Below are 113,548 nucleotides of genomic sequence, written 5' to 3'. Positions count from 1 at the left end.
TGCGTCGGGTCCGTGCCGATCGCGGTTTCGAAGAACGGCACGGCTGCCTCGTATTGACCGCGCTGCGCCATCAGCATGCCGAGGTTGAAGTTGGCGTCGGCGTGTTGCGGCCGCGCGTCCAGAACGAGGAGATAGAGCTTCTCGGCCTCGTGCAGGTTGAGCGTCTGATGCTGCAGGATCGCGGCTTGCAGCACATCGGCGAGATCGGCCTCGAACTGCTGGTCGGCGTTCGTCGCGACGTGTGCGGGCGTTTGGTCCAGTGCTTCGAAGGTGTTCATGGTCTCGGCATTTCGGTAGCGTTGCACGGATTATCGAGCCGTCCACCTTGAGCCGAAGGGCGGAACTGGCGGGGAAAAACCGCTCAGTTCGGCGCTTTTGCGCGAGGCACCGAAAAGCGCTCCGAGCGCACGGGCGCGTTCCCGCGTATCCTTTTCGATCCGTACCCATCAAGCATCCGGAGCACATATGCAGACACGCACCATCGGCAAATCGGATCTCAAAGTCGCGCCGCTTTCTTTCGGCGGCAACGTGTTCGGCTGGACCGCGGACGAGCGCACGTCGTTCTCCATCCTCGACGCGTTCGTTGATCACGGCCTCAATTTCGTCGATACCGCCGACGTTTACTCCGCGTGGATCGACGGGCACCAGGGCGGCGAGTCGGAGACGATCATCGGCAAGTGGTTCAAGGAAAGCGGCAAGCGCGACAAGATCGTGCTGGCGACCAAGGTCGGCATGCTGAGCACGCGCTCGGGGCTTTCGGCGGCGAATATCGCGGCGGCGGTGGACGACTCGCTGCGGCGCCTGAAGACCGATTACATCGACGTGTACTACTCGCATCGCGACGACGAAAACACGCCGCTCGAAGAAACGCTCGGCGCTTATCAGAAGCTCATCGCCGCAGGCAAGGTGCGCGTGATCGGCGCGTCGAACTATTCGGGCGCGCGGGTGGAAGAGGCGCTGAAGATCTCGAAGGAATCGGGACTGCCCGCATACGAAATCCTTCAGCCGGAATACAACCTCTACGATCGCGAAGCCTACGAGACGGATCTCGAACCGGTCGTCGATGCCAACAAGCTCGCCGTGGCGACGTACTTCAGTCTTGCAAGCGGCTTTCTGTCGGGTAAGTATCGCTCGAAGGAAGACACGCAGGAAAAGGCGCGCGGCTCGCGTGTGGAGAAGTACCTGAACGACCGCGGTTTGAAAATTGTCGATGCGCTCGTCGAAGTCGCCAAACGCAATGACACGACACCCGCGACGGTCGCGCTTGCGTGGATCATCGCGCGCCCGAGCGTGACCGCGCCTATCGCCAGCGCGACGTCCGTGCAGCAACTGGAAAGCCTTGCGGAAGCCACGCGCCTGCAACTCACGCCGGAAGATGTCAAAGCGCTCGACGAAGCCAGCGCCTGGCAAAAATAATTCCGCTGCATCAAAGGCTTGCAGTGAACCGGGGTGTTGGCACGGGCGCGAGGTTCTGGTAACATCGCGCCCGAATCGAGAAATGTGTCCGATTTTTGCCTTTGCCGTCGAGCGTGAAAATGCTCAATGTGCAGCAGACGGCTCCAAATGCGCGTTCACGTCTTTCCAGCGAGCGCGCAACTGAATCTCAACTCTCTCTCTTTTCCGGCCTCCGTGGCCGCTTTGCTCGTGTCCGCCGTGTTGGGTGGACGATCGGAGTGCCGGCGCGCGGCGGGTTTGTCCGTCGTGCAGTTAGAAATACGTTTAGCGAAACAGGATTTACATGACCACCATTACCCTTAAAGAAAACGAGCCGTTTGATGTCGCGATTCGGCGTTTCCGTCGCACGATCGAAAAGAATGGCCTGATCGCGGAACTCCGCGAGCGCCAGTCGTACGAAAAGCCGACCACCGCGCGCAAGCGCAAGAAGGCAGCAGCCGTTTCGCGTCTGCGCAAGCGCCTGCGCAGCCAGATGCTGCCGAAGAAGATGCACTAAGCGTCTTCGCCTCGGGCCGGGTGCGAATCTGGTTCGGCAAAGGCAAACGGCGGTGCGACCCCTAAGGGCGCACCGCCGTTTTGCTTTCTACCGCCGGTCTTTAGACGAACGCGTGACGCTTGCCGAGTACCGCGAGCCGATGTGGCCATTCCTCGACGCTCGAGTCGTCGTGAATCTGCTCCAGCTCCATCAATAGATCGATCACGTTCGGATCGTACGCATTCACATTCGACGCATACAGCGCGCGCAATAGCTTGCCGTCGTGCGCGTGCCGGTAGTACGAAATTCCCACGCCTTCGAGCGCCGGGTCGTAATGCTCGTCGCGCACCAGCGAACCGATTGCGCATTTGCGCCCGTTCGCGCTGCGCAGGCGGCAGGAACCGTTGTCATCTTCCGATACCGCGCCTTGCTCCAGCAAATGCCGGCTGACGCGTTGGTAGATGTCCTTTGGACTCAACATCGTGATTGGGCTCAACATCTCGACACCCGAAGCGCTTATGCAGCCGTTTTCAGGAGCTCGGCCGACAGACCGAACTGGCGCGCGATCGAAGCAAGACGCTCGCGCCATTCCCATTTGCCGAAAACGTCATGCACGTTCTGCAGGCAGGAGAGCAACTCGACGGTGTTGGGATCGAACACGTTGATACGCGCGCGCAAGAGCGCACGCTTGAGACCCGCGACGCCTACATCCATATACGCCGGCACCACTTCGGGCGCCTTCGCGATGTAGCGAATGGGAATGCCTTCCATCGCCGTGATGTAGTCGCGCGGCTGAATGAAGCTGCCGATCGGGCAGCCGCCGCAGTATCCGCGATACGCGCCGCCGCCGTGTGGCAGCAATGCGGCTTGTCCTTGCACGAGAAGATGCTGGACTGCGCGGTTGAAAATGTCCTGATGGGTCAGGAAGTTAAGGCTTTTCATATTCAATCTCCCCTGCGCCCCTGCGCAGCGGCCAAGCGTTGAGTAGTTCGAGCAACCTGCACTTGCGGCACCGGAACAGCGGCGTTGTTGCGACTGCTGTCCGGGTACTGCTTCGAGCATGATGGTTTTCCCGGCCTGGACGCCTGGGTCTCATAGCGTCCTTATGCTCGCGTCGGATTCTTGATTCCTTGAACGATCCGCTTACCGACAGTTATAACGGTTCGGCTCGGTAAAAAGGTGCGGTGGCGCACGCGAGGACGCCATTTTTACATGAACCGCACGTTCGTGCAGTGCGGAAGAAGCATCGGAAACCCTTAGCCAGTAAGGTTTCAGCGCTGCTTCACTGCAAAAAAACGTCAGCTATAAGGATCTTCCCTTATACGTGGTTTTTGCACTCAGGCATGTTGCCAAAAAGCAAAGATTTTCCATATCAGACTGGGCTCATTGCTTGGTCTTGGCGGGCGCTTTCCGTTTCGTCTTGATTTTTTGTCGCGCCTGACACGTCGCCGCGTGGTCGTTGACCATGCCGGCCGCCTGCATGAACGCATAGCAAATGGTCGTGCCGATGAACTTGCAGCCGTACTTCTTGAGCGCGCGGCTGAGTTCGTCCGACTCGGGCGTCGATGCTGGTGTTGGCTTGTCCGCGCTCCGGGGCGTGTCGATCGGGGCGTCGCCGACGAACGACCACACGAAGCTGGCGAACGACCCGTGCTCGGCCTGAATTTGCTGGACCGCGCGCGCATTGAGCACCGCCGATTCGATCTTCATGCGGTTACGCACCACGCGCGCGTCGCCGACGATCCGCTCGATGTCCTTCGCAGTGAAGCGCGCGACTTTCTCGATATCGAAGTCCGCGAACAGCGCGCGGTAGCCCTCCCGTTTGTTGAGAATGGTCGACCACGAAAGCCCGGCTTGCGCGCCTTCGAGCACCAGCATTTCGAAGAGGTGACGATCGTCGCGGGAGGGCACGCCCCATTCGGTGTCGTGATAGTGGACCATTGCGTCCGTCGTGGCGGTCGCCCAGGAGCAGCGGGTTGCGTCGGTATCGGCCATTGCGTTTCTCGGTTTTCGGATCGCGTCAGGATAGCCGAAGGGCCGCTTTCCGCCACCTCGGCCATTCGGCCAATTGGCGCGCGCCGCCAGCACCGGTAAGCTTGCGGCCATGACTACCTCGACTCTTATTTCTTCTGACGGCTTTCTGCTGGGCATCGACGGCGGCGGCAGCGGCACGCGCGTGATTCTTGCCGATGCTGGCGGCGCCGAACTCGCGCGCGCGAGCGGCGGTCCCTCGGCGCTCGCGCTCGGCGTGGAGCGCGCGTGGCAGGCTATCGGCGATGCCTGCCGGCGCGCCTTCGAAAGCGCCGGTCTGCCGTTCGACTGGAACGCGTGCTCGCTCGGCTGCGGTCTGGCTGGCGTCAATAACGCAGACTGGCTCGCGGGCTTTCTTGCTCACGCGCCACGCGTGCGCGCGTTGAGCGTCGAGAGCGACGCCTACACCACGGTTCTGGGCGCGCACGGAGGCGACGCGGGCGTGATCGTCGCGCTCGGTACGGGCAGCATCGCGGCATCGCTCGATGAAGCCGGTGTATGCCGGATCGCCGGCGGTTATGGCTTTCCGAGCGGCGACGAAGCCAGCGGCGCGTGGCTCGGCCTGCGCGCGGTCGTGCATCTTCAGCGCGTTCTCGACGGTCGCGCGGATGCCGACGGCTGGTCGCGCGCACTGCTCGAACGCACCGGCGCAAGCGATCGCGACAGCCTTGTCGTGTGGCTCTGCGCCGCCAATCAGACGGTTTACGCCACGCTCGCGCCGCTCGTCTTCGAGTTCCGCGATCATCCGGCGGCGGCGCGTTTGCTCGCGCAGGCCGCACGGGAGATCGAGACGCTCGTCGGCGCGCTCGATCCCGCGGGCAAGCTGCCTGTTGCGTTGTGCGGCGGACTAGCCGCGCTTTACGAGCCGTTCGTGCCTGCCGCCTTGCGCGAACGCGTGCGATCCCCGCGCGCCGATTCGGCCGCTGGCGCGTTGGAACTGGCGAGACGTGCGCATCGTCCGGCGCGATAAAATAGCCCGCTTCGCGGCAGCTTCGATCCGCTCACACAGGGCAGTTCATGTACTCGGCCATTGCAACCGATCTCGACGGCACGCTTCTCAATAGCAACCACCAGCTCGACCCCTTCACCGCGACCACCGTTCGCACGCTCGCGTCGCGCGGCGTGCCTATCGTGATCGCGACGGGGCGGCATTATCGCGACGTCGCGGGTATTCGCGATGTGCTCGGGGTCGACGCCTATCTGATCACGTCGAACGGCGCACGCGTGCACGCGCCTGGCGACGAACGCATCTACTCGCGCGATCTCGATCCCGCCGCCGTTCGCCGTCTGGTGCAACCGGATCTTGCGGGCGGCAATGGGCGCGTGATCGTCAACCTCTTCGCCGACGACGCGTGGCTGATCGACCGCCACGCGCCGCAATTGCTCGTTTTCCATCAGGATTCGGGCTTCAAGTACGAGGTGATGGATCTGCGCGAGCACGACGGCGAGAACATCGCGAAGGTGCTGTATATCGGCGAGCCGGCCGATCTGAAAGAGACAGCGGCAAATCTAGAGCGCGAATTCGGCGACTCGCTGTACGTCACTTATTCGCTGCCGGACTGTCTTGAGGTGATGACCTCGGATGTGTCGAAGGGACGCGCGCTGCGCTACGTTTTGCAGCGACTGGATATCGATCCCGCGCAATGCGTCGCGTTTGGCGACAACATGAACGACATCGATCTGCTCGAAACGGCAGGGCATCCGTTCATGATGAACAACGCGAATCCCGATCTCATCATGCGGCTGCCGGACGTACCGCGTATTGGCAACAACTTCGAGGCGGGTGTCGCGCATCAGTTGCGTAAGCTTTTCGGGATTCGCGACGAAATTGCGGGTGCCTGACCTGTTGATGGAGCGTGCGGGGCGGCGGTGGCTCGTGCTGTGACTCCAACTGCCATCCCAACTGCGGAGGCAACGGCGACCGCGAGTGCCATCGCAACTGCGGAGGCAACCGCCACCGTAAGTGCGACTGCGACTCCAACTGCCAACGCAACTGTGACGGCAACGGCGACCGCGAGTGCCATCGCAACTGCGAAGGCGACTGCCACGGTAGGTGCGACTGCGACTCCAACTGCCAACGCAACTGTGACGGCAACGGCGACCGCGAGTGCCATCGCAACTGCGACAACGACCGCGAGTGCCATCGAAACTTCGACGGCGAACGCCACCGTAAGTGCGACTGCGACTGCGACTGCGACGGCGACGGCGACTTCAACTGCGACCGCCGCCGCAGCTCCGGCCACCGCAGCTCCGGCAGCCGCAGCCGCAACCGCAGCCGCAACCGACTGCGCCATTCTTATCCGCGACGTCCCCAGCCATTGTGATTGCCGTTGTCATGCCAGCCGGCACGATTCCATCGGCCATTGTCGTGGCCGTAGTTGCCATGCCAGCGCGGTTCCTCATGACGATAATAAGGTCCGCCATACACCGGCGCCGGGCGCACATAAACCGGAGCCGGCGCCACATACGCGGGTGCGCCGAGCGAAACGCCGATGTGAAGATCACTGTGGGCCTGAGCCGCTCCAACCGCACCGATCGCGAGGCCGGCAGCTACGAGCATGTGGGTGACGATGCGCTTCATGGTGTTCTCCTTTAGAGCGACGCGTGTCGCATGAGTCCAATGTAAGCGCCGCGCGTCTTACAAGCCTCGACGAGTTGTTACGGTATGAAAGCGCGTCGTAAAGACGATAAAACAAGCCGGAGCCTTGTCCAGCAAGGCTTTCGAGCGAGGGAACGGCGCGCAAAACGAAGATAGTAAGCATGCTTCGTAATTGTCCATTACATTTGTCTCGCCGCTTTAATCTAAGGGCACAGAATTCGCGCTGGAAAAGCAAAACGGGCGCACGAGGCGCCCGTTTTCGAAGCATGATCAAACGTACTTAGGCAGTGATCAGTGCCTTTCTGCGTTCGCTCGTCAGGATCGGGTACACCACGCCCGCGACGATTGCACCGGCCAACGGCGCGATCCAGAACAGCCACAACTGGTCGAGTGCCCAGCCGCCGACGAACAATGCCGGGCCAGTCGAACGCGCCGGATTCACCGACGTGTTGGTAACGGGAATCGAGATCAAATGGATGAGCGTGAGGCACAGGCCGATGGCGATCGGCGCGAAACCCTTCGGTGCGCGGTCATCGGTGGCGCCGAGAATGACGAACAGGAAGAAGAAAGTCATTACGCCTTCGCAAACCAGTGCCGCGAGCATCGAATAGTTGCCCGGCGAGTGCTCGCCGAAACCGTTCGCCGCGAAGCCGCTGGCAACCAGATTGAAGTCGGGATTGCCCGTGGCGATCAGCGACAAAACCCATGCGCCGAGCGTCGCGCCGATCACCTGAGCGATGATGTACGGACCGAGATCACGTACCGGAAAGCGGCCCGCAACCGCGAGACCGATGCTGACCGCAGGGTTCAGGTGGCAACCCGACACATGGCCGATGGCGTAAGCCATGGTGAGCACGGTGAGACCGAACGCCAGCGAAACGCCAGCCAGGCCAATGCCGACATGAGGAAAGGCCGCGGCAAGCACGGCGCTTCCGCAACCGCCCAGCACAAGCCAGAAAGTACCGAAAATTTCAGCGCCGAGACGCTTCGACAATTGCATGATCCTGCCTTCGTGAAAAATATGAACAACCGTTGACAAAATGCAAGAAAGCTCAACTCCTCTTGCGCAGCGGAGTTTAAGCGCGATTCTTTGGCAAAACTGTCAAAAATGGTTGATTTGCAGTCAATTCACGCGATAACGGCAGAATCTTCGGAATATCCTTAGCGGGTTGAAGTTAGGTTTACACAATGAAAAACCGCCCGTTGTCGGGCGGTTTTTTTAAACGATACCTAAGGTCTAGCGCGTTGCATATCAGCCCACTGCGACCTGACGAAGCACCGGACGCTTGGCCGCCTGAAGCATGGCCGTGTAGCTATCGACGTAATTTTGCGCCATGGTCTTCGCGCTGAAACGACGCTCGAACTGCGCGCGGATTTCCGTGCGCGATAGCTCATCTATCCGATGCAGCGCGCCCACTGCGCCTTGCACGTCTTCGCAGATAAAGCCGGTCACGCCATGATCGATCACTTCCGGCACCGAGCCGCGATTGAACGCGATCACCGGCGTGCCGCATGCCATCGCTTCGATCATCACGAGGCCAAACGGCTCGTTCCAGTCGATCGGGAACAGCAGCGCTTTCGCGCCCGACAAGAATTCCGGCTTTTGCGCTTCATTGATCTCGCCGATGAACTCGACATGCGCCTGCGACAAGAGCGGCTCGATGGTCGACTTGAAATATTCCTGGTCGACCTTGTCCACTTTCGCGGCGATCTTCAGCGGCAAACCGCTTTGCGCCGCGATCTTGATGGCCAGATCGGCGCGCTTTTCCGGGCAGATACGGCCGAGGAACGCCAGGTATTCCGGCTTCTTGTGCGGCTGCGGCGTGAGCAAATCTTCCGGCAGACCGTGATAGACCGTGTTCAGCCAGTTCGCTTGCGGCAGCGGCGTGCGTTGATTGTCCGAGATCGAGATCACGTTCGCCTTCGTGAACGTGTTGAAGATCGGCTGGAGTTCAGGCAGGTCGAGACGGCCGTGCAGCGTCGTCACGAAAGGCGTGTCCATCTGCGTGAACAGCGGGAACGGCATGTAGTCGAGGTGGAAGTGCAGCACGTCGAATTCATGCGCGCGGCGGCGGACGGTTTCGAGCAGGAGCATGTGCGGCGCGAGCGCGTCGCGCACGGTCGGGTCGAGGCGCAGCGCGCGCGGCCAGGCCGCATCGAGAGTCGCCTTGGTTTGCGAATCGCCGCTGGCGAACAGAGTTACATCGTGGCCGAGGTCGACGAGTGCGTCGGTCAGATACGACACGACGCGCTCGGTGCCGCCGTAAAACTTCGGGGGAACTGCTTCGTGCAACGGTGCAATTTGTGCGATTCGCATAACGTGACTCTCCTGTTATTTAAGGCATTGCAGTCACGCTCCGGTCGAGCGCTCGACGCATGCCGTTCGGGCGGGCCGCGTTCGTGTAGAAGACGCCGCCCGAGACTGGCCCGGACAAGAAACTGTTCAACCGGGTTATCCCTTACTGCTCATTATCGGGATCGAGCGCGGCATTACACTTCATTTTTCAAACGCTTAACCTTGTTACAGCGCGAAACAACGGCTGTTACGAAGTCAAAAAGTGCATCGATATCAATGACGTAGACGAATTCGACGCACGCAGGGCATTGCCGCGAGGCATTGAAGTAGCACGGATCGGGCCTAAGGCATATGGGCCGGTTCTACGCATGGCACGGGGCGATTCGTGCTCACAGCGTTTCAAGTCAGATGAAAAGCAGCCGATAGTTGAGTTTGGTGCTCCCGATTCGCTCAAACAGCCGTTCAACTATTTCGCGTAGGAATTTTTCTTACACGACGTCGCGGGCTTTTCCGTCGGTAAATCGGTCGATTTATCCGATTGGCGCGCGCTCGAAGCCTCATCGACAATCGAATCCACACCATGAGCGGGGCCGAATCGCCGCAATCCAGAGCGATCCGAGCAAACGTTTCCCGCACGGCCTGACGAGCCGGGTATCGATTCGGGGAAAAGATGACGGCCAGCACAACCACCACGCTCGCGGAGATTCGCGAGCTTAATCTCGCGTACTTGCTTCTGGCGCAGCAGCTATTGCTTGCGGACCGCGCTTCGGCCATGGCTCGGCTGGCGCTTTCGGACGACGTGGCGCAGTTACTGGCTTCGCTTTCGCCCGCGCAGGCGGTGAGGGTGGCGTCGTCGAGCCATTTGCTGTGCCGCTTTCGCTTCGACGATCACGCCATCCTTTCGTCACTCGACGAAAAGGACAAAAGCGCAGCGCCGGACGCGACCCTCCTCGCGGATGCATTGGCGATAGAAGCCGGCTCATCTGCGCGTTGATTCGAGCTGATCACGGCGGCGTTTGCGTAGCACGCTCACAGCGCTGACCGAACGCAACGGCGCGCAGCCGGCATGAACCGATCAGACGAGCGGCCGCCGTGCCAACACCTCGTAAGTTGGTCGGCATACGTCTGCGGCCCATGACAGGCGACCCATGCATTGAGCCGCCTCGCTGCCAGATCGACGCACGTCTCGCGGTCAACTCGTCTTCAACCACGAACAACTGGCTTATCGCGAAGAGCTAAACGCAGCCATCGCCCGCACGAAAAGGCATTCGCACCGTAGCGTCCCCGTGCGCCATGCGCCATTGCGCCGCATGTCGTCAGAGCCCCATCCCACGCGGGTTTTAGCGTTTGCCTCACCTCCCGGTCATGCACCAAAGTTTTCCCTTGCCGTGCCGTAAACCCACATAACGGCGGTCATCCCGCAACTACCTTGAGGACTCGACTGTGCTGATTTTCGTTGGAACGCTCGTGACATTGCTGTCCGTATTCGGCGGTTACGCGCTCGAAGGCGGCCACCTTGGCGCGCTCGTGCAACCGGTCGAAATCTTGATGATCGCGGGCGCGGGTGTCGGCGCATTCATCCTCGGTAACGGCATCAAGACGATCAAGTCGACGCTGCGCGTCATTCCCACGCTGTTCAAGGGCTCCAAGTACAACAAGGATGTGTACATGGAATTGATGGGCCTGCTCTACGTCCTGCTTGCCAAGGCGCGCAAGGAAGGCACGCTCACCCTCGAAAGCGATATCGACGATCCCCATAAAAGCCCGATCTTCGGTCAGTACCCGAAGATTCTCGCGGACGAGCACATCGTCGAATTCCTGACGGATTATCTGCGGCTGATGGTCGGCGGCAACATGAACGCGTTCGAGATCGAAAGCCTCATGGACGAGGAAATCGAGACGCATCACGCCGAAGGCGAAGCGCCCGCACAAGCGCTGCACAAAGTGGGCGACGCCATGCCCGCGTTCGGTATCGTCGCGGCCGTCATGGGCGTCGTGCACACGATGGCTTCCGCCGATCAGCCGCCCGCGATTCTCGGCGAGATGATCGCGCAGGCGCTCGTCGGCACCTTCCTCGGCATTCTGCTTTCGTATGGCTTCATCGGCCCGCTCGCGGGCGTGGCGGAGCAGCGCGTGGCCGAGCAGACCAAGATGTTTCAGTGCATCAAGGTGACGATCCTTGCGAGTCTGAACGGCTATGCGCCCGCCATCTCGGTGGAGTTCGGCCGCAAGGTGCTGTTCTCGACCGAGCGCCCGTCGTTCTCCGAACTGGAAGAACACGTGCGCCGGGTCCGCGCGAAGTGAAGCGAGGAACGACGCCATGAGCTCACCCGACAAAGACCGGCCAATTTTCATCAAGCGTATCGTCGCGGGCCGCAAGGGACATCACGGCGGCGCGTGGAAGCTTGCCTACGCGGACTTCATGACCGCGATGATGGCGTTCTTCCTGCTCATGTGGCTTCTGAGTTCGACTTCGCCGGTGCAACGACGCGGTATCGCCGAATACTTCAACACGCCGCTCAAGGCCGCGATGGTCGGCGGCAAGACCGTCGGCATGGACTCCAGCATCATCATGGGCGGCGGGCGCGATCTGTCGAGTCCCGAGCCCGGCACGGTGCGCACCACCGAAGGCAATACGCCGTTCGCGGTGCGTTCGTCGGCAAGACCCGATGAAGCCGCGTTGAGACAAGCCGAAGGCGAGATCGAACGCCGCGAGCAAGAGCGCCTGCACGACCTCCAGGTGAAGCTCATGTCGGCCGTCGAGGCCAACCCGACCTTGCGCCAGTTCAGGCAGCAGATACGCATCGATTCGACCCAGCAGGGCTTGCGCATCGAGATTGTCGATACCCAGAAGCGGCCCATGTTCGCGCTCTCCAGCGACTCCGTGCAGCCGTACATGCGCGACATTTTGCGCGAGATAGGCAAGACGCTGAACGACGTGCCCAATCGAATAGTCGTGCAAGGACATACGGATGCCGTGAAGTACGCCGGCGGCGACAAGGGCTACAGCAACTGGGAACTATCGGCGGACCGCGCGAACGCGTCGCGGCGCGAGCTGATCTACGGCGGCATGGACGAAGCGAAGGTGCTGCGCGTGCTCGGGCTTGCATCGACGCAGAACCTGAATCGCAAGGACGCGATGGACCCGGAAAACCGGCGCATCAGCATCATCGTGCTCAACCGGCGCGCGGAGAGCGCCATGTTGCGCGACGACGGCGCGCCGCCCGCGACATTCGACAACGCGGCGGGCGCGGCTCCCGTGCTGGACAAACTCGCGCCCGTATTCCAAGCGCGACCGCAATAAAAGCGAAATCCGCGCGAAAGACTCTCAAGACTCCACACGTTTTAGCCGTCAACCCGGCAAGACCGCAAGAGACACACATGATCAAGAACATTCTGGCAATCGACGATTCCGCCGCCATGCGGCAGATTCTCTCCGCCACGCTGACGACGGCGGGCTACGAAGTGACCGTCGCGTCGGACGGCAACGAAGGGCTCGAATGGGCCCTCGCCGAGCGTTTCGATCTCGTCCTGACGGACCAGCACATGCCCGGCAAGAGCGGGCTCGATTTGATCGCGGAGTTGCGGGTGAATCACGCCTACCAGGCAACGCCGGTGCTCGTGCTGACGACCGAGGACAGCGAAGCGTTCAAGGACGCGGCGCGCGCGGCGGGAGCGACCGGCTGGATTCAGAAGCCGCTCGATCCCGAGCTCTTGACCGAGTTGGTGGCGGCACTGTCGGAACCCGAAGAGCAGCACTGAGCAAGACGAAGCAAACCTCGACCGAATAACGCGACTGAACAGCATTTCTGCGGTGACTCAAGCATGACACTCGACATTACCCAGTTCTATCAGACCTTCTTCGACGAAGCAGACGAACTGCTCGCGCAGATGGAGCAGCTGCTGCTCGTTCTGGACATTGCGAATCCCGATCCGGAAGACCTCGCGGCGATCTTTCGCGCGGCGCATTCGATCAAGGGCGGCGCGGCGACCTTCGGCTTTACGGCGCTCACGGAAACGACGCACATCCTCGAATCGCTTCTGGACCGCGCGCGCAACAACGAACTCGTCCTGCGCCGCGACATGATCGATACCTTCCTCGCGACGAAGGACGTGCTCTCGGACCAGCTCGCCGCGTATCGCGCGAGCGCCGAGCCGGATGCGGCTGCGGCCGCGGCGATCTGCGCGAAGCTCGAGCGTCTGAAGCACGAAGACCCGGAAGCGCCGGCGGCACCGGTGATAGAAGAAGCCGCCGCCGTCATCGAGAAGGCGCAACAACACGAACCCGCCTACGACGGCCCGAACGCTCCGCCCGCGCATGTCATCGCGCAGGCTGCGGAAGCGATCGAGGACGACGGCACGTGGGACGGCGCGTTCGAAGTCACGGACGGCGCACCGATTGCAGGAACCGCTGCGGCAGCATCGGCAGCGGAAGCAGGACCCCACCTGAAAATTACGCTACGGGGGGTGGGCGAGAAGGACCTGGCGACTTTGACCGAGGAGCTGGGTAACCTGGGAAGTATCGTCGGAGAAAAGAAGACTGACGCCGAACTCGTGCTTTGGCTCGAGTCGGACGTGAGCGCCGACGACATCGTGGCCGTGTGCTGCTTCGTGATCGATGAATCGCAGATCGGAATCGGCCGTGGCAATGCGGCGGATCAGTCGGCGCAGTCGCCGGCCGCATCCGTCGAAGTACCGCCGGCAACGGCGGCGCATCACGCGCTACAGCAACAGCCGGACGCATCGCAGGCGCTCGACGCGTCTGCATCCACGGCGCAACAAAAACAACAAGCGGCGACGGCGGCGGTCCCGGAGACTGCCGCCCAACCGTCACAGAAACCGGCCAACGCCAATACGAACGATGCCGATAAAAAGGCGCGTCCGGCAGCGGCCGCATCGGCGGAAGGCAGCTCGATTCGCGTCGGCGTGGAGAAGGTCGATCAGCTCATCAACCTGGTGGGCGAACTGGTCATCACGCAGGCGATGCTCGCGGAAACGACGAGCACGTTCGATCCCGCATTGCACGACCGTCTTTTCAACGGCATGGCGCAGCTCGAACGCAACGCGCGCGATCTGCAAGAAGCCGTCATGTCCATCCGCATGATGCCGATGGATTACGTATTCAGCCGCTTCCCCCGGCTCGTGCGCGATATCGCGGGCAAGCTCGGCAAGGACGTGGAACTCGTCACGTTCGGTCAGGCGACCGAACTGGACAAGAGCCTGATCGAACGCATCATCGATCCGCTCACGCACCTCGTGCGCAACTCGCTCGACCACGGCATCGAAACCGTGGAAGCGCGTCGCGCGGCGGGCAAGTCGACGACCGGCCAGCTCGTGTTGTCGGCGGCGCATCACGGCGGCAACATCGTGATCGAAGTCAGCGACGACGGCGCGGGCCTGCGCCGCGACAAGATTCTCGCGAAGGCGCAGAAGCAGGGCATGCAGGTTTCCGAGTCGATGAGCGACGAGGAAGTGTGGCAGCTCATCTTTATGCCGGGCTTCTCGACCGCCGAACAGGTGACGGACATTTCCGGCCGCGGCGTGGGCATGGACGTGGTCAAGCGCAACATCCAGTCGATGGGCGGCCACGTCGAAATCAAGTCGCGTGAAGGCGCGGGCACGACCACCAAGATCGTGCTGCCGCTCACGCTCGCGATTCTCGACGGCATGTCGGTGAAGGTCGGCAGCGAGATCTTCATTCTGCCGCTCAACTTCGTGATGGAGTCGCTTCAGCCGGTGGCCGAAGACATCTACACGGTCGCCAACGGCGAGCGCGTGGTGCGCGTGCGCGGTGAGTATCTGCCGCTCGTGGCGCTGCATGCCGTGTTCGACGTGGAGAACGCGCGCACCGAGCCCACGCAAGGCATCGTCACCATCATGCAGACCGAAGGCCGGCGCTTCGCCATGCTGATCGACGAACTCGTCGGCCAGCAGCAAGTGGTCGTGAAGAATCTCGAAACCAATTATCGCAAGGTGCACGGCATTTCAGCCGCGACCATTCTGGGCGATGGCAGCGTCGCGCTGATCGTCGACGTGGCCGCGCTCAACCGCGAATCGCGTGTGCAGCACAGCGCGCACGCTCATTAACACCCGCATCGAAGGAGTTACCGTGGCAGACATTCAAAACATCCATTCCGCGACGTCTTCGCGTCGCGACGCGCAACACGCGGAAGCCGCCGGACAAGAGTTTCTGGTGTTCACGCTCGGCGCCGAAGAGTACGGCATCGACATCCTGAAGGTGCAGGAGATTCGCGGTTACGACAACGTGACGCGCATTGCCAATGCGCCTTCGTTCATCAAGGGCGTGATCAATCTGCGCGGCATCATCGTGCCGATCGTGGACATGCGCATCAAGTTCAATCTGGGTCGCGTCGAGTACGACAACCAGACGGTCGTGATCATTCTGAACGTCGCGCATCGCGTGGTCGGCATGGTGGTCGACGGCGTCTCGGACGTCCTCACGCTCACCCAAGAGCAAGTGATGCCCGCGCCCGAATTCGGCGCGACGCTGACCTCCGAATATCTGACGGGCTTGGGCACCGTGGATGGCCGCATGCTGATTCTGATGGACATCGAGAAGCTCATGACGAGCCGCGAGATGGAATTGATCGACTCGGTTGCCGCTTAAAACAACCGCGTTCGTGTACCGAAGCGCGGGCTCAGGGAAGAAAGACATGTTCAAGAAGTTGTCGATCCGCACGATGCTCACGCTCGTCGGACTGCTATTCGTCAGTTGCGCGGCCGTGATCGGCGCGCTGTCGCTCGTCGGCCTGAACTCGGCGAGCCATTCGCTCACGTCGCTCGCGCAGGAAGACATGGTCGCGATGCGCGCGCTCGCGGAGACCTCGTCGTATCTGCTGCGCTCGCGCATCACGCTCGACCGCGTGCGTTCGCTCGCCGAAGCGGGCAACGACGCGGAAGCGAAGAAAGCGCTGGACCGCGGCCAGTATCTGCTCGACAAGAGCAACGAGAATTGGAAGCTCTATCTCGACACCCATAAGCCGATGCTGCCGAAGACCACGCTCGATGAGCTCGTGGCGCAGCACGACACGCTCGTGAAGACGGGCGTCGAGCCGGAATTCACCGCGATCCGCGCGAACGACATGGCCGCGTATCACGCCATCGCGGATACGAAGATCAGCCCGATGTTCGTGTCCTTCGATCAGGCGGTAGTCGCGGCGGTGGCGTTCCAGCAGAAGCACGCGGAAGAATCGCGCTCGAACACGGCGTCGCACATCTCGACGCTTAGCCTGACCATCGGCGCGCTGCTCGCGTTGTCGGTGCTCATTCTCATCGGGACGCGCATCGCGTTGCGCGGCCTTATCGTGCAGCCGATCAACGACGCCGTCGATCACTTCGACCGCATCTCGCGCGGCGATCTCACGAAGTCGGCGCATACCGACAGCACGAACGAGATCGGGCGTCTGTTCGCGGGCATCGAACGCATGCGAACGGACCTGACGCATATGGTCGGTGCGGTGCATCGCGGCGCGGAATCGATCGATGTCGGCGCGCATGAAATTTCGAGCGGCAACACGGACCTCTCGCAACGCACGGAAGAACAGGCAGCGTCGCTGCAGGAAACGGCGTCGAGCATGGAAGAGTTGACGAGCACGGTCAAGCAGAACGCGGACAACGCGCGTCAGGCGAGCCAGCTTGCGGTGAACGCGTCGGATATCGCGTCGCGCGGCGGTCAGGTCGTCGAGCAGGTCGTCGATACGATGAACGCGATTGCATCGAGTTCGAGCAAGGTCGTGGACATCATCGGCGTGATCGAAGGCATCGCGTTCCAGACCAACATTCTCGCGTTGAACGCGGCCGTGGAAGCGGCGCGTGCAGGCGAGGAAGGACGCGGCTTCGCGGTCGTGGCGGGCGAAGTGCGCTCGCTTGCACAACGCAGCGCGGCGGCGGCGAAGGAAATCAAGGCGCTGATCGGCGACTCGGCCGGCAAGGTGCAAAGCGGCTCCGAACTCGTCACGCGCGCCGGTGAAACCATGGGCGAGATCGTGCAGGCGGTGCGCCGCGTGACCGACATCATGGGCGAGATCAGCGCGGCATCGGAAGAGCAGTCCGATGGCATCGAGCAGGTGAATCGCGCCGTCACGCAGATGGACAGCGTCACGCAACAGAACGCGGCCCTCGTCGAGGAAGCGGCGGCTGCCGCGGCATCGCTCGAAGAGCAGACGCGGCAACTGAAGGACGTGGTCGGCCAATGGCGCATCGAAGCAGGCACCAAGACCGTTGCCGCGCCCGCTACACGCGTGGCGCCGAAGGCTGCCGTCTCGAAGGCGAAGACGTTCAAGCGCGCCGAACCCACAAAAGTTTCGCACGAGGCTAACGTCGCGCGCGAACCGGCCGTTATCAAGGTAACGGCAAGCGAAGCGCAACAGCCAGCGAAGAAGCCCGCGCCGCGTATGGCAGCGAAAGCCGCCGTGAGCGCACCGCGCGCCAAGGCGACGACCGCGGACGACGGCGACTGGGAAACCTTCTAAGCCGGGTTTGCAAACAGCAGCGACCATGCAGGCTTTAGACACGAGCTCCGTTCGCGGAGAACAGCAACGACAAAGCCACGCAAGGTCGCATTCAACGACACAACGGCGCGCGTCGCCGAAGAAGACGCCAGGGAAGCACGAAGCATCATGACGGCAACGCGCAACGCACGCATCGACCCGGCCGCCGGCACGCGCGGCTCCGAAGTCGAACGCGACTTCGAATTCACGGCAGCGGACTTCGCTCGCATTCGCGGACTGATCCATCGCCGCGCGGGCATTTCGCTCTCCGACCACAAGCGCGACATGGCGTACAGCCGTCTCGCCCGCCGTCTGCGCGCATGCGGCATCGACACGTTCAAGCTGTATCTGGACCGGCTGGAAGCCAACGAAGACAGCAACGAATGGGAAGCCTTCGTCAATGCGCTGACCACGAACCTCACCGCGTTTTTCCGGGAATCGCATCACTTTCCGATTCTCGCGGACTTCGCCAAGCGCCGGCAGCAACCGGTGTCGGTGTGGTGCTCGGCGGCATCGACGGGTGAAGAGCCTTACTCGATCGCGATGACGCTCGTCGAAGCGCTCGGCGATCACGCCGCGCGCCAGTGCACGGTGTTCGCAAGCGATATCGACAGCCAGGTGCTCGCCAAGGCCGACGCCGGCGTGTATTCGCTCGATCAGGTGAAGACGCTGCCGGCGGACCGCCTCAAGCGTTTCTTCCTGAAGGGCACGGGCGCGCATGCGGGCCTCGTGAAGGTTCGTCCCGAGCTGCGCGCGATGGTGAACTTCGGCCGCGTGAATCTGACGGATGCGCGCTACGACATCAAGGGTCCGTTCGACGCGATCTTCTGCCGCAACGTGATGATCTACTTCGACAAGCCGACGCAATCGCACGTGCTGTCGCGCTTCGATCCGCTGATGAAGCCGGGCGGCCTGCTGTTCGCGGGACACTCGGAAAACTTCACGTACGTGTCGCAGGCGTTCCGTCTGCGCGGCCAGACCGTGTACGAACTGACGCGCGACATGAAGAACGCGGGCGCGGCGAAACAGACGAAGGCGCTGGCGGGAGAAGTGGCATGAGCGGCCTGCCGATCGCGTCGAATCTGTATTTCGACAATCACTTTCAGAAGCCGGGCGTGAAGCTCCTGCCGAACGAGTTTTACATGACGAGCGAAGACATGGTGCTCGTGACCGTGCTCGGCTCGTGCGTGGCGGCGTGCATCAACGATCGCACGGCGGGCATTGGCGGGATGAATCATTTCATGTTGCCCGACGACGGTTCGGATGCGTCGGCGGCGGCGTCCGATTCGATGCGCTACGGCGCCTATGCAATGGAAGTGCTGATCAACGAACTCATCAAGCGCGGCGGACGGCGTGAGCGTTTCGAAGCGAAGGTGTTCGGCGGCGGCGCGGTGCTCGCGGGCATGACGACCATCAATATCGGCGATCGTAATTCGGAGTTCGTGCGGCGTTATCTCGCGCTGGAAAAGATTCGTATCGTCGCCGAGGATTTGCAGGGCATGCATCCGCGCAAGGTGGCGTTCATGCCGCGCTCGGGACAAGTGATGGTCAAGAAACTGAAGGCCGCGCACGAGCCGGTGGTGGTGGAACGCGAGCAGGCGCTCGTGCAACGCACGCCGGAAGAACGCGCGGAGCGGCTCGCAAAGGCACGCTCGCGGGTCGAGTTATTCAACACGAAGCCGGGTGCGGTGGGCGCCACGGGCAAGCCGCGCGTGGAACTGTTCGGCGCATCGAGTGCGGCGGGAGCAAAGCCCCGGGCCGAGCTTTTCAGCAGCGGCCTGGCGCGTGCGCCGCGCAGCACCAGAGCGGCGGAGGAAGCATGAGTATCGTCAACGCGAACAACAAGCCGGCGACGCCGAAGATCAACGTACTGTGCGTCGACGATTCGGCGCTGGTGCGCAGCCTGATGACCGAGATCATCAACTCGCAGCCCGACATGCACGTGTGCGCGACCGCGCCCGATCCGCTCGTCGCACGTGAGCTCATCAAGCTGCATAACCCGGACGTACTGACGCTGGATGTCGAAATGCCGCGCATGGACGGCCTCGACTTCCTGGAAAAGTTGATGCGCCTGCGGCCGATGCCGGTCGTGATGGTGTCGTCGCTGACCGAGCGCGGCAACGAAATCACGTTGCGCGCGCTGGAACTCGGCGCGGTGGATTTCGTGACGAAGCCGAAAGTCGGCATCCGCGACGGCATGCTCGATTACGCGGAGAAGCTCGCCGACAAGATTCGCGCGGCGTCGCGCGCTCGCGTGCGGCAGACGACGCATGCGGCGAGCGCGCCCGCCAGCGCGGGGTCGGCTGCGGCCGTGCGGCCCGCGCCGCATTTGAACAACCCGTTGGTATCGACGGAAAAGCTGGTGATCGTCGGGGCATCGACGGGCGGAACGGAAGCGATCCGCGAAGTGCTCGTGCCGCTGCCGCCCGATGCGCCCGCCGTGCTGATCGCGCAACACATGCCGCCCGGCTTCACGAAGTCGTTCGCGCAGCGTCTGAACGGACTATGCCGTATCACGGTGAAGGAAGCCGAACACGGCGAGCGTGTCTTGCCGGGCCACGCGTATATCGCGCCGGGCCACGCGCATCTGGTGCTCGCGCGCAGCGGAGCGAACTACGTGGCGCATCTGTCGGACGCGCCGCCGGTCAACCGGCATCGTCCCTCGGTGGATGTGCTGTTCCGCTCGGCCGCGCAGCACGCGGGCAAGAACGCGATCGGCGTGATCCTGACCGGCATGGGCCGCGACGGCGCGGCCGGCCTGCTCGACATGCAGCAGGCGGGCGCTTACACGCTTGCGCAGGATGAAGCGAGTTGCGTGGTGTTCGGCATGCCGCGCGAAGCAATTGCAATGGGCGGTGCGAGCGAAATCGCGCCGCTCAACGAAATGAGCCGGCGCGTCATGGCGCGGCTTGCCTCGATGGGCGAACGCGTGCAGCGCGTCTGATTTTTCACTTTGGATTCGCGGCGTCGCGCCGCATTGAAACAACCGGGAGTAGTGATGGACAAGAACATGAAGATCCTCGTCGTCGACGATTTTCCGACGATGCGCCGTATCGTGCGCAATCTGCTGAAAGAGCTCGGCTATTCGAACGTCGATGAAGCCGAAGATGGCGCCGCCGGTCTCGCGCGACTGCGCGGCGGCGGCTTCGACTTCGTCATCTCCGACTGGAACATGCCGAACCTCGACGGCCTCGCCATGCTGCAGCAGATTCGCGCGGACGCCAACCTCTCGCATTTGCCGGTACTCATGGTGACGGCGGAATCGAAGAAGGAAAACATCATCGCGGCGGCGCAAGCCGGTGCGAATGGTTACGTCGTTAAGCCGTTCACGGCCGCCACGCTCGACGAGAAGCTCAGCAAGATTCTCGAGAAGATGGCCAAAGCGGGGAGCTGATCGTGAACGATCTGACTACTGATTTTGCCGCCCCGCTCATGCAGGCGGAGATCGAGAACGATCAGTCCACTGACCGGATTCTCGCCCGCATCGGGCAACTGACGCGCACGCTGCGCGACTCGATGCGCGAACTCGGCCTCGACAAGCAGGTGGAAGCGGCAGCCGTTGCCGTTCCGGACGCACGCGATCGCCTGAAGTACGTCGCCACGATGACCGAGCAGGCTGCCGAGCGCGCGCTCAACGCGATCGAACTCGCGAAGCCGATGCAAGAAGCGATGCAGCACGAAGCGCAGGCGCTCGATGCACGCTGGGAGCAATGGTACGGCGCGCCGCTCGGACAGGGCGAAGCGGGCGAATTGCTCGCGGATACGCGCACGTTTCTGCAAAGCGTTCCGGCGAAGACGCAGGCGACCAATGCGCAACTGCTCGAAATCATGCTCGCGCAGGATTTCCAGGATTTGACCGGACAGGTCATCAACAAGATCACGGATGTCGTGTATCTCATCGAACAGCAATTGCTTGGCGTGCTGCTCGAAAACATCGCACCGGAGCGGCGCGAGCAGTTCGCGGCATCGGCGGCGGCGCTCGTCTCTTCGAGCGGCAGCCCGGAAGCCTTGCTCAACGGTCCGCAGATCAATCCGCAAGGCCGCAGCGATGTCGTGCAGGATCAGTCGCAAGTAGACGACCTGCTGGCGAGCCTGGGTTTTTAAGCTCCTGCATCGGCGGCTTTCCCGGCCGCGAATGACGCGGCGCGCACGAAGAGTGCGCGTCGCGTTTTTTCGCGCGCGTCGTAAATTCGTGTGAATGAATCGCACTGTTTCCGGTCCAATTCGCCAAAACGCAAACGGCGCGTGCTGGCGAACGTTCGGACAATTCCGAGGACTTTGGCATACTGACGGTTGTGCGGCACCCTGGCGGTGCGCAAATCGGCGGTCCTTGCGTCACCGGAACGTCATGAGCCGGCCGCTTGCGAGTGCGCCGGCGGCGTCAAACATCATGGACAGCGAATATCAGGAGGCCCAGTGAAGGCACTGAAGCAACCCCGTCTTGGGCATCTGCAAAGACACTTCGTTCTGCTAGCGGGAGCGTTCGGCATCTGCGCCGCGGCACCGGCATTGGCCGCGCTTGGCGGCGATCCGCTCACCGCGCCACCGGGCGCCACGGCGACGAATGCGGTCGTGCGCGCAGCCGTGGCCGCCTCGGGCGCGTCGTCTGCCAGCGCTTCGAGTTATACGGTCCGGTCGACCACGCTTGCGAGCGGCACCATCGTCAACGAGTATTTGTCCACGGAAGGCACGGTGTTCGGCATCGCCTGGCGCGGACCGCGTGTGCCCGACCTGGCCACGCTGCTCGGCAGCTATTTCCCGCAGTATCAGCAAGGCCTGCTCGCGCAACGCGCCGAGCGCGGCGCACGCGGTCAGGTGAGCGTGCAGGATTCGGGTCTCGTCGTGCGCTCGGGCGGACACATGGGTGCATTTGCCGGCAGCGCCTATCTGCCGCAATCCTTGCCCGCCGGCGTATCCGCCAGCGACATTCAGTAAGCGACGGGAGAACCCAGTATGCGTAGAACTACACTCGGCCTCGGCGCTTCCTCTTCTTCGAGCGCACGCAACTGCGTGCGCTGGCTCGGCGCGCTGTTCCTCGCGTTCGCGCTGGCCGCATGCGGCGGTGGCGGCGACGACAACAAATCCAGCTCGAACGGCGGTTCGAACGGCGGCTCATCCGGCGGCTCGGTTGGCGGCGGCGGTTCCACCAGCACGGCGAACGCGCAGCCCGTTGCGGCTAACGGCACCAACGCCGTGCCGATCAGCGTCAACGCGGGTGTGGCGGGCTTCGTCAATATTCCGAACGTGTCGGTGACGGTATGCGCGCCGGGCACGAACGTATGTCAGACCATCGACAACATTCAGCTCGATACCGCTTCCTACGGCCTGCGTATCCTGAACACGGCGGCGCAGTCGGTACTGGGCAGCCTGCCTGTCACGAGCGCGGGGAACGGCGGTCAGCTCGCCGAATGCGCCGGTTTCGCGGATGGCTATACGTGGGGCACGGTGCGTCAGGCGGATGTGCGTATCGGTACCGAAGTCGCGAGCAACGTGCCGTTGCAGATTATCGGCGATCTGGCTTCGACCTCGGCGCCGTCCGGCATGAACGGCTGCCCATCGGGCAATGACGAAGCGACGACCGCTGATATCGGCGCGAACGGCATTCTCGGCGTCGGTCCCGCGACCTACGACTGCGGCACGTCCTGCGTGAGTTCCGCGCTCAACGCGACTTACTTCTCCTGCCAGAACGGCACGAACTGCACGGGCACGGCAGTGCCGCTCGCGCAGCAGGTCGTCAACCCGGTCATGCGCTTTCCGACCGACAACAACGGCGTGATCGTGCAGTTGCCGCCCATTCCAGACAACGGCGCGGCGAGTGCCGCCGGCACGCTGGTATTCGGCATTGGCACGCAGAGCAATAACTCGCTTTCGGGCGTCACGAAGTACGGCACGGACCAATTCGGCGATCTGACGGGCTCCTACAAGGGCACGACGTATCAGACCTTCTTCGATACCGGCTCGAACGGCAACTTCTTCCAGGACAGCTTCACGCTCTGTTCGAGCACGAGTTCGTTCTATTGCCCGAGTTCCGAGCAACAGTTGTCGGCCACGATCACCGGCAGCGAGGGCAATACCGCCACCGTGCCGTTCAGTCTCGTAAGCGCGCGCACGCTGACCTCGGGCGGCGGGAAGTACGCATTCGACAGTCTCGGCGGTCAGTTGGGCATGACGGGCTTCTTCGACTTCGGCATGCCGTTCTTCTACGGACGGCACGTGTATGTCGGCTACGATCCGCAGGGAAGCTCGCCTTACGTGGCGTTCTGATCGGCCAGTAAGTTCGAAGCAAAAAAATCCGGCAGCGTTGAGCGCGTTGCCGGATTTTTTATTGGCCGTCGCGCGGCTTGCGTGGCGCGCGTTCGAAGATGAAGTCGTAGAGCCAGCGCGGCATGACATGCAGCAGCATGCCTGCAATGCGCATTTGCCATGGAAAGGTCGCGTAGCGCACCTTGCGCGCGATGGCGTCGGCGGTCTTGGCGGCGAAGCGGTCCGCGTCCATGAGAAAGGGCATGGAATAGGGATTGTGCGCCGTCATTTCCGAGCGCACGTAGCCCGGCGCGATGGTCACGACCGCGACGCCTTGTGGCCGCATTTCCACACGCAACGCTTCCAGATACTTCGCCGCCGCCGATTTCGACGCACTGTAGGCGCCCGATCCCGGCAGCCCGCGCACGCCTGCGACGCTCGCGATACCGACGAGCGTGCCGCTTCGCGCCGCCGTCATCGATGCGATGAACGGCTCGAACGTGGCCACCATGCCGAAGTAGTTGGTGTCCATGACGGCGCGGAAGGCTTCGAGATCGCCGTGGCCGGTGAGGGCGCCACGGCTTACGCCTGCATTGGCGATCACGATATCGGCGGGACCGTGTTCTTCGATGAAACGGCGCGCGGCATCGGCAAGCGCGTTCGCGTTGCGCACGTCGGCGGGGTAGATCGAGATGGAGGCTTGCGGATGGCGGGCGGCGAATGCCGCGAGGGAATCGACGCGACGGGCGACGAGGCCGAGTACGGCCCCGCGCTTGACATACTCTTCGGCTAAAGCGAGGCCGATGCCACTCGACGCGCCGGTCAGGAAAACCTTGAGACGAACTGCGTTCATGCCGGCCCGTGTCGATTACATCTTCTTGTCGCGAACTTGCTGAACGAGGAAGTCCATCACGTCGGTCGTGCCTTGCAGACTGTTGGTCGCGGCCGGACCCGTGACGTACTTGCCCTGCACGATGACGGTAGGCACGCCGTCGATCTTGTAGTCCTGCAGCAACTTGGCGTCGCGCTTGATGTCGCTCTGCGTCGAGAACGAGTTATACGCGTCCATGTACTTCTTCTTGTCGATGCCCTGAGTCGCAAGGAAGGTCGCCTGCGCCTCGGGCGTCAGCAGATAGTTCTTCTTCACGTGGATCTCATTGAATACGGCCGGCGTGACCTTCTCCGCGACGCCCAGCGCGACGAGCGCGTGATACATCTTCGAGTGCGGGATGAAGTCGTCGCGGAAGGCAACCGGCACGCGCTTGAACACGACGTCCGGTCCTTGCTTCTTTTCCCACGTCTCGATGTACGGCTCGAATTCGTTGCAATGCGGGCAGCCGTACCAGAAGAATTCGATGACTTCGACCTTGCCCGCGGGCGCGCCGACCGGCTGAGGCGCCGACAGCACCGTATAGTCCTTGCCCGAAACGGGCGCCGCCGATGCGACATTGGCCGCACTCAGCGAAAGAGCCGCGATGCCGAAAGAAAGAGCGAGGGCGCTAAGCAGTTTTTTCATGATTTGAGAGGAAGCACAGAGGGTCCATAAGTGGGACATACGACGCTTAAGCCGAGCTTAAAGCCGGCCCGCATCGCGTTGATTACGACGCGGGCCACGCCCGTCATTGCTTCGAGAACCGGATGACGGCGGTATCGACGCCTGCATCGGACAGACGCTGGCGTGCCGTGTTCATGTCCTCGAACTTCGCGAACGGGCCGACGCGCACGCGATAGTACGTCACGCCGCCCGCGTCGCGCTGCGTCACCTTCGATTCGAAACCCTGGAAGCCGAGCCGCGCGCGCTGCTGTTCCGCGTCGGCCTGAGTCTTGTACGCGCCGACCTGCAGGAAGTAACCCGTGTTGACGTCGCCAGGAGCGGGCGGTGTGGTCTTGGCCGTGCCCGTCGTCGAGCTCGGCTTGGGCGTGGCGGCGGCGGAACTCGTCGCGTTGTCGGGCGTCTTCGGATTCGCGGCGTTGCCGTTCCTCGGCGTGGACGCGGCCGAACCGGAAGGCGGCACTTCGACGATCTGCGGTTCGTCCAGCATGCCCGACGATTGCGTCTGATTGGTGCTCTGGCCCGGCGCGGTATTGGGTGGCGTGGGTTGCGCGGCTTGCGGCACGGCCTGCCCAGGCGTCTTGCCTTGCAGCGGACGGTTCGGATCGTAAGGCTGCGCGGCGGGCGCGGAACTGGTGTCGGAGGGCGGCGGCGCAACCTTCGCCACGAACGGCGTGGGCGCGCGGGTGATATATAGCGCGACGATCACGGCGATCGCGAGCCCGACGATCAGGCCCAGCACGATGCCGAGAAAAGTACCCCCGGTTTGCTTCGACTGCGACTGCTTCGACGTGCGACGTGGTTTTGCCATCGTATGAATCACCTGCAAAAAGTCTTCGAGTTGGCCGACGATTATAACGGTGGCTTAAAGCCAAGTCCGCGCCAGGCAGCCCTCCGCGCGCGTCGAAAGTCGTGTTTTCGGCGCGACGGACGTCTTCTGACCATTACATCTTTTCGGGAGCCGACACGCCGATGGTCGCGAGACCGTTGGCGAGCACCTGACGCGTCGCGGCAAGCAGCGCGATGCGCGCGTCGCGTTCCTTCTGTTCGTCCACGAGCACGCGCTCCGCATTGTAGAACGAGTGAAATTCGCCAGCGAGGTCGCGCAAATAGAAAGCGACGGCATGCGGCGCCAGTTCTTCGGCGGCGTGTGAGAGCATTTCCGGATACTCGGCGAGCTTGTTGAGCAATGCCATGGCGCGCGGGCTCGACAGCGGCTCGAGATCGGCGTGCGCGGCCTGGGCCAGATCGCCGCCGTAGCGCTCCTTCCAGTCGTTGAGAATCGTGCTGATGCGCGCGTGGGCGTACTGCACGTAATAAACCGGATTTTCGTCGTTCTGCTTGAGCGCCAGGTCGATATCGAAGACGAATTCGGTATCTGCCTTGCGCGAAATGAGGAAGAAGCGCACGGCGTCGCGGCCGCGGCGGATGGTGTCTTCGTCCAGTTGATCGGGCGCGGCTTCGTTGCCGGGCGTCATGCCGCCCGACCATTCGATCAGATCGCGCACGGTCACGTAGCTTCCGGCGCGCTTGCTGATCTTGACTTCCTGGCCGTCGCGCATGACGGTGACCATCTTGTGCAGCACGTAGTCGGGGTAGCCTTTCGGAATACCGATGCCGAGCCCTTGCAGCCCAGCGCGAACCCGCGCGATGGTGCCGTGGTGGTCCGAGCCCTGCACGTTGATGACCTTGGTGAAGCCGCGCTGCCACTTGGCGACGTGATACGCCACGTCCGGCACGAAGTAGGTGTAGGTGCCGTCGGTCTTGCGCATGACGCGGTCTTTGTCGTCGCCGTCGTCGGTAGTGCGCAGCCACAATGCGCCCTCTTGCTCATAGGTCTTGCCGGCAGCCACGAGCGCCTCGACGGTCTGCTCGACGCGTCCTTCCTTGTACAGCGACGACTCCAGATAGAACTGATCGAACTTCACGCCGAACGCGGTCAGATCCATGTCCTGCTCGTGACGCAGATAAGCGACCGCGAAGCTGCGGATGGCTTCGAGATTCTCGACATCGCCCACGCCCTTGACCGGCTCGCCGTCTTTCGCCGCGACGGTTGCGCCCGCCAGGTAATCACGCGCGATATCGGCAATGTACTCGCCGTTGTACGCCGCTTCCGGCCACTCGGCGTCGCCTGGCCTGAAGCCGCGCGCACGCGCTTGCGTCGAGATGGCGAGGTTGCCGATCTGCACGCCTGCGTCGTTGTAATAGAACTCGCGATGCACCGCGTAACCTTGCGTGCCGAGCAAGTTCGAGAGCGCGTCACCAAGCGCGGCCTGACGGCCATGACCGACGTGCAGCGGTCCGGTTGGGTTCGCGGAGACGAATTCGATCAACACTTGCTTGCCTGCATCGCGCCTAGAGTCGCCGTATGCGGCGCCTTCGGACAGCACTGCCGGGATCACGGCTTGCTTCGCCGTTGCCGCGAGTCGCAGATTGATGAAGCCCGGTCCCGCGACTTCCGCGCCTTCCACGAGCCCCTTGGCTGCTGCGTTGCCGAGTAGCGCATCGACGATTTGTTGCGCAAGCTGACGCGGATTGGCGCGCAGTGGCTTGGCGAGTTGCATCGCCACGTTCGAGGCGACATCGCCATGCGCCGCGACCTTCGGTCGTTCGAGCACGATGGTCGGCGCGACGAAGGCCGCTTCAGTCGCGCCCTGCGTGGCTTGCGCGACCTGCTTGACCGCGTCGGTGAGGAGCGTTTCTAAGGTTTCTTTGTGTGCGGGCAGCATGCTGAAAATGATCCAGTGGAGCGAGTCCGATGTGGTGTGGCGTAGGCGAGGGCGGTGCGCGCGGATGCGCGACGCGATGCTGGTCCGGCCGTAAGGGGCCTCGACAGGCCGCGGGAATCAAACTACGCGTAAAGCGGGATTTTAGCAGGTGCTAATATGTCGAATCAGGGTGCATACCGGGCAGTCGGCGCGACTCGCGGCAACATCGTGCAGCTTTCAAAGCTGCATATCAACATAAAGAAAAGGACCTAACCATGCTGATCACTTTCAAAACCAGCGCGGCTCCGGACGTCATGATGCTGCAAAACCTCGCCGAGTATCTGCTTGGCATCATTGGTAAACAGCTGAACGAACGGGGCGTCATCACTCACGACGAACTGCCTGCGGCTATCGAAAAACTCGAAGCCGCCGTGTCGACGGACAAGAAAGAGCGCGCCGAGCACGACGGCCACTTCCACGAAGGCGAGGACGGTCACGAACCGCACGAGATTCCCATCGGGCTTGCGCAACGCGCTTATCCGTTTCTCGACATGCTGCGTCTTGCGCAGAAAGAGCATACGGACATTCTCTGGGGCGTCTGAACGTTCGTTGCATCGGCGAATAAAAAAACCCGCATCGGCGACGATGCGGGTTTTTACTTTGCAGCGGACATAACGTCAGACGGCTGAGTCGCGATGCTGCCGCTTACTGCGACTGACCGCCTTCCGCCGGAGCAGGTTTGGCGGACGCTCTCGGCTTCTTGGGCTTCTTCGGCTTCTTCTTGTGCTCGGTAACGGGCGGCGAGTACGAAGACGCCGTGGTGGTGCTGGCCTGCGCGAACGCAGCCGAACTCGATGCTGCAAGTACGGCTGCCGCAAGCGCTACGGTTACGGCGGACGTCATCTTCTTCATGCGACTTTCTCCGTGACGAAAAGAAATGCGTGGCCGTCGTGGTGACGACCTATCGCGGCTACAAGTCTACGGAAATCAAAATTTTCCCGCCGATAGCGTGCATTTTTTTCGTTATCACAGATTGCATATGTTGTTTTGCAGCATTAGCGCTGCGGCGCGAGGGCGCGTTCCGCATCCGCGTTCGAGATCGCCATGCGTTCGGCGAAGCTCGCAAGTTGGTCGTCGCCGATCTTGCCCACCGAAAAATACGTGCTCTCCGGGTGCGCGAGATAGAAACCCGACACGCTCGCGGCCGGCAACATGGCAAGCGACTCCGTCACGCTCATGCCGATTTCGCCTGCCTGAAGTACTTCGAACATATCGCGCTTGACGAGGTGATCCGGGCACGCCGGATAACCCGGCGCCGGGCGAATGCCGGCGTACTTTTCCGCGATGAGCGATTCGTTGTCCAGCGTTTCGTTTGCCGCATAGCCCCACAGATCGCGACGCACGCGCGCGTGCAGTGCTTCGGCGAATGCTTCGGCGAAACGGTCGGCCAGCGCCTTCAGCATGATTGCGCTGTAGTCGTCGTGATCGGCTTCGAACTGCTTTTCCTTCTTGTCGACGCCAAGGCCCGCCGTCACCGCGAACATGCCGATGTAGTCGGCCACGCCGGAATCTTTCGGCGCGATGAAGTCGGCAAGCGAGCGGTTCGGCCTTTGCACGCCATCGACAATCGGACGCACGCTTTGTTGACGCAGATTGCGCCATGTCATTGCGACTTGCGAGCGTGAGTCGTCCGTATAGATTTCGATGTCCTCGTCGTTCACCGTGTTCGCGGGCAGCAGCATGACCACGCCGTTCGCCTGAAGCCAGCGGCCCTGGATGATGCGCGAGAGCATGGACTTGCCGTCCGAGAACACGCGCCGCGCCGATTCGCCGACGATTTCATCGTTGAGAATCGCGGGGTAGGGGCCCGCGAGATCCCATGTCTGGAAGAACGGCGCCCAGTCGATATAAGTCGCTAACTCGGCCAAATCGTAATTCTTGAACACGCGCCGCCCGATGAAGCCCGGCTTTTTCGGCCGATACGCGCTCCAGTCGATCTTCGTCTTGTTGGCCCGCGCCTGGTCGTAAGTGACCATGGGCAGCGCCTTCTTGTTTGCGTGTTGCGTGCGGATGCGGTCGTAGTCGGTCTTCAGGTCGTCGAGATACTTCGCCGCACCCTCGTCCGACAGCAGGCTCGACGCCACCGAGACCGAACGCGACGCATCCGGCACATACACCACCGGCCCTTCGTAATGCGGCGCGATCTTCACGGCGGTGTGCACGCGCGAAGTCGTCGCGCCGCCGATCAGAAGCGGCGTCTGCTTGCCACGGAAGTAGTCGTCGCGCTGCATTTCGGACGCGACGTACGCCATCTCCTCGAGACTCGGCGTAATGAGTCCCGAGAGCCCGATGATATCCGCGCCTTCTTCCTTCGCCTTTTGCAGGATGGTCGCGCAGGGCACCATCACGCCCATGTTGACCACTTCGAAGTTGTTGCACTGGAGCACGACCGAGACGATGTTCTTGCCGATGTCGTGCACGTCGCCCTTCACGGTCGCGATGACGATCTTGCCCTTCGGCCGCACGTCGGCGCCTGCATCGGCGAGACGCTTCTTCTCTTCTTCGATGAACGGAATTAGATGCGCAACCGCCTGCTTCATCACGCGAGCGGACTTGACCACTTGCGGCAGGAACATCTTGCCCGCGCCGAACAGGTCGCCGACGACATTCATGCCGTCCATGAGCGGCCCTTCGATCACGTTGATCGGCCGGCCGCCTGCCTTCTCGATCTTCGCGCGCACTTCTTCCGTATCTTCGACGATGAAGTTCGTGATGCCGTGCACGAGCGCATGCGACAGACGCGCTTCGACCGGCTGATTACGCCATTCGAGGTTCTCCTCCTTTTTTGCCGCGCCGGTCTTGAACTTGTCGGCGACTTCGAGCAGACGGTCGGTGCCGTCGTCGCGACGATTGAGCACGACGTCTTCCACGCGTTCGCGCAACTCGGCGTCGAGATCGGCATAAACGCCGAGCTGGCCCGCGTTGACGATGCCCATGTCCATGCCCGCCTGAATGGCGTGGTAGAGGAACACGGTATGGATGGCTTCGCGCACGGGGTCGTTGCCGCGAAACGAGAACGACACGTTCGACACGCCGCCGCTCACCTTGGCGTGCGGCAAATTCTGTTTGATCCAGCGCGTGGCGTTGATGAAATCGACCGCGTAGTTGTTGTGCTCTTCGATGCCCGTCGCGATAGCGAAGATGTTCGGATCGAAGATGATGTCCTCGGGCTCGAAACCCACTTCGTTCACGAGGATGTCGTAGGAGCGCTTGCAGATTTGCGTCTTGCGCTCGAAGGTATCGGCTTGCCCTTGCTCGTCGAAGGCCATGACCACGGATGCCGCGCCGTAGCGACGGATCAGGTTCGCGTGATGACGGAACGCGTCCTCGCCTTCCTTGAGCGAGATCGAGTTGACGATAGCCTTGCCTTGCACGCATTTGAGACCGGCTTCGATCACCTCGAACTTCGACGAGTCGATCATGATCGGCACGCGCGCGATATCCGGCTCCGAGGCGATCAGATTCAGAAAGCGCACCATGGCGGCTTTCGAATCGAGCATGGCCTCGTCCATGTTGATGTCGATAACCTGCGCGCCGTTCTCGACCTGCTGACGCGCGACGGCGAGCGCTTCATCGAACTGGCCGTTCAGGATCATGCGCGCGAACGCCTTCGAGCCGGTCACGTTCGTGCGCTCGCCGACGTTGATGAAGAGCGAGCTGTCGGTGACGTTGAATGGCTCGAGGCCGGAGAGGCGCATGGTGTGGTCGGTCATGGTGTCTTTTATCTTGTCGTCGGTCGATGTCGGTATCGTCGTCAAGCAGCGTCGCGATACTGCGAAGGAAACGCGCGCGGCTTCACCTCGGCAAGCGCCTTCGCGATCTCCGCAATGTGCTCCGGCGTCGTCCCGCAGCAACCGCCCGCAAGGTTCACGAGCCCCGCCTGCGCAAACTCCTTCAGCAAGCCCGAGGTCACATCCGGTGTCTCGTCGAAGCCCGTATCGCTCATCGGATTCGGCAGGCCCGCGTTCGGATAGCACGAAACGTTGGTATCGCAGAGCTTCGCCAATTCGGCGATATACGGACGCATCAGCGCCGCGCCCAGTGCGCAGTTGAGGCCGAAGGTCAGCGGCTTCGCATGCCGCAGCGAGTTCCAGAAGGCTTCGACCGTCTGTCCCGACAAGATGCGGCCCGACGCATCCGTTACCGTGCCCGAGATCATGATCGGCAGGAGTTCGTTCGTGTCCTCGAACAGCTCGTCGAGCGCGAAGAGCGCGGCTTTCGCGTTCAAGGTGTCGAAGATGGTCTCGACGAGGAACAGATCGCAGCCCGCGTCGAGCAACGCCTTCGCCTGATCGTAATAAGCCTCGCGCAATTCGTCGAAGGTCACGTTGCGCGCGCCGGGATCGTTCACGTCGGGCGAGATGCTTGCGGTCTTGGGCGTCGGTCCGATCGCGCCCGCCACGAAGCGCGGCTTGTCGGGCGTGGAGAAGGCATCGCAGGCGGCACGCGCGAGCTTCGCCGACTCGACGTTCATCTCGATAGCCAGGTCTTCCATGCCGTAGTCGGCCTGCGCCACGCGTGTCGCGCCAAACGTATTCGTCTCGATGATGTCCGCGCCCGCCGCCAGATACTTGTCGTGAATCTCGCGGATGATCTGCGGCTGCGTGATCGAAAGCAGTTCGTTGTTGCCCTTGATGTCGCGTGCGTAGTCCTTGAAGCGCTCGCCACGGTACGCGGCTTCGTCGAGCTTGTAGCGCTGGATCATCGTGCCCATCGCGCCATCCAGGATGAGGATGCGTTTCTGCAAGAGCGCGGAGAGCGCGGCGCCGCGCGTGTAGACGCGCGAAGGAGCTTTGGATGTGGCGTTCTGGTTCATGACGGACGGGCCCTGCACCAATGTGAAATAGTCTGCATTGTAGCCGCAGCGCGGCTCGATCGCCGTGTGCGGGAGCGCTCGCGGACATGGCGCCGATGCAAAAAAAGAACCCCGCCTGGTTGCCCGGACGGGGTCTTTCGTGTCGCATGCTGCCGTGATCACCGCTGCTGGAGCGGGCGCGACGCGGCACTCAACCGCGCGCGCAGTCGAGTTTCAGTGGAGCACCACCGGCTGATTCATCAAGATATCGAACTGACCGAGGAATTCATCGACGTCTTCGAGCGACGGTTCTTCTTCGATCAGTTTCTGCACGTGCTCGCGAAACTTGGCGGCAAGCGCACCATCGATGAAGATTTCCCGCTGCGTATTTTTGTCGACGATCTCATAGCCGCCCGACATCATCGCGAGATGATTGTCCTGCGGCGGGAACTCGACGACGCAATAGTTAGGGCTGTTGTAGATCATTTGCATGGCGACACTCCTTATTCCTTTTGCTCCTGGCAATCCTGCACCGTAATTGGAGCGCTCGGGTGGGAATTCAAGGGGTGGCCTCGACGTGATGCCGGTTTATCGAGGCTTTCTTGTGAAGCTTTTGACGCGAAAAGCTTATGACGCGGACGTGCGCAAGAAGTCATTCAACAATGCGCAAAACCGTTGCGACTCCTCGACCGGGCTTAGGTGCGCTGCGTTGAGTAGTTCGAATCGCGCGCCTGGTACGGTATCGGCAATCACCTGAGATGCAGCATGTGGCGTGCCACTGTCGTGCTCGCCGGCAATTACCAGCGTGGATTTGTCGATGGCTGCGAGCTTGTCCCGGACGTTGAAACGGCTGATTGCTTCAGCCGCGCGGGCGAAACCTTCGACGGCCGTTTGCGCAATTGTTTCGCCAATTTGCTCGACCACTTCCGGATGCGCCTTGCGAAATTGCGGCGTCAGCCAGCGTTCGAGCGTTGCATCCACCATACTCGCTACGCCGTTTTCGCGCACGGAAGCTGCCCGTTGACGAAAGGTAGGCTGCGCTTCTTCTGGAATAAACGCCGGCGCACCGACGACCGTCAGCGAATCCACTTTATCCGCATGGTTGATCGCAAACGTCTGCGCGACCATGCCGCCAATGGATAAGCCCACAAGGTGCGTGGTCTTTGCGCCGAGCTTGTCGAGCAATTCGGCCAGGTCATCGGCGAGGTCCCCGATACTGAACGCGTCCTGCGATACCGCAGTCCTTCCATGTCCGCGCAGGTCATAACGCAACACGTTGTAGCCATGACGGAAGTATCCCGCCATCTGGTCCCACACCGAGAGATCGCCTCCAAGTTGGTGGATGAAGGTGAGCGTCGGGCCGCCGCCTTCGTTGTCGAGAACATACCGTGTGTCGATGCCATTGATCGTCAACTGCATATCGGCTCCGTGGAGAATGCGGTTTGCGCTGCTGTCTCCGTTTTTCGTGCGCACAGCGGTGTCAGGTCGAGGTCCGGGCCACTGCATTGCCGTGACGCGGATTCTTCATACGCATCCGGCGTGCCTGAATCGTCGTCTTAGCGCGCATCGGGAGCTATTTCAACTTGTCCGCCCACAGCATTTCGATCTGCATGCCATTCGGTTCGGTTTGCAGAATACGCACAGGCAGCCAGCCGAGCGCGGGCGCGAGCCAGATGTCGAGCTTGCGTTTGTCCCCTTCGCGGCGCGGCAGGCGCGTGAAGTGGCGCGCTGTGGTGAATCCGCCGCGCGACTGCACGTTTTCGTCGCCGACGGTTTCGAGTGCCCAGACTTCGTTGCTGTCGTTATCGGCGACGCTGAACTGGCGCGTCACGCCAGGCTTGTATTGATCGGGCGATCCGCGCACCAGACTGGACAATTGCATGACCACGCTGAAGCGGTCCTGCGCACCATCGGCGAGCGGCTGGCTATTGGGCGTACGCGTATAGACGATCTGTCTGGTCTCGCGATTAAACACGGCGATATCGGCGGCGCGGCGGCCGCGTTGTTCGGAATATTGGTCCGGCGCGATGCCGAAGCTATCGATGTGACCTTTGCTCGAATAGACGTATGGACCGACGAAGGGCAGCGGAATGGAAACGACCATCTCGTAATGCTGTCCATCGTTCGTCCAGTGAATGGTGCCGGTCTGATTCATGACGCCGTTCACCAGCGTGTCGTAACGAAGCTCGCCGGATGGCGGCACGCTGAACTTGTCGCCGGATGCGACGGCTGGCTGCGATGCAGGCACGGCAGCTTGCGCAGATGCAGAAGCGGCAGAAGCGGCAGAAGCGGCTGCAATCGCGGCGGCTTGTGCTTGGGCGGTGTCGTCATCGGCAACGACTGGGGTGACAGGCGGCGCGGGTGTTGTTGAAGGTGTAAGCGTTGGCGCCGGTGCGGCTGGTTTCGGCTGGGGTGTGGGCTTCGGTGGTTCGACAGCCTTCGTCGGTGCAGGTTTGACGGGCGTCTGTGCAGGCGTGGGAGGCTGTGGCGCAGGCGGCGCAACCGGTTTCTGTGTCAACAGTTCGACCTGCACGGGTGGGTTTTCCGGCGGCGGATTAACCGGCCGTTGCGCACGGCCAACCCAGCGCATCGCGCCCAGGTGCAGACACACGACGATCAGAATGACCAGCGCCCAGCGGCCCCAGCGGCGCGGAGGATTTTCGGCATCGGATGGCTCGCCGGATGCGAAAGCAGTACTTCGACGGCGAAACGGGAAAAGTGGCATTGAACGAAGCGACGGAAAGGCGCGTGTTACGGAACACGAGGAACGTTTTCGACACATTTGAACGAAACGATGTTCCTTGAATGCGCCTCGCACGCGAAGCTTTTACAAAACGCGTCAAAGCGAGCGCCCGTCTTCCGCATAACCCAGCTCATACGACAAACCGCGCGCGCATTCACGCAGCGCGGAATCGATTTCACCGCCCCAGCGCGTGTCGAACGCGCCTTCGTGACCCAGTGCGATCAAACCCAGTGCGAGTTCGCCCGTCGAATCGAAAACCGGCGTGCAGAATGCATGAATCGATGGCAACAGCATGCCTTCCACGCGCGCCGCGCCCTGTTCGCGCACATCGGCGAGAAGCGGCTCGACATCCGCGAGCGTTTTCCGCGTGGTGGCGAGTTCACGCGCGAGCATCGCCTGCGTCTTGCTGCGCGGCAGGTAAGCCGCGAACAGCAGACCAGTTGCCGACGAAAGCAGCGGCATGACATCGCCGAGCTTGAGCGATGCCTTCGCCGGATAGCTCGATTCCATCCAGTGCACGACGGTCGGCCCCTGATTGCCCCACACGGCGATGCCGACCGTCTGATCCAGCCTGTCGCGCAATTGCGCAAGCGCCAGGCGCGCGAGCTTCACGCCATCGACGCGTGCAAGGCGTGCCAGTCCCATCTGCAAGGCGAAGCCGCCGAGCTCGTAGCGCCCCGACAAAGGATCTTGCGATGCCAGCCCAAGCCGCACGAAGCTCACCAGATAGCGATGCGCCTTCGCCGGGCTCATGCCGGCCCGCTGCGCAAGATCGCGCAACATCATGGCACGCGGTTCGTTGGTGAGCACGTCGAGCAGACGAAAGCCGACTTCGATCGATTGAATGCCCGAGCGGGTTTTTTCTGAGGCGGTGTCGACGAGGTCGTCGTCTTGGAATTCATCCATCTGGAGCGCGTAAAAGGGCTTATGCCGAATGGCCGACTCATCGACCGGCGATTCACCATCGTAAAATAGATTTTCCTTAACGTCATCACGGCTTACCCTTCGCTCTATGAAACTCGCCACGCTGAAAGACGGCACGCGCGACGGCCAACTCGTCGTCGTCTCGCGCGACTTGCGCACCGCGGCCATCGCCGATGGAATCGTCTCGACGCTGCAACGCGCGCTCGACGACTGGGCCTTCTATGCGCCGCAACTCATGGACGTCTACGAAGCGCTGAATCAATCGCGCGCACGCAATAGCTTCACGTTCGAACCCAAAGCCTGCATGGCGCCGCTGCCGCGCGCCTTCCAGTGGGCGGACGGCTCGGCCTACGTGAATCACGTCGAACTCGTGCGGCGCGCGCGCGGCGCGGAAATGCCGCCCGAGTTCTGGACCGATCCGTTGATGTATCAGGGCGGTAGCGACGATTTCATCGGGCCGACGGACGATATCGTGTGCGCGTCCGAATCGTTCGGCATCGACTTCGAAGCGGAAGTGGCGGTCATCACGTCGGATGTCCCTATGGCGCCCACGCCCGATGAAGCGTTGAAGAGCGTGCGCTTGCTGATGCTCGTCAACGATGTGTCGTTGCGCAATCTGATTCCGCCCGAACTGGCGAAAGGCTTCGGCTTCTTTCAGAGCAAGCCCGCGAGCGCGTTCGCGCCCGTGGCCGTCACGCCCGACGAACTCGGCGACGCCTGGAGCGAAGGCCGCGTGCATCGCCCGATGATCGTGCACTGGAACGGCAAGAAGGTCGGTCAGCCGGAGTGCGGCGTCGACATGGTCTTCCACTTCGGCCAGTTGATCGCGCACGCGGCAAAGACGCGCAACCTGCGCGCGGGGTCCATCGTCGGCTCGGGCACCATCTCCAACAAGGACGCGCAGCGCGGCTACTGCTGTATCGCGGAGAAGCGCTGCCTCGAAGTCATCGAGCACGGCGCGGCAGAGACGGAGTTCATGAAGTTCGGCGACAGCGTGAAGATCGAGATGTTCGACGAGCGCGGCAAGTCCATTTTCGGCGCGATCGATCAGGCCGTGACGCAACTGGAGCACTAAGGCACCGAGCGCGCGGCGGGGTTTAGCCCGATGCGTCGCGAGCCTTTGCCGTCTTACACTTGCCGGGCGCTGCGGCGTGAATGAAGTTCGAACTAAAGCGCGAATAAAACAACAAGGAGACGTTCCATGCGCAAAGGCAAGTGGAGGATGGCGGCGGCGCTGGCATTCGCCTCGGTGTTCATGACGACCGGGGCCATCGCGCAGACGCCGCACGTGAAGATCGGTCTCGTGCTCTCGCTGACGGGGCCGGCTGCATCGCTTGGCATTCCGGCTCGGGAAACCGTCGCGCTTCTGCCCAAGGAAATGGGCGGCCGAGCGGTCGACTACATCGTGCTCGACGACGCATCCGACACCACGCAAGCGGTGCAGACCACGAAGAAGCTGATCAGCGAAGATCAGGTCGACGCGATCATCGGTTCGTCGATCACGCCGAACTCGCTCGCCATGATCGATGTCGTGTCGCAAGGTCAGACGCCCATGATCTCGCTCGCTTCGTCGGCGAAGATCATCGAGCCCGTGGACGACAAGCGGCGCTGGGTCTTCAAGACGCCGCAGACCGACGCGATGATGGCATCGGCCATTGCGGAACACGCGAGCAATCACGGCGTGAAGACGATTGCGTTCATCGGCCAGGCAGACGCGCTCGGCGAAACCTTCTACGCGGAAGTCGCGAAGTTCGCGCAGATCCACAAGATCGAAGTCGTGGCCAACGAGCGGTTCAATCGCACCGACCCGAGCGTGACCGGCCAGATTCTCAAGATTCTTGCGGCGAAGCCTGATGCCGTGGTCGTCGGCGCGGCCGGCACGCCTGCCGCCTTGCCACCCAAGACGCTCGCGCAGCGCGGCTTCAAGGGCAAGGTCTATCACAACCACGGCGTGGGTAATCGCGATTTCCTGCGCGTGTGCGGCACGGACTGCAACGGCACCTTTCTGCCTGCGAGCCCGGTGCTCGTCGCCGCCCAGTTGCCCGACGATCATCCGGCGAAGCGCCTCGCGCTCGCCTACATCAAACTGTACGAAACGAAGCAGGGCGCGGGCTCGGTCTCGGCGTTCGGCTCGTATGCGTGGGATGCGGGCATGCTGCTCGATCGCGCCGTGCCCATCGCGTTGAAAGCGGGCGCGCCCGGCACGCCCGCGTTTCGCGCCGCGCTGCGCGACGCGCTCGAAAGCACGAAGCAGTTCGCCGATACCAACGGGCAGGTCAACATGACGCCCAACGATCACATCGGTCTCGATCAACGCGCGCGCGTAATGGTCGAGATTCGCGACGGCAAATGGATCTATCAGCCGCGCTGAACGCAACCTGACATCGACATGACCGACCTTGCCCTGTACTCGAATTACCGCTCGCTCGAACTGCGCCGCCATGCGGATGGCGTGCTCGAAGTCGTGATGCCCGGCGCGGGCGCGAACAAAAGCGGCCTCTCTACCGCCAATGCCAACATGCATCGCGAACTCGCGGAAATTTGGCGCGATATCGACCGCGATCCCGACACGCGCGTCGCGCTGATTCGCGGCGAAGGCAAGGGCTTTTCGGCGGGCGGCGATCTCGGGCTCGTCGAGGAAATGGCCAACGACTTCGACGTGCGCGCCCGCGTGTGGCGCGAGGCGCGCGATCTCGTGTACAACGTGATCAACTGCAGCAAGCCTATCGTTTCCGCCATGCATGGTCCGGCCGTCGGCGCGGGACTCGTCGCGGGTTTGCTCGCGGATATCTCGATCGCATCGAAGACGGCGCGCATCATCGACGGCCATACGCGCCTGGGCGTTGCAGCGGGCGATCACGCGGCCATCGTCTGGCCGCTGCTGTGCGGCATGGCCAAGGCCAAGTACTATCTGTTGCTATGCGAGCCGGTGAGCGGCGAGGAAGCGGAACGCATCGGGCTCGTGTCGCTCGCGGTCGAGGAAAGCGACTTGATGCCGAAGGCGCTCGAAGTCGCGAACCGTCTCGCGCATGGCTCGCAGACCGCGATCCGCTGGACCAAGTACGCGCTGAACAACTGGCTGCGCTCGGCGGGACCCACATTCGATACGTCCCTCGCGCTCGAATTCATGGGTTTTGCAGGACCAGACGTGCACGAAGGCATGCGCTCGTTGCGAGAGCGTCGCGCGCCGGACTTCCCCGGCGGCGCGCCGTTCTGAATCGGGGCACCCGAACACCTTGCTGAGGAGAGAACAATGACCGACAACGCCGGCGGCAACTCGCCATTCACGATGCCCGGTTTTCCCGGATTCGGCCAGGCCGACATGATGGGCAAGATGTGGGAGCTGATGCGCCTGAATCCGTTCGCCGCCGCGATGCAGGGCGGCGGTCAGGGCATGAGTCCGTCGCTCTCGGCGATGTCCGACATGATGGCGCCGCTCACCAACATCGAGGAACTCGACAAGCGCGTGACCGACATGCGCGCGGTCGAGCAGTGGCTGAAGCTCAACCTCAGCATGCTGCAATCGGCGATTCAGGCGCTAGAGGTGCAGCGGGCGACACTCGCCACGTTGCGTGCGTTCGGCGCGTACGCGCAGACGTCGATGGAAGGCAAGCAAACGCCTGCCGAGAAGCCGAAATCTGCAGCCGGCTGGCCGATGACCGGCGCGGCGAAGGAAACGCCTCCGCCACAAGCGGCGGCGCAACCGGCGGCGTCGAGCGAGGAGTCGGAAGAAGCCAATGCGGATGCCGCGCTGCCGCCCGGGTTCGATCCGAGCGGCTGGTGGAACGTGCTGCAATCGCAGTTCAACCAACTGGCGCATCTCGCCATGATGCAGCCCGGCATGACGGGCGCGCCGGGTGTACAGCCGGAATCCGGTGACGCCGCGGCGTCCTCGACATCCGACTCCGATAACGGCGACAAGGCGTCCGATACCGCCGCGAAGAAAGCGCCCGCAAGGAAAGCCGCGCCGCGCAAGAAAGCAGAGTAGTCGAGCTAGCTGCCGGGGGCACACACATTCCTCCGGCTTATTTTTGCTTTCGGGCAAGTTCCTCGTATGCTCTGCCCGATTCCACTTTTAACGCTCGGCGTGCGTCCAAACGCCGACTCTCTCCGTATATCCAATGGCGCAACAGTCCGCCCGGACGTATCGCGGGCGGTTCGTTGTATGGCAATCGTTCGTTCCCCGCAATCGCGACGCCGCTGATCGGACTAGTTTTTGTCTATGATTGGATGGTTGTTCGGAAGGTTTTGTCCATCCGCGCTGCCGGGAACGCCTTGTGCGAGTGTACGTGTGTTCGCTTTCAATCCGAATTGTCCATGACAAATCAATCTGAGCAAGAATTCGAACGGGTGCCCGACGGGACGGCGTCATCCGAAAGATCGTCCTACAGCCATTCGGCTGAATTCGCGGTATCCGGCGTTGGTATCGGTGCAATCGCGCAGGAAATAGGTCTGACAAAAGACACCTTGCGCGTTTGGGAGCGCCGCTACGGCTTTCCGCAACCCATGCGTTCAGCCGGCGGCGAACGCCTGTATCCGCAAGAGCAGGTGTCCAAGCTGCGGCTCGTCAAACGTCTGCTGGATGCGGGACATCGGCCGAGCAAGGTTCTCGTGCAGCCAGTCGAAGCACTGCAGGAACTGGCGCAGTCGTCGGGTGTGGGACAGGATGCGCCGGACGTCGAACTCGATCACATGGTTTCGCTGCTGCGCTCGGGCGCCTATGACGAGTTCCGGTTTCTGCTCTTGAAGCGCGCGACCCGCGACGGTTTGGAACGTTTCGTCGTGGACGTGGCGGCGCCGCTCGCGGCTCGCGTCGGCAACGCGTGGGCAGCGGGTACGCTGCAGGTGTACCACGAGCATCTCTTCAGCGAAGCGATTCAAGGCACTCTGCGCTCCCTGATTCGACCGCTCTCCGATGCGTTGCGCGGACGTGGCGGACGCCCGCGCGTGCTGCTCACCACTTTGTCGGGCGAAGGTCATGGGCTTGGCATTCTGTTGGCAGAGGCCATGTTTACTCTGTCTGAATGCGACTGCATGCAGCTCGGCCTGCAGACACCGCTCACCGATATCGTCGAAGCGGTGAAGATGCATTACATCGATATCGTGGCGCTGTCGTTTTCGGCCGTGCTTCCGGCGCAGTCCATCGCCAATGGCGTAACGGACCTGCGCAACATGCTTCCACCACACGTGCGCATTTGGGTCGGCGGTAGCAGTCCTGCATTGCGTCGCAAGTTTCAGGAAGGCGTCGACCACCTCCCTGGACTTGGACCTATCGACGAAACAGTGGCCGAGTGGCGTCAATCCGCCGTGCTATGATCGGCGAACGCCGCTGACGCAGGGCTCGGCGCAATTGCGGCGAGCCTCGACCATGTCACATGATAGTCGGCAGCGGCAGGCATCATCGGCGGAACAACGCCTCGGGCAGCACACGCGGCTGCCGATCGAACATACCTCAGGCACAGGACTCGCTCCTCACCCACGGTAGAAAAGACGCTGACAACGCAACATTGCACGTAAGTGCAGTGTTTACGCGGAGCGCAACGCGTACCGCGCGCCATTAACTGGCGCTTCATTGTCGGTTTTCGTCTTTGGCCGTCGCAATCCCGCGTAAAATTGAAAGCTTGGCTGCTTGCGTGCAGCAATTCGCGCCGCACGCTCGTGCCGAAGATCTTAGATATAACGTCGCATAAGTGGCATCAGGGGTGGACAATGAACACCATGCTTTATCCGGAACTGTACAAATCGCTGGAATCCGTCCGTTGGGACATGGAGAAGGACATTCCATGGGACAAGTTCGACGCGTCTCTGCTCACCGACGAGCAGGCCAAGACGATCAAGATGAACGCGATCACCGAATGGTCCGCTCTTCCTGCAACCGAGATGTTCCTGCGTGACAATCACAACGACAGTGACTTCTCGGCTTTCATCAGCGTGTGGTTTTTCGAAGAACAGAAACACTCGCTCGTCCTGATGGAATATCTGCGGCGCTTCAAACCCGAGTTCGTGCCGAGCGAAGAAGAACTGCACGAAGTGCGCTTCGAATTCGATCCCGCGCCGCCGCTCGAAACGCTCATGCTGCATTTCTGCGGCGAGATTCGCCTGAATCACTGGTATCGCCGTGCGGCCGAATGGCATACCGAGCCTGTCATCAAGCATATCTACGAAACCATTTCGCGCGACGAAGCGCGTCACGGTGGCGCGTATCTTCGCTACATGAAGAAGGCGCTCGTGCAAGCGGGCGACACCGCGCGCGCCGCCTTCGCCAAGATTGGCGTGTTGATGGCGTCGGCGCGTCGCACGGAAAAGCCGCTGCATCCCACGAATCTGCATGTGAATCAGGCGCTCTTTCCGCGTGATACGGTGCAGTCGCGTCTGCCGGACCCCGAATGGCTCGAGCGCTGGCTCGACGACCAGATCCGCTTCGACGACAGTTGGGAAAAGAAGGTCGTGGAGCGCATTCTGCACAACCTCTCGATTCTTTTCGAGCGCTCGTTCGTGACCGCGCAGGAGTTGAACCGCTATCGCAAGGAAGTGGTGCAGCGTCTGCAAGCGGCATCGGGCGGTGCGGCGGAACAGCCTGCCTGAGTTCTGGCTGGCTTCGGTCGCAATGGGTGAAACGGCTCGCCGGAGCAATCCGGCGGGCCGTTTTGCTTATGACCTCTGGAGGACGTTCGGAGGAACGTACTCGCGTGGCACAATCGCGCTTCGAGTTCTACTGCACTGAGCGCCGCCATGCCCGCCACTTTCGAACGCAAGATCACCACGCGCGATGCGCTCGCCGCGCTTCGCTTAAACCTCGCCGGACCGGTTGTTTTCACCAACGGCGTCTTCGACATTCTTCATCGCGGTCACGTCAGTTATCTCGCGGATGCGAAAGCGCTTGGCGCGACGCTCATCGTCGGCGTGAACAGCGATGCCTCCGTGCGCACGCTCGGCAAGGGCGACGATCGGCCGATCAATCGCGAAGACGATCGCATGGCGTTGCTGGCGGCGCTCGAGAGCGTGGACTGGGTGGTGAAGTTCGAAGAGACGACGCCGCTGCAACTCATCGATGCAGTGCATCCCGATGTGCTCGTGAAGGGCGGCGATTACGACATGGACAAGCTCGCGGAATCGGCGCTCGTGCGAGGTTGGGGCGGCACGGCGCTGGCCATTCCGTTCGAGCATGACCGGTCGACGACTGCGTTGCTCAGGAAGGTTCGCGCGCAGGGTTGAGTTGCTTGTTGGGGCATAGGCGCAAGGCACGGGAATCGCCCGTCAAGGCTGCGCGCATTCATTCGCCAAGGCACACATAAGGGTTTGCACGCCGAGCAGTACATGGACTCCACGCCGAATCGCAGACCGACAAACACGATGACACCGCCGGCGCAGACGCGAGCCCACGCATTGAATCACCGGCCGAATATCAGGCTGGGCCGCACGGTGAGACATTCACGAACAGCGACGAACTCACAAGTTATATGCACTCACCGGCCAAGTGAGCGCACCTGAATTCGCGGCAGGCGCGGGATCGAAAACGAAGCGCGCGCCGTACGCAGTCACTGGCCAAGCGGCCGCTCCTGCACATTTGCAGCAGGCGCGGGCGCGCCGACTTGCGGCTGATCCGCCGCCTCTTCGGGATGCAGCGCCCGCGTCACCAGCGTTTCCGGATGCACCTGTTCCAGCAGATGATGCGGCTCGCGCGCGCCGGCCGCGGGCAGCGGTCCGAAAGTGCTGCGCACGATCGCGAACATCAGCAGATTGGCCAAAATGAGTAGGGCGATCAGCCAGCGCAGCATGCTTGGGCTCCGTCAATCAATCAGAGAGTTTGCGAGATATCGGCGCAGTCGCGTCGCGCGCGATGAGCGCCAGGCCGGACAGCACGAGTGAATCATGGCGAGTATGCGGCACGGACAGCGCGCCCGCGATTTCATTCGCCGCGCCGCCGCCCAGCACGAGACGCACTTCGGCTTGCCATTGCGCGCGCAGATCGTGCCACGCGCGCTCGATGAGACTCGCTTGCGCGAGCAGGCAGCCGGCGGAAAGCGCGGCGGCGGTATCGGTGGCGAAGCGACTCGCGGTTCGGTCGAGCGCGGCGCGTGCCGATGCGGCATCGAGCGTCGGCAACTGCGCCGTGTTGCTGCCGAGCGATTGCATCATCAACGACCAGCCCGGCGCGATCAGGCCGCCGATGAACGTGCCATCCGCGCGCAAGGCTTCGAGCGTCGTCGCCGTGCCTAAGGTGGCAATCAGCAGATGTTCGCCGGGAAATGCTGCCCGCGCGCCGATCATGCCTGACCAGCGGTCGCTGCCGAGGCGTTCCGGTGCCGTGTAGCCATTGACTACGCCGCATTGCCGCGCTTTCGCCCGGACGACCGTTCGCCGCAGATCGGGCCAGCGTACATCCAGCATACGTTCGATGCGCGCTTGCACCGAGGCGCCCGCCACGTTGGAAATCCACACGCTCGATGGCGTGGGTAACGCGGACCAGGCGGCTTCGGTCGATGGCGTCGCTGGCGCTGTTGCTTCGGACGTTATGGACGCGTCATCGCCGTTGGGTGCTTTATTCGCGTGCGTGTGCGCCGACGAATCGCGTGCCTCGAATGCTTCATGAAGCGGCTTCGGCGCCGGGTCAGCTTGCACGGTCGCTTGTGAGAACGCGAAGCCGCGTGCATCGGCCGCGTCATGAGGTGACTTCGGCGCTAAGTCACTTTGCGCGGGCGTTTGCGAGAGCGCGGAGCCGCGTGCATCGAGCGCACCATGAAGCGGCTTCACGACGTCGCCAAGACCCGTCTCCTCACGCTCATGCTCGAACGCCCCGTTCGCCATCCACTCGCCGCGCGAATCCACGAGCGCCCATTTGATTCGGCTATTGCCCGCGTCGATCAGCAAACACGGCGCCTCGCTCACGGACGCTCCTTCGCCAGGCGCAAACTCAGTTCGCCCGTTGCGACGACGCGCGGTCCTTCGGGCGCGTCGATCAGCAGATGGCCTCCGTCATCCACACCCGCCGCAATGCCACGCGTCACTTCCAGACCCTGATCGATCAACACGACTTCGCGCCCGGCGTAGGCATGCGCGTCCATCCAGCGCTGCCGAAACGGGCGGAAGCCTTCGGCTTCGAAGCGCGGCAGCGCGGCGTCGAGCGCGTTCAATAGCGCAGCGAGCGTCTCGGTAAGGTTCGCATCGGGCCAGGCGCGCGCAAGCGCGGCCGGGGTCGCGCCCGGTGCGGCCGAGTTTGCCTGGCGATGCACGTCATCGATCTGAGCGGCGAGCCGTTCGACGCCATGCAAGTTGATGCCGATGCCGATCACCACCGCCGTCGCTTGCGGCGTGCTCCATGCCGTTTCGATGAGGATGCCGGCGAGCTTGCCGTCGTCGAGCAGGACGTCGTTGGGCCACTTGAGCGCCGGACGCGCGGACGGCGTGAGCGGCAGGCGCGCGAGCGCGTCGAGCACGGCGGTGCCGATGGCGAGACTCAGACCCGAAAGCCCCTCGATGGGCCGCTTCAGCACATAACCGACCGACATCAGAAGCGCGTTGCCCGGCTCCGCGAGCCACGCGCGGCCACGTCTTCCGCGTCCCGCTGTCTGCAGATAAGCGATGCGCGCAAGCGGCGCGCTTGCTTCCTCGTGCGATTTGTCGCGCGGCTGGGCGCGAAATTTCGCGAGCAGGTCGGCATTGGTGGAGCCCGTTTCATCGACGATTTCGATGGTCCACTCGCGGGCAGGCCGCTCGGCCAGCGTCGCGAGCCGGTTACGGTCGATGCGCCACGGCGCGTCCGGGGCGAAGGAAGAGGGTGGGTTCATGGCGGGTATTGTAGCGGCGCGCCCTTACGCCGGATGCCTTCACCTCACGCTAAACGAGCGAGATCTTCAGCCGCTTGCCGCAAGCCGCAGCGTACTTGCGCAAAGTCGATACCGATGGCGAATGTTTTTCGCTGGCAAGCGATGCTTCGAGCCGCGCGACGGCGGACGCGGTCGTTCCCATGCGTTCGGCGACTTGCGCTTGTGTCAGGCCCGCTGCCACGCGCGCGTCGAGAAAGGCTTCGAGCGGCGCATATTTGCTTTCGAGTGCATCGTAAGCGGCCTTGAATTCCGGGTCCGCCATCATGCGCTCAGTGTCTTCGCGCGTGTGGGGAACCGGAGCGTAGCGCTCTTCCAGTTCGCGTTGCAGCCGGGTTTTAGCCATTGCGTTTCGTCTCCATCATGCGCTTGCGGGCAATGCGTAATTCGTCGTCGGGCGTCTGCTGCGTCTTCTTGACGAAGGAGTGCAACATGACGATCCGCTGGCCGAGCAGCGTGCAATAAAACACTCGCCCGATACCTTCTTCGCCGTGCGGTCGAAGTTCGAACAGACCATCGCCGAGCGCCCGTGAATGCGGCAGCCGCAACGCGGGGTCGTGCTTCATCAGGATTCGCAGCAGTCTCAAGTAGTCTGAACGGATGCCTGTCGGCAGCGAAAAGATCTCGCGCTTCACGCGGGCGTTGTAGTACGCAATCGTCCAGTCGCCAGTTTCTGAGGTTAGCATATTTGATAACAAGAGGCCGGATTTCCAGTTGCCAGTTTTTCGTGACCGGCGCCTCGTGTAAATTCAGCCAGTCGGTCTAAAGCCATCCCACAACCCCCCGCGCCATAACAGCGCCGCCTCATTAACCTTCGTTACAATGTCCTCTCCCCTTCACGCCGCGTTCTGACGCGCATTGTTCCTTGAACTTCGACACGCCGCCCCGCCTCAGTGTGGAAGCTGGTCAGCAAGGCAAGGTGGTTCGGCTCTCGGGCCAGTGGACCGCGCTTGCGCTCGCGCGCGACCGGGCCAAGAGCGGTGTGACGCGGCGGCTGCGCGCGGTCGGGCGCGAAGCCATCAGCCAATGGGATCTGCTGTCGGTCGAGCGGCTCGATCACGTCGGCGGACAAGCGCTCTGGCGCGTGTGGGGCCGCCGCATGCCGGCGACCATCGCGCTGTCGGACACGCAACGCGAAATCTTCGAACGTGTCGCGCTGCTCGACGCCGAACGCGAAGAGCCCGAAGTCGTCACGCGCACCAACCCGGTCACGCGACTCGGGGAACTGATCTTCGGCTTCTTCGACCATCTGCAAGGCGGCCTGTCGATGTTCGGCGGCTTCGTCCTCGATCTCTTCGGGCTCGTGCGGCGGCCGAGGCGCATTCCCTGGGTCGAAATCTCCGCGAACATCTATAGCGCCGGCGCGCAGGCGCTCGCCATCACCGCGCTGGTGGCGTTTCTGATCGGCATCGTGCTCAGTTATCTGTCGGCGCAGCAGTTGCGCGTGTTCGGCGCGAATCAGTACATCGTGAATATTCTCGGGCTCTCGGTGATCCGCGAACTCGGGCCGGTGCTCTCCGCGATTCTCGTCGCCGGACGCTCGGGTTCGGCCATCACCGCGCAGATCGGCGTCATGCGCGTGACGGAAGAACTCGATGCCATGCAGGTCATGGGCATCCCGCACGGTCTGCGGCTCGTCTTGCCGCGCGTGATCGCGCTCGGTATCGCCATGCCGCTGCTCGTCATGTGGACCAACATCATCGCGCTGACGGGCGGCGCAGTCGCGGCGAAGCTCGTGTTGTCCATCGACATCTCGTTCTTCATCCGCTCGCTGCCTTCGGTCGTGCCTATCGCCAATTTGTGGATCGGACTCGGCAAAGGCGTGGTGTTCGGCATGCTGATCGCGCTTGCCGCGTGTCACTTCGGCTTTCGCATCAAGGCGAATTCGCAGAGTCTCGGCGAAGGCACGACGACTTCCGTGGTCAGTTCCATCACCATCGTGATTCTCGCGGATGCCGTCTTCGCCATCCTGTTTCAGAACGTGGGGCTATAGGCGCATATGTCGACGACCCTTGCCACTGCCGTTCGTCATCAGCCGCCGCCCGTCATCGCCGAGCCGGTGATCGAAGTGCGCGACGTCACCAAGCGCTATGGCCGAACGGTGATTCACGAGCATCTGAATCTGAATGTGCGGCGCGGCGAGATCGTCGCGTTGCTGGGCGGCTCGGGTTCGGGCAAGACCACGCTCGTGCGGCAGATTCTCGGCCTCGAATCGCCGACTTCGGGCAGTATCCGCGTGCTCGGCGAGGAATGGGCGCACATGGACGACGAAACCGCGAAAATGATGCGCACGCGTTCCGGCATGATGTTTCAGCAAGGCGCGCTGTTCTCGTCGCTTTCCGTGTACGACAACATCGCGCAGCCGTTTCGCGAACTCGGCAAGATTCCCGAAGACCTGATCCGCGAATTCGTCATGCTCAAGCTCGAAATGGTCGGGCTGTCGTGCAAGCACGCGAGCAAGATGCCGTCGGCGTTATCGGGCGGAATGGTGAAGCGCGTGGGCATCGCGCGGGCCATTGCGCTGGAACCGGAACTGCTGTTTCTCGACGAACCCACCGCCGGTCTCGATCCGAAGGCCTCCGATGAATTCGTCGATCTCATCGCGACCCTGCATCGCGCGCTCGGGCTGACTGTCGTGCTCGTCACACACGATCTCGATACCATGGTCGCGCTGTCCACCCGTGTCGCCGTGCTGGCGGACCGGCGCGTACTGGTCGCGGCGCCCGTGGAAGAAGCGTGCGCGGTGGATCATCCGTTCATCCGCGAATATTTTCTGGGGCGGCGGGGCCGGCGCGCATTGCAGGCGCTGCCGCCCGAACGCCGCGCAAAGCTGCCCGCCGCCGCGCTGGAGGACGCGACCATCAGCGTCAACAAATGAGCACCTCCCGCCAACGACGCGAAGGCCACCGCACGCGCGAGCCAGCAAGCAAAGGAACATGACGATGGAAAACAAATCACATGCGTTCTGGACCGGACTGTTCACCATCGTTCTCGTGCTCGCCATTGCGTTCGCGGTGTTCTTCTTCAACGTGGACCGCACGGTGCGCGTGCCTTACGACCTCATCGCCCGCACCAACGTGACCGGGCTTTTTACGGACGCCTCCGTGCGTTATCGCGGTCTCGGCGTCGGCAAGGTGCAGTCCATTCGCTTCGATAAAGCGCATCCGGGGCAGATCCGCATTCGCATTCTCGTCGACCAGAACGCGCCGATGACGCATTCCACCTTCGCCACGCTCGGCTTTCAGGGCGTGACGGGCATCGCGTTCGTGCAGCTCGACGACACGGGGAAAGACCCGAGCGCGTTGCCATCGTCGGCGCAGAACGTGGCCGAAGTGCCGATGCGTCCCGGTCTCTTCGAACAATTGCAGGAGCGCGGCGACGTCATCCTCAAGCGCTTCGAACGCCTCTCCGAAGATGCCGACAAGTTCCTCTCCGACGATGTGCGCGTCCAGTTGCTCGACACGACGAAGAGCCTGAAAAATGCCGCCGACGGCATTGCGACACTTACCAATCAGGTGTCGCCCGCGACCGAGCATTTGCCGCAGACGCTCAAGCAACTCGACCGCACGCTGGCATCGACCAATACGCTGATTCAAAACCTGAACCGGCCCGACGGCCCGTTCGTCACCAATCTGAACAAGGCGGGCAATGCGGCCGACCAGGCGGCTGCGGCGCTCACCGACATGAACGAGTCGCTGCGCAACGTGACGGCGCGCGTGGGCTTCGAAGCGTTGCCGCGCCTTTACTCGTTCACCGACGACGTCGGCAGCGCCGCGCGTTCCGTCGACCGCGCCGCCGATGCATTCAGCACCAATCCGCGCAGCGTGTTGTTCGGCGCGCCGCAGAAGTCGCCGGGGCCGGGCGAACCGGGCTTCGCGTGGCCCGCAAGCCCAACGCCGACGGCGCATTGACGTGATTCGAAGGAACGCTATGCACAACGACCACCGCAACATGACGATGACCGCCGCGCTCGCGCTCGCCTGCATGACGATGCTCGCGGCGTGCGCGTCCACGCCATCGGCGATGCCGAACGTGCGCTACGACCTGGGCGTCGCGCCCGCCATCGACCAGAGCGCGAACAGCACGCCGGCCACCACGCCGCCGGTCAAGGTGTTGGCCGTGAGCGCGCCGCGCAATCTCGAAACGGACGACTTCATCTACCGGCTCAGTTATGTCGATGCACAACGCACCGGCAACTATTCGAACAGTCACTGGACGATGCCGCCCGCGCAACTCCTGACGCAACGTCTGCGCGACAGCTTGTCGGCGCGCGGTCCGGTTCTTACGGGCGCCGATCCGGTGCGCGCGGCCTTGCTCGAAGTCGAACTCACGCGCTTCGAGCAAGTCTTCGATGCGCCCGAGCGCAGCCACGGTCTGGTCGCGGTGCGCGCGACGCTCACGCAGCAGGGACGCGTCGTCGCACAACGCAGCTTCAGCACCGAATCGAGCGCGCCCACCGGCGACGCGGCGGGCGGCGCACGCGCGCTCGCCGCCGCGTCCGACGAGATGATTTCGCAACTCAGCGCGTGGCTCGACAAGCAGCCGCTCACCGCCGCCGCACAATGAGGCATTCGCGCGGCTCATGACGATCAAGCAATGGCAGCGCCGCCCGTCGGCGTTTTCCCGGCAGGCGCTCGCCGCCTACGCGACGCTCGTGGTCTATGCGTCGCTGTATCCGTTTTCGGGCTGGCGCACGCTCGGCATCGGGCCGTTTGCTTTCATCGCCGATCCCTTGCCGCAGTATCTGACCGCGTTCGATGTCATCACCAACGTGCTCGGCTACATGCCGCTCGGCGCGTTGATCGTGCTGGCGCTTTATCCGCGCTTCAGGGGATCGGTGGCGGTGTGTCTCGCGCTCTTCGGCGGCGCGCTTCTGTCGGGCGCGATGGAAGCCATCCAGACTTACTTGCCGACGCGCGTCGCCTCCAATCTCGATCTCGCCGCCAATGCGTTCGGCGCGCTCGTCGGCGGCGTGCTGATCGCGCCCGCGACGAGTGCGCTGCTCGATCGCGGCTGGCTCAGGCGCATCCGCTTCACCTGGTTCGAGCGGCACGCGGCGTATGTGATCGGATTGACGGCGCTGTGGCCGTTCGCCGGCATGTTCCCCGCGCCTTATCTGTTCGGCGGTGGCGACCTGCCGCGCGCGCTTTGGGACGGGCTCGATCCCGCGATGCAGGACGCGATCCTCGCCTGGGCGCCCGCCTCGTGGGACCTCGAAACCTGGTCGGACCGGCTCGGCGCGCTCCTGCCCGACGACGCATGGGAAGCGATCATCACGTCGTGCAATTTGTATGCGGCGCTCGTACTTGCAACCTTGCTCACGCGCGAGCGCGCGCCCCGCATCCGGCTGATGCTCGGCCTGATCGTCGCGACGTTGTTCGCCAAGGCGGCCGCGACGTTTCTGCAATCGCGCGCGGGACTTTTTTACGACTGGGCAACGGACGGTGCGCTCGAAGGCATCGCGATCGGCGCGCTGGCGGCCGTGCTGTCGGTTGCATTGCCACGCTCGTTGCGCGCCGTGCTTGCCGGCGCGGCGCTCGTCGCGGGGCTTGCGCTCGTCAATCTGCTGCCGCTGAATCCGTACTTCGACATCGTGCTGGCCGACTGGCGGCAAGGGCGCTATCTGCACTTCAACGGCCTTCTGCACTGGCTCGCGTGGGTGTGGCCTTACGCGGCGCTCGGCTGGCTCGCGTCGGCGGCGGAGCGCGCGTGGCTCGCGCGGCGGCGGGCGCGGGCCGGGTAGGCATGAACATCGCTCGCTATAATCGATCCGAACACACTAAAGGCCCCACGCCATGGACTCTTTCTACAAGTACCACGTGTTCTTCTGCCTCAATCAGCGCGATGCCGACGCCGCGCGCCCGAGCTGCGCCAATTGCAACGCGCAGCAAATGCAGGAACACGCGAAGAAGCGCGTGAAGAAACTTGGCCTCGCGGGCGAGGGCAACGTGCGCATCAACAAGGCTGGCTGTCTCGACCGATGCGAACTTGGCCCCGTGCTCGTCGTGTATCCGGAAGGCACGTGGTACACGTATATCGACGAAACCGACATCGACGAGATCGTCGATTCGCATCTTGCGAACGGCAAGATCGTTGAGCGCCTTCTGATCGATCAACCCGCGTGACCGCTTGGTGACCCAGACTCAGTAACCCGATGAACGCGCAAACCGAAAAATTCCTGATCGACGGTCCAGTGGGCAAGATCGAAGTCGCGCTCGACCGGACCGATGCCGCCGATAAAGCGCCGCGCGGAATCGCGCTCGTCGCGCATCCGCATCCGCTCTTCGGCGGCACGATGGACAACAAGGTCGCGCAGACGCTCGCGCGTACCTTCGTGCAACTCGGCTACACGACGTATCGCTCGAACTTTCGAGGCGTCGGCCAGACGGCGGGCGAGCACGACAACGGTATCGGCGAACAGGACGACTTGCTCGCGCTCATCGACCACATGCGCGCGCAGCCGGGCCAGGAAGACGTGCCGCTCGTGCTCGCGGGCTTTTCGTTCGGCACCTTCGTGCTGTCGCATGTCGCGAAGCGGCTCGTCGAAAGCGGCAAGAGTATCGAGCGCATGGTCTTTGCGGGCACCGCTGCGAGCCGCTGGGACGTCGCGCCCGTGCCCGAAAGCACGCTCGTGATCCACGGCGAAGTGGACGAGACCGTGCCCATTTCCTCCGTCTACGACTGGGCGCGCCCGCAGGAATTGCCGGTTGTCGTGATCCCGGGCGGCGAGCATTTCTTCCATCGCAAGCTGCATGTTTTGAAACGCATCATCGTCGATGCCTGGCGCTGAAAGAGCGTTTCAATCTCGTCGTCATCGAGCGTTTCGCCGCGCGAATCGGCGCTCGAATGGCTATCGGCGTAATCCCTCGAATTGCGGCGCGGCAAACGTGAAAACACGCGTCTTGTCCGTAGATTCATCGGAAACCGCACCCTCGGCGCGCGTATAATGACGCAGAATTTTTTGCTGCGAGCGTGAGCAAACGTCCTGCCGAATGGCCTTTCATGTTGCGTGACGCAGCGAAGACCCGGCGCCCGAGCGCGCAAGCTTTCATGCGGGCTCACGCGATATTCGAAGACCTGCGTTTCGTACTCATGTTGCCCGGGCGTCGGAACGCTCACGGTTTTCTTCGCGTGCGCGGCGATAGACTTCGATGGCGCGTCCGTCTGTCGAGTAAGCGCGAGTTCGCGTGACCAGTCGAAGACCATTGGCTGGCAACACGAGCGACTAGCGCGACCGGTATCGACGGTCCACCTGTTCAACCCGCGTTTCGCCAACGCCGATCACACCCGGCGAAACGCCGATGCTTCTTCTTCCGACCGATCCTATGCGCTTTTTCCCTTCCGGCTTGTCTGTTTCTCCCCTTTCAGCAGTCGAGCGTCGCACGTTGCAAGCCGCTATCGTGATGCCCGCCGTGCTCGCCGCCGCGAGCGCCTTTGCGCAAGTCCCGCCGCCGGACGTCACCGCGCATTCATGGGTGCTCGTCGACGCCACCAGCAATCAGGTGCTCGCATCGGGCAATCCGGATGAGCGTGTGGAACCGGCATCGCTCACCAAGCTGATGACCGCATATCTCGTCTTCGACGCGTTGAAGTCGAAGAAGATCAACATGGACCAGACGGTGATGCCGACCGAGGCCGTGCGCCGCGTGAAGACGGACGAGTCGCGCATGTTCATCGAGGCGAACAAGCCGGTAACCGTGCATGACCTGGTCTACGGCATGATCATCCAGTCGGGCAACGACGCGGCCATCGCGCTTGCCGAACTCGTCGGCGGCAGCGAAGGCAACTTCGTCACGCTGATGAACGCCGGCGCCAAGCGCATTGGCATGAAGCACACCAATTTCGCCGATGTAAACGGCATGCCCGACCCGCAGCACTACACGACGGCGGGCGACCTGGCGGTGCTGTCCACGCGCCTCATCCGCGACTTCCCCGAGTACTACAGCATCTTCTCGGTACGCGACTTCACGTACAACAAGATCAAGCAGCCGAATCGCAATCGTCTTCTGTGGCTCGATCCTTCCGTCGACGGTCTCAAGACCGGTCACACCAAGGCGGCGGGATATTGCCTGATCGCGACGGCCAAGCGCCCGCTCGTCGGCACGCCCGACGCGAGCCGCCGTCTGGTCGCCGTGATGATGGGCGAGCCGAAGGAATCCGCGCGCGTGCAAGACAGCCTGAAGATGCTCAACTACGGTTACACGGCCTACGACGCGGTGCGTCTCTTCAAGGCGAATCAGGTGATCGAATCGCCGCGCGTGTATAAGGGCGCGTCCGACAACGTGCAGGCGGGCGTCGAGACGGATCAGTACATCACCGTGCCTAAGGGTCTCGGCGAAAAGGTCAAGCCCACGGTCACGCGTAACGATTTGCTGATCGCGCCGATCAAGAAGGGCCAGCAAATCGGCACCGTCAAGATGGTCGCGGACGGCAAGGACGTCGCGCAGTTCCCGCTGGTCGCGCTGCAGGACGTGCCGGAAGCCGGCATCTTCGGCCGCTTGTGGGATTCGGCTTTGTTGATGTGGCAAAAGCGTAAGTAAGGAGCAGGTTCGATGAGCATCGCCGAAGACTTCGACCCGACGGTCTATCTGAACGGAGAGTGGGGCCCGCTTTCCGAAGCGCGCATTCCGGTGCTGGACCGGGGCTTCATTTTCGGCGATGGCATCTACGAAGTCGTGCCGCTCTACGCGCAGGCAAACGGCGAGCGTCTGCCGTTTCGCCTGACTCAGCATCTCGCGCGACTCGAACGCAGTCTCGGCAAGATCAGCATCGCCAATCCTTTCGACGATGCCGGCTGGCGCGCGTTGATCGCCCGTGCGATCGAAGCGAACGCCGGCGCCGGCGATGCGCTCGTCTACATCCAGGTCACGCGCGGCGTGGCGAAGCGGCGCGGCCACGCCTTTCCGGCGGGCATCACGCCGACCGTGTTCGTCATGGTCGGACAACTCGTGTTTCCGAGCGTCGAGGCGCGGGCTCGCGGCGCGGCCGCCGTCACCGCCGAAGACAAGCGCTGGCTGCATTGCGATATCAAATCGACCTCGCTTCTCGGCAATGTGCTCATGGCGCAGCACGCCGCCGAACACGACGCGCTGGAAACCATCCAGTTGCGCGACGGCTTGCTAACCGAAGGTTCGTCCTCAAATGTCTGGGTAGTGAAAGGCGGCACGCTCCTCGGTGCGCCGCGTGGACCGCGCATTCTGGAAGGCATCCGTTACAGCCTCATCGAAGAGTTGGCGAAGGAAGCGGGCATCGTGTTCGAGGAACGCGACATCACCGAAGCCGAACTGCGCGCGGCCGATGAACTCATGATCAGTTCGGCGACCAAAGAGGTCATGCCGATTACGACGCTCGACGGTCAGCGCGTTGGCGACGGCCGGCCCGGCGCGGTCTATGCTGCGCTGTATGGCGCTTATCAGCGAGCCAAGACGCGCGAGTTCGGCCTGTGAGCGAACCGCGCCATGCGAAGGAGAAAGCCATGTCCGAATCCAAACCCAAAACCGCCGCAAACCCCGACATCGACGCGTTGTTCAACTTTCCGTGCGACTTTCCGATCAAGGTGATGGGCAAGACGCATCCGGAGTTTCAGGACGCGATCGTCAACGTACTGCGTGAATACGACAACGAGTTTCACGACGGGCGCGTCGAAGCGCGGCCTTCGTCGGGCGGCAATTACACCGGCCTGACTTGCACCGTGCGCGCGCAGAACCGCGCGCATCTGGACGACATCTATCGCGCGCTTACCGGCCATCCCATGGTCAAGGTAGTGCTTTGAGCGTGCTTTCGGGTGCGTCGCAGACTGCGGGCGTGCGTTCGTAGAGCTGCCGGAACTGCTCGGCTTCGTCGAAAATCCAATTGCGAAATGCCTGCACGCGCGCGGTTTGCATCGCCGCGGGCGGGCAGACGAAGAAATAGGTCCACGGGCTCGGACCATCCACGTTGAATAAACGCACAAGCCTTCCCGCGATGATTTCCTGCATCGCCAGCGACCTTCGCACCAGCGCGACTCCCTGACAGTCGATCGCCGCCTGCAGCAGATTCGACGAATCCTCATACAGAACGCCGCGCTTCGGTTCCGGCGTTTCCGTCAGGCCGGCTGCGTCGAACCACGGGCGCCACAACTCGTCGTTCGAACGCAGCAGCGGCAGGTTCGCCAGATCGGCCGGCGTGCGCGGCAGATTGCCGCCGTTGAAGCGCGGCGAACACGCGGGGAAGAACACTTCGTCGAGCAACTCTTCTGTATGCAGACCGGCGTATTTGCCGTAGCCGAAGCGAATTGCGAGGTCCACATCGTCGCGATTGAAGTCGATGAGCGCGTTCGTCGAGTGTAGTTCCAGATCCACTTCCGGATGCTTCTCGATGAATTTGCCCACGCGCGGCGTCAGCCAGCGCGCCGAGAACGACGAAAGCATCGACACGATCAAGCGACGGTCCCGGTCGCCGGAACGAATTCGTCGTGTGGATTCGGCCAGCGAAAGGAGCGAGGCCCGCACTTCGACGGCGTACTGGCGGCCGCGATCGGTCAGGCGTACGCGCTTGCCGTCGCGCGCGAAAAGCGGCACGCCCAGTTCGGCTTCGAGTGCGCGAATCTGATGGCTCACCGCACCGTGCGTCACGAAGAGCTCGTCGGCGGCGCGCGAAAAACTCTCATGACGCGCGGCGGCTTCGAACGCTCGAAGCGCATTCAGAGCGGGCAACTGGCGCAAATCTGTATGGATAGTCTGAGGGTCGGTTGTCAATCTGGCTCACATAGCAGTGAAAATTGATCGTTTGGTTCAACGCCTTGCCACGCCTAGGATTGTAGTCATCGAAACGTTCCTTTGGCGGAGTGGATCATGCGAGAAATATCAACAAGCGTCATCTTCGAAATCAAGCCGGGCGAAACGGTGCCGATGCGCATCGTGCGTGGCACGCGGCTTTCGGTGCAAGGCAGCACGGTCTGGGCGACGCGCAGCAACGACACCGAAGACTATTGGCTCGTGCCCGGCGACCAACTCAAGTTGCGCGAACGCGAACGCCTATGGCTTTCGGTGGACGGCGACCGCCCCGCGCAAGTCGTCTTCACCATTGTGCCGCGCTGCGACGAGCGCGCGATCCACTGGGTATCGACGAGCATCGAACGTCTCGCGCAGCGGTTGCGTTCGGGCTGGCGCACGGTCTGAAGCGCAGTCCGGCGCATTATCTTCGGGTTCAGCGTCGGCGGGCATCGAGCGATTTCGGTAAACTATCGGAATCATGCCCGCCATTTCCACCGCTTTCGCGCCGGAACGCTCCACTCCCGCCGAACCGTCCAGCGTCTTCCGCTTCGGCGACCATCCGGTCATTTTGCGCTGGCGCGGCTTAGAGCCGTATCAGGAAAGCTTCGACGCGATGCGCGCCTTCACCGACGCACGCACGCCCGAGACGCAAGACGAAATCTGGCTCGTCGAACATCCGCGCGTGTTCACGCTCGGACTTGCCGGCAACCCGGCGCATCTGCTCCTGGCCGACAGCGGCATTCCGCTCATCAAGGTGGATCGCGGCGGACAAATCACCTATCACGGGCCCGGTCAGATCGTGGCCTATCTGCTGCTCGATCTGCGGCGTCGCAAGCTGATGGTGCGTGAACTGGTGCGCCGGATCGAAGAGGCCGTGATCGAAACCCTTGCATCGTATAATCTTGTCACGGATCGTAAGGTCGGCGCGCCTGGCATTTATGTCGCGAAGCCTTCCGCGCGGCACACGGAACTGGGCGCCAACGCCGGTTCGCACGCGCTGCACGAAGGCGCGAAGATCGCCGCGCTGGGACTCAAGATTCGCAACGGCTGCAGTTATCACGGCGTGAGTCTCAATGTGAGGATGGACCTGCAGCCCTTCCTCGCGATCAACCCGTGTGGCTACGCGGGACTCGAAACGGTCGACATGGCGACGCTCGGCGTCGAAGCCGACTGGCGCGACGTAGCCGCGACGCTCGCCGAACGGCTGGCGCATCAGATCGACGGCGTTCCTGCTGCCGCCGCACAATTGCACGACGGCGCCGCCGTCCAAGCAGACTCAAACGGATCAAGCGAATGACTGACGCAACCGCAAATCTTGCTGGATCGACCGACGGCAACACCGCCGTTCCGCCCGCCGCCTACGACGCCACCGCGAAGCAGAAGGCGCAGGCGAAAACCGCGCGCATCCCGATCAAGATCATCCCGATCGAAAAGCTCAAGAAGCCGGAATGGATTCGCGTACGCACGGCCACCGGCAGTTCGCGTTTCAACGAGATCAAGCAGATTCTGCGCGAACACAATCTGCATACGGTTTGCGAAGAAGCGAGCTGCCCGAATATCGGCGAGTGCTTCGGCAAGGGCACGGCCACGTTCATGATCATGGGCGACAAATGCACGCGCCGTTGCCCGTTCTGCGACGTGGGCCACGGCCGTCCAGACCCGCTCGATGCGGAAGAGCCGTTGAATCTCGCGCGCACCATCGGCGCGCTGAAGCTGAAGTACGTGGTGATCACGAGCGTGGATCGCGACGATCTGCGTGACGGCGGCGCGGCGCACTTCGTCGAGTGCATTCGGCAGGTGCGCGAGCATTCGCCGGAAACGCGCATCGAAATCTTGACGCCGGACTTCCGTGGCCGGCTGGATCGCGCGATCGGCATTTTGACCGCCGCGCCTCCAGACGTGATGAACCACAATCTGGAAACCGTGCCGCGTCTCTACAAGGAAGCGCGTCCGGGCTCGGATTATCATCATTCGCTCAAGCTCTTGAAGGACTTCAAGGCGCTGCATCCGGAGGTCGCGACCAAGTCCGGGCTAATGGTCGGTCTTGGCGAAACCGAGGAAGAAATTCTTCAGGTAATGCGCGATTTGCGCGCGCACGACGTCGACATGCTGACCATCGGCCAGTACCTGCAACCGTCGGAGCATCACCTGCCCGTGCGGGCTTACGTGCATCCGGACACGTTCAAGATGTACGCAGAAGAAGCGTACAAGATGGGCTTCACGCACGCGGCAGTCGGCGCGATGGTCCGTTCGAGCTATCACGCGGATTTGCAGGCGCATGGCGCTGGCGTGGTTTAAAGCTGCTTACTGCCTTTCCTGCATTTCGCACGAAGAAGAAAACCCACGGAGACCGTGGGTTTTTTTTGGCCAACAGCGCGCAGATGGCGGGAACATCGCCCACACCAAGACGTCGTGACAGACGGCATCGAATAGTCCGAACTCCCGGACAAGCATTTTCCGGATTTCCGGAAAGCTGGATTGGCAATCGCCAAGGTCCTAAAAATATTCAGCCAAATCAGCAGGTTACGCAGCAAAAAGTCTGGCATTGCCCTTGCAATAGAAGAGTTACGGCCCGCGAAGCCGTCTATAAAAGTCAAGGAGACAAGCTGATGAATCCCTTCGCATCCATCCGTTCCTGAATCCGTCGACGTAGCGGCTCTCGCTCGAACGACGCGTTTCCGATGCTCGTCGCCAACACAATCGACACGCATCAAGCGTCAAAGCCCGCCGCTGGCTCTTTTTTCGCCAACTGCCTGACCTTTGCCTGGAACTATCGTGAAGAAACCTTTCTATAAAGTCCTGTACGTGCAGGTGCTCTTGGCCATCGCCATCGGTATCGCGCTCGGGCATTTCTATCCCGCTCTCGCCACCGACATGAAGCCGCTCGGCGATGGCTTCATCAAACTCATCAAGATGGTGATCGGGCCGATCATCTTCTGTACCGTCGTGACCGGTATTGCCGGCATGGAGGACATGAAGAAGGTCGGACGCGTCGGCGGCAAGGCGCTGCTGTATTTCGAAGTCGTCTCGACCTTCGCGCTCGTCCTCGGCCTCATCGCCACGCACGTGCTCAAGCCCGGCGTCGGCTTCAACGTCGATCCCGCGACGCTTGACCACAAGGCCGTCGAGTCGTTCGCGACCAAGGCGCACGGCCAGAGCACGGTCGATTTCTTCCTGCATATCATCCCCGACACGCTGATCTCCGCGTTCGCGCAAGGTGAAATCCTGCAGATTCTATTGATCGCGCTCCTGTTCGGCTCGGTGCTCGCGCATCTCGGCGAACGCGGCCGCGTGGTGACGAGCTTCATCGAAGGGCTGTCGAGCGTGCTGTTCGGCATGGTCGGCATCATCACGAAACTCGCGCCCATCGGTGCGTTCGGCGCGATGGCGTTCACCATCGGCAAGTACGGGATCGGCTCGCTGCTGCCCATGCTCAAGCTAATCGGCACGTTTTATCTGACGTCGATCGTCTTCGTGCTCGTGGTGCTCGGCACCATCGCGCGGATGGTGGGCTTCTCGATCCTGCGCTTCGTCGCTTACATCAAGGAAGAGATGCTGATCGTGCTCGGCACGAGTTCGTCCGAAGCCGCGTTGCCGCAACTGATGCTCAAGCTCGAAAAGCTCGGCTGCTCGCGCTCGGTCGTGGGTCTCGTCGTGCCGACGGGCTACTCGTTCAATCTCGACGGCACCAACATCTACATGACGATGGCGGTGCTGTTTATCGCGCAGGCAACCAACACGGACTTAAGCTGGGGCCAGCAATTGACGCTGCTCGCGGTGACCATGCTCACGTCCAAGGGCGCAAGCGGCGTGACCGGCGCGGGCTTCATCACGCTGGCGGCAACCCTTGCAGTCGTGCCGACCATTCCGCTGGCGGGCATGGTGCTGATTCTCGGCATCGACCGCTTCATGAGCGAATGCCGCGCGCTGACGAATATCGTCGGCAACGGCGTGGCGACGGTGGTGGTGTCGGCGTGGGAGAACGAGCTCGATCGCAACAAGCTGCGCGACGCGCTCAAGCACGGCGCGGCCGAGCACGAACCCAAAACCGTCGCTTAAAGCCGCGGAAAGCAGGCAGCCATGCACGCGGCGAAGCATCAGCCAACCGGCGCTTCGCCGCGGCCTTACATCGAAGGCGCGTATGCCACAATGGCAGATACTCATTTGCGGGAATCTGCTCACGTGTCGCGCCGCATCCTCGTGTTCTTCGCGCTCGCCGCTCTGCTTGCGGCGTGTTGCGCGCTCACCTGGCAGATCGCGTGGCGGCGGGGTATCGACGAGCTTCGGCTCAATGCCGCGGTGCGCGTGGATCGCACTACGAACACGCTCAAAAGCACGCTCGACCGCTACGAATATCTGCCGTATCTGCTGTCGCGCCATCCGCTCGTGCAGAACGTGCTCGACACGCCCGACCGCAACAACGTCGATCGCGCGAACCAGTATCTCGAAGATCTCAACCAGCGCGCGCACGCCACCGCGACTTATCTGATCCGCAAGGACGGCTTCTGCGTCGCCGCTAGCAACTGGCGCGGACCGGACAGTTTTGTCGGCGTCGAATATCTTTTCAGACCTTATTTCGTCGATGCCGCGAAGGGCGGCGTCGGACGCTTTTTCGGGCTCGGCACCGTTTCGCTGGAACCGGGCTATTACATCTCGCAGCCGGTGTTCAAGGAAGGCACGCGCGAACTGATCGGCGTGGCGGTCGTGAAGCTCAATCTCGAATGGCTGCAAGGCGCGGATGCCACGGAGCCGCTACTCGTCACCGACGACCACGGCGTGATCTTTCTTTCCTCGGTGCCTTCGTGGAAATATCACACCGTGAGGCCGTTGCCGCAAAGCGTCGAGGCGTCCGTCTATCAGACGCGCCAGTACGCGCAACAGCCCATCACGCCCTTGCCGATGACCATCGCAAAGACGCTCGAAGGCGGCGCGCAGATCGTGCGCGTCGGCGGCGGGCGAAATGCGCCGAGCTTTCTGGCGACGCGGCGTTCTATCGGCGAGCCCGACTGGCAGTTGATCACGATGGCGCCGCTCGATCCGGTCGAGAGCGCCGCGCAAAACGCGGTGGTCGTGACGGCCCTCGTATTCGTGTCGCTGTGTCTGCTGGCGTTTTACTGGCGCATGCGGCGCGCGCGCGTGCGCGAGATGATCCGCAGCCGCGAGATGCTGCAGACCGCGTATGCCGAACTGAATCAACGCGTCGCGGAACGCACAGCGGATCTGTCGGAGGCCAACGAGCAACTGACGAAAGAAGTCAACGAACGCACGCGCGCCGAACAGGACCTGCGCGCGGCGCACGACGAACTCATCCAGGCAAGCAAGCTCGCCGCGCTCGGGCAAATGGCGGCCGGCATCACGCATGAATTGAATCAGCCGCTTGCGGCTCTGCGCAGCTTTTCGGACAACACGCGCGTGTTGATCGAGCGCGGCGATCAGGCGGCGGCGCGCGAGAATCTCGAAGCGATTGCGTCGCTCACCGAGCGCATGGGCAAGATCACGAATCAGCTCAAGCTCTTCGTCGCGAAGGCGCGGCCGAAGAACGCGCGCACTGACGTCGCACGCGCGCTGCACAACACGCTCGCCATGCTGCGGCCGCGCATGAAGAACGTTGCGCTCGATATCGCGCCGGAGATCGAAGGCGAATGCGCGTCGGTCTTCGTGCGTTGCGAGGACTTGCGGCTGGAGCAAGTGCTCATCAACCTGATCGGCAACGCGCTCGATGCCGTCGCGTCCTGCGATGCCCCGCGCATCGTCATGGAACTCGACGCGCGCGAAACCGTGGTCGAGATCGTGGTGCGCGACAACGGCCCCGGCATTCCCGCCGACGTGCTCCCGCGCCTTTTCGAGCCGTTCTTCACGACGAAGGAAACGGGTCACGGGCTCGGTTTGGGACTCGCGATTTCGTCGGCGATCGCGCGAGATTATGGCGGTACGCTGATCGCGCGCAATCGCGTGGCGCCGATCGTCGCGGCCGGTCCCGAAGGCGGCACGCAAGCCGACGCCGACGGTTCCTACGGCGCCGAATTCGTACTGACGTTGCGCCGCGCCTGAAGGCCGGCGTGCATGAGGCAACACAAGGGGCAAGACCATGAGCACCGGTTCGCAGGTGATCTATATCGAAGACGACGAACTCGTGCGGCGCGCGAGCGTGCAGAGCCTGCAGCTCGCGGGCTTCGACGTGATCGGCCACGGCAGCGTCGAAGCGGCGGCGCGCGCCATCGACGCGAGTTATACGGGCGTGATCGTGAGCGATATCCGTTTGCCGGGCGCAAGCGGTCTCGACCTGCTCGCGCAATGCCGCGAGCGCGCGCCCGAAGTGCCGGTAATACTCGTCACCGGTCACGGCGACATTTCGATGGCGGTACAAGCCATGCGCGACGGCGCGTACGACTTCATCGAGAAGCCGTTTGCTTCCGAGCGGCGGATCGAAGCGGTACGCCGCGCGCTGGAGCGACGCACGCTGGTGCTCGAGAACCAGGCGCTGCGGCGCGAACTGGCGGGGCAGAGCCGCATCATCGGGCGCAGTCCGGCTATCGAACAAGTGCGGCGGCTGATCGCCAACGTGGCGCCGACGGATGCGTCCGTGCTCATCAACGGCGATACCGGCGCGGGCAAGGAACTGATCGCGCGCAGTCTGCACGATCTTTCGGCGCGCCGCGACAAGCCGTTCATCGCGGTGAATTGCGGCGCGTTGCCGGAGCAGATGTTCGAATCGGAGATGTTCGGCTACGAGGCCGGCGCCTTCACCGGCGCGCAGAAACGGCGCATCGGCAGGCTGGAGGCGGCATCGGGCGGCACGCTGTTCCTCGATGAAATCGAGAGCATGCCGCTCTCGCTTCAAGTGAAACTGCTGCGAGTGCTGCAGGATGGCGTGCTAGAGCGGCTCGGCTCGAATCAGCCGGTACGCGCGAATCTGCGCGTGGTGGCCGCCGCGAAAGGCGACATGAACGAACACGTCGCGGACGGCACGTTTCGCCGCGACTTGCTGTACCGGCTCAACGTCGTAACCATTTCACTGCCGCCGCTCAACGAGCGTCGCGAGGACATCGTGCCGCTTTTCGAACACTTTTTGCTCGATGCCGCCGTGCGCTACGAACGGCCTGCGCCGCTCATCACGGACCGTCAGCGCGCCGAACTCATGCAGCGCGAATGGCCTGGCAACGTGCGCGAGCTGCGCAATGCGGCGGATCGCATGGTGCTCGGTGTCATCGACGATACGGGAGCCGCGCTCGATACGTCCACGCAGCCGCTCAAGGAACGCACGGAGCAATTCGAGCGCGCGGTGATTGCACAGACGCTGGAGCAGTGCGGCGGGGCGGTGGCGGTGGCGGCTGATCGCCTGCAGCTAGGCAAGGCGACGCTTTACGAGAAGATCAAGCGGTATGGGATTGCGGTGAAGGGGGATGCTGAGCGGTAGGGTGCTGGCGCGTATTGGCTGGCCGGTTCGGGCTGGCCTTTAAGCCGGGCGAAAGTCGAACGGCGGATGAACGGTTCAACGCCCGTTCCTTGAATCGCTTTTTGCGCCGCGTTATTACCTAGATCCACCGTTGAGCTCTGCTAGCCAATCCTGAGCGCCTCGGTACGCCGCACGCTCAAGCCAGTCGTAAGTTTTCCCCAACGCGACGCCGCTCAACGCGCTCGTTCCTTCAAGCCGCTCCAAGCGCCTTGTTGAGCAATGCATCTAGCTCGGCAAAAGTCGGTTCGCCGACATAGCGCTTGAGAATCTTGCCGTCCTTGTCGACCACGAACGTCGTCGGCGTCAGTTGGACGTTGCCGAACTGTTTGGCGGCGCTGCCGTCGTCCATGGCGACCTTGAACGGCAGATTGCGCGTCTGCGCATAGTTGCTGACGTACATCGGCGCGTCGTAATTCATGGCGACGGCCACGAATTCGAGCCCGCGACCCTTGAACTTGTTGTACGTGTCGATCATCTGGGGCATTTCCTTCATGCAGGTCTCGCAACTCGTCGCCCAGAAGTTGATGAGATAGACCTTGCCCTTGAGATCGTTCGATGTCGAAATCTTCTGCCCTGAAAGCAGCGTGAAGGTTGCATCGGGCACCTTCTGTTGTCCGCCGAACGCGAAATACCCCGTGCACGCGATCACGCCGGCGACGAGCGCCATTACAACGTAGCGCAACGGACTCTTGGTACGAGTCTGAGTATCTTGAGTGGCTTGGGACATGGCAACCTCGAACGGCTCGTAGTCGAGCGAAGCGCCTTGTAAGGCGCAACTGCAATGGGAAAGTGCTGGTTATTTTAGCGCCAAACGTGCGGCGCAGTCGTGACGCGTCCGGTCGGCCGAACGAAATCCGGGTATCGCGGCGCGATAATGATACTTTTCACGCAACGGTCAGCCATGAAGCGAGTTCTTTCTGCGAATACGGCCAGTCTGCGCCGGTTTCTCGTGCGCAATGTTCCGAGTCGTTCCATGCGCGCACGTTCATTGAGCGCGATGGTGTGCGCATGTGTCGCATGCGGCGCGTTGATCGCGTGCACGCCGTCGTATGACTGGCGCACGATCATGAATAACGACGACGGCTACGAAGTCACGCTGCCCGCCAAGCCGCACGCCGAGGAGCGCAAGATTCAGATCGCCGGCCAGCCGATGACCATGCGCATGCAGACCGCCGAAGCCAATGACGCGGTTTTCGCAATCGGCACGGTTGTCCTGCCCAGCGCCGATCCCGCGTTGCAACGCGCCGCGCTCGATTTCCTCCAGCAAGGCCTCGCTCGTAATGTGAATGCTCAGCCGGTCGCGCGCGCGACGCAGATCGACCTCGCTGTCGGCGGTCGAGTGCTCGGCAGCGAGATGGAAGTCAAGGGACAAGGCGGGAATCAGCGCGAGAGCCGGACGATTCACGCGCGCTTCGTGGCGCATGGCATGCATGTCTACCAAGTCGCGATTGTCTCGGACAAAGCGCCGCCTTCTGAACAGTCAGACCAATTCTTTTCTTCCTTCAAACTGTTTTAGAGGTAAACCTCGGTTTTCTGCGACTGCTCACTTAAGAGTGCTGCTCGTGAGGTTTACAAAGCCGAAGTTCATTCACAGCTTTGGCGTCTAATACCCGGATTTGTCAGGACTTTTTTCGCTATCCACAGAGTCTGTGGATAACTTTGTGGAAAAAAGTGTCGGTGAGTCGCTTGAAGCCCGCTTCGTGCGGTCGGGCTTACTTTGCCTCCCTTCATGGCAAGTTAAATAGTTCAATAAAATCAATGGTCTGTGAAATACCTTCTGTCATGTAGGTTGATAGTAGGAAAAAGAAGGGCGGATCGGCTTGGTGTGCATAAGTCAAGTCTTGACAGGCAATATTTCGCGCCCGATGACCTTTAGGCTCATGCCGCAGGAAACGCGCGACGGTATTGCACGGCTTCCGCGACATGCGCCGCGGTCGGAATGTTCGCGCCGGACAGATCGGCAATGGTCCGTGTGACTTTCAAAACGCGGTAATAGCCGCGCGCCGACCAACCGAAGCGCTCGCTCGCGGCGCGCAGGAGCGCGGCGCCTTCGGCATCGGGTCGGCAGAGCGTGTCGGCATCGCGGCCATCGAGTTCGCGATTGGTCTTGCCTTGCCGCGCGAGCTGGACGGCGCGCGCCGCCTCGACGCGTGAAGCCACCGTTGCGCTGGATTCGCCATGCTTGGCGCCGCGCGCCGAGAGTTCAGCGGGCGAGAGCGCAGGCAACTCGATCTGAATATCGATGCGATCGAGCAGCGGTCCGGACAACTTGCGCAGATAGCGCGCGGCGACGTCGGGTGAGCATCGGCAACGTCCGCCTGGATCGCCACGCCATCCACACGGACACGGATTCATCGCGGCGACGAGCTGACACGCGGCAGGAAACTCCGCCTGTTGCGCCGCCCGGGACACGGTGATGCAACCCGCTTCGAGCGGCTCGCGCAGCGTTTCGAGTACCTTGCGATCGAATTCGGGCAACTCGTCGAGAAAAAGCACGCCCAGGTGCGCAAGCGTGATCTCGCCCGGCTGCGGCGGATTTCTACCGCCAACCAGCGCCACCGCGCTCGATGAATGATGTGGCGCGCGAAACGGCCGCCGCCTCCATTGCGCGGGCGTAAATCCGAGCGAGCTTGCCGACAGAATGGCGGCGGAGGCGAGCGCTTCGTCGTCGGTCATTGGCGGAAGCAGGCCGGGCAAGCGCGCGGCGAGCATGGATTTGCCCGCGCCGGGCGGTCCGACCATCAGCAGATGATGACCACCCGCCGCCGCAACCTCCAGCGCGCGACGCGCAGCCGGATGCCCGATGACATCCGCGAGATCGGGCGCGGTCGGCCGCGATGACGCATTCAATTGCGCAAAAGCCCGCGCGGGACGAAGCCGCGCATCCGGAGCGCCGTTCAGATGCGCGCAGAGCGTCGGCAAATCCGCCGCGCCGAACACTTCGATGCCGGGCACCAGCGCGGCTTCGGAAGCACTTGCGAGCGGCACATAGATTTCCGGCGCACGCCCGCTCTCCGAACCGTTCGATGCATGGTGCCGCGCCGCTCCGCACACCATTGCGAATGCTCCGCGCATGGGCCGCAGCGCGCCGGTCAGCGAAAGCTCGCCAGCGAACTCACGATTTTCGAGCGACGCAGCCGGAATCTGTCCGCTCGCCGCCAGAATGCCGAGCGCGATAGGCAAGTCGAAACGTCCCGACTCCTTTGGCAAATCTGCCGGAGCGAGATTGACGGTGATGCGGTTGACGGGGAATTCCAGTCCGCAATTCTGCAGCGCGGCGCGCACGCGCTCGCGGCTTTCGCGAACTTCGAGATCGGGTAAGCCGACGATGGAGAACGACGGCAATCCGTTTGCGAGATGAACTTCGACGACCACTTCCGGCGCGCGCCCAGGGGCGGGCGCGCGGCTCTTGACCACGGCAAGCGACATGATTTCACCTGAAACGGCGCGCGCTCGAAGGCGGCGCCGGCAATGAGACTAGGACTTCACGGCTCGCCGGCCGAGGTCGACAGTAGTTAAAGCCGTCAGTCCTGCGACGAGGAGACGCCCGGCTGGTGCTGCTCCAGTTGCGCGACGCGTTTTTCCAGCTCTTCCAGCCGGGCGCGCGTACGCACGAGCACCTGAGTCTGCGTGTCGAATTCTTCGCGGGTCACGAGATCGAGCTTCGAGAAGCCCTGCGAAAGCATGGCTTTCACATTTTTCTCGACGTCTTTAGCAGGCGAATTCTTAAAGAGCTCGCTCATCTTCTGCTGCAGGTCATTGAAAACGTCGTTGGGCTGCTTCATCGTTTCTCCCTTTGCACAAAAAAAGTGCATTCATTGTTAGGTCAGTGCCCCGGCCGGTTGCATGATCGATTTTGGTGCATTCGTCACGCACTGCCGGGCACATTCGAGGCGCCGCGATTTTAGCGCTCCCGCGCTCCCGCGTTTTCCGCCTTTGCCTTTTTTAACGGGACCTTGCGAGCACTCTAGCAACGAACCCACCCCGGCGCCAGCAGGTACGGCGCGCGTTAGCCATTCGGCAGATCCCTTGCACGCGCCTTTCGTGAAATCGTGCAAAGCCCCGTGAGCACTCGATTGGCATACGAGTTGCATAAGTGGCGCGGACCTTTTCTGCACGCTTCTTTCAGCGGCCCGACAGGACGGACGTGGGCTTGCAACCGAGGCATCCCGCTTTAGAAGGCATCGAAGGATCAGAGGCACACCACAGCGAGGGATACATGAAGCTCATTACCGCAATCATCAAGCCGTTCAAGCTCGACGAAGCGCGCGAAGCGCTCTCGGCGATCGGCGTCTCGGGCATCACGGTGACCGAGGTAAAAGGCTTCGGCCGCCAGAAAGGTCACACCGAACTTTATCGGGGCGCGGAATACGTCGTCGATTTCCTGCCGAAGGTGAAGATCGAAGCGGCCGTGTCGGACGACATCGTCGATCAGGCGATCGAAGCGGTCGAACGCGCGGCGCGAACGGGAAAAATCGGCGACGGCAAGATCTTCGTCACGGCAATCGAACAGGTCATTCGTATTCGTACCGGTGAGACCGGCGCGGACGCGCTCTAAGAAAAGAAATCGGCGATAAGAGGAAACCGAAGAATGCGTAACTTTTTGATGTCATTGCTGGTGGCGGGCGCCCTGGTCGGCGCCAATGTCGGCACCGCACTCGCCCAGGACGCGTCCGCTCCGGCCGCTGCCTCGGCACCCGCGGCCGACGCCGCATCGGCGCCTGCAAGCGCACCGGCCAGCGCCAACACGGCGATGGCTTCGTCGGCGGAAGGCGCTTCCGCAGCGGCGGCAGCTTCCGACGCCGCTCCCGCCGCGCCGACCGAACCATTCTCGGTCGATTCGTCGAAGATCAGCTCGGGCGATACCGCCTGGATGCTCACCTCGACCGCACTCGTGCTGTTCATGACGGTTCCGGGCCTCGCGCTGTTCTACGCAGGCATGGTTCGCAAGAAGAACGTGCTGGCAACGGTAATGCAGAGCTTCGCAATCTGCTGTCTCGTCACGATCATCTGGACGGTCGTGGGCTACAGCATCGCGTTCACGCCGGGCAATTCGTTCCTGGGTGGCTTCTCGCGCGTGTTCCTGCACGGCATGAACTACATCAAGGGCGACAAGGCCACGACGCTGACCGTCAGCCATCTGGCATCGACGATTCCGGAATCGGTCTACTTCGTCTACCAGATGACGTTCGCGATCATCACCCCGGCGCTCATCACCGGCGCGTTCGCCGACCGGATGAAGTTTTCCGCGATGCTCGTGTTCATGACGCTGTGGTCGATCATCGTCTACTCGCCGATCGCGCACATGGTCTGGGAACCGACCGGCTGGCTGGCAGGCGCGGGCGTGCTCGACTTCGCGGGCGGCACGGTGGTTCACATCAACGCCGGTATCGCGGGCCTGATGTGCTGTCTGGTGCTCGGCAAGCGCGTCGGCTACGGCCGTGAAGTGATGGCGCCGCACAACCTCGTGCTCTCGCTGATCGGTGCATCGATGCTGTGGGTGGGCTGGTTCGGCTTCAACGCGGGTTCGGCAGTCGCGGCTGACGGCCGTGCCGGCTTCGCCATGCTCACGACGCAGATCGCCACCGCATTCGCCGCCTTCGGCTGGATGTTCGCGGAATGGATTTCGAAGGGTAAGCCTTCGGTGCTCGGCATCATCTCGGGCGCGGTTGCAGGTCTCGTTGCAGTGACGCCGGCTTCGGGCTTCGTGGGCGTGACGGGCGCTATCGTGATCGGCATCGTGGCGGGCGTGGTCTGCTTCTGGTCGGCAACGTGGCTCAAGCACAAGTTCGGTTACGACGATTCGCTCGATGCGTTCGGCGTGCACGGCGTGGGCGGGATCATCGGCGCTTTGCTGACGGGCGTGTTCGCAGTGAAGGACATCGGCGGCTTCGATGGCAATGTCATCGTGCAGGCGAAGGGCGTGCTGGTCACGCTGGTCTATAGCGGCGTCGTCAGCTTCGTGCTGCTCAAGATCATCGACATGGTCATGGGTCTGCGCGTGACGGAAGAAGAGGAACGCGAGGGTCTCGACGTCACGCTGCATGGCGAGCACGTCGAATAAAGGATTTGAGCCGCGATCCGGCGTGCCGCGAGAGGGCGCGCCGGTTCTCCTCCGCTCGGCGCATGTCGCCGGGGCGACGGCAAACGAACGAGCGCAGCGACTTGGCCCGCCTTCATGGCGGGTTTTTTTTCGTCCGCGCGTTACGTCGGGTTTTCGTCCAGCGAGGCTCGCGCCGCAAATGCCCGGATTGCCTGTGTAGATTGCCACGATGGGCCGCAAAGCCTTGCTAAATGGCGGTCCATACCCAGTTAGGCAGGGCAATTGCTCTACAATCTTTCGTCCCTGTATCGGCTGGAACGATCGCCTTGGCGGTTGCCCAGTCCCACGCAAAACGCTGTCCACGAGAAATCAATGGTTCCGCACTTAGTTACGGCGTTAAGTGGCCCGCTGCTCGACCTCGAGCGGAAAATTCTCGAGGCTACGCCTTCCATCGAACGGTGGTTCCGTCTCGAATGGCAGGAGCACACGCCGCCGTTTTACTGTTCCGTCGACCTGCGTAACGCCGGCTTCAAGCTCGCGCCCGTCGACACCAATCTCTTTCCCGGCGGCTTCAACAATCTGCCGCACGAAGTGCTTCCGCTTGCCGTGCAGGCGGCGATGGCGTCCATCGAAAAAATTTGTCCGGACGCGAAGAATCTGCTCGTGATTCCGGAGCGGCACACGCGTAACGCGTTTTATCTGGAGAACGTTGCGCGGCTCGCGACCATCATGCGTCAGGCGGGACTCAACGTCCGCTTCGGCACGCTCGATGAAAACATCCACGGGCCCGTGACCATTCCGCTCGCCGATGGCCAAAAGGTCGTGCTCGAACCGCTCGAACGCACGCCGCGTCGTCTCGGCTTGAAGAATTTCGATCCGTGCTCGATCCTGCTCAACAACGATCTTTCCGCCGGCATTCCGCCCGTGCTCGAAAATCTGCACGAGCAATACATCCTGCCGCCGTTGCATGCGGGCTGGGCGGTGCGCCGCAAGTCGACGCACTTCTCCTGCTATGACGATGTCGCGAAAAAGTTCGCGAAGCTCGTCGAGATCGATCCGTGGATGGTGAACCCGTACTTCGCGCACGTCGAAGGCGTGGATTACGAGGCGCGCACGGGCGAGGAAGCGCTGGCCGAGGCAATCGACGGCGTCATCAAGAAGATCGCGAAGAAGTACCGCGAGTACGGCATCAGCGAGAAGCCGTATGTCGTCATCAAGGCCGATGCCGGCACGTACGGCAAAGGCGTGATGACCGTGCACGACGCAAGCGAGGTCGCCGCATTGACCAAGCGCGAGCGCACGCGCATGAACGACGCGAAGGAAGGCCTGCAGGTGCACGATGTGATCGTGCAGGAAGGCGTGCACACATTCGAGCGCGTGGAGAATGCGGTGGCGGAGCCGGTCGTGTATATGATCGACCGGTACGTGGTCGGCGGGTTTTATCGCGTGCACGACTCGCGCGAACGCGACCAGAACCTCAACGCGCCCGGCATGCATTTCGTGCCGCTCGGCTTCGAGCACACCGCGCTGCCGGATGCGCACGCGAAGCCCGGCGCCGCGCCGCCGAACCGCTTTTACATGTATGGCGTGGTGGCCAGGCTTGGGTTGCTGGCGGCATCGGTGGAACTCGAGAAGACCGACCCGGAAGCGATTCAGGTCTGAGTGCATAATGCCCTGCTCTCGTGGCCAATACTTATGGCCACGGTCACTAGCCCAAGCGAATACACATGGACATTCTCTTCATCGCCGATCCGCTCGATCGTTTCAAGATCTATAAAGACACGACCTACGCGATGATGGCCGAAGCCGCGCGGCGCGGTCACGTGCTGTACGCATGCGAGCCGCAGCATCTGGCGTGGACGGGCACGTCGGTCGACGCGAGCGTGCGGCGCATTGCGATTGTCGGCGACGAAGCGAACAGCGACCGCTGGCCGTGGTTCGCGGCGGAACAGGCGGAGCATTTGCCGCTCACGCGTTTCGGCGCGGTGCTGATGCGCAAAGACCCGCCGTTCGATCTCGAATATGTCAACGCAACCTGGCTGCTCGAAATCGCGGAACGCGCCGGCGCGCGCGTTTTCAACAAACCGCAAGCCATTCGCGATCATTCGGAGAAGCTGGCTATTGCCGAATGGCCGCAGTACGTGGCGCCCACGCTCGTGACGCGCGATGCGGCTCGCCTGCGCGGCTTTCATGCGGAACATGGCGATGTCATTCTGAAACCGCTCGATGGCATGGGCGGCATGGGCGTGTTCCGCGTGAAAGCGGACGGCATGAACCTCGGGTCCATCATCGAGATGTTGAGCGAAGACGGCGCGCGTACGGTGATGGCGCAGAAGTTCATCCCCCAGATCACGGACGGCGACAAGCGCATTCTGGTGATCGGCGGTCAGCCGGTGCCGTATTCGCTGGCGCGTATTCCCCAGGGCAACGAGGTGCGCGGCAATCTGGCGGCGGGCGGTCTTGGCCGTGCGCAACCGCTGTCGGCGCGCGATCGCGAGATTGCCGAAACGCTCGGGCCAATTCTTGAAGCACGCGGGCTTTTGCTGGCCGGCCTCGATGCCATTGGCGATTACCTGACGGAAGTCAACGTGACGAGCCCGACATGCTTCCGCGAAATCATGGATCAGACAGGCTTCGACGTTGCTGGAATGTTCACCGACGCGCTCGAACGCGCGGTCGGCTAAACGGCCTTTCGAGCGCTAGCCAACGCTCGAATTGGCGCACTGCAAAAACATAATCGCCGACGCTGTTACAATTATTTGCCGGTTGCTTGCAGGTTTTAGGGTTGGAACGTGCTTTTTCCGGTCTTAAACTGTGTTTAAGAGTGCAAGCGTAAGCTGTGGTAATGGTGGAACGGTGTCTGGCGTAAGGCGGTTGATTTTCGGCCCGCGTGCGACCATATAGGCATCGATCCCGCGCCGCTCGCGCGTTTTCGAGCGATCTCTAGACGCCGGCAACCCTGGCGTCGTTACAGAGGCAGCAATCCTGACATGGCTGGCATTCTGATCATCGCGCATGCTCCGTTCGCTACCGCGCTACGCGAGTGTGTCGCGCACATTTACGGCGGCTTGCCCGCACGCATCGGCGTTGTCGACGTAACGCCCGACTGCGATCCCGTCGAAGTCCGCGCGTTTGCGCGCTCGGAACTCGACCGTCTGCGAGAAGACAATGGCGCCATCGTGCTCACCGACGTCTTCGGCGCGACGCCCGCGAACATCGCGGCGAGTCTCGCGGAAACGGACGTGCGCGTGCTCGCAGGCGTCAATTTGCCGATGCTCGTGCGCGCCGTGTGTTATCGCGCGACTCCCATCGACACGCTTACCGAAAAAATTCTGCAAGGCGGCTCGAAAGGCATCCAGGAACTGGATTCCTCCACGCCGCTGAATCCTTGCGCGCTCGCGACGAAGGCTGCCGGTTCGCAAGATCCGGCGTGCTCCGCGAGTGCCGATCTCGTCGCCGCGAAAGCCGCGAGTCACTGACGCCGCTCAATTCATCCACTAGCGCCCGGAGCATCATGCTGCAACAGGAAACAACGATCGTAAACAAGCTGGGACTCCACGCGCGGGCATCGGCGAAGCTCACGCAACTGGCCGGTAGCTATCAGTCGGAAATCTGGATGAGCCGTAACGGTCGCCGGATCAACGCCAAGAGCATCATGGGCGTGATGATGCTGGCAGCAGGTATCGGCAGCACGGTGACCATCGAAACCGAAGGCGCCGACGAAGCCGATGCGATGAAAGCGATCCTCGCGCTTATCGCCGACAAGTTCGGGGAAGGGCAGTAAGCGCTTCATCCCGCATCGGAAGTAGCCAACGAAAAGCCGCGCTTCGACGCGGCTTTTTTGCGTCCGCGTTCTTTGCAGGACAAACGGCCGCGCCTCGCTGCGACGGCCGTTCGGCGACCGCGGCCTCATTCGAACTTATAATGCTAGCGCGGTCCTAAGCGCCTGCCGCAGGCCCCTAGAGACCGCGCAGAAACTACAGAGGAGGTGCGCGTGTCCTTCACGCTGCATGGAATTCCCGTCTCACGAGGCATCGCCATTGGGCGAGCGTATCTGATCGCGCCTGCGGCGCTCGATGTCGCTCACTATCTTATCGATCCGGACCAGATCGACGCTGAAATCGCGCGGTTTTATGCCGCGCAAGCGGGCGTGCTCGCCGAACTCGAAACGCTTCGCAACGACCTCGCTGCGGACGCGCCTGGCGAAATGACAGCGTTCATCAACGTTCACATGATGATCCTGAACGACGCCATGCTCGTGCAGGAAGTCATCGATCTGATTCGCACGCGGCGCTACAACGTCGAATGGGCGCTCACCGAACAACTCGAAATCCTGAGCCGCTATTTCGACGAAATCGAAGACGAGTATCTGCGCGAACGGAAGGCGGATATCGAGCAAGTGGTGGAACGGCTGCTCAAGGCGCTTGCAGGCGCGCCGACCACTGCATCGATGGTGGCGCATACGGTTGCGAGCAACGGCCACAACGAGATGATCGTCGTGGCGCACGACATCGCGCCGGCCGACATGCTGCAGTTCAAGACGCAAGCATTCAAAGGTTTCGTGACCGATCTCGGCGGCCGCACGTCGCATACGGCGATCGTCGCACGCAGTCTCGGCATTCCCGCGTCGGTCGGCGTGCAGCAGGCGAGCGTGCTGATTCGTCAGAACGATCTCATCATCGTGGACGGCGATCACGGCATTGTCATCGTCGATCCCGCGCCGATCGTGCTCGAAGAGTATTCGTACCGGCAAAGCGAAAAGGTGCTGGAGCAGCGCAAGCTGCAGCGCCTCAAGTTTTCGCCGACGCAAACCTTATGCGGCACGAAGATCGAGCTGTGCGCGAACATCGAACTTCCCGAGGATGCGAAGGTCGCGGTGGAAGCGGGCGCGATGGGCGTCGGCCTCTTTCGCACCGAGTTTCTCTTCATGAATCATAAGAACCAGTTGCCGGAGGAAGAGGAGCAGTTCGAGGCCTACAAGCGCGCGATCGAACTGATGAACGGCAAGCCGGTGACCATTCGCACGATCGATGTCGGCGCGGACAAGCCACTCGATTCGATGAGCGCCGGCGACGGCTACGAAGTCGCGCCGAACCCGGCGCTCGGGCTGCGCGCCATTCGCTGGAGTCTGTCCGAGCCGCAAATGTTCATGACGCAACTGCGCGCCATCTTGCGCGCATCCGCGTTCGGTCCGACCAAGATTCTGATTCCAATGCTCGCGCACGCGCAGGAGATCGATCAGACGCTCGATCTGATCCGCGAGGCGAAGCGTCAACTCGACGACGCGGGCATCGCCTACGACCGCCAGATTCAGGTCGGCGCGATGATCGAGATTCCCGCCGCCGCCATCGCCGTGCGGCTCTTCCTGAGCCGGCTGGATTTTCTGTCGATCGGCACCAACGATCTGATTCAATACACGCTCGCCATCGACCGCGCGGATAACGCGGTCGCGCATCTGTACGATCCGCTGCATCCGGCCGTGCTGAACCTGATCGCGTTCACGCTGCGCGAAGCGAAGCGCGCCGGCGTGCCGGTTTCGGTATGCGGTGAGATGGCGGGCGATCCGACGGTCACGCGCTTGTTGCTCGGGCTCGGTCTGACCGAGTTTTCGATGCATCCGAGCCAGTTGCTTGTCGTGAAGCAGGAAATCTTGCGCTCGAATCTCAAGGCATTCGATAAGCCCGTAGCGGACGTGCTCGCGGCTTACGAGCCGGATGAATTGCAAGCAGCGTTGGCGCGGCTTCAGAAGATTTGAGGCTTACGAAGCACGCGCATGCCGCTCGCCGCAGACCACGCAATCGGCCTGGCGCGCGATCTTCATCGTGTTCCACTCCATGCGCAGTGAATCCAGCATCATCAGCCGGCCGGCGAGCGTTTCGCCGAAGCCGCCGATCACGCGTAGCGCCTCCGCCGCTTGCATTGCGCCAATGATGCCCACGGTCGGTGAGAACACGCCCATCGTCGAACACGCGACTTCCTCGAACGCCTGATCCGGCGGAAACACGCACGCATAACACGGCGATTGCTCCGAGCGGAAATCGAATGTGCTGATCTGCCCGTCGAAACGCAAGGCCGCGCCCGACACGAGCGGGACGCCATGCGCGACGCACGCGGCGTTGATTGCGTGACGCGTGGCGAAGTTGTCGCTGCAATCCAGCACGACCGACGCGCCCGGCACGTTGGCATCGAGCCAGGCCGCGTCGGCACGCGCGTTGACCGCTTCGATCTCGACATCCGGGTTCAGCGCGTTGAGCGTCGCGCGCGCGGATTCCACTTTGGCCTCTCCGACCGAACGCGTCGCGTGCACGATCTGCCGTTGCAGATTCGTGAGGTCGACGGTATCGGCATCGACGAGGGTCAGCTTGCCGATTCCCGCTGCCGTGAGATACATCGCGGCAGGCGCGCCTAGGCCGCCCGCGCCGACGATGATCGCGTGAGCATCGAGAAAGCGCTGCTGCGCTTCGATGCCGATTTCATCGACGAGAATATGGCGGGAATAGCGGAGAAGTTGGTCGTCGTTCATCGAGCGGGCGCGTGACAACGCGCTGTCTGTGCTGCGAAGGAAACGCCGTGGAAGCGGCGCGCTTGAGGCGGATATTTTAAGCGCGCGCGGGAGGAAAGGCTTCGCGGCGCGTGACCGCGAAGCCTTACTGCTGATGTTGCCCTGCCTCTTACTTCGACTGAGCCGTGGGCGACGAAGCCGGTTCCGCGCCCGATGCCGGCGCCGAACCCGGCGTGGCCGGCAGCGCGGGCGCCGCAACCACCGGCGCCGAAGCCGAACGTCCCGGCTTGTTCTGTGCGAGCTTGCGTTCGCTGTACGACTTCGATTCGACGACCGTCTTGCCTTCCAGCTTGTTCAACGCCTGCGCAAGCATGAAGTCGTCCGAACTGCCGAACTCCACCGGCTTGCGTTCGCGATCCTTGCGACGCTGCTCCGGCGTTTTCTTGTCGTTCTGCTCTTCGAGAATGCGCAGTTGTTCCAGGCGGTCCTGCTCGCGCTGTTCGGATTCCTTCTTCTCGTTCGGGTCTTGCGTGTTGGCGAGGTGATTCGAATAATCGACTTCGCGCGTGACGAGCGCGTCGTCGGGGTCGCCATCCGCGTATTGATCCACCGGCACATCGGGGCGCACGCCCTGGTTCTGGATCGACTTGCCGCTCGGCGTGTAGTAGTACGCCGTTGTCAGACGCAGCGCGGTGTCCGCGGTCATCGGGCGAACCGTCTGCACCGAGCCCTTGCCGAAGGTCGTCTTACCGACGATCAGCGCGCGGTGATGATCCTGCAACGCGCCCGCCACGATTTCCGATGCCGACGCCGAGTAGGCGTTGGTCAGCACGACCATCGGCACCTTCTTGAAAATGTCCGGCACGCTCTTCAGCGGATCGGAATCGAAGGAGGGCAAACGATAGTTGTCGTAGGTGTCGCGGAAAGTCTGCTTCGCGTCCGCGATCTGGCCATTGGTCGACACGACCACCGAGTTGTCCGGCAGGAATGCGCCCGCCACGCCGACCGCGCTCTGCAACAGACCGCCGCCGTTATTGCGCAAGTCGAGCACGAGGCCCTTCAGGTTCGGTTGTTGACGCGCGAGATCCTGCAGCTTGGCCGCGAGGTCCGGCACCGTGCGTTCCTGGAAGCTCGTGATGCGGATATAGCCATAGCCCGGCTCAGGCACCTTCATCTTGACCGATTGCACGCGGATGAGCGCACGCGTGACGGTAAGCGGGAACGTGCGGTCGTCGCTCTTGCGGAAGATGGTGAGCGTGACCTTGGTGCCCGGTTCGCCGCGCATTTGCTTGACGGCCTTGTCGAGCGTCATGCCGCGCACCGGCTTGTCGTTGATGCGCGTGATGAGGTCGCCCGGACGAATGCCGGCACGGAACGCAGGCGTGTCTTCGATAGGCGAGATGACCTTGATGAGACCGTCTTCCGAGGAAATCTCGATGCCGAGGCCCGCGAAACGGCCCTTGGTCTGTTCCTGAAGCTCTTCGTAATCGGTCTTGTCGAGATACGACGAGTGCGGATCGAGGCTCGACACCATGCCCTTGATGGCGGCGGTGAGGAGCTTCTTGTCATCGACGGGTTCGACGTATTCGTGCTTGATCTGCCCGAAGACTTCGGCGAAGAGCCGCAATTGATCGAGCGGCAGCGGCGATGAGGCCGCTTGCTGGGCGGACGCGGAAATCTGCAGAGTTGCAAGTGCGCCGGCAGCAACGCCCGCGGCTATGAGACCGAAGTTTTTCAGGTTCTTTCGCATAGAGGAGTGCGTTTGGAAAACGAATGGGCTGCATCGTGGGTGACGGGCCAGTATACCCGCTCACCTTCAATGACGACTTAAACGCAACTTAAATGCCCGGGCACGCAGCGCTTGAAACAGCGGGCCCTGCGACGAATGTGTCGGGCGCGACGGAAGACTGTCAGCGAGCGGACATCGGCGCGCGGACCGCCGTGGTCCGCGCATGCAAAGCGCTTGTCGTGCTTATCCCGCCTTGCCCTGCTTGGCGACAGCCGCCTGCGCCGCCGCGATGGCGTCCGGATCGCCCAGGTAGTAATGCTGGATGGGCTTCAGGTTCTCGTCCAGTTCATATACGAGCGGGACGCCGTTCGGGATGTTCAGTCCGACGATGTCGTCATCCGAAATATTGTCCAGATACTTCACGAGCGCACGGATGGAATTGCCATGCGCCGAGATCACGACCTGTTTGCCCGACTTGATGGCCGGCGCGATTGACTCGTTCCACATGGGCAGCACGCGCGCGACCGTGTCTTTCAGGCACTCGGTAAGCGGCAGTTGTTCACGCGGCACGCGGGCATAGCGCGGGTCGTTAAAGGAAGCGCGTTCGTCGTCCGGATTCAGCGCGGGCGGCGGCGTGTCGTAGCTGCGGCGCCAGACGAGCACCTGGTCGTCGCCGTACTTCTTCGCGGTCTCGGCCTTGTTTAGCCCGGCAAGCGCGCCATAGTGACGCTCGTTCAGACGCCACGAATGAACGACCGGAATGTACATCTGGTCCATTTCGTCCTGCACGTGCCAGAGCGTGCGGATGGCGCGCTTGAGCACGGAGGTATAAGCGATGTCGAAGGTATAGCCCGCTTCCTTCAGCAGCACGCCTGCCTGGCGTGCCTCGCGATTGCCCTGCTCGGTCAGGTCGACATCCACCCAGCCGGTGAAGCGGTTTTCCTTGTTCCACGTCGATTCGCCGTGGCGGATGAGCACTAGCTTGTACATGTTTGTAGGTCGGTCAGTTAGGAAGCGGTGCGCCGATCGCACCCCCGATATCCTGCCCACGCGCGCGGGGTGCCGCCATCGGCCGGATGGACAAGGCCATCGCGGTAGACGGTTATTTTATAATGTTCGGATTGCCCTCATTTCCCTTTCTTCCTTCATTACTACCTTTCGGCGGCCCTCGACGTGAAGTTTTTCACTGATTACACGAATCTCGCACTCATCGCGATTGCGCTCATCTCCGGCGCGCTGCTGCTTTGGCCTGTCCTCATGCGGCGCGGCCGTGGCGGCATTTCGGCCGCTGAAGCCGTTACGCTCATCAACCGGCGCAACGCGGTGGTTGTCGATTTGCGGCCCGCGTCCGAGTTCGCGCAGGGCCACTTGCCGTCGGCCCGCAATATCGAGCAGACGGAGCTCCAAGCAAAAATTGGCCAGATCGCCAAAAATAAAGGCAATCCGGTCGTGCTCGTGTGCCAGACCGGTCAACAATCGCAGCGTGCCAGCCGCGCCGTTTCGGAGGCTGGCTACGCTGAGGTCCATGTTTTGCAAGGCGGTGTGGATGCCTGGCAAAAGGCCGGAATGCCGGTCGTGAAACAAGGAGCAGTCAAGTGAACAAAGTCCTCATGTACAGCACCCAAGTGTGCCCGTATTGCCAGATGGCCGAACGTCTTTTAAAGTCCCGCGGGGTCGAAAACATCGAGAAGGTGCTGATCGACCGTGAGCCGGGCCGTCGCGAGGAAATGATGACGCGCACCGGCCGCCGGACCGTGCCGCAGGTTTATATCGGCGACACGCACGTCGGCGGTTATGACGATCTTTCGGCGCTGGACCGCAAGGGCGGTCTCGTGCCGCTTCTCGAGTCGGCCTGACACCACCGCGCGCCGCTCGCGCATTGCGCCGGCGGCGAAGGCGCGCACGCCGAGAGACAGGCGCGCCGAACTTCGAATCATCTAGGAAACCATTATGTCCGACGAGAATAACCAACCGTTTTTCAACATCCAGCGCATTTATCTGAAGGATATGTCGCTCGAGCAACCGAACTCGCCCGCCATCTTCCTCGAACAGGACATGCCCGCGGTTGAGGTCGAAGTCGATGTCAAGGCCGACCGTCTGGCTGAAAGTGTCTTCGAAGTGCTGGTAACAGGCACGGTTACGGCCAAAGTCACGGACAAGGTGGCATTCCTGATCGAAGCAAAGCAGGCAGGTATCTTCGACATTCGCAATATTCCGGCTGAACAGATCGACCCGCTCGTCGGCATTGCGTGCCCGACCATCCTGTTCCCGTACCTGCGCTCGAATATCGCCGATGCGATCACCCGCGCCGGTTTCCCGCCGATCCACCTCGCCGAAATCAACTTCCAGGCCTTGTACGAGCAGCGCCTGTCGCAACTTGCGGGCTCGCAGGAAGGCGCGGCGAACGGCGCGACGCACTGACGCTTAACGTATCAACCAGTCTGGTCTCACTCTGCCTAACCGGAGCCGAGCATGAAAGTAGCCGTCCTCGGCGCCGGCGCGTGGGGCACCGCATTAGCGGGCCACCTCGCGGCACGGCACGACACGTTGCTCTGGGCGCGCGATGGCGCGCTCATCGAATCGCTTACCCAAACGCATGAAAACGCGCGATATCTCGCGGGCGTAGGCCTGCCAGAAGCGCTGGCGTATTCCGCCGATTTCAACGCGGCCCTCGCGCACGCCGCCGCTGACGACGCATTGTGCGTCGTCGCGACGCCCGTCGCGGGCCTGCGCGCCATGTGCCGCTCGATGCGCCAGGCGGGCATCGTTCCCGCGCATATTCTCTGGCTGTGCAAGGGCTTCGAAGCGGATACGCAGTGCCTTCCGAACGAGGTCGTCGCGGCCGAATTGCCTGACCATGTCAGTAACGGCACGCTGTCGGGTCCGAGTTTCGCGCGCGAAGTCGGACGTGGTTTGCCAGTTGCGCTGACAGTTGCGAGCGCATCGGCGACCTTGGGCACGCGCACCGTGACCGCGTTCCATCATGGCGCCATGCGCATCTATACCGGCGACGATATCGTCGGCGTCGAGGTGGGCGGCGCGGTGAAGAACGTGCTCGCCATCGCCACCGGCATCTCCGATGGCCTCGGCCTCGGCCTCAACGCGCGCGCGGCGCTCATCACACGCGGTCTCGCGGAAATGTCGCGGCTCGGCGTCGCATTGGGCGGGCGCGCGGAGACTTTCACCGGTCTCACGGGCCTCGGCGACCTGATTCTTACCGCAACCGGCGACCTTTCGCGCAACCGCACGGTCGGCGTGCAACTGGCGAGCGGCCGCACGCTCGACGAGATTCTCGCGGCGCTCGGGCATGTAGCTGAGGGCGTGCGCTGCGCGCGCGCGGTTCTTTCGCTTGCGCAGTCGCGTGGCATCGACATGCCGATCACACAGGCGGTATGCCGCGTACTTTTCGATAACGTCACGCCGCGCCACGCGGTGCAGGCGCTGCTCAGCCGGGACGCGAAGGCCGAGTAGCTTTTAGTCTGCGTCGCGATGCGGACCGAAGCGGTTCACGACGCTCACTCGCCGCCGTCGAATCCTGCCTGACGCCACGCCTCGAACGTGACGATTGCCACCGTGTTCGACAAATTCAGGCTGCGGTTGCCCGGACGCATGGGCAGGCGCACGCGTTGTTGCGTCGGAAAACCATTCAGCAAGTCGGCGGCGAGACCGCGTGTTTCCGCGCCGAACACGAACCAGTCGCCGGGGTGGAACGCGTGATCGAAAAAGGGCGTCGAGCCGCGCGTGGTAAAGGCAAACATGCGCGCCGGGTCGGGCGTTTCCTTCGCGAGGAAGGCGCTCCAGTTGGCGTGCACGTTCATCTCCGCGTACTCGTGATAATCGAGACCGGCGCGGCGCATTTTGGCGTCGTCGAGCGGAAAGCCGAGCGGCTCGATCAGATGCAAACGCGCGCCCGTGTTGGCGCACAGGCGGATCACATTGCCGGTGTTCGGCGGAATTTCGGGCTCGACGAGTACGACGTTGAACATGGATTGCAGTGGTGAATTGGTTAATCTTTGGGGGTGCGCAGCGCCACGAAATTGCTGACGCGCCGCGCGCCCGCCAGCTTCAATGTGCGCGCGAGGGCATCGAGCGTGGCGCCGGAGGTCATCACGTCATCGACCACGCCAACATGCTTGCCGCGCACGTCGCCCTTTACTTCGAACGCGGATGCAACGTTGCGGCGGCGCGTATCGAGATCGAGTTTGGATTGCTGCGCAGTGTCGATTCTGCGCACGACGAGCGCGGCGTCACCGTGAACGCGCATGCGACGCGCGAGCGGATGCGCAATCGCCCACGCCTGGTTGTAGCCGCGCGCGGCAAGGCGCTGGCGCGATAGCGGCACCGGCACGATCACGTCGGGTAAAGGCAGATCGCTGTCATCGAACAACGCAGCGAGATGCCGCGCGAATGTCGCGCCTGTCGCCAGCCGCGCGCGAAACTTCAGCTCGACGGCCAGTGTGTCGAGTGGCGCGCGATAGTCGGCAAGCGCGATCGTGTCATTGAACGCAGGCGGATTGTCGAGGCACGCCGCGCAGTGCATCCGCGTATCTTCGCGTTCTCTGTCCAGCGCAAACGCCGCCAGCGGAAGCGCGCAGGTCGCGCATCTCAGGCGCGACTCGTTCCAGTACTGGCCGTCACAATCGCTGCACACCACGTCTTGCGACAAATTGCCGCATAACGCGCACTGGCTGGGCAGCGCGGCATCGAGCAGCCGTTTTCCAAGTCCGCGCGCGGTCATCGCGACGCGTGCGGATGACGGGAAGAAATGGCTGAAGACATTCATGGCGGCGCGGACGAATGGTAGGCAACAGGCAACGAACTCGGACGAGCGCATGCACGTGCGGAGAAACAATCGGAACGGTTATGCCCCGTATCGGCCCTAAGCACGGGCTGATTTCAAGACGACCGAGTATACTTCGCACTCTTCGCGAATAGATCGTCATGTCCCAAACGCCCCCTCAAACTAGCCGACCGGCCTATGATTCGCGCCGTTTGCGCGCGATCTTCGACCGTCGCGCCGCGACTTTCGACGAAGTCGCGTTCCTGCCTCGCGAGATTGCCGGCCGGATGCGCGAGCGCCTCGAATACATCAAGGTCGCGCCGACGCGCGTGCTGGATGCGGCGTGCGGCATGGGCGCGGATCTGCCCGCGCTGCGCGAGCGCTTTGCGGAGGCATCGGTACTGGGTGTCGATATTTCTTCCGCGATGCTCGCGCGCGCCCGCGATGCGGAATCGGCGGAAGCCGAAAACGGCGCGGGCTGGCGGCGGTTCCTGCCGGCCACGCTCGCCAAGGCCTTCGGCGCGCGCGGACCGCAACTCGCGCAGGCGGATTTCTCCGAGCTGCCGTTCGCATCGGGCGCGTTCGAGATGCTCTGGTCGAACCTCGCGCTGCACTGGCACTCGCGGCCCGACCTCGTTTTCCCTGAGTGGCAACGCGTGCTGAAGGTCAACGGCCTTCTCATGTTCAGCACCTTCGGCCCAGACACGCTGCGTGAGCTCGCCGCGGCGTATCGCGAGGCCGAGCGCACGCTGGGCTTGCCGCCGCAGCCGCATACGATCGATTTCGTCGACATGCACGACTTGGGCGACATGCTGGTGGAAAGCGGCTTCGAGATTCCCGTGATGGATCAGGAGGTGCTCACCATCACTTACCGTTCGCCGGAATCCTTGCTTGCCGATGTCACGCGCTGGGGTGCTTATCCGTTCGAACGAAGCGCGGCCGCAGACTCGCAAATCGACGTGAAAGCCAGACGCAGCGCGGTTCACAGCGCGCTCGAAGCCTTGCGTCGCGACGACGGAACGATCCCGCTCACGTTCGAAGTGATCTACGGTCACGCATGGAAAGCGGTGCCGCGCACAACCGCCGAAGGTCACGGAATCATTCGGCTGGAAGATATAGGACGAGGCCCAAAACGGAATCGGTGACGGGGTAAAGAGGGCGTCAGTTATGTCTGAAATTTGCGGGCAAAAGCAGCGCCAAAAGGTGCGTCAAAAGGGCGCAGAAGCTTGTGGCGCTTGGGTTTCAGCCGTTACGACCCTTGCTTGTGGATACTACCCGACGCGCCTATAATGCGTCAGTTTGTCGCCCGGGCTGTGACAAATTTGGGCGAAATCCGAGCAAAAGTATGTGATTGCATGCGGATGGGAAGGAGGCGGCGATGCAAGCAAGCCACGCGCTGACAGACGACGAGCCAGTCATCAAAGACTGGCTGATGAAACGGAACTGCTCCGCTTCGCCGCGTCAGTTCGTGGTCTTTTATCTGTCGCTGGCGCTGTTTTCCTTTCTCATCGCAACGCTCTTGTTTCTGAACGGCGCCTGGCTGGTGCTGCCGTTCACCGGGATCGAGCTGACCGTGGTCGGTGTCGCGTTTCTTATCTACGCGCGGCACGCAGTCGACTACGAACGAATCCGGTTGTTTGAAAACCGCTTGTTGATCGAGCAGATGAACGCCGAGGAACTGACGCAGTTCGAATTTAATCCGCGCTGGGTGCGGGTCGAAACGGGCGCGACGCCGAGAGAGCCGCTCACGATCGTGTCGCGCGGTCAATCGGTGAAAATCGGACAACACCTTGCACAGCATCGTCGCAAACAATTTGCTGCCGAGCTGCGAGCGTCGCTGAGACGCTCTGCTTAAGAGGCATGATGTGGCCTGACGGCTCGGCGCGATGCCCACGGGGGTCGAGGGTTTGAATGGAAATTTTGGGTAAGGATGCTATGAAAACAATCAAGCGAGCCCTCTCGGGCGTGCTGGCGGCAGGCGCACTGCTGAACGCCGGCGTAGCCCTGGCGGTCAACGACAGTCCTGGCGGCCCAGCTGTAAACGAGCTGAACTTTCAGCCGCCAGTGACGAAGATCGCCGAGGAGCTCTACGGCCTCCATACGTTCATGCTCATCATCTGTCTCGTCATTTTTCTTGGCGTGTTCGGGGTGATGTTCTATTCGCTCATTGCGCACCGCAAGTCCAAAGGCCACAAGCCCGCTAACTTCCACGAAAGCACCACGGTCGAAATCATCTGGACGATCGTGCCGTTCGTCATCGTCGTGTTGATGGCGCTGCCGGCGACCAAGGCCGTCGTCGCAATGAAGGACACCAGCAACGCCGACCTCACCGTCAAAGTCACCGGCTACCAATGGAAATGGGGCTACGACTACGTGAAGGGTCCGGGCGAGGGCATCAGCTTCCTCTCCACGCTCACCACGCCGCGTAGCGAAGTGAACGGCCAGAAGCCGATTTCCGAGTTGTACCTGCAGGAAGTGGACAATCCGCTCGTCGTGCCGGTCGACAAGAAAATTCGCATCATCACCACAGCGAACGACGTCGTTCACTCGTGGTATGTGCCGGCCTTCGGCGTGAAGCAGGACGCCATTCCCGGCTTCGTGCGCGACACCTGGTTCAAGGCCGAGAAAATCGGTACTTTCCGTGGCTTCTGTACCGAACTTTGCGGCAAGGAACACGCGTACATGCCGGTGGTCGTCGAAGTGCTTTCCGCCGACGACTACGCGAAGTGGGTCGACACGCAAAAGAAGAAACTGGCCGCATCCGCCGACGATCCCAACAAGACCTACACGATGGACGAGCTGAAGACGCGCGGCGCGGCAGTCTACGCGTCGAACTGCGCGGTTTGCCACCAGCCGACCGGCAAGGGCGGCGGTCCGTTCCCGGCGCTCGACGGCAGCAAGGTTGCCAACGGCCCGATCGCGGACCACGTGAGCATCGTGCTGCACGGCAAGGGCGCCATGCCGCCGTGGCAGAGTACGCTCAACGATGTCGAGATCGCATCGGTCATCACTTACGAGCGCAATACCTGGGGCAACCATACGGGCGACATTCTGCAGCCGAAGCAAGTTGCCGACGCGCGCAATGGCAAGATGCCCGAAGGCGGCGGTCAAAAGACAGCGGCTGCGGCAACGCCCGAAGCCGCAAGCGCGGCGCCGGCTGCGGCGGCGTCCGGTGCCGAGGCAACGGCGAGCGCCAATCTGCCCGCGAGCATCTATTTCGAAACGGGCAAGAGCACGCTGCCCGCGGAAGCCAACGACGCGGTTCAGGCCGCAGCGGCCTATGCCAAGGCGCATCCCGAAGCGAAGCTCGCTATTTCCGGCTTCACGGATGCCTCCGGCGGCGCAGACCTGAACGCGGAACTTGCCAAGCAACGCGCGCAAGCCGTGCGCGACGCGTTGAAGGCAGCAGGTGTATCGGAAGATCGTATCGTGTTGAAAAAGCCCGAGTCCGTCACGGGCGGCACGGATGCGAAGGAAGCCCGTCGCGTAGAAATCAGTCCGGCTGCTTGACCTGACGAGCGCACCTTTCCCTCATCGCAACACTGCGAGCCACGGAAAGGTCCGCTTCATAGCCAAGTGCCCCGAGTATTTGCTTTAGGAGATGATTGTCATGTCTAGCATCGGACACGATGTAGCCGCGGGTCACGACCACGCGCACGACGACCATGCGCACGAGTTGCCGCATGGCTGGCGCCGGTGGCTTTTCGCCACCAACCACAAGGACATCGGGACGCTGTACCTGTTGTTCTCCTTCATCATGTTCCTCTCCGGAGGCGTGATGGCGCTTGGCATTCGTGCCGAGCTGTTCGAGCCGGGACTGCAGATCATGCGTCCCGAGTTCTTCAACCAGTTGACCACCATGCACGGCCTCATCATGGTGTTCGGCGCGATCATGCCGGCGTTCGTCGGCTTCGCGAACTGGATGGTGCCGCTGCAGATCGGCGCGTCGGACATGGCGTTCGCGCGCATGAACAACTTCAGCTTCTGGCTCCTGCCGGTCGCCGCGGTTCTGCTGGTCGGCTCGTTCTTCGTGCCGGGCGGCGCGACCGCAGCGGGCTGGACGCTTTACGCGCCGCTTTCCACGCAGATGGGCCCGGGCATGGACTTCGCCATCTTCGCGGTCCACCTCATGGGTGCGTCGTCGATCATGGGCGGCATCAACATCGTCGTGACGATCCTGAACATGCGCGCGCCCGGCATGACGCTCATGAAGATGCCGATGTTCGCATGGACGTGGCTCATCACCGCGTACCTCCTGATCGCCGTGATGCCGGTTCTGGCAGGCGCCATCACCATGGTGCTGTTCGACCGTCACTTCGGCACGTCGTTCTTCAATGCGGCGGGCGGCGGCGATCCGGTCATGTACCAGCATATCTTCTGGTTCTTCGGACACCCCGAGGTCTACATCATGATCTTGCCGGCGTTCGGGATCGTCTCGCAGGTGATTCCGGCGTTCTCGCGCAAGCCGCTTTTCGGCTATAGCTCGATGGTGTACGCCACGTCGTCGATCGCGATTCTCTCGTTCATGGTCTGGGCGCACCACATGTTCGCCACGGGCATGCCGGTGACGGGCCAGCTGTTCTTCATGTATGCGACCATGCTGATCGCCGTTCCGACGGGCGTGAAGGTGTTCAACTGGGTCGCGACGATGTGGCGCGGCGCGCTGACCTTCGAGACGCCGATGCTCTTTGCAATCGGCTTCCTGTTCGTGTTCACGATGGGCGGCTTCACGGGCCTGATCCTCTCCATGGCCCCGCTCGACATCCAGATGCACGGCACTTACTACGTGGTGGCGCACTTCCACTACGTGCTGGTGGCGGGTTCGCTTTTCGCGCTGTTCGCGGGCTGGTACTACTGGGCGCCTAAGTGGACTGGCTGGATGTATAACGAGATGCGCGGCAAGATCCACTTCTGGGCGTCGCTGATCTTCTTCAACATCACCTTCTTCCCGATGCACTTCCTGGGTCTCGCGGGCATGCCGCGTCGCTATGCGGATTACCCGGCGCAGTTCACGGACTTCAACCAGGTTGCGACCATCGGTGCGTTCGGATTCGGTCTCGCGCAGGTGTACTTCCTGTTCGCGGTCGCGCTGCCGACGTATCGCGGCGGTGGTGAGCTGGAAAAGGCAGGCGACAAGCCGTGGGATGGCGCGGAAGGACTGGAATGGACCGTGCCGAGCCCGGCGCCGTTCCATACCTTCGAGCAACCGCCGACGGTCGAATAATAGTCTGGTTTCGAAGGCTGCAAGGCTTCGCTCCGAAGCCTTGCAGTCACAAAGATCAAAGGAAGCATGGCCCCGAATCCACAAAAAAGACGTTCGCCCGAAGAAATCCGCGCGGGCAACAAGCGGCTCGGTTTGATCATGATGTTGATTGCCGCCGTCTTCTTTCTGGGTATCGTCGTCAGGCAATACCTGTTGTCGCGAGGGTAGGAAAGCCAAGTGTCCACTCAGGATGATTCTCAAGTCGACCGGTCGTTCAATCGGTCGATGCTGGTGAAGCTCTTCGTCGTGGCCGCGATGATGTTCGGCTTCGGCTTCGCCCTGGTGCCGATGTACAAGGCAATTTGCCAGATCACCGGCATCAACAATCTCGTGCAGCGCGATGCGAGCGCGCGCGAGGCGAAGAACACGCAGGTCGACGCGAGCCGCACGATTTCCATCGAGTTCGATGCGAACGCGCGCGGTCCGCTGCAGTTCAAGCCGGAGCAGAACAGTCTCGACATTCACCCCGGCGAAGTGATGACGGTGATGTACCAGGTGACCAACGAGCAAGGCCGCACGGTGAAGGCGCAGGCCATTCCGAGCTATGCGCCGAAGCAGGCCACCGAGTACTTCAAGAAGATCGAATGCTTCTGCTTCACGCAGCAGACGCTCGGGCCCAACGAGACGAAGCGCATGCCGGTGGTGTTCGTCGTGGACCCGAAGCTGCCGAAGGACGTCAAGACGATCACGCTGTCGTACACGTTCTTCGAACTCGACACACCGAAACCCGCGGCCAAGGGAACGTGATGATCATGAACCCAGAAGCACGAAATGGACGCAATGGACGTGACGGACGCAATGGCGGCGGTTTCCTGAAGCTCGTGAAGGCGGTGTTCTGGTCGTTCTTCGGCGTGCGCCGCCGGGCGGATCTAGAAAACGACGCCGCGCAGTTGAAGCCGCTGCATCTGATCGCGGCGGGGGTGATCGGCGCGGTGGTGTTCATCGTCGTATTGCTGCTGGTGGTGCGCGCGGTAGTCGGATAGACGAAACGTCGGGCGAGCGGTCGAACGCGCGGCGATACAAGAAAACTCAAGCAACTGGATCGAAGTGGAGAATCAAATGAGCGGTCAAAACGAGAGCCCGTACTATTTCGTGCCGCATCCGTCACGCCATCCGATCATGGCTGCGTGCGGTTTGCTGGTGATGCTGTCCTCGCTGGCGGCGTGGGTGAACGGTCATTCGTGGGCGCCTGCCACCACGTTCGTCGGCCTGCTGTTTCTGCTGTTCGTGCTGTGGCATTGGTTCGGCGACGCCATCTCCGAATCCGAAGGCGGCATGTACGGCAAGAACGTCGACGTGTCGTATCGCTGGAGCATGAGCTGGTTCATCTTCTCCGAAGTCATGTTCTTCGCGGCGTTTTTCGGCGCGCTGTTTTATGCGCGCGCCATCGCCATGCACGAACTCGGCAGCCTTGATTACAAGCTGATCTGGCCGGACTTCACCGCCGTGTGGCCGAACAACGGCCCGGCTGCGCTGGTGCCGCATTTCCGCTCGATGGTGCCGTGGCCGCTGCCGACCATCAACACGGCGCTCTTGCTTTCCTCGGGCGCGACGCTCACGGTGGCTCACCATGCGCTGCGTGAAGATCATCGCCGAAAGGCCATCATCTGGCTGGCTGCGACAGTCGCGCTGGGCGTGATCTTCCTGTTTTGCCAGGGCTACGAATACTTCCACGCCTACAACGAACTGAACCTGACGCTTTCGTCTGGTGTGTACGGCTCGACGTTTTTCCTCCTCACCGGCTTCCACGGTTTTCACGTGTTCCTTGGCGGCACCATGCTCGCGGTCGTATGCGTGCGCCTGATTCGCGGCCACTTCACCGCGGAACATCACTTCGCCTTCGAGGGCGCCGCGTGGTACTGGCACTTCGTCGACGTCGTGTGGCTCGGGCTGTACGTCGTCGTCTACTGGCTGTAAGCGTTTGCTTCGAGCGAGGGCGCGCCGTTTCGGCGCGCACGCTGTCACGCAAGACATGCCACGCCGCCCTCGACCTTCGCGGGCGGCGTTTTGTTTTGGGAAGTGAGTGAATGCGCGCGATTGTGTCGCGCCGCGACAATCGGTCCCGCGTGGGAAACCTTCGAGACGCGTTATCGTCCGAGCGGAATGCCGGTCGATTGAATCCAGCCCATCCAGTGCGCAAACAGGATGAACAGGAAGAGCGAAATGGACAGCCCGACGCGCGTGGCGAGCGACCACACCATGCGCTTCGTCTGACCTTTATCGGTCATCATGAAGTACAGGGCCGAGCCCAGGCTGCCAATGATGAGGATGAATGCAATAGCAACGATGATGTGCATGAAACCAGCCTGCGATAGTTGCATCGACCGCTCGCGAAACGCCGTGAGCAATATGAAAACGAGTCATCTCATTATCGCACTCGATGAATCGGTGCGTGCGGCGTCGGTTCCGGAGCGTGCGGCATGAAAATCCGCCTCTGGCCCACGGTGCTGATCCTGATCGTCGTCGCAATCACTCTGCGGCTCGGCTTCTGGCAGCGCGACCGCGCGCATCAGAAGGAAGCGCTGAACGCGCAGATCGTCGCGTTCGAGAATGCGCCCGCACGACGCGTGAGTGTCGATCCGTTGCCGCTCAAGTCGATCGAATTCCATCGCGTCGAGGCGCGCGGCGAGTTCATGCCGGAGCGCGTCGTCTATTTGGACAATCGTCCGTATAACGACCAGCCGGGCTTTTATGTCGTGATGCCGCTTAAACTCGAGGGCGGCGGCTACGTGCTCGTGAATCGCGGATGGCTGCCGCGCAACATGGCGGACCGTACGGGCATCGAGCCCTATGAGACGCCGAAAGGCATCGTGGACGTGAAGGGCATCGCGCGCTCGAATGCATCGGAGGCGTTCGAGCTCGGCAGCGGCGGCTCCGCTGCGCGTCAGCAGATCCGGCAAAACCTGAACGTCGCCTCGTATGCGGCGGAAACCGGGCTCGCGTTTCAGCCGTTCGTGATTCAACAGACGAGCGCCACCGCCGACAAGCTCGTGCGCGACTGGCCGGCGGCCACGCTTGGCGTCGATCGCAACTACGGCTACATGTTCCAGTGGTGGGGCATGTCGGCAGCGGCCATCGCCTTCGGCTTGTATGCCGCACGGCGCGCCGCGAGGAAAGACAGCGACCCGGCCGCCGCCGACGAAGCCGCCGACGACGAGGCCGCGAAAGAAGCATGAACCCATGATGCCGCGTCCGATGAACGTGGCATCGACCGAATAGAGAATCCATGCAAGCTCAACGCACCACTACAACCCGACCGCCCGCGAAAAAAGGCTCCTGGATTAGCGGCCGGTGGATGCTGGTACTGCTCGCGCTGGTCTGCGCGGCGCCGGTGATCGCCTCGTATCTGATGTACTACGTCGTCAAGCCCGCGGGCGGCACGACGAGCTACGGCACGTTGATCGAACCGCAACGGCCGATTCCGGAACAGATCGTCGTCACCGATGAAAAAGGTCAGCCGGTGCCGCTCAAGTCGCTCGAAGGCAAGTGGCTGATGATCACCGTCAACGGCAGCGATTGCGACGAAGTGTGCGTGAAGCGCCTCTATTTCATGCGGCAGGTGCGCGCGCTACAGTCGGGCGAGCGCGAGCGCGTGCTGAACGTCTGGCTGCGCACGGACGACAAGCCCGTCGCGAATGTCATCAAAACCGCGTATCCGCAACCGGACACACGCATGCTCGTGACGAACGAACAAGCCCTCTCGGGATGGCTGCCGGTGGACGCCGGCACGAAGCTTTCGGATCACATTTATCTCGTCGATCCGAACGGCAACCTGATGATGCGCTTCCCGAAGGACCCCGATCCCAAGAGGATCAACACGGACGTGGCGAAGCTATTGAAGTGGTCGCGCATCGGCTGATACGCCGGGACGCCACGACCAAAACGAAGGTGAAAGTATGTTTGTATTAGAACTCGGTCTGATCGGCCTATGCATTGCGCTGCTGCCGCTCTCGTTCGTCTGGGTCAAGGCCGATGACAACAAGTTCAGGAAGCTCGTCTGGCTAACCACTTTTCTGACGCTCGATCTGATCATGTTCGGCGGCTTCACGCGCCTGACCGATTCCGGCCTTGGCTGTCCCGACTGGCCGGGCTGTTATGGCACGGCGTCGCCGTTCATCGCGCACGCGCAGATCGCGGCCGCGCATCAGGCCATGCCCACTGGTCCGGTCAGCCCGATGAAGGCGTGGATCGAAATGCTGCATCGCTACTTTGCGATGGCGATCGGCGTGCTGATCATCGCGCAGGTCGTCATTGCGTGGACCGCGCGCATCAGACGAAAGGCGCTGCATGTTTCGCCGTGGTGGCCGACGGGCATCCTCGCGCTCATTCTGTTGCAAGGCGCTTTTGGCGCGTGGACCGTCACGCTCAAGTTGCAGCCGGTCATCGTCACGATGCATCTCTTGCTCGGGCTTGCGTTGCTGGCCGCGCTCGGCTGGCTCGCCGCGCGGCAAACGCCGATTCCCTCGCTCGACCCGGCCGCCGCGCGATGGATGCCGGCCGCGATCGTCGGCATCGTGTTGCTGGTCGTGCAGATTGCGCTAGGTGGCTGGGTCAGTACGAACTACGCGGTGCTCGCCTGCACGGACTTTCCGCTCTGCAATGGCCAATGGATTCCGCCGATGAACTTTGAACACGGTTTCCACTTGTGGCGCGCGCTCGGCATGACCGGCGACGGCGACGTCATCTCGCAGGACGCGTTGGTGGCAATCCATTGGACGCATCGCACGTTTGCGATAGTGGTCGTGCTTTATCTGCTCTGGCTCGCCGCGATGCTGCGCCGTTTCGAGTCCCTACGCACGCCCGCTACCGCCGTGCTCGTCGTTATCCTGATTCAATTTATTACAGGTTTGTCCAATATCGTGTTGCAGTGGCCGCTGCCTATCGCAGTGGCGCACAATGGCGGGGCTGCCATCCTGTTGCTACTACTCGTTATGCTAAACTTTCGAATCTCTTCCAGCCGTCCCGGCCGCGCCGCGGTTCCCGCGCGCGACGTCGTTTCAGCGTGACTCCACATCATGGATAGCACGACACTTCACTCCCCGCTTGGCAGCCGCGTATCGCAATACATTGCGCTGACCAAGCCGCGCGTCACGCAGCTTGCCGTGTTCTGCGCCGTCATCGGCATGTTCCTCGCCACGCCCGGCATGGTGCCGTGGACCGTTTTGATTGGTGGCGCGGTCGGCATCTGGCTGCTGGCGGGCGCTGCATTCGCCATCAACTGCCTCGTCGAACAGAAGATCGATGCCAAGATGCGTCGCACCGCGTGGCGTCCTTCGGCGCGCGGGCAAATCACGAGCGCGCAGATTCTCACGTTCTCGGCGGTGCTCGGCGGTATCGGCATGTGGACGCTCTATACGTTCACCAATCCGCTCACGATGTGGCTGACGGTTGCCACGTTCGTGGGCTACGCCGTCATCTACACGTTGTTGCTCAAGCCTTATACGCCGCAGAACATCGTCATTGGTGGCGCTTCGGGTGCCATGCCGCCAGCGCTCGGTTGGGCGGCCGTCACGGGTGCGGTTCCCGGCGACGCGTGGATTCTCGTGCTCATCATCTTCGTCTGGACGCCGCCGCATTTCTGGGCGCTCGCGCTGTATCGCAAGAAGGATTACGAAAACGCCGGTCTGCCCATGCTGCCTATCACGCACGGCGAGCAGTACACGCGTCTGCATATCTTCCTGTACACGGTCATCCTGTTCGCGGTCACGCTGATGCCGTTCATCTCGGGCATGAGCGGCGTGATCTATCTGGCGAGCGCGGTTGCGCTGGGCGCGGTGTTTCTCGGTTACGCGTGGAAGATTTATCGCGATTACTCGGACGCGCTGGCGCGCAAGACCTTCCGTTATTCGATCGTGTATCTGTCGCTCTTGTTCGGCGCGCTTCTGGTCGATCATTACGTTCGCACGGTGATCGGTGCATGAGGGCGTTCTTTCGCAAGATGCTCGCTCCGCTTTTGCTCGCGCTGGCGAGCATGGCGCTGCTCTCTGCATGCGAGAAGGCGCCCGATTTCAAGAACCTCGACATCACGGGCAACAAGCAGTTTGGCAGCGACTTCTCGTTGCCCGACACCAGCGGCAAGACACGCACGCTCGGTGACTTCAAAGGCAAGGCCGTGGTTTTGTTTTTCGGCTATACGCATTGCCCGGATGTCTGCCCGACCACACTCGCCGAACTCTCGCAAGCATTGCAGCAACTCGGCGGTAAAGCGAAGGACGTGCAGGTGCTCATGGTCACGGTCGATCCCGCGCGCGACACGCCCGATCTTCTCGGTCAATACGTGACGGCGTTCAACCCGGCGTATGTCGGCTTGCGGCCGGCAAACGACGCCGAGCTTGCCAAAGTCGCGAAGGATTTCCGCGTGTACTACGCGAAGTCCAACGGCAAGACGGCGGACGACTACACGATGGATCACACCGCCGCGAGCTACGTGTTCGACAAGGACGGCAAACTGCGTCTTTTCGCGCGCGACGGTCAGGGCGTCGAGCCGTGGGTGCATGACTTGAAGCTGCTGATCGACTGAGATCGGCGCATCGTTGGTTTGGAGAAAGCGGCCTGCGGGCCGCTTTCTTCATTCCGCGGCAGGCTCCGGCAACTTCAGTCCGGGCGCAAGACGTGTCGCCTTGAACTCGGTGACATCGTAGTGAGCCAAGTTCTGCTGCGCGAACGGATCTTCCGCGATGATCGCGTCGAGCCGCTCACGCTCGATAGCCGACGCCAGAATGATGCCGCCTTCGCGCGGCACTTTCGGACCCGCGATCACGAAGACGCCAGCGGCGAAGTAGCGCTGCAGATACTCGCGATGGGCTTCGAGCGCATCGTCGATTTCCGCAAGAGCGCCGGTATAACGCAGATTGATCACGTACATGATGGTGTCTCAGAAATCGGTCTGTAGCGATTCTAGACGTCAAAGCGCGAGCCGGATATCGACATGAACATTCTGTCTTTTCCGTCGCACCAAAGCCGTGCGAACATTCGTTTCCCGGTTGGCATCGACCGAGGGCGATGAATCCATCGCGGGCACTCAAGCGGCAATTTTGCAGCAACCTCGCATTGAAACAGGAACACCATGCAGCGCAGAAATTTGCTTAAAGCTCTTACCGTCGTCGCGGCATCTGCCGCTTATCTCATTAGCGTCACCGCGCATGCCGATGACAAGGTCATCAAGGTCGGCACTATTAGCGGACCCGACGCGCAAATCTGGCAAGTCGTGCAGAAGGTCGCGAAGCGCGAAGGCCTCAACGTTAAGGTGATCGAGTTCAACGATTACGTTCAGCCGAACGCCGCACTCGATGCTGGCGACCTCGACGCCAACAGCTTCCAGCATCAGCCGTATCTCGACAGTCAGGTGAAGCAGCGCGGCTACAAGATCGTGAATGCGGGACTGACCTATATCTCGCCGCTTGGCGTGTATTCGAAGAAGCTGAAGTCGCTGAAGGATCTGCCGCAAGGCGCGAAGGTCGCGGTGCCGAACGATCCGTCGAACGAAAACCGAGCGCTTCTTTTGCTGCAAGCGCAGGGCGTGATCAAGCTCAAGGCCGGCGCTGGCGTGAACGGAAACAGCGCGACGCCGCTGGATGTCGCCGAGAACCCGAAGAAGGTCAAGCTACTCGAACTCGACGCCGCGCAACTGCCGCGCACGCTCGCAGACGTCGATGCCGCCGCCATTAATACGAACTTCGCGCTGGCGGCGGGCTTGCAGCCGACCAAGGACGCTATCGCGCTAGAGGACGTGCACAGCCCTTACGCGAACTTGATTGCCGTGCGCGCCAAGGACAAAGACCAGCCGTGGGTGAAGAAGCTGGTCGCGGCGTATCAGTCCGAAGACGTGCGCCAGTTCATGAAGAGCGAGTTCAAAGGCTCGGTTGTACCTTCGTTCTGATCGAGAACGCACGGTTTGCCAACGGCGTCCCTTGGGACGCCGTTTTGCTGTCCTACGCCTTTGGGACCGAGGGCTATGCCAGCACTCGGTCCACGCAAACATCTCGAAGCATTACCACGCCGATAACGTGCGTATCGCCTCCTTTCACATGGCGCGACGTGACTGAATGCTCGCTGCCGTCTCTCTTCATCTGAAGCGACACGACGAGCGAGCGAAATCAGCCCTCAGTCCGCATAAACACGCCGAAGCTCGCGATGCCAGATCACACCCGAATCGCCATCCTGCTTCGCCGTGAAGCCAGTGCGTTTGAATAGCGCGCACAGGTCCTCATGCACCATTGGCATCCGGCAGATCACGTTATCGTAGCCCGCGCCATGCGCGAAGTTCGTACAGGCGGATACGAGTTGCACGCCCAAGCCCCGCCGACGCGCGCCCGGTTCGACGAACAACAACTCGATGCGCGCCTCTTTCTCCGACTGCGCGCTTAAGAGCGCCGCGCCGACGCGCGCGGCGCCTTCACGTTCCGCCACCCAGCAAGCAATGCGTGGCGTTCCACTCTGCACGGCGCCGAGAAAACGCGCGACGACTTTCGCCGAATAGGCTTCGTTTGAATGGGCCGCACGGTCGGATGATTCCAGATGCGCGTGACGCTCGACGATCCAGCCGAAGTCGCCACGGCGAGGGCTGCGCAAACGCGTGTTGTGGCCTTCGCCATGATGAGGACTGAGCAGCCGCTCGATGTCGATCATTGCATTGGATAACTGCTCGATCTCGCCGGCTGTGAGCCGACTGAGCAGAGTGGCCGCTTCGGCCGAGACATGCAGGTCGATCTCGTCGACCTTGGCTCGCGCGTCCGCTGTAATGGTGAGCAGATGCGCGCGGCCGTCGGATTCGTTCTTGCCGCGCACAATAAGCCCGAGCTTCTGGAAGTTGGTGAGCAGCCTGCTCAGGTAGCCTGTGTCCAGGCCCAGATTGCGCGATAAGTCAGCTGCGGTGCGTGCGCGATCGTGCGCAAGTTCGTGGAGGATGCGCACCTCCGTTAGGGAAAAGTGGCTTTTGTGAAGCCGCTCGTGCAAGGCGCCCGCATGGCGAGCGAAGAAGCGATTAAAGCGTCTGACGACGTCTACCGCTCGACTCGGATCTGAAGAGCCCATCGACTTTTATCTCTCTCAATAATCAGTTTTATTATTTAATTAGTTGCGATTCCGAACCAATTGCACCATTGTGCCAAAGAAAGAACGATCGTGCTATTGCCAAATAGCCTGATTTTAAGCGCCCGTCGATATGTAGACCATTTTGTAGTTTTGGGCTTGACATGAGGGTAAATCCCGATGGCTGTCGTCTCCAAGTTGTTCAAGTTATTGTTGTTATAAACCATTGATTTTGCGATGTTATTGCCTGTTGGCATCAAGTGAGGCAGAAGGTTTGACTGGTATTATGTTGGTTATATAATGGGCTCCAATTCGAGCCCTGCAGAGACCTCCATGAATGGACGCTTGCGGGAGTTGGCGCCCGATGCGTCGAGTCCCACGCCGCTGTATCTGCAGCTCGCCACGCGTCTTGCTGCAGCTATTCAGCGCGGCGCCTGGAATGCAGGTGAGGCGTTGCCAGCGGAGCGCACGTTGTCGGAAGCGGTCGGGGTTTCGCGTATCACCGCGCGAAAGGCGTTGGCTTTGCTCGTCGAGCGCGGGCTCATTCGGCGAGTACGCGGCGCAGGCAGTTTCATCACGCCGCGCACGCAAGATCCACTGTCGGTGCTGACGGGCTTCACGAAGAAGATGGAACAGCGCGGTTTCGCACCTGACTCGGTGTGGCTCCGGCGTGACGTGCGCGTAGCGAGTCGCGATGAAACCGTCCGTCTCGGGCTCGCGCCGGGCGCATCGGTCGCGAGTCTCGGCAGACTTCGCCGCGCGAACGGCATCGTCATGGCGGTCGAACATTCGGCGTTACCGGTGTCCGTCGTTCCGGAGCCGTTCGAGATCGGCGCGTCGCTGTATTGCTATCTCGAAGCGCGCGGGCAGTCGGTGGTGCGCGCGTTGCAGCACTTTCGCGCGGTCAACGCCGGAGCCGAGATTGCGCGGCTGATGGGCATCGCGCCGCGCGCGGCGCTGCTCGTGATCACCCGTATCGGCTACTCGGCGGAGCAGCGCGCCATCGAACTGACGGACACGTATTGCCGCGACGACTACTACGACTTCGTCGCGGAATTGCATCGATAAAAAGCGGGAAAGCAGAAGCAGCAAGATCAGAACGAGAGGACCCGAAAGCCGCCACCGCACGTTCGCCGGTCACACGGGGCCAGCGAACAGGCCTGCTCGCAGCAAGGCGCGGATGGCACTGAACCTCATCATGCATAGCGCACTTCCAGAGAACTTCATGCTGAAAGGAAACATACTCACGACCGATGGCTGGATCAACGGTTCGCTTCGCTTCGAAAACGGTCGGGTGACGGCGCTGGAAGGTCATATCGCCGATCCCTCCACGAACGACGCGCCGTATATCCTGCCCGGCTTCATCGACCTGCACGTGCATGGCGGCGGCGGGCGCGACATCATGGAAGGCGGCGACGCAGCCGATACCGTCGCGCGGCAACACGCTCAACACGGCACCACGGGCCTGCTCGCCACCACGATGACCGCGCCGCGCGACGAACTCCTGCAAGTTCTCGCGGGCTTGGGCGAGCAGGCGAAGCACCGAGCCGCAAGCGGCGCGCGCATGCTCGGCGTGCATCTCGAAGGGCCGTATATCAATCCCGGCAAGCTCGGCGCGCAGCCGGACGCCGCGGCCGTCGCGGTGCGCGACGAAGTGCTCGAATATTTGTCGCTCGCGCCCATTCGCGTCGTGACCATCGCGCCGGAAATCTCCGGGCATCTAGAGATCATTTCCGAACTCGCCTCGCGCGGCGTGCGCGTGCAGCTCGGTCATTCGCTCGGCACTTACGATGACGCCGTCAATGCGCTCAAGCACGGCGCGCGCGGTTTCACGCATCTCTTCAACGCGATGTCGCCGCTGCATCATCGCGATCCGGGCATGGTAGGCGCCGCGCTCGCGCACGCCGAGTACGCGGAACTGATCCCGGATTTGCTGCACGTTCATCCGGGCGCGATTCGCGCCGCGATGCGCGCAATTCCGCGCCTTTACGTCGTTACCGACAGCACCTCGGCGGCCGGCATGCCGGACGGCGAATACCGCCTTGGCAGCCAGCACGTCACCAAGTGCATGGGCGGCGTGCGTCTCGCGGACGGCACGCTCGCCGGCAGCACGCTGACCATGGACCAGGCGCTGCGCAATCTCGTCTCGCTGGGCATTCCGCTCGCGGACGTCTCGAACCGTTTGTCACGCTTTCCCGCCGATTACCTCGGACTCGAAGATCGCGGCCGCATCGCGCGTGGCGCATGGGCCGATCTCGTCGTGCTCGACCGGGAACTCGCGCTGAGCGCCACGTATGTCGAAGGAGAATCAATTGTCGAATATGCTTAACGAGGCCTTGGAGTCCGCCGACGTCGTCGCGGCCCAGCTCGCCGATACCTCGCGCATCGAAGCGCTCGCGGTCAAGCTCGCCGAGCAGCCGCGCCATGTCGCGCTCACCGTTGCGCGCGGCAGTTCCGACCACGCCGCCAGTTATTTCGCAAGCCTGACGATGAGCCGCATCGGCGTGCCGGTTGCTTCGCTGCCCATGTCCGTGGCGACGCTTCAACAGGCACCGCTGCGCGTGTCGGGCCAGCTCGCGGTCGCGTTCTCGCAGTCGGGCAAGAGCCCCGATCTCGTCGGCACGATGCAGGCGTTGCGCGATGCGGGCGCGTTCACCGTTGCTGCCGTCAATGTCGCGAACTCCCCGCTGGAAAAAACGTGCGAGTGGTATCTGCCGCTTTTCGCCGGGCCGGAATTGTCGGTGGCGGCAACCAAGAGCTATATCGCCATGCTGTCGCTCTCGGCCATCGTCGTCGCGCATGTTCAACGCGATACCGAACTGCTCGACGCGCTCGAGTCGTTGCCGGACGCCTTGCGCGCGGCGGGCAAGCTCGACTGGACGCGTGCTGTGAACGAACTCACGAACGTCGATCGCATGATCGTGATCGGCCGTGGTCTCGGTCTCGCTATCGCGCAGGAAGCTGCGCTCAAGCTTAAGGAAACCTCCGGCATTCAGGCGGAAGCGTTCTCCAGCGCCGAAGTGCGTCATGGTCCGATGGAGATCATCGACAAGGACTATCCGCTGCTCGTGTTCGCCCCGCGCGGGCCGGAGCAGGCAGGCTTGATTCAACTGGCGGCCGACATGCGCGCACGCGGCGCACGCGTGCTGCTCGCGGCGCCTGCCGACGTGCCCGGCGCGGAATTGCCGCTCGTCGCCACTAATCACCCGGCGCTCGATCCGATCGCCGCAATCCTTTCGTTCTATGTGATGGCCGCGGGTCTGGCCGCCGCGCGCGGGCGCAATCCCGACGCGCCGCGCCACCTGAACAAGGTCACCGAAACCCACTAAGCGAGTAAGCCGATGCGTCGCGCCGAGGAGTCACTGTTGAATCATCCCATCGATAACCCGAACGACGTCGTGTTGCTCGCGCCGTTCACCGGCCCCGTCGTCCCGCTCGCCGACGTGCCGGACCCTGTGTTCGCGGAAGGCATGTTCGGCGACGGCATCGGCATCGATCCGCTCGATGGCGTGCTCGTCGCGCCTTGCGACGGGACGGTGACGCATCTGGCGCGCACGCATCACGCGGTCACGTTGCGCACGCCGCACGGGGCGGAAATTCTCGTGCATATCGGCATCGATACGGTCGAATTGGGCGGCCAGGGCTTCGCGCCGATGATCGAGCAGGGCGCAACCGTGCGCGCGGGTCAGCCGCTCATCGAGTTCAATGCGGATTTCGTCGCGCAGCACGCGCCGAGTCTCGTTTCCGTTATTGCCGTCGCCAATGGCGATGCCTTCGAAGTCATCGAGCGTGCCGGTCGCGGCATGTTGAAGGCTGGCGCACGCATGCTCGTGCTGCGCGCGAAAGACGGCGCCAGGGCCGAAAGCGCGCGTTCGAGCGCGAACGTGACGGAAGAAGCGCGCCGCACGTTGACGCTCGGTCACGCGGGCGGTTTGCATGCGCGTCCGGCGGCGCGCGCGCGCGAAGCCGCACGCGGTTTCGATGCAAAGGTCGAGATCCGTTATCAAGGCCGCAAGGCGCCGGTGGAAAGCGTCGTCGGGTTGCTGGGTCTCGGCGCGGGCGAAGGCGCGACCGTCGAGCTGCTGGGTATCGGCGCGCAGGCGAAGGAAGCCGTCGACGCCGTCGCGGCGGAGTTGCTGCGCGCGGGTCAGGGCGAAGTCGAAGAGTCACCGGCACGCGCGAAATCGCCCGCGCCGGTCGTGGCTGCGAGCGCGGTCGCGCAACCGCTCGCGCCGAACACGCTTGCGGGCGTGTGCGCGGCGCCGGGCATCGCGGTCGGCAAACTGGTGCGCTGGGACGACAAGGAAATCGTGCCGCCCGAAGCGGCCACGCAATCGTCGGCGGCGGAAAGCCGTGCACTCGATCGCGCCATCTCGCAAGTCGATGCCGAACTCGACGAAACCGTACGCACCGCATCGCAACGCGGCGCGGTCGGCGAGGCGGGAATCTTCGCGGTGCATCGCGTGTTGCTGGAAGACCCGACGCTCGTCGATGCCGCGCGCGATCTCATCAGCCTCGGCAAGAGCGCGGGCTTCGCGTGGCGCGAGGCGATCCGCGCGCAAATCGCGCTCTTGAACAACGTGAAGGACGAACTGCTCGCCGAACGCGCCGCCGATCTGCGCGATATCGAGAAACGCGTGCTGCGCGCGCTCGGCCACACGAACACCGCCGCGCGCGAAATGCCCGCTGAAGCCGTGCTCGCGGCTGTCGAATTCACGCCTTCCGATTTGTCTTCGCTCGACCGCACGCGCGTGACCGCGCTCGTGATGTCGCGCGGCGGCGCCACCTCGCATGCGGCGATCATCGCGCGACAGGTGGGCATTCCGGCGCTCGTCGCCATCGGCGATGCACTGCACGCGATTTCCGAAGGCACGCAAGTGGTCGTGGACGCGTCGGCGGGACGTATCGAACATGCGCCGACCGAACTCGATGTCGAACGCGCGCGCAACGAACGCGATCGTCTTTTGAACGTGCGCGAGGCGAATCGCAAGATGTCGGGACAGGCCGCGACGACCCGCGACGGCCACGCCGTCGAAATCGCCGCGAACATCGCCACGCTCGAAGATGCGCAAGCCGCTGTCGAAAATGGCGCCGACGCGGTCGGCCTCCTGCGTACCGAATTGCTGTTCATTCATCGTCAGTCGGCGCCGACGCCCGGCGAACATGCGTCGAGCTATCAGGGAATCGTGGATGCGCTGCAGGGCCGCACCGCGATCATTCGCACGCTGGATGTCGGCGCGGATAAGGAAGTCGATTATCTGACGCTGCCGCCCGAGGAAAATCCGGCGCTCGGTCTGCGCGGCATTCGCCTCGCACAAGTGCGGCCCGATCTGCTCGACGATCAACTGCGTGGTCTGCTCGCCGTGAAGCCGCTCGGCGCGGTGCGCATTCTTCTGCCGATGGTCACCGACTCCGGCGAACTGCAACGCCTGCGGGTACGGATCGACGAACTGGCGCGCGAAGCGGGCCGCACGGAACCGATCGAAGTGGGCGTGATGATCGAAGTGCCGTCAGCGGCGCTGCTTGCCGATCAGCTCGCGAAATACGCGGATTTTCTGTCCATCGGCACCAACGACCTCACGCAGTACACGCTCGCGATGGACCGTTGCCAGCCCGATCTCGCCGCGCAGTCCGACGGCCTGCATCCGGCCGTGCTGCGGCTCATCAAGACGGCCGTGCAAGGCGCGCAAAAGCACGGAAAGTGGGTCGGCGTGTGCGGTGCGCTCGGTGGCGATCCGCTCGCGGTGCCGTTGCTGATCGGCCTCGGCGTGACGGAATTGTCGGTCGATCCGGTGGCGGTGCCGGGCATCAAGGCGCGCGTGCGTAATCTCGATTACCAGCTTTGCCGGCAGCGCGCGGAAGACGTGCTCGCGCTCGAATCCGCGCAGGCAGTAAGAGCGGCCAGCCTTGAAATCTGGCCGCAAGACTGACGAACGCAGTAATCCCCAAGCAGCAAAGACAAGACCTATATCTTTTGGAGAACCCCGATGGACGCTAACCCGTTTGCAAAGATGCAGCGCCTGGGCCGAGCCCTGATGCTGCCGATTGCCGTACTACCGGTAGCCGGCCTGCTATTGCGTCTAGGCCAGCCCGATGTCTTCAACATCAAGATGATCGCCGACGCGGGCGACGCCATCTTCACGAACCTGCCGCTTCTGTTCGCCATCGGCGTGGCGGTCGGTTTCGCGAAGGACAACAACGGCACGGCGGGTCTTGCCGGTGCCATCGGCTATCTCATCGAGATCGCCGTAATGAAGGACATCAACGACAAGCTCAACATGGGCGTGTTGTCGGGGATCGTCGCGGGCGTGGTCGCGGGCTATCTGTATAACCGCTACAAGGACATCAAGCTGCCGGAATATCTGGCGTTCTTCGGCGGCAAGCGTTTCGTGCCTATCGTCACGGGGGTCGCGTGTCTCGCGCTCGGCATCATATTCGGCTACATCTGGCAGCCGGTGCAGGCGGCTATCGACCTGGCCGGAACGTGGCTCACCACGGCGGGCGCGCTCGGCACTTTCGTCTTCGGCGTGCTGAACCGCATTCTGCTGGTGACGGGTCTGCATCACATCATCAACTCGCTCGCGTGGTTCGTGTTCGGCTCGTTTACGCCGCCGGATGGTGGCGCGGTCGTTCATGGCGATCTGCACCGCTTCTTTGCCGGCGATAAAACCGCGGGCGGCTTCATGACGGGCTTCTTCCCGATCATGATGTTCGGCCTTCCGGCCGCGTGTCTGGCGATGTTCCACGAAGCGCCGAAAGAGCGCCGCGCGGTCGTCGGCGGCCTGCTGTTCTCGATGGCGCTCACCGCGTTCCTGACGGGCGTGACCGAGCCGATCGAATACAGCTTCATGTTCCTGGCTCCGGTGCTTTACGCGATCCATGCGGTACTTACCGGCGTGTCGCTCGCGATCTGCTCGGCGCTCGGCATTCATCTGGGCTTCACGTTCTCGGCGGGTGCGATCGACTACGTGCTGAACTACGGTCTGTCGCAACGCGGCTGGATGGCGATTCCGCTCGGGCTCGTCTACGGCGTGATCTATTACGGCCTGTTCCGCTTCTTCATCCGCAAGTTCAATATGGCGACGCCGGGCCGCGAGCCTGGCCACGACCGATGCCGAAACGTCGGCCACGCCGGTTGCAGGCGGCTACGGCACCCCGCTGCCGGGTGCAGCGAACACGCGCGCCGCGAAGTACATTGCGGCGCTGGGCGGCGCGTCGAACCTGAGGCTCGTCGATGCCTGCACGACGCGTCTGCGTTTGTCGGTGGCGGATACGGAGAAGGTGTCGGAAGCGCAGTTGAAGAGCATCGGCGCGCGTGGCGTGCTCAAGCGGGGCGCGACGAACGTGCAGGTGATCATCGGACCGGAAGCGGACATCATCGCCGATGAAATTCGCGGTGAACTTGAACATTCGTCGACGCGCGGAGCGACGCCGGCTTCGTCCGCTCCGGCCGCTGCTTCGGTGGCTTCCGCGAACGTTGGCGCCTTCGATCAGACTGCCGGCCCGCTCGATCCCGATCCGCTGCGCTGGCTGGCGGTGTTCGGCGGCGCGACCAATGTCGTCACGCTCGATGCCGTCGCGCAAACGCGACTGCGCGTGGTCGTGCGCGATCCTTCGGCGGTGGATCGTCAGCGCCTGTCGACGCTGGATGTCGCGTGGGTGTCGGCGGATACGTTCCACATCGTCGTGGGCGCGGCCGCGCAGCGTTACGCGGCACAACTCGCGACGCGCGTGCCGGGAAGTGGCGGCGGGGCATCGCCGTTGCCGGCTTGATGCGAGATTCGGTCTGGTTTTGATGAACGGCGCTTTCGGGCGCCGTTTTTATAGTGGGCGACGTTTAAGTCACTGCTGCCGTTACGGCACACCTCCGCCCAAAAACAAAAACCCGCTGTCCTTTCGGAACAGCGGGCTTCGAACTTACTTCAGCACCGAACTACGGTCATCGAGCTACCGCGATATCACGCGTACTCGGCCAGCGCGGAACGCATCTTCTTCATCGCGCTCGCTTCGATCTGACGGATACGCTCGGCCGATACGCCGAATTCGTCCGCCAGTTCGTGAAGCGTCATGCCGCCCGAGCCGTCGTCCTGCACTTCGAGCCAGCGCGCTTCGACAATACGGCGGCTACGCGCATCCAGCGATTCCAGCGCGGAAGCCAACCCGTCGCTTTGCAACTTGTCGAACTGACGCGCGGCGATGACATTCGTCGGCTCGCTATGCGAGTCAGCCAGATAGGCGATCGGCGCATAGGCTTCCTCGCCATCTTCGACCTGGCCTTCGAGCGCGATATCTCCGCCCGACAGACGCGTTTCCATCTCGGCGACTTCCTCGCGCTTCACGTTCAACTGGCTTGCCAGACCTTCGATTTCCTCCGGTGTGAACGCCGAAGTGCCGGTCTTGTGGCTGCGCAGGTTGAAGAACAGCTTGCGTTGCGCCTTGGTCGTCGCGACCTTCACCATGCGCCAGTTGCGCAGGATGTACTCGTGAATCTCCGCCTTGATCCAGTGCATGGCGTACGACACGAGGCGTACGTTTTGTTCGGGATCGAAGCGCTTGACGGCCTTCATCAGACCGATATTGCCTTCTTGGATCAGGTCCGCGTGCGGCAGACCATAACCCAGGTAATTCCGGGCGATGGACACGACGAGGCGCAGGTGCGAAAGCACCAGTTGCCGCGCCGCATTCAGGTTGCCCTGTTCGCGGAATTCGGTGGCGTACTGACGCTCCTCTGCTTGCGAAAGCATTGGAATGCGGTTCACCGCTTGTATGTATGAATCGATGTTGCCGATCTGGCCGGTCAACATGGACGATTGTGCGTACGTCAGCGCGCCTGCCGAAGTTGCCTTGGCAGGTGCCGAGCTAAGAACATTCGGAAGGGTCATCGCATTGGACACGCTCATAAGCTCCTTATCAACAAATGCCTGTTGCCGCAAAGGCGCGGCAAGTCAGACATGATATTAGCACTCCGCTTCAACGAGTGCTAAGTGTTAGAGGGGAAACGAATGTGAGAGTTCCCACAAAGCTATCAACTTTGTGGATTCATAGCTGAGCACTGTATCCGAATCGTACCATTATTACCGATTCGTCACGTGAGATTGAATTAGTTACCTTACTTTGACGTAAGGAAGACAGGATATTCAAGCAAATAGGCTAATGGCAATCATTCGTGCAATTATGAGACGATGAATCTACAATGCGCGAAGCCCGCTTGGCGGCTCGACTCGTCAATCCCACAGATGGGGTGTCCATGCAGAAAAATAAAGGCCCTTGGCGTCATCTGTTGTCCCACGGCGCAATTGCCCTGTTGCTAGGAGTCACGTCGGCGGCAGCGCATGCCGACCGCTTCGGTTTGCAAATCGCGGGCGGCGTGGCCGATCGCGACATCAAAAAGGCGGATCTCGGCTTCGTATGGGACCCGAATCTGACCTGGTGGGAAATCGGCGGCTTCCATTTCACCTTGCTCGGCGAAGGTCACGTTGCCTACTGGCACTCGCAGGAAAGCAACGCCGTGCACCCGAACATCTGGGAATTCGGTGTGACGCCGGTTCTGCGCTTCGTGAAGAGTTCGGGATATATCCGGCCGTTCATTGAAGCGGGCGTCGGCGTGCGGCTTCTGTCGCATACGCGAATCACGACGGATTTCACGGTGTCGTCCGCGTTCCAGTTCGCGGATATGGTCGGCGTCGGTGCGATCTTCGGCGAGAAGCAGAACTATCAGGCGGGCTTCCGGTTTCAGCATCTGTCGAACGCCAGTATCAAAGAGCCGAATCCTGGTATAAATTTCAGCCAGCTATATCTGCAATACAACTTCTGACGGGGCGCCGGCGCATCGGTTTCTCGACACAAGGGGAACCGACAGATGCCGGCAAAATCCATGGAGGCCATTCGAGGCCTCGAGCGCGATCGCTTCCGGGCGATGGTCGACAGCGACGGCCCGGCTCTGGATGCGCTTCTGGCCGAGAACGTCAGCTACGTTCACACGAACGGCAAGCGCGAGACGAAGCGCCAGTTCATCGACGCGATCACCGCTGGTCGACGCCGCTATCGGCAGATCGAGATCCAGTCGCAGGACGTGATCGTCGCCGGCAAGGACACGTGCCTGGTCTCGGGACGGGCGCTGATCGAGATGGAATCGAAAAACGGCGCGCTGCTGTTTCCCATTGCCTACACCGCGGTTCACGTTCAGACCGACGGACAATGGCTGCTGCTAGCCTTGCAGGCGACGCGCGTGGCGCTGGAGTAGCCGCCGCGCGCGACGTCGAGGCATCAAGCCTCGACCGCTTCGTCTTGCCGCTCTGCCTGACGGCCCAATGGTTTCGACCGATTCACCGCACTGACGACCGCATCCACGACAGCCAACGCCGGATTCGCGTGCACCGCGACGCCGAAGCGCAACGGCTCGTCGCCGACGCGGCAGCCTACGAAGACGGCCGTATCGCCGCTCGCCGTTACCGCCGTTTCGAACCAGCTCACGTTTGCCGATACATCGAAACACGCCGCCACGGCTTGCGCGTAGACATCGCCGCTCGTCGCGCCTGATGCCGGCGGCACCGCGACGTTGCGCCCGAACACGGAGAGCGTCGCCGCATCGACGCGCGCGACCACGCCGCCCGCGTCGAAATATTCTTGCTTGAAGAGTGTGCAGATTGCGTCACCGGTGACTTCCTCGCCCGACATGTCCGCAAGTCTTTGCACGGCGTGGCTGAACTCGATCTGCACGCGGCGCGGCGGCGTGAAGCCGAGCCCGCGTTCGAGCAGATAAGTCGCGCCACCCTTGCCGGACTGGCTGTTCACGCGGATCACGGCGTCGTAGCTGCGACCGAGATCGGCGGGATCGATCGGCAAATACGGCACTTCCCAGACCGTGCCCGGCTGACGCTGCGCAAAACCCTTGCGGATGGCGTCCTGATGCGAGCCCGAAAACGCCGTGAAAACAAGATCGCCCGCATACGGATGACGCGGATGCACCGGCAACTGATTGCAGCGCTCGACGACGCGACGCACCGAGTCGATATCGGAGAAATCGAGGCCCGGATCGACGCCCTGCGTGTAGAGATTGAGCGCAAGCGTGACGAGATCGACGTTGCCCGTGCGCTCGCCGTTGCCGAAAAGACAACCTTCGACGCGTTCCGCGCCCGCGAGCACCGCGAGCTCCGCGGCCGCGACCGCCGTCCCGCGATCGTTATGCGGATGCACCGAAAGCACGATGCTGTCGCGATAACCGAGATTGCGGTCCATCCATTCGACCTGATCGGCGAATACGTTCGGCGTCGCGGCTTCCACGGTGGCCGGCAAATTGACGATCATCTTGTGATCGGGCGTCGGACGCCACATTTGCGCGACGGCGTCGCAGACTTCACGCGCGAACGGCAACTCCGTCATGCTGAAGGTCTCGGGCGAGTACTGGTAGGTCCAGCGCGTCTGCGGCCGTGCATCGGCGCATTCCTTGATGATGCGCGTGCCTTCCACCGCCAGCGCCTTCACTTCTTCCTGCGACTGATTGAACACGATGCGCCGGAACGACGGCGCGATCGCGTTGTACAAGTGCACGATCACCTTGCTCGCGCCTTCCGCTGCCTCGAACGTGCGCTCGATCAATTCGCGGCGCGATTGCACCAGCACTTCGATCGTCACGTCGTCCGGGATGCGCTTCTCGTCGATCAGCTTGCGCACGAAATCGAAATCCGTCTGCGATGCCGACGGAAACCCCACCTCGATTTCCTTGAAGCCCGTTGCCACCAGCATCTCGAAGAATTCGAGCTTTGCGGCGATGCTCATCGGCTCGATGAGCGACTGGTTGCCGTCGCGCAGATCGGTGCTCATCCAGATGGGCGCTTTTTCGATCGTGCGGTTCGGCCAGCGGCGGCCATTCAGGCGGACTTGCGGAAACGGGCGGTATTTCTCGGCGGGGTTCGGCATCATGATCGTCGATCTCTCTTCGGACAGTTTGCGTAGCGTCTGCAAGAGATGCCTTGACCGGCGGCTGGCCGGCAATGGCGCGATGCACGTGAGACAGCGCCTGGCGAGCGTACACGTTGCGTCCCGGCGATGGTGACGCCTGCGACCAACGTGAACGTGCGCGAAGCAGCGTGCATTTGACCCTCGCGTTTTCAGTTCGCGGGATGAGCGAGCCGAAAAGCTGACGACTACAAGTGGTAAGGAAGGAACTACGAGAACTACTGGCAGGACCGCGCGCCTTGACGACGCGAGGCGCTACGCCTGGCGATTTACGCTAGACGTAGCGATAGGGGCCGCGCTAGGCGGCCCGAAATAATTCGGAGGGAGGAAGACTGGGTGAGACGCATATTTGCACTCTAAACCACTGCTTAAGATCGTGTCAAATACGTGCTGAATCTTTTTGCAATCGGCACAAGCCGAATCCGGCGCACTCAAACCGGCTTTCGCACGATCCCGGCGATGACTTCCACCTGACGCGCGATGGCGGGCGGCACGGGCACGTCGCCGCGCATCACGCTTTCGATCCAGCGCGCGGTGATCGCGGCATCGAGCGATTCGGGCAAATCGATGGGCGGCGCATCCGGTTGCGAATGTTCGGGCGAAATCAGCGTTTCCGCGTGGCCGTCGTGGAACCAGTCGACCTGGACTTGCCGGCGCGTGTCTGCCACCGCTTCGCCTTCCGTGCCGCGCGCGAGCAGCGCACCGCCGGCAGCGGCGTCCGGATGCTCGGTGAAAAGCCCGGTCAGGCTTTCGCGATATTCCGGATGCGTGTAGTTCACGAGCCGCAAGCCCGGATCGGCGAACGGCTGAAGAATCTTCACGAGCGTATGCGTCGAATTGCGCACGCCCATCACGCGGCGCAGTTTTAAAAGCCGCGCGAGCTTCGGCGCGAGCGAGGCGATCGGCGCGAACGCGAGCCGGCGGGACGCGAGACTATCCTCGATTTCGTCGCGGGAAGCTGCGTGCGGAATGCCGAGTTCGCCGAAAATCGCGGCGCTCGTCACGCGGCCGGGATCGTCGACGACACCGTGCACCAGCACCGGCACGCCTTCGCGCGCGAGCAAAAGCGACAGGAGCGGCGTGAGATTGGGCTGCTTGCGCGCGCCGTTGTAGCTTGGAATCGACACGGGCCGCGCATGCTCGCGGCCTTCCTGCACGTGCAACGGCTCGAACGAGCGATGCGCGGCGGCAAGCATCGCGGCGAGTTCGGCTGATGTCTCGCCCTTCACGCGATAAGCGAGCAGCACGGCGCCGAGTTCGATATCGGACACGCGGCCGTCGAGCATGGCTTCGTAGAGCGCGTAGGTGTCGTCGCGAGACAATGCGCGCGCGCCGTTCGGCCCGCGGCCGATTTCCTTGATGTAGCGTGCGCAGGCAAAGTGGTTGGCGGGGGTTTCTGTCTCTGTCATTGGCGGCTTGCGCGGGCCGCAGGCTCGATGTTCAAGTTCGTGAGCGATGCGGCAAGCGAGTTCGAAGGAGCGGGATAGACCTTCAGTATCGCATTTAAGCGATGCTGGCAAGTTGCCAACGCCGAATCCGTTCGCGCCGGTAAGCCCGCTGTCGGCTCGGCGAAAGCACGCGAATGCCCGCGAAAGCCCGCCAGACAAGCGCCGCCACGATTCGGCCTCGCGCGTTACACTCGCTCTCTCGCCGCGCGTTCGCACCGAACGAGGCGGCAACCCAGAAAACAGCAAAAGGAGAGCGGAATGAGTTACGTGTTTCCTCCGGCGCCCGCAGCGGCGGTGCCAGTCGACGGTTCGAGCGAGCAATTCCCGGTGCGCCGCATTTACTGCGTCGGCCGCAATTACGAAGCGCACGCGCGTGAAATGGGCCACGATCCCGACCGCGAACCGCCGTTCTTCTTCAGCAAGCCTGCCGATGCCGTGCTGTATGTCGCGCCGGGAGCCACGGGCGAGTTTCCGTATCCGTCGCAGACGAAAAACCTGCACTTCGAGATGGAACTCGTCGCCGCTATCGGCAAGCAGGGCAAGGACATTCCCGCCGACGAGGCGCTCGATTACGTCTACGGTTACGCGCTCGGCCTCGACATGACGCGCCGCGACTTGCAAGCCGAAGCAAAGAAAATGGGTCGCCCGTGGGATACCGCGAAGGGTTTCGACCGCTCCGCGCCCATCGGTCCGATTCATCCGGTATCGAAAGTCGGGCATCTGGAAAAAAGCGCGATCTGGCTGACCGTCAACGGCGAGGAAAAGCAGCGCTCCGACATCTCGCAGCTGATCTGGTCGGTCGGCGAGACGGTGGCTTACCTTTCCACGCTTTTCGAACTCTTCCCTGGCGATCTCATTTTCACCGGCACGCCCGAAGGCGTCGGCGCGGTGGTGAAGGGCGATCTGCTCAAGGGTGGCGTGGAAGGTATCGGCGATTTCTCCGTGCGCGTGGTTTGAGGCTCGCCCGTGAAGCTCTATAGCTACTTTCGCAGCTCGGCGGCGTATCGGGTGCGTATCGCTTTGAATCTGAAGGGGCTCGGCTACGCGTACGAGGGCGTTCATCTGCTGCGCGAAGGCGGTCAGCAACTGAAGCCCGAATACCGCGCGCTCAATCCGGACGGCATCGTGCCGACGCTCGTCGATGGCGCTGACGTGCTCACGCAGTCGCTCGCGATCATCGAGTATCTGGAGGAGACGCATCCGCAGCCGCCGCTGTTGCCCGAGCGCCCGGTGGATCGCGCGTTCGTGCGTTCGGTCGCGCTGCAGGTCGCGTGCGAGATTCATCCGCTCGACAATCTGCGCGTGCTCAAATACCTCAAGCACGAAGTGAAGACGCCTGATGACGTGAAGGACGCCTGGTACCGGCACTGGGTGGAGGCGGGGTTCGAATCGCTTGAGAAGCGGCTGGCGCGCGACGAGCGCGTCGGCGCGCTCACTTTTGGCGATACCCCGACCGTCGCCGATTTGTGCATCGTGCCGCAGGTGTTCAATGCGCGACGCTTCGGTATCGATCTGAATGCGTATCCGACGATCGCGCGCATTGCCGATCACGCCGGCCAGATCGACGCGTTCGCGCGCGCCGCGCCTGGCCAGCAACCGGACGCCGAATGACGGCGGTGATTCCGGCGGGTGCGCTGTCGAGTTATCTGTCGGGCGCGGGTTTGGGCGCGAGTCTGATCGTCGCGATCGGCGCGCAGAACGCGTTCGTGTTGCGGCAGGGGCTGAAACGCCAGCACGTGGGGATCGTCGTGGCAATCTGCGCGGCTGTCGACGTCATGTTGATCGGGCTTGGCATTGGCGGAATGGGCGCGTTGATCGAGCGTGCGCCGGTTCTACTCGATGTGATCCGCTGGGCGGGCGCGGCTTTCGTCTTTCTGTACGGCGTGCGGGCGTTTCTCGCGGCGTGGCGCGGGCCGGGACATTTGAATGCCTCGGAGCGCGATTCGCAGACGGCGGCTGGCGCGGCGGCAACGGTTTTTGCGTTGTCGCTGCTGAATCCGCATGTTTATTTGGATACCGTGGTGCTGCTGGGCGGAATCGGGGCGCGCTATGCGTGGCCGGGAAACGCGTGGTTCGCGGCGGGCGCGATGTGTTCGTCCGTCGTCTGGTTCACGGCGCTAGGGTATGGCGCGCGGTTGCTAAAACCGTGGTTCGAGAAGGACGTGTCGTGGCGCGTGCTGGATGTGATCGTCGGCTGCGTGATGTGGTGGATTGCGGGGACGTTGGTGGTGGCGCGGTGAAGAGTCCAGCGCGCCATGAAGCAAGCCGACGCTAGAAGCGGCGTCCTTTGTCTATCCATTCCTGTGTCTTGATCATCGGGAGACGATATCTTGCACAGTTGAACGCTTCGAGGTGCTCGAGTTCTGTCCT

The 113,548-nt window shown here is 62.4% G+C and carries 116 protein-coding genes and 1 pseudogene (2 of these 117 running past the window's edge); 78 read left to right on the top strand and 39 right to left on the bottom strand.

Annotated elements, in window-relative coordinates; genetic code table 11:
- Positions 1-278 carry the 5' portion of a tetratricopeptide repeat protein gene (locus P9292_RS25010; protein ID WP_309961728.1) on the bottom strand. 1,747 nt of this gene lie to the left of the window's left edge, so only the first 278 of its 2,025 coding nucleotides appear in the window; the start codon lies at positions 276-278; its stop codon lies beyond the left edge, outside the window.
- 187 nt (positions 279-465) lie between these two features.
- On the opposite strand from P9292_RS25010, the gene P9292_RS25005 reads away from it, so the two are divergent.
- On the top strand, positions 466-1,416 hold the full coding sequence (locus P9292_RS25005; protein WP_309961726.1) for an aldo/keto reductase: 951 nt from the start codon (positions 466-468) through the stop codon (positions 1,414-1,416).
- 322 nt (positions 1,417-1,738) lie between these two features.
- Positions 1,739-1,951 (top strand): 30S ribosomal protein S21, encoded by a 213-nt coding sequence (rpsU, locus tag P9292_RS25000; protein ID WP_244826802.1) that lies wholly within the window; start codon positions 1,739-1,741, stop codon positions 1,949-1,951.
- 100 nt (positions 1,952-2,051) lie between these two features.
- Here the strand turns inward: rpsU and P9292_RS24995 are convergent, their stop codons facing one another.
- From P9292_RS24995 to P9292_RS24985, 3 genes are all read right to left on the bottom strand, one after another.
- Positions 2,052-2,411, bottom strand: a complete 360-nt coding sequence (locus P9292_RS24995; protein ID WP_250462691.1) for a hypothetical protein — start codon at positions 2,409-2,411, stop codon at positions 2,052-2,054.
- Positions 2,412-2,446: 35 nt separating this feature from the next.
- Positions 2,447-2,872, bottom strand: a complete 426-nt coding sequence (locus P9292_RS24990) for a hypothetical protein (protein ID WP_244826804.1) — start codon at positions 2,870-2,872, stop codon at positions 2,447-2,449.
- Positions 2,873-3,313: 441 nt separating this feature from the next.
- Positions 3,314-3,925 (bottom strand): DNA-3-methyladenine glycosylase I, encoded by a 612-nt coding sequence (locus tag P9292_RS24985; RefSeq protein ID WP_309961723.1) that lies wholly within the window; start codon positions 3,923-3,925, stop codon positions 3,314-3,316.
- Between the two features lie 109 nt (positions 3,926-4,034).
- On the opposite strand from P9292_RS24985, the gene P9292_RS24980 reads away from it, so the two are divergent.
- Both P9292_RS24980 and P9292_RS24975 read left to right on the top strand, forming a co-directional pair.
- On the top strand, positions 4,035-4,931 hold the full coding sequence (locus P9292_RS24980; RefSeq protein ID WP_309961721.1) for a BadF/BadG/BcrA/BcrD ATPase family protein: 897 nt from the start codon (positions 4,035-4,037) through the stop codon (positions 4,929-4,931).
- A 47-nt stretch (positions 4,932-4,978) separates the two neighbouring features.
- The gene (locus tag P9292_RS24975) at positions 4,979-5,803 is read left to right on the top strand and encodes a Cof-type HAD-IIB family hydrolase (protein WP_309961719.1); all 825 of its coding nucleotides are present in this window, start codon (positions 4,979-4,981) and stop codon (positions 5,801-5,803) included.
- Positions 5,804-6,257: 454 nt separating this feature from the next.
- Here P9292_RS24975 and P9292_RS24970 read toward each other — a convergent pair whose 3' ends face one another.
- The 3 genes from P9292_RS24970 to P9292_RS24960 form a co-directional block, all read right to left on the bottom strand.
- Positions 6,258-6,542, bottom strand: a complete 285-nt coding sequence (locus tag P9292_RS24970) for a PXPV repeat protein (protein WP_244826808.1) — start codon at positions 6,540-6,542, stop codon at positions 6,258-6,260.
- Between the two features lie 298 nt (positions 6,543-6,840).
- Positions 6,841-7,560: an aquaporin Z gene (aqpZ, locus tag P9292_RS24965; RefSeq protein ID WP_244826809.1), complete on the bottom strand. Its 720-nt coding sequence runs from the start codon at positions 7,558-7,560 to the stop codon at positions 6,841-6,843.
- 252 nt (positions 7,561-7,812) lie between these two features.
- On the bottom strand, positions 7,813-8,877 hold the full coding sequence (locus tag P9292_RS24960) for a glycosyltransferase family 4 protein (RefSeq protein ID WP_244826810.1): 1,065 nt from the start codon (positions 8,875-8,877) through the stop codon (positions 7,813-7,815).
- A gap of 649 nt (positions 8,878-9,526) precedes the next feature.
- On the opposite strand from P9292_RS24960, the gene flhD reads away from it, so the two are divergent.
- From flhD to P9292_RS24890, 14 genes are all read left to right on the top strand, one after another.
- On the top strand, positions 9,527-9,850 hold the full coding sequence (flhD, locus tag P9292_RS24955; RefSeq protein WP_309961717.1) for a flagellar transcriptional regulator FlhD: 324 nt from the start codon (positions 9,527-9,529) through the stop codon (positions 9,848-9,850).
- A 449-nt stretch (positions 9,851-10,299) separates the two neighbouring features.
- Positions 10,300-11,160, top strand: a complete 861-nt coding sequence (motA, locus tag P9292_RS24950; protein ID WP_244826812.1) for a flagellar motor stator protein MotA — start codon at positions 10,300-10,302, stop codon at positions 11,158-11,160.
- A gap of 16 nt (positions 11,161-11,176) precedes the next feature.
- Positions 11,177-12,160 carry a flagellar motor protein MotB gene (gene motB / locus P9292_RS24945; RefSeq protein WP_244826813.1) on the top strand — a complete coding sequence of 328 codons (984 nt, stop codon included), beginning with the start codon at positions 11,177-11,179 and terminating at the stop codon, positions 12,158-12,160.
- Positions 12,161-12,237: 77 nt separating this feature from the next.
- Positions 12,238-12,618 carry a response regulator gene (locus P9292_RS24940; RefSeq protein ID WP_244826814.1) on the top strand — a complete coding sequence of 127 codons (381 nt, stop codon included), beginning with the start codon at positions 12,238-12,240 and terminating at the stop codon, positions 12,616-12,618.
- 63 nt (positions 12,619-12,681) lie between these two features.
- On the top strand, positions 12,682-14,943 hold the full coding sequence (gene cheA, locus P9292_RS24935) for a chemotaxis protein CheA (protein ID WP_309961715.1): 2,262 nt from the start codon (positions 12,682-12,684) through the stop codon (positions 14,941-14,943).
- A 22-nt stretch (positions 14,944-14,965) separates the two neighbouring features.
- Entirely contained in the window at positions 14,966-15,484 is a 519-nt protein-coding gene (cheW, locus tag P9292_RS24930; RefSeq protein WP_244826816.1) for a chemotaxis protein CheW, read from the top strand.
- A gap of 46 nt (positions 15,485-15,530) precedes the next feature.
- Complete coding sequence (locus P9292_RS24925; RefSeq protein WP_309961714.1) at positions 15,531-17,348, top strand: methyl-accepting chemotaxis protein; 1,818 nt, start codon at positions 15,531-15,533, stop codon at positions 17,346-17,348.
- A gap of 147 nt (positions 17,349-17,495) precedes the next feature.
- Positions 17,496-18,425, top strand: a complete 930-nt coding sequence (locus P9292_RS24920; RefSeq protein WP_244826818.1) for a CheR family methyltransferase — start codon at positions 17,496-17,498, stop codon at positions 18,423-18,425.
- On the top strand, positions 18,422-19,189 hold the full coding sequence (gene cheD / locus P9292_RS24915) for a chemoreceptor glutamine deamidase CheD (protein ID WP_309961713.1): 768 nt from the start codon (positions 18,422-18,424) through the stop codon (positions 19,187-19,189). Before P9292_RS24920 ends, cheD begins: the two co-directional genes overlap by 4 nt.
- Positions 19,186-20,310, top strand: coding sequence for a chemotaxis response regulator protein-glutamate methylesterase (locus P9292_RS24910; protein ID WP_244826820.1), 1,125 nt, complete (start codon positions 19,186-19,188; stop codon positions 20,308-20,310). Before cheD ends, P9292_RS24910 begins: the two co-directional genes overlap by 4 nt.
- Positions 20,311-20,364: 54 nt before the next feature.
- Positions 20,365-20,760 (top strand): chemotaxis response regulator CheY, encoded by a 396-nt coding sequence (cheY, locus tag P9292_RS24905; protein WP_244826821.1) that lies wholly within the window; start codon positions 20,365-20,367, stop codon positions 20,758-20,760.
- A gap of 38 nt (positions 20,761-20,798) precedes the next feature.
- Positions 20,799-21,470: a protein phosphatase CheZ gene (gene cheZ, locus P9292_RS24900; RefSeq protein WP_244827944.1), complete on the top strand. Its 672-nt coding sequence runs from the start codon at positions 20,799-20,801 to the stop codon at positions 21,468-21,470.
- A 321-nt stretch (positions 21,471-21,791) separates the two neighbouring features.
- Positions 21,792-22,301 (top strand): DUF2844 domain-containing protein, encoded by a 510-nt coding sequence (locus P9292_RS24895; protein ID WP_370652116.1) that lies wholly within the window; start codon positions 21,792-21,794, stop codon positions 22,299-22,301.
- An 18-nt stretch (positions 22,302-22,319) separates the two neighbouring features.
- Positions 22,320-23,630: a DUF3443 domain-containing protein gene (locus tag P9292_RS24890; RefSeq protein WP_309841152.1), complete on the top strand. Its 1,311-nt coding sequence runs from the start codon at positions 22,320-22,322 to the stop codon at positions 23,628-23,630.
- A 58-nt stretch (positions 23,631-23,688) separates the two neighbouring features.
- Here P9292_RS24890 and P9292_RS24885 read toward each other — a convergent pair whose 3' ends face one another.
- From P9292_RS24885 to argS, 4 genes are all read right to left on the bottom strand, one after another.
- Entirely contained in the window at positions 23,689-24,462 is a 774-nt protein-coding gene (locus P9292_RS24885) for an SDR family oxidoreductase (RefSeq protein WP_309841153.1), read from the bottom strand.
- Positions 24,463-24,477: 15 nt separating this feature from the next.
- Complete coding sequence (locus tag P9292_RS24880; protein ID WP_244826825.1) at positions 24,478-25,125, bottom strand: thiol:disulfide interchange protein DsbA/DsbL; 648 nt, start codon at positions 25,123-25,125, stop codon at positions 24,478-24,480.
- A gap of 103 nt (positions 25,126-25,228) precedes the next feature.
- Positions 25,229-25,972, bottom strand: coding sequence for an SPOR domain-containing protein (locus P9292_RS24875; RefSeq protein WP_244826826.1), 744 nt, complete (start codon positions 25,970-25,972; stop codon positions 25,229-25,231).
- A 133-nt stretch (positions 25,973-26,105) separates the two neighbouring features.
- Positions 26,106-27,890 carry an arginine--tRNA ligase gene (gene argS, locus P9292_RS24870; RefSeq protein WP_309961711.1) on the bottom strand — a complete coding sequence of 595 codons (1,785 nt, stop codon included), beginning with the start codon at positions 27,888-27,890 and terminating at the stop codon, positions 26,106-26,108.
- 254 nt (positions 27,891-28,144) lie between these two features.
- On the opposite strand from argS, the gene P9292_RS24865 reads away from it, so the two are divergent.
- Positions 28,145-28,471, top strand: coding sequence for a DUF1840 domain-containing protein (locus P9292_RS24865; protein ID WP_244826828.1), 327 nt, complete (start codon positions 28,145-28,147; stop codon positions 28,469-28,471).
- A 103-nt stretch (positions 28,472-28,574) separates the two neighbouring features.
- Here P9292_RS24865 and P9292_RS24860 read toward each other — a convergent pair whose 3' ends face one another.
- The 7 genes from P9292_RS24860 to P9292_RS24830 all read right to left on the bottom strand — a co-directional run bounded on the left by P9292_RS24860 (position 28,575) and on the right by P9292_RS24830 (position 36,373).
- Complete coding sequence (locus tag P9292_RS24860; protein ID WP_250462726.1) at positions 28,575-28,781, bottom strand: hypothetical protein; 207 nt, start codon at positions 28,779-28,781, stop codon at positions 28,575-28,577.
- Positions 28,782-28,924: 143 nt separating this feature from the next.
- Entirely contained in the window at positions 28,925-31,642 is a 2,718-nt protein-coding gene (metH, locus tag P9292_RS24855) for a methionine synthase (RefSeq protein ID WP_309964169.1), read from the bottom strand.
- 41 nt (positions 31,643-31,683) lie between these two features.
- Positions 31,684-32,745: a homocysteine S-methyltransferase family protein gene (locus P9292_RS24850; RefSeq protein ID WP_309961709.1), complete on the bottom strand. Its 1,062-nt coding sequence runs from the start codon at positions 32,743-32,745 to the stop codon at positions 31,684-31,686.
- A gap of 213 nt (positions 32,746-32,958) precedes the next feature.
- A complete protein-coding gene (locus tag P9292_RS24845) occupies positions 32,959-33,216 on the bottom strand; it encodes a DUF3567 domain-containing protein (RefSeq protein WP_244826831.1) in 258 nt (85 codons plus the stop codon).
- Between the two features lie 135 nt (positions 33,217-33,351).
- Complete coding sequence (locus tag P9292_RS24840) at positions 33,352-34,143, bottom strand: alpha/beta fold hydrolase (RefSeq protein WP_309961706.1); 792 nt, start codon at positions 34,141-34,143, stop codon at positions 33,352-33,354.
- 154 nt (positions 34,144-34,297) lie between these two features.
- Positions 34,298-35,449, bottom strand: coding sequence for a DUF3108 domain-containing protein (locus tag P9292_RS24835; protein WP_309961704.1), 1,152 nt, complete (start codon positions 35,447-35,449; stop codon positions 34,298-34,300).
- A gap of 114 nt (positions 35,450-35,563) precedes the next feature.
- Entirely contained in the window at positions 35,564-36,373 is an 810-nt protein-coding gene (locus P9292_RS24830; protein WP_309961703.1) for an IclR family transcriptional regulator, read from the bottom strand.
- A 106-nt stretch (positions 36,374-36,479) separates the two neighbouring features.
- On the opposite strand from P9292_RS24830, the gene P9292_RS24825 reads away from it, so the two are divergent.
- From P9292_RS24825 to rfaE2, 7 genes are all read left to right on the top strand, one after another.
- Positions 36,480-37,466, top strand: coding sequence for a fumarylacetoacetate hydrolase family protein (locus P9292_RS24825; RefSeq protein WP_309961700.1), 987 nt, complete (start codon positions 36,480-36,482; stop codon positions 37,464-37,466).
- Positions 37,467-37,592: 126 nt separating this feature from the next.
- Positions 37,593-38,762: an ABC transporter substrate-binding protein gene (locus tag P9292_RS24820; protein WP_309961697.1), complete on the top strand. Its 1,170-nt coding sequence runs from the start codon at positions 37,593-37,595 to the stop codon at positions 38,760-38,762.
- 18 nt (positions 38,763-38,780) lie between these two features.
- Positions 38,781-39,608, top strand: a complete 828-nt coding sequence (locus P9292_RS24815; protein ID WP_250525309.1) for an enoyl-CoA hydratase/isomerase family protein — start codon at positions 38,781-38,783, stop codon at positions 39,606-39,608.
- Positions 39,609-39,644: 36 nt separating this feature from the next.
- Entirely contained in the window at positions 39,645-40,379 is a 735-nt protein-coding gene (locus P9292_RS24810; protein WP_309961693.1) for a PhaM family polyhydroxyalkanoate granule multifunctional regulatory protein, read from the top strand.
- Positions 40,380-40,708: 329 nt separating this feature from the next.
- Entirely contained in the window at positions 40,709-41,707 is a 999-nt protein-coding gene (locus P9292_RS24805; RefSeq protein ID WP_309961691.1) for a MerR family transcriptional regulator, read from the top strand.
- 393 nt (positions 41,708-42,100) lie between these two features.
- Positions 42,101-42,976, top strand: coding sequence for a ferritin-like domain-containing protein (locus P9292_RS24800; protein ID WP_244826839.1), 876 nt, complete (start codon positions 42,101-42,103; stop codon positions 42,974-42,976).
- A gap of 147 nt (positions 42,977-43,123) precedes the next feature.
- On the top strand, positions 43,124-43,606 hold the full coding sequence (rfaE2, locus tag P9292_RS24795; RefSeq protein ID WP_244826840.1) for a D-glycero-beta-D-manno-heptose 1-phosphate adenylyltransferase: 483 nt from the start codon (positions 43,124-43,126) through the stop codon (positions 43,604-43,606).
- Positions 43,607-43,929: 323 nt separating this feature from the next.
- Here rfaE2 and P9292_RS24790 read toward each other — a convergent pair whose 3' ends face one another.
- The 5 genes from P9292_RS24790 to P9292_RS24765 form a co-directional block, all read right to left on the bottom strand.
- On the bottom strand, positions 43,930-44,169 hold the full coding sequence (locus P9292_RS24790; protein WP_244826841.1) for a hypothetical protein: 240 nt from the start codon (positions 44,167-44,169) through the stop codon (positions 43,930-43,932).
- Between the two features lie 16 nt (positions 44,170-44,185).
- On the bottom strand, positions 44,186-45,013 hold the full coding sequence (locus tag P9292_RS24785; protein ID WP_309964166.1) for a type III pantothenate kinase: 828 nt from the start codon (positions 45,011-45,013) through the stop codon (positions 44,186-44,188).
- Between the two features lie 263 nt (positions 45,014-45,276).
- A complete protein-coding gene (locus P9292_RS24775) occupies positions 45,277-46,179 on the bottom strand; it encodes a biotin--[acetyl-CoA-carboxylase] ligase (RefSeq protein ID WP_309961688.1) in 903 nt (300 codons plus the stop codon).
- A 49-nt stretch (positions 46,180-46,228) separates the two neighbouring features.
- Positions 46,229-46,561: a helix-turn-helix domain-containing protein gene (locus P9292_RS24770; protein ID WP_244826843.1), complete on the bottom strand. Its 333-nt coding sequence runs from the start codon at positions 46,559-46,561 to the stop codon at positions 46,229-46,231.
- Positions 46,554-46,901, bottom strand: a complete 348-nt coding sequence (locus tag P9292_RS24765; protein ID WP_309961686.1) for a type II toxin-antitoxin system RelE/ParE family toxin — start codon at positions 46,899-46,901, stop codon at positions 46,554-46,556. Before P9292_RS24765 ends, P9292_RS24770 begins: the two co-directional genes overlap by 8 nt.
- Positions 46,902-47,080: 179 nt before the next feature.
- On the opposite strand from P9292_RS24765, the gene P9292_RS24760 reads away from it, so the two are divergent.
- The 10 genes from P9292_RS24760 (at position 47,081) to P9292_RS24715 (ending at position 55,987) form a co-directional block, all read left to right on the top strand.
- The gene (locus tag P9292_RS24760) at positions 47,081-48,208 is read left to right on the top strand and encodes an ABC transporter permease (RefSeq protein WP_244826845.1); all 1,128 of its coding nucleotides are present in this window, start codon (positions 47,081-47,083) and stop codon (positions 48,206-48,208) included.
- Positions 48,209-48,214: 6 nt separating this feature from the next.
- Entirely contained in the window at positions 48,215-49,093 is an 879-nt protein-coding gene (locus P9292_RS24755; protein ID WP_250525313.1) for an ABC transporter ATP-binding protein, read from the top strand.
- 64 nt (positions 49,094-49,157) lie between these two features.
- Complete coding sequence (locus P9292_RS24750; protein ID WP_244826847.1) at positions 49,158-50,126, top strand: MlaD family protein; 969 nt, start codon at positions 49,158-49,160, stop codon at positions 50,124-50,126.
- Between the two features lie 19 nt (positions 50,127-50,145).
- On the top strand, positions 50,146-50,781 hold the full coding sequence (locus tag P9292_RS24745) for an ABC-type transport auxiliary lipoprotein family protein (protein ID WP_309961684.1): 636 nt from the start codon (positions 50,146-50,148) through the stop codon (positions 50,779-50,781).
- Between the two features lie 16 nt (positions 50,782-50,797).
- Positions 50,798-51,958, top strand: coding sequence for a VanZ family protein (locus tag P9292_RS24740; RefSeq protein ID WP_250462765.1), 1,161 nt, complete (start codon positions 50,798-50,800; stop codon positions 51,956-51,958).
- Positions 51,959-52,010: 52 nt separating this feature from the next.
- A complete protein-coding gene (locus P9292_RS24735) occupies positions 52,011-52,340 on the top strand; it encodes a ferredoxin (protein WP_244826850.1) in 330 nt (109 codons plus the stop codon).
- A 29-nt stretch (positions 52,341-52,369) separates the two neighbouring features.
- A complete protein-coding gene (locus P9292_RS24730) occupies positions 52,370-53,005 on the top strand; it encodes an alpha/beta hydrolase (RefSeq protein ID WP_309961681.1) in 636 nt (211 codons plus the stop codon).
- 535 nt (positions 53,006-53,540) lie between these two features.
- A complete protein-coding gene (locus P9292_RS24725) occupies positions 53,541-54,755 on the top strand; it encodes a D-alanyl-D-alanine carboxypeptidase family protein (RefSeq protein WP_370652117.1) in 1,215 nt (404 codons plus the stop codon).
- Positions 54,756-54,767: 12 nt separating this feature from the next.
- Positions 54,768-55,661 (top strand): D-amino acid aminotransferase, encoded by an 894-nt coding sequence (locus P9292_RS24720; RefSeq protein ID WP_244826852.1) that lies wholly within the window; start codon positions 54,768-54,770, stop codon positions 55,659-55,661.
- Positions 55,658-55,987 carry a DUF493 family protein gene (locus tag P9292_RS24715; protein WP_409015194.1) on the top strand — a complete coding sequence of 110 codons (330 nt, stop codon included), beginning with the start codon at positions 55,658-55,660 and terminating at the stop codon, positions 55,985-55,987. Before P9292_RS24720 ends, P9292_RS24715 begins: the two co-directional genes overlap by 4 nt.
- Here P9292_RS24715 and P9292_RS24710 read toward each other — a convergent pair.
- Positions 55,971-56,951, bottom strand: a complete 981-nt coding sequence (locus P9292_RS24710; protein ID WP_250491710.1) for a transcriptional regulator GcvA — start codon at positions 56,949-56,951, stop codon at positions 55,971-55,973. The two genes, P9292_RS24715 and P9292_RS24710, sit on opposite strands and share 17 nt — an antisense overlap.
- Positions 56,952-57,047: 96 nt before the next feature.
- On the opposite strand from P9292_RS24710, the gene P9292_RS24705 reads away from it, so the two are divergent.
- The 6 genes from P9292_RS24705 to P9292_RS24680 all read left to right on the top strand — a co-directional run bounded on the left by P9292_RS24705 (position 57,048) and on the right by P9292_RS24680 (position 64,386).
- On the top strand, positions 57,048-57,374 hold the full coding sequence (locus P9292_RS24705) for a DUF2917 domain-containing protein (RefSeq protein WP_250508502.1): 327 nt from the start codon (positions 57,048-57,050) through the stop codon (positions 57,372-57,374).
- A 73-nt stretch (positions 57,375-57,447) separates the two neighbouring features.
- Positions 57,448-58,266 carry a lipoyl(octanoyl) transferase LipB gene (gene lipB / locus P9292_RS24700; RefSeq protein WP_309961676.1) on the top strand — a complete coding sequence of 273 codons (819 nt, stop codon included), beginning with the start codon at positions 57,448-57,450 and terminating at the stop codon, positions 58,264-58,266.
- Positions 58,263-59,267 carry a lipoyl synthase gene (gene lipA / locus P9292_RS24695; protein ID WP_309961674.1) on the top strand — a complete coding sequence of 335 codons (1,005 nt, stop codon included), beginning with the start codon at positions 58,263-58,265 and terminating at the stop codon, positions 59,265-59,267. Before lipB ends, lipA begins: the two co-directional genes overlap by 4 nt.
- Positions 59,268-59,744: 477 nt before the next feature.
- Complete coding sequence (locus tag P9292_RS24690; RefSeq protein WP_309961672.1) at positions 59,745-61,028, top strand: dicarboxylate/amino acid:cation symporter; 1,284 nt, start codon at positions 59,745-59,747, stop codon at positions 61,026-61,028.
- A gap of 21 nt (positions 61,029-61,049) precedes the next feature.
- Positions 61,050-63,020, top strand: coding sequence for an ATP-binding protein (locus tag P9292_RS24685; protein ID WP_244826857.1), 1,971 nt, complete (start codon positions 61,050-61,052; stop codon positions 63,018-63,020).
- A 37-nt stretch (positions 63,021-63,057) separates the two neighbouring features.
- A complete protein-coding gene (locus P9292_RS24680; protein WP_309961671.1) occupies positions 63,058-64,386 on the top strand; it encodes a sigma-54 dependent transcriptional regulator in 1,329 nt (442 codons plus the stop codon).
- A 229-nt stretch (positions 64,387-64,615) separates the two neighbouring features.
- On the opposite strand, the gene P9292_RS24675 is transcribed toward P9292_RS24680, so the two are convergent.
- A complete protein-coding gene (locus P9292_RS24675) occupies positions 64,616-65,152 on the bottom strand; it encodes a TlpA disulfide reductase family protein (RefSeq protein WP_309961669.1) in 537 nt (178 codons plus the stop codon).
- 246 nt (positions 65,153-65,398) lie between these two features.
- On the opposite strand from P9292_RS24675, the gene P9292_RS24670 reads away from it, so the two are divergent.
- Entirely contained in the window at positions 65,399-65,941 is a 543-nt protein-coding gene (locus P9292_RS24670; RefSeq protein ID WP_309961667.1) for a hypothetical protein, read from the top strand.
- A gap of 362 nt (positions 65,942-66,303) precedes the next feature.
- Here P9292_RS24670 and P9292_RS24665 read toward each other — a convergent pair whose 3' ends face one another.
- Positions 66,304-67,854 (bottom strand): YifB family Mg chelatase-like AAA ATPase, encoded by a 1,551-nt coding sequence (locus tag P9292_RS24665; protein ID WP_309961664.1) that lies wholly within the window; start codon positions 67,852-67,854, stop codon positions 66,304-66,306.
- Positions 67,855-67,949: 95 nt separating this feature from the next.
- A complete protein-coding gene (locus P9292_RS24660) occupies positions 67,950-68,210 on the bottom strand; it encodes an accessory factor UbiK family protein (RefSeq protein ID WP_250525320.1) in 261 nt (86 codons plus the stop codon).
- A 434-nt stretch (positions 68,211-68,644) separates the two neighbouring features.
- Here P9292_RS24660 and P9292_RS24655 point away from each other — a divergent pair, with 434 nt between their 5' ends.
- From P9292_RS24655 to ptsP (P9292_RS24625), 7 genes are all read left to right on the top strand, one after another.
- Positions 68,645-68,983: a P-II family nitrogen regulator gene (locus P9292_RS24655; protein WP_014190273.1), complete on the top strand. Its 339-nt coding sequence runs from the start codon at positions 68,645-68,647 to the stop codon at positions 68,981-68,983.
- 33 nt (positions 68,984-69,016) lie between these two features.
- Entirely contained in the window at positions 69,017-70,489 is a 1,473-nt protein-coding gene (locus P9292_RS24650) for an ammonium transporter (protein WP_244826862.1), read from the top strand.
- A 351-nt stretch (positions 70,490-70,840) separates the two neighbouring features.
- Positions 70,841-72,130 carry a glutamate--cysteine ligase gene (gene gshA, locus P9292_RS24645; protein ID WP_244826863.1) on the top strand — a complete coding sequence of 430 codons (1,290 nt, stop codon included), beginning with the start codon at positions 70,841-70,843 and terminating at the stop codon, positions 72,128-72,130.
- 65 nt (positions 72,131-72,195) lie between these two features.
- Entirely contained in the window at positions 72,196-73,152 is a 957-nt protein-coding gene (gene gshB / locus P9292_RS24640) for a glutathione synthase (protein ID WP_309961661.1), read from the top strand.
- Positions 73,153-73,458: 306 nt separating this feature from the next.
- Positions 73,459-73,947: a PTS sugar transporter subunit IIA gene (locus P9292_RS24635; protein WP_244826865.1), complete on the top strand. Its 489-nt coding sequence runs from the start codon at positions 73,459-73,461 to the stop codon at positions 73,945-73,947.
- Between the two features lie 35 nt (positions 73,948-73,982).
- The gene (locus P9292_RS24630; RefSeq protein WP_244826866.1) at positions 73,983-74,252 is read left to right on the top strand and encodes an HPr family phosphocarrier protein; all 270 of its coding nucleotides are present in this window, start codon (positions 73,983-73,985) and stop codon (positions 74,250-74,252) included.
- 210 nt (positions 74,253-74,462) lie between these two features.
- Positions 74,463-76,223 (top strand): phosphoenolpyruvate--protein phosphotransferase, encoded by a 1,761-nt coding sequence (ptsP, locus tag P9292_RS24625; RefSeq protein WP_244826867.1) that lies wholly within the window; start codon positions 74,463-74,465, stop codon positions 76,221-76,223.
- Positions 76,224-76,226: 3 nt separating this feature from the next.
- On the opposite strand, the gene P9292_RS24620 is transcribed toward ptsP (P9292_RS24625), so the two are convergent.
- The 3 genes from P9292_RS24620 to gpmA all read right to left on the bottom strand — a co-directional run bounded on the left by P9292_RS24620 (position 76,227) and on the right by gpmA (position 79,689).
- A complete protein-coding gene (locus tag P9292_RS24620; protein ID WP_244826868.1) occupies positions 76,227-76,991 on the bottom strand; it encodes a molybdopterin-synthase adenylyltransferase MoeB in 765 nt (254 codons plus the stop codon).
- 148 nt (positions 76,992-77,139) lie between these two features.
- Positions 77,140-78,720 (bottom strand): S41 family peptidase, encoded by a 1,581-nt coding sequence (locus P9292_RS24615; RefSeq protein WP_244826869.1) that lies wholly within the window; start codon positions 78,718-78,720, stop codon positions 77,140-77,142.
- Between the two features lie 222 nt (positions 78,721-78,942).
- Complete coding sequence (gene gpmA, locus P9292_RS24610; protein WP_244826870.1) at positions 78,943-79,689, bottom strand: 2,3-diphosphoglycerate-dependent phosphoglycerate mutase; 747 nt, start codon at positions 79,687-79,689, stop codon at positions 78,943-78,945.
- 183 nt (positions 79,690-79,872) lie between these two features.
- Here gpmA and P9292_RS24605 point away from each other — a divergent pair, with 183 nt between their 5' ends.
- The 4 genes from P9292_RS24605 (at position 79,873) to P9292_RS24590 (ending at position 82,170) form a co-directional block, all read left to right on the top strand.
- Positions 79,873-80,298, top strand: a complete 426-nt coding sequence (locus P9292_RS24605; RefSeq protein WP_244826871.1) for a rhodanese-like domain-containing protein — start codon at positions 79,873-79,875, stop codon at positions 80,296-80,298.
- On the top strand, positions 80,295-80,555 hold the full coding sequence (gene grxC, locus P9292_RS24600; RefSeq protein WP_244826872.1) for a glutaredoxin 3: 261 nt from the start codon (positions 80,295-80,297) through the stop codon (positions 80,553-80,555). Before P9292_RS24605 ends, grxC begins: the two co-directional genes overlap by 4 nt.
- A 94-nt stretch (positions 80,556-80,649) precedes the next feature.
- On the top strand, positions 80,650-81,120 hold the full coding sequence (secB, locus tag P9292_RS24595; RefSeq protein WP_244826873.1) for a protein-export chaperone SecB: 471 nt from the start codon (positions 80,650-80,652) through the stop codon (positions 81,118-81,120).
- 51 nt (positions 81,121-81,171) lie between these two features.
- Entirely contained in the window at positions 81,172-82,170 is a 999-nt protein-coding gene (locus P9292_RS24590) for an NAD(P)H-dependent glycerol-3-phosphate dehydrogenase (protein ID WP_250462796.1), read from the top strand.
- 44 nt (positions 82,171-82,214) lie between these two features.
- Here P9292_RS24590 and trmL read toward each other — a convergent pair whose 3' ends face one another.
- Both trmL and P9292_RS24580 read right to left on the bottom strand, forming a co-directional pair.
- A complete protein-coding gene (gene trmL, locus P9292_RS24585) occupies positions 82,215-82,685 on the bottom strand; it encodes a tRNA (uridine(34)/cytosine(34)/5-carboxymethylaminomethyluridine(34)-2'-O)-methyltransferase TrmL (protein ID WP_309961660.1) in 471 nt (156 codons plus the stop codon).
- Between the two features lie 20 nt (positions 82,686-82,705).
- A complete protein-coding gene (locus P9292_RS24580) occupies positions 82,706-83,482 on the bottom strand; it encodes a phosphoribosyltransferase family protein (protein ID WP_404988813.1) in 777 nt (258 codons plus the stop codon).
- A gap of 158 nt (positions 83,483-83,640) precedes the next feature.
- Between P9292_RS24580 and P9292_RS24575 the strand changes: the two genes are divergently transcribed.
- The 8 genes from P9292_RS24575 (at position 83,641) to P9292_RS24540 (ending at position 90,659) form a co-directional block, all read left to right on the top strand.
- Positions 83,641-84,624, top strand: a complete 984-nt coding sequence (locus P9292_RS24575) for a methyltransferase domain-containing protein (protein WP_250491719.1) — start codon at positions 83,641-83,643, stop codon at positions 84,622-84,624.
- 233 nt (positions 84,625-84,857) lie between these two features.
- Entirely contained in the window at positions 84,858-85,334 is a 477-nt protein-coding gene (locus P9292_RS24570) for a DUF2244 domain-containing protein (RefSeq protein ID WP_244827953.1), read from the top strand.
- Between the two features lie 56 nt (positions 85,335-85,390).
- Complete coding sequence (gene coxB, locus P9292_RS24565) at positions 85,391-86,989, top strand: cytochrome c oxidase subunit II (protein ID WP_244826877.1); 1,599 nt, start codon at positions 85,391-85,393, stop codon at positions 86,987-86,989.
- A gap of 100 nt (positions 86,990-87,089) precedes the next feature.
- Positions 87,090-88,703, top strand: coding sequence for a cytochrome c oxidase subunit I (gene ctaD, locus P9292_RS24560; RefSeq protein ID WP_309961657.1), 1,614 nt, complete (start codon positions 87,090-87,092; stop codon positions 88,701-88,703).
- A 66-nt stretch (positions 88,704-88,769) separates the two neighbouring features.
- Positions 88,770-88,910, top strand: coding sequence for a cytochrome oxidase small assembly protein (locus P9292_RS24555; RefSeq protein ID WP_244826879.1), 141 nt, complete (start codon positions 88,770-88,772; stop codon positions 88,908-88,910).
- 9 nt (positions 88,911-88,919) lie between these two features.
- Positions 88,920-89,489, top strand: a complete 570-nt coding sequence (locus tag P9292_RS24550) for a cytochrome c oxidase assembly protein (protein ID WP_244826880.1) — start codon at positions 88,920-88,922, stop codon at positions 89,487-89,489.
- Positions 89,490-89,494: 5 nt separating this feature from the next.
- Positions 89,495-89,725, top strand: a complete 231-nt coding sequence (locus P9292_RS24545; RefSeq protein WP_244826881.1) for a DUF2970 domain-containing protein — start codon at positions 89,495-89,497, stop codon at positions 89,723-89,725.
- Between the two features lie 76 nt (positions 89,726-89,801).
- Complete coding sequence (locus P9292_RS24540) at positions 89,802-90,659, top strand: cytochrome c oxidase subunit 3 (protein ID WP_244826882.1); 858 nt, start codon at positions 89,802-89,804, stop codon at positions 90,657-90,659.
- A gap of 170 nt (positions 90,660-90,829) precedes the next feature.
- On the opposite strand, the gene P9292_RS24535 is transcribed toward P9292_RS24540, so the two are convergent.
- On the bottom strand, positions 90,830-91,039 hold the full coding sequence (locus P9292_RS24535) for a twin transmembrane helix small protein (RefSeq protein ID WP_244826883.1): 210 nt from the start codon (positions 91,037-91,039) through the stop codon (positions 90,830-90,832).
- A 123-nt stretch (positions 91,040-91,162) separates the two neighbouring features.
- On the opposite strand from P9292_RS24535, the gene P9292_RS24530 reads away from it, so the two are divergent.
- Genes P9292_RS24530 through P9292_RS24510 form a run of 5 tightly spaced genes read left to right on the top strand, consistent with a single transcriptional unit; the run spans position 91,163 to position 95,262 of the window.
- Positions 91,163-91,918, top strand: coding sequence for an SURF1 family protein (locus P9292_RS24530; RefSeq protein ID WP_309961656.1), 756 nt, complete (start codon positions 91,163-91,165; stop codon positions 91,916-91,918).
- 50 nt (positions 91,919-91,968) lie between these two features.
- On the top strand, positions 91,969-92,601 hold the full coding sequence (locus tag P9292_RS24525) for a cytochrome C oxidase subunit I (protein ID WP_309961655.1): 633 nt from the start codon (positions 91,969-91,971) through the stop codon (positions 92,599-92,601).
- 37 nt (positions 92,602-92,638) lie between these two features.
- Positions 92,639-93,748: a COX15/CtaA family protein gene (locus tag P9292_RS24520; protein ID WP_309961653.1), complete on the top strand. Its 1,110-nt coding sequence runs from the start codon at positions 92,639-92,641 to the stop codon at positions 93,746-93,748.
- A gap of 9 nt (positions 93,749-93,757) precedes the next feature.
- Positions 93,758-94,663, top strand: coding sequence for a heme o synthase (gene cyoE, locus P9292_RS24515; protein ID WP_244826887.1), 906 nt, complete (start codon positions 93,758-93,760; stop codon positions 94,661-94,663).
- Positions 94,660-95,262 (top strand): SCO family protein, encoded by a 603-nt coding sequence (locus tag P9292_RS24510; protein WP_250525329.1) that lies wholly within the window; start codon positions 94,660-94,662, stop codon positions 95,260-95,262. The genes cyoE and P9292_RS24510 overlap by 4 nt, the downstream gene beginning before the upstream one ends.
- 48 nt (positions 95,263-95,310) lie before the next feature.
- Here P9292_RS24510 and P9292_RS24505 read toward each other — a convergent pair whose 3' ends face one another.
- The gene (locus P9292_RS24505) at positions 95,311-95,607 is read right to left on the bottom strand and encodes a YciI family protein (protein ID WP_250491726.1); all 297 of its coding nucleotides are present in this window, start codon (positions 95,605-95,607) and stop codon (positions 95,311-95,313) included.
- Between the two features lie 201 nt (positions 95,608-95,808).
- Between P9292_RS24505 and P9292_RS24500 the strand changes: the two genes are divergently transcribed.
- A complete protein-coding gene (locus P9292_RS24500) occupies positions 95,809-96,621 on the top strand; it encodes a MetQ/NlpA family ABC transporter substrate-binding protein (RefSeq protein ID WP_250462812.1) in 813 nt (270 codons plus the stop codon).
- Between the two features lie 224 nt (positions 96,622-96,845).
- Here P9292_RS24500 and P9292_RS24495 read toward each other — a convergent pair whose 3' ends face one another.
- A complete protein-coding gene (locus tag P9292_RS24495; protein WP_309961650.1) occupies positions 96,846-97,655 on the bottom strand; it encodes a helix-turn-helix domain-containing GNAT family N-acetyltransferase in 810 nt (269 codons plus the stop codon).
- A gap of 450 nt (positions 97,656-98,105) precedes the next feature.
- Between P9292_RS24495 and P9292_RS24490 the strand changes: the two genes are divergently transcribed.
- The 5 genes and pseudogenes from P9292_RS24490 (at position 98,106) to nagE (ending at position 105,545) form a co-directional block, all read left to right on the top strand.
- Entirely contained in the window at positions 98,106-98,840 is a 735-nt protein-coding gene (locus tag P9292_RS24490) for a GntR family transcriptional regulator (RefSeq protein ID WP_309961648.1), read from the top strand.
- Between the two features lie 157 nt (positions 98,841-98,997).
- A complete protein-coding gene (gene nagA / locus P9292_RS24485; RefSeq protein ID WP_309961646.1) occupies positions 98,998-100,101 on the top strand; it encodes an N-acetylglucosamine-6-phosphate deacetylase in 1,104 nt (367 codons plus the stop codon).
- Positions 100,094-101,101, top strand: a complete 1,008-nt coding sequence (locus P9292_RS24480) for an SIS domain-containing protein (RefSeq protein WP_309964163.1) — start codon at positions 100,094-100,096, stop codon at positions 101,099-101,101. Before nagA ends, P9292_RS24480 begins: the two co-directional genes overlap by 8 nt.
- 12 nt (positions 101,102-101,113) lie before the next feature.
- Positions 101,114-103,702 (top strand): phosphoenolpyruvate--protein phosphotransferase, encoded by a 2,589-nt coding sequence (gene ptsP / locus P9292_RS24475; protein WP_309961645.1) that lies wholly within the window; start codon positions 101,114-101,116, stop codon positions 103,700-103,702.
- A 57-nt stretch (positions 103,703-103,759) separates the two neighbouring features.
- Positions 103,760-105,545: pseudogene (gene nagE / locus P9292_RS24470) on the top strand (N-acetylglucosamine-specific PTS transporter subunit IIBC).
- 185 nt (positions 105,546-105,730) lie between these two features.
- Here the strand turns inward: nagE and rpoH are convergent.
- The gene (gene rpoH, locus P9292_RS24465) at positions 105,731-106,666 is read right to left on the bottom strand and encodes an RNA polymerase sigma factor RpoH (protein ID WP_244827955.1); all 936 of its coding nucleotides are present in this window, start codon (positions 106,664-106,666) and stop codon (positions 105,731-105,733) included.
- Between the two features lie 353 nt (positions 106,667-107,019).
- On the opposite strand from rpoH, the gene P9292_RS24460 reads away from it, so the two are divergent.
- Positions 107,020-107,586 carry an acyloxyacyl hydrolase gene (locus tag P9292_RS24460; protein WP_284502949.1) on the top strand — a complete coding sequence of 189 codons (567 nt, stop codon included), beginning with the start codon at positions 107,020-107,022 and terminating at the stop codon, positions 107,584-107,586.
- Between the two features lie 45 nt (positions 107,587-107,631).
- Positions 107,632-108,015, top strand: coding sequence for a nuclear transport factor 2 family protein (locus P9292_RS24455; protein ID WP_250508523.1), 384 nt, complete (start codon positions 107,632-107,634; stop codon positions 108,013-108,015).
- A 23-nt stretch (positions 108,016-108,038) separates the two neighbouring features.
- On the opposite strand, the gene leuA is transcribed toward P9292_RS24455, so the two are convergent.
- Entirely contained in the window at positions 108,039-109,694 is a 1,656-nt protein-coding gene (gene leuA, locus P9292_RS24450) for a 2-isopropylmalate synthase (protein WP_250491733.1), read from the bottom strand.
- A gap of 467 nt (positions 109,695-110,161) precedes the next feature.
- Positions 110,162-111,139 (bottom strand): DNA-binding protein YbiB, encoded by a 978-nt coding sequence (gene ybiB, locus P9292_RS24445; protein ID WP_244826899.1) that lies wholly within the window; start codon positions 111,137-111,139, stop codon positions 110,162-110,164.
- A 297-nt stretch (positions 111,140-111,436) separates the two neighbouring features.
- Here ybiB and P9292_RS24440 point away from each other — a divergent pair, with 297 nt between their 5' ends.
- The 3 genes from P9292_RS24440 to P9292_RS24430 are packed head-to-tail and all read left to right on the top strand — an operon-like array spanning position 111,437 to position 113,418.
- Positions 111,437-112,135 (top strand): fumarylacetoacetate hydrolase family protein, encoded by a 699-nt coding sequence (locus tag P9292_RS24440; protein WP_250462832.1) that lies wholly within the window; start codon positions 111,437-111,439, stop codon positions 112,133-112,135.
- A 9-nt stretch (positions 112,136-112,144) separates the two neighbouring features.
- Entirely contained in the window at positions 112,145-112,789 is a 645-nt protein-coding gene (gene maiA / locus P9292_RS24435) for a maleylacetoacetate isomerase (protein WP_309961641.1), read from the top strand.
- Complete coding sequence (locus P9292_RS24430; protein WP_309961639.1) at positions 112,786-113,418, top strand: LysE/ArgO family amino acid transporter; 633 nt, start codon at positions 112,786-112,788, stop codon at positions 113,416-113,418. Before maiA ends, P9292_RS24430 begins: the two co-directional genes overlap by 4 nt.
- 31 nt (positions 113,419-113,449) lie before the next feature.
- On the opposite strand, the gene P9292_RS24425 is transcribed toward P9292_RS24430, so the two are convergent.
- Positions 113,450-113,548 carry the 3' portion of a Fic family protein gene (locus P9292_RS24425; protein WP_309961637.1) on the bottom strand. 1,269 nt of this gene lie beyond the right edge of the window, so only the last 99 of its 1,368 coding nucleotides appear in the window; its start codon lies beyond the right edge, outside the window — the gene reads right to left on this strand; it ends in the stop codon at positions 113,450-113,452.

The sequence above is a fragment of the Caballeronia sp. LZ001 genome, assembly GCF_031450875.1.
In the GTDB taxonomy this organism is placed as follows: domain Bacteria; phylum Pseudomonadota; class Gammaproteobacteria; order Burkholderiales; family Burkholderiaceae; genus Caballeronia.
This window is presented reverse-complemented; position numbering and strand designations above follow the sequence as displayed.

Coding starts and splice junctions, on each gene's coding strand:
- metH (WP_309964169.1), bottom strand. CDS start 31,642: ATGACCGACCACACCATGCGCCTCTCCGGCCTCGAGCCATTCAACGTC.
- P9292_RS24510 (WP_250525329.1), top strand. CDS start 94,660: ATGAGGGCGTTCTTTCGCAAGATGCTCGCTCCGCTTTTGCTCGCGCTG.
- P9292_RS24825 (WP_309961700.1), top strand. CDS start 36,480: ATGAAACTCGCCACGCTGAAAGACGGCACGCGCGACGGCCAACTCGTC.
- P9292_RS24730 (WP_309961681.1), top strand. CDS start 52,370: ATGAACGCGCAAACCGAAAAATTCCTGATCGACGGTCCAGTGGGCAAG.
- P9292_RS24545 (WP_244826881.1), top strand. CDS start 89,495: ATGAACCCAGAAGCACGAAATGGACGCAATGGACGTGACGGACGCAAT.
- P9292_RS24840 (WP_309961706.1), bottom strand. CDS start 34,143: ATGCAGTTGACGATCAATGGCATCGACACACGGTATGTTCTCGACAAC.
- ybiB (WP_244826899.1), bottom strand. CDS start 111,139: ATGACAGAGACAGAAACCCCCGCCAACCACTTTGCCTGCGCACGCTAC.
- P9292_RS24455 (WP_250508523.1), top strand. CDS start 107,632: ATGCCGGCAAAATCCATGGAGGCCATTCGAGGCCTCGAGCGCGATCGC.
- P9292_RS24775 (WP_309961688.1), bottom strand. CDS start 46,179: ATGAACCCACCCTCTTCCTTCGCCCCGGACGCGCCGTGGCGCATCGAC.
- P9292_RS24530 (WP_309961656.1), top strand. CDS start 91,163: ATGAAAATCCGCCTCTGGCCCACGGTGCTGATCCTGATCGTCGTCGCA.
- P9292_RS24500 (WP_250462812.1), top strand. CDS start 95,809: ATGCAGCGCAGAAATTTGCTTAAAGCTCTTACCGTCGTCGCGGCATCT.
- P9292_RS24615 (WP_244826869.1), bottom strand. CDS start 78,720: ATGCGAAAGAACCTGAAAAACTTCGGTCTCATAGCCGCGGGCGTTGCT.
- P9292_RS24830 (WP_309961703.1), bottom strand. CDS start 36,373: ATGGATGAATTCCAAGACGACGACCTCGTCGACACCGCCTCAGAAAAA.
- gpmA (WP_244826870.1), bottom strand. CDS start 79,689: ATGTACAAGCTAGTGCTCATCCGCCACGGCGAATCGACGTGGAACAAG.
- ptsP (WP_309961645.1), top strand. CDS start 101,114: ATGCGTCGCGCCGAGGAGTCACTGTTGAATCATCCCATCGATAACCCG.
- P9292_RS24540 (WP_244826882.1), top strand. CDS start 89,802: ATGAGCGGTCAAAACGAGAGCCCGTACTATTTCGTGCCGCATCCGTCA.
- P9292_RS24570 (WP_244827953.1), top strand. CDS start 84,858: ATGCAAGCAAGCCACGCGCTGACAGACGACGAGCCAGTCATCAAAGAC.
- P9292_RS24875 (WP_244826826.1), bottom strand. CDS start 25,972: ATGGCAAAACCACGTCGCACGTCGAAGCAGTCGCAGTCGAAGCAAACC.
- leuA (WP_250491733.1), bottom strand. CDS start 109,694: ATGATGCCGAACCCCGCCGAGAAATACCGCCCGTTTCCGCAAGTCCGC.
- P9292_RS24745 (WP_309961684.1), top strand. CDS start 50,146: ATGCACAACGACCACCGCAACATGACGATGACCGCCGCGCTCGCGCTC.
- P9292_RS24535 (WP_244826883.1), bottom strand. CDS start 91,039: ATGCACATCATCGTTGCTATTGCATTCATCCTCATCATTGGCAGCCTG.
- gshA (WP_244826863.1), top strand. CDS start 70,841: ATGGTTCCGCACTTAGTTACGGCGTTAAGTGGCCCGCTGCTCGACCTC.
- secB (WP_244826873.1), top strand. CDS start 80,650: ATGTCCGACGAGAATAACCAACCGTTTTTCAACATCCAGCGCATTTAT.
- P9292_RS24720 (WP_244826852.1), top strand. CDS start 54,768: ATGAGCATCGCCGAAGACTTCGACCCGACGGTCTATCTGAACGGAGAG.
- P9292_RS24995 (WP_250462691.1), bottom strand. CDS start 2,411: ATGTTGAGTCCAAAGGACATCTACCAACGCGTCAGCCGGCATTTGCTG.
- P9292_RS25005 (WP_309961726.1), top strand. CDS start 466: ATGCAGACACGCACCATCGGCAAATCGGATCTCAAAGTCGCGCCGCTT.
- P9292_RS24805 (WP_309961691.1), top strand. CDS start 40,709: ATGACAAATCAATCTGAGCAAGAATTCGAACGGGTGCCCGACGGGACG.
- P9292_RS24970 (WP_244826808.1), bottom strand. CDS start 6,542: ATGAAGCGCATCGTCACCCACATGCTCGTAGCTGCCGGCCTCGCGATC.
- aqpZ (WP_244826809.1), bottom strand. CDS start 7,560: ATGCAATTGTCGAAGCGTCTCGGCGCTGAAATTTTCGGTACTTTCTGG.
- motB (WP_244826813.1), top strand. CDS start 11,177: ATGAGCTCACCCGACAAAGACCGGCCAATTTTCATCAAGCGTATCGTC.
- gshB (WP_309961661.1), top strand. CDS start 72,196: ATGGACATTCTCTTCATCGCCGATCCGCTCGATCGTTTCAAGATCTAT.
- P9292_RS24680 (WP_309961671.1), top strand. CDS start 63,058: ATGAGCACCGGTTCGCAGGTGATCTATATCGAAGACGACGAACTCGTG.
- trmL (WP_309961660.1), bottom strand. CDS start 82,685: ATGTTCAACGTCGTACTCGTCGAGCCCGAAATTCCGCCGAACACCGGC.
- P9292_RS24770 (WP_244826843.1), bottom strand. CDS start 46,561: ATGGCTAAAACCCGGCTGCAACGCGAACTGGAAGAGCGCTACGCTCCG.
- P9292_RS24815 (WP_250525309.1), top strand. CDS start 38,781: ATGACCGACCTTGCCCTGTACTCGAATTACCGCTCGCTCGAACTGCGC.
- P9292_RS24555 (WP_244826879.1), top strand. CDS start 88,770: ATGGCCCCGAATCCACAAAAAAGACGTTCGCCCGAAGAAATCCGCGCG.
- rfaE2 (WP_244826840.1), top strand. CDS start 43,124: ATGCCCGCCACTTTCGAACGCAAGATCACCACGCGCGATGCGCTCGCC.
- P9292_RS24960 (WP_244826810.1), bottom strand. CDS start 8,877: ATGCGAATCGCACAAATTGCACCGTTGCACGAAGCAGTTCCCCCGAAG.
- P9292_RS24665 (WP_309961664.1), bottom strand. CDS start 67,854: ATGTCGCTTGCCGTGGTCAAGAGCCGCGCGCCCGCCCCTGGGCGCGCG.
- P9292_RS24835 (WP_309961704.1), bottom strand. CDS start 35,449: ATGCCACTTTTCCCGTTTCGCCGTCGAAGTACTGCTTTCGCATCCGGC.
- P9292_RS24985 (WP_309961723.1), bottom strand. CDS start 3,925: ATGGCCGATACCGACGCAACCCGCTGCTCCTGGGCGACCGCCACGACG.
- P9292_RS24860 (WP_250462726.1), bottom strand. CDS start 28,781: ATGAAGAAGATGACGTCCGCCGTAACCGTAGCGCTTGCGGCAGCCGTA.
- P9292_RS24850 (WP_309961709.1), bottom strand. CDS start 32,745: ATGAACCAGAACGCCACATCCAAAGCTCCTTCGCGCGTCTACACGCGC.
- P9292_RS24620 (WP_244826868.1), bottom strand. CDS start 76,991: ATGAACGACGACCAACTTCTCCGCTATTCCCGCCATATTCTCGTCGAT.
- P9292_RS24480 (WP_309964163.1), top strand. CDS start 100,094: ATGCTTAACGAGGCCTTGGAGTCCGCCGACGTCGTCGCGGCCCAGCTC.
- P9292_RS24810 (WP_309961693.1), top strand. CDS start 39,645: ATGACCGACAACGCCGGCGGCAACTCGCCATTCACGATGCCCGGTTTT.
- P9292_RS24765 (WP_309961686.1), bottom strand. CDS start 46,901: ATGCTAACCTCAGAAACTGGCGACTGGACGATTGCGTACTACAACGCC.
- P9292_RS24505 (WP_250491726.1), bottom strand. CDS start 95,607: ATGTACGTGATCAATCTGCGTTATACCGGCGCTCTTGCGGAAATCGAC.
- P9292_RS24750 (WP_244826847.1), top strand. CDS start 49,158: ATGGAAAACAAATCACATGCGTTCTGGACCGGACTGTTCACCATCGTT.
- P9292_RS24630 (WP_244826866.1), top strand. CDS start 73,983: ATGCTGCAACAGGAAACAACGATCGTAAACAAGCTGGGACTCCACGCG.
- P9292_RS24920 (WP_244826818.1), top strand. CDS start 17,496: ATGACGGCAACGCGCAACGCACGCATCGACCCGGCCGCCGGCACGCGC.
- P9292_RS24735 (WP_244826850.1), top strand. CDS start 52,011: ATGGACTCTTTCTACAAGTACCACGTGTTCTTCTGCCTCAATCAGCGC.
- coxB (WP_244826877.1), top strand. CDS start 85,391: ATGGAAATTTTGGGTAAGGATGCTATGAAAACAATCAAGCGAGCCCTC.
- P9292_RS24525 (WP_309961655.1), top strand. CDS start 91,969: ATGCAAGCTCAACGCACCACTACAACCCGACCGCCCGCGAAAAAAGGC.
- cyoE (WP_244826887.1), top strand. CDS start 93,758: ATGGATAGCACGACACTTCACTCCCCGCTTGGCAGCCGCGTATCGCAA.
- flhD (WP_309961717.1), top strand. CDS start 9,527: ATGACGGCCAGCACAACCACCACGCTCGCGGAGATTCGCGAGCTTAAT.
- P9292_RS24490 (WP_309961648.1), top strand. CDS start 98,106: ATGAATGGACGCTTGCGGGAGTTGGCGCCCGATGCGTCGAGTCCCACG.
- P9292_RS24725 (WP_370652117.1), top strand. CDS start 53,541: ATGCGCTTTTTCCCTTCCGGCTTGTCTGTTTCTCCCCTTTCAGCAGTC.
- P9292_RS24755 (WP_250525313.1), top strand. CDS start 48,215: ATGTCGACGACCCTTGCCACTGCCGTTCGTCATCAGCCGCCGCCCGTC.
- P9292_RS24660 (WP_250525320.1), bottom strand. CDS start 68,210: ATGAAGCAGCCCAACGACGTTTTCAATGACCTGCAGCAGAAGATGAGC.
- rpsU (WP_244826802.1), top strand. CDS start 1,739: ATGACCACCATTACCCTTAAAGAAAACGAGCCGTTTGATGTCGCGATT.
- lipB (WP_309961676.1), top strand. CDS start 57,448: ATGCCCGCCATTTCCACCGCTTTCGCGCCGGAACGCTCCACTCCCGCC.
- P9292_RS24925 (WP_309961714.1), top strand. CDS start 15,531: ATGTTCAAGAAGTTGTCGATCCGCACGATGCTCACGCTCGTCGGACTG.
- ctaD (WP_309961657.1), top strand. CDS start 87,090: ATGTCTAGCATCGGACACGATGTAGCCGCGGGTCACGACCACGCGCAC.
- P9292_RS24910 (WP_244826820.1), top strand. CDS start 19,186: ATGAGTATCGTCAACGCGAACAACAAGCCGGCGACGCCGAAGATCAAC.
- P9292_RS24790 (WP_244826841.1), bottom strand. CDS start 44,169: ATGCTGCGCTGGCTGATCGCCCTACTCATTTTGGCCAATCTGCTGATG.
- P9292_RS24650 (WP_244826862.1), top strand. CDS start 69,017: ATGCGTAACTTTTTGATGTCATTGCTGGTGGCGGGCGCCCTGGTCGGC.
- P9292_RS24705 (WP_250508502.1), top strand. CDS start 57,048: ATGCGAGAAATATCAACAAGCGTCATCTTCGAAATCAAGCCGGGCGAA.
- nagA (WP_309961646.1), top strand. CDS start 98,998: ATGCTGAAAGGAAACATACTCACGACCGATGGCTGGATCAACGGTTCG.
- cheZ (WP_244827944.1), top strand. CDS start 20,799: ATGCAGGCGGAGATCGAGAACGATCAGTCCACTGACCGGATTCTCGCC.
- P9292_RS24865 (WP_244826828.1), top strand. CDS start 28,145: ATGCTGATCACTTTCAAAACCAGCGCGGCTCCGGACGTCATGATGCTG.
- P9292_RS24975 (WP_309961719.1), top strand. CDS start 4,979: ATGTACTCGGCCATTGCAACCGATCTCGACGGCACGCTTCTCAATAGC.
- P9292_RS24655 (WP_014190273.1), top strand. CDS start 68,645: ATGAAGCTCATTACCGCAATCATCAAGCCGTTCAAGCTCGACGAAGCG.
- P9292_RS24635 (WP_244826865.1), top strand. CDS start 73,459: ATGGCTGGCATTCTGATCATCGCGCATGCTCCGTTCGCTACCGCGCTA.
- P9292_RS24430 (WP_309961639.1), top strand. CDS start 112,786: ATGACGGCGGTGATTCCGGCGGGTGCGCTGTCGAGTTATCTGTCGGGC.
- P9292_RS24590 (WP_250462796.1), top strand. CDS start 81,172: ATGAAAGTAGCCGTCCTCGGCGCCGGCGCGTGGGGCACCGCATTAGCG.
- P9292_RS24580 (WP_404988813.1), bottom strand. CDS start 83,482: ATGAATGTCTTCAGCCATTTCTTCCCGTCATCCGCACGCGTCGCGATG.
- cheA (WP_309961715.1), top strand. CDS start 12,682: ATGACACTCGACATTACCCAGTTCTATCAGACCTTCTTCGACGAAGCA.
- P9292_RS24670 (WP_309961667.1), top strand. CDS start 65,399: ATGCGCGCACGTTCATTGAGCGCGATGGTGTGCGCATGTGTCGCATGC.
- P9292_RS24940 (WP_244826814.1), top strand. CDS start 12,238: ATGATCAAGAACATTCTGGCAATCGACGATTCCGCCGCCATGCGGCAG.
- P9292_RS24820 (WP_309961697.1), top strand. CDS start 37,593: ATGCGCAAAGGCAAGTGGAGGATGGCGGCGGCGCTGGCATTCGCCTCG.
- cheD (WP_309961713.1), top strand. CDS start 18,422: ATGAGCGGCCTGCCGATCGCGTCGAATCTGTATTTCGACAATCACTTT.
- P9292_RS24740 (WP_250462765.1), top strand. CDS start 50,798: ATGACGATCAAGCAATGGCAGCGCCGCCCGTCGGCGTTTTCCCGGCAG.
- P9292_RS24440 (WP_250462832.1), top strand. CDS start 111,437: ATGAGTTACGTGTTTCCTCCGGCGCCCGCAGCGGCGGTGCCAGTCGAC.
- P9292_RS24980 (WP_309961721.1), top strand. CDS start 4,035: ATGACTACCTCGACTCTTATTTCTTCTGACGGCTTTCTGCTGGGCATC.
- P9292_RS24800 (WP_244826839.1), top strand. CDS start 42,101: ATGAACACCATGCTTTATCCGGAACTGTACAAATCGCTGGAATCCGTC.
- P9292_RS24685 (WP_244826857.1), top strand. CDS start 61,050: ATGCACGCGGCGAAGCATCAGCCAACCGGCGCTTCGCCGCGGCCTTAC.
- P9292_RS24460 (WP_284502949.1), top strand. CDS start 107,020: ATGCAGAAAAATAAAGGCCCTTGGCGTCATCTGTTGTCCCACGGCGCA.
- P9292_RS24575 (WP_250491719.1), top strand. CDS start 83,641: ATGTCCCAAACGCCCCCTCAAACTAGCCGACCGGCCTATGATTCGCGC.
- P9292_RS24845 (WP_244826831.1), bottom strand. CDS start 33,216: ATGCAAATGATCTACAACAGCCCTAACTATTGCGTCGTCGAGTTCCCG.
- P9292_RS24675 (WP_309961669.1), bottom strand. CDS start 65,152: ATGTCCCAAGCCACTCAAGATACTCAGACTCGTACCAAGAGTCCGTTG.
- P9292_RS24890 (WP_309841152.1), top strand. CDS start 22,320: ATGCGTAGAACTACACTCGGCCTCGGCGCTTCCTCTTCTTCGAGCGCA.
- P9292_RS24990 (WP_244826804.1), bottom strand. CDS start 2,872: ATGAAAAGCCTTAACTTCCTGACCCATCAGGACATTTTCAACCGCGCA.
- P9292_RS24880 (WP_244826825.1), bottom strand. CDS start 25,125: ATGAAAAAACTGCTTAGCGCCCTCGCTCTTTCTTTCGGCATCGCGGCT.
- lipA (WP_309961674.1), top strand. CDS start 58,263: ATGACTGACGCAACCGCAAATCTTGCTGGATCGACCGACGGCAACACC.
- argS (WP_309961711.1), bottom strand. CDS start 27,890: ATGCTGCCCGCACACAAAGAAACCTTAGAAACGCTCCTCACCGACGCG.
- cheY (WP_244826821.1), top strand. CDS start 20,365: ATGGACAAGAACATGAAGATCCTCGTCGTCGACGATTTTCCGACGATG.
- P9292_RS24520 (WP_309961653.1), top strand. CDS start 92,639: ATGTTTGTATTAGAACTCGGTCTGATCGGCCTATGCATTGCGCTGCTG.
- P9292_RS24885 (WP_309841153.1), bottom strand. CDS start 24,462: ATGAACGCAGTTCGTCTCAAGGTTTTCCTGACCGGCGCGTCGAGTGGC.